Raw genomic sequence first — 115,343 nt, forward strand, 5'->3', positions numbered from 1 at the left:
AATTGGCTTGAACACCTATATTGTACCGCGTTAGGAGTCTTTTGGGTATAACCTTTGATGCACACCCGCATAGCGGGTGGTTTTTTGTTTCACACCTTCGGAGTGAAACGGACTAAAAGTCACATAACAAAAAAATGCACTCCAAAGGAGTGCATTACATCATTACTATTTTTAACTTATCTCGTCAAAGCTGAAAGCTGAATCTCTTACTTAACAACAATATTCACTAATTTATTAGGAACAGCAATCACTTTGATCACTTCTTTACCGGCGATCTCAGCTTGAACTTTGTCATTTGCTAGTGCTTCAGCTTCTAGTTGATCTTTCGGTAGGTCCTTAGCAACCATAAGTTTTGCTTTAACTTTACCTTTAATTTGGACGACAATTTCCACTTCGTTTTCAACCAGTTTGCTGTCATCCCAAACTGGCCATGCCACATGTGCTAGTGATTCTTCACTGCCTGTCACTTGAGACCAAAGTTCTTCACCCAAGTGAGGTGCGAATGGGGCAATTAATTGGATAAAGCCTTTGGCATAGTCGACAAATAGACTTTCCTCTTTATTGGCTGCATTAATGAAAATCATCAACTGAGCGATGGCTGTATTGAATTTCATGGATTCAATTTGTTCGGTAACAGCTTTAACTGTTTCGTGGTAAACCTTGTCCAAGGCTCCGCTATTCTCAGCCACCAAAGCCTTAGTCGTAATTAAACGGTAAACGCGGTCTAGGAACTTACGGCTACCTTCAAGACCTTCTTCAGACCAAGCGATTGAAGCATCCAATGGTCCCATGAACATTTCGTAAACACGAAGGGTATCAGCACCATACTGCTCAACAACATCATCAGGATTGACAACGTTTTTGAGGGATTTAGACATCTTAGCCGGAGCTTGTTCTAATTCTTCGCCAGTTTCCATATGGAAGAATGACCCGTCACGTTTTTCAACCTTATCGGTCGCCACAAGGGCACCACGGTGATCACGGTAACTAGTTCCCAAAATCATTCCTTGGTTAAAGAGTTTTTGGAATGGCTCTTTAGTTGGCACAACACCCAAATCATAGAGCACTTTATGCCAGAAACGAGCATAGAGCAAGTGAAGCACAGCATGTTCAGCACCACCCACGTAAATATCAACCGGCAACCATTGTTTCAACAATTCTGGATCTGCCAAAGCTTGGTCGTTTTTAGGGTCGATATAGCGTAAATAGTACCAGCTAGAACCAGCCCATTGTGGCATGGTATTGGTCTCGCGACGGCCTTTAACGCCGTCCTCGCGCGTCACTTCTAACCAATCAGTAAGATTAGCCAAAGGCGACTCACCAGTCCCTGAAGGTCGAATATCTTTAGTGACAGGAAGAATTAATGGTAGCTGATCTTCTGGTACAGCAGTTGAGGTCCCATCTTCCCAATGAATAATTGGAATTGGTTCACCCCAATAACGTTGACGTGAGAAGAGCCAGTCGCGGAGGCGGTAAGTGACTTTTTCATTACCCACTTGATTTTCTTCCAACCAAGCAACCATTTTGGCAATAGCTTCTTCCTTATTAAGTCCATTTAGGAAGTCAGAATTGATGTGCAAACCATCTTCAGTATAAGCTGCTTCTTGGACATTGCCGCCTTCTAAAACAGGAATGATATCTAGATTGAATTGCTTGGCAAATTCCCAGTCACGTTCATCATGGGCTGGTACAGCATGATGGCACCTGTACCATAGCTAGCAAGCACGTAGTCAGCAATCCAAATTGGCATTTCTTGTCCGTTGACAGGGTTAATGGCGTAACTACCAGTCCAAACACCTGTTTTTTCTTTAGCCAAATCAGTACGGGCTAAATCTGATTTCAGACTTGCTTGGCGTTTGTATTCTACCACGGCTTCAGCTTGCTCTTCTGTAGTGATGGCATCAACAAGCGCATGCTCTGGTGCAAGGACCGCATAAGTTGCTCCAAACAAGGTATCAGGACGAGTGGTAAAGACAGTGAAATTTTCCTCTGAATCTTTAACCGTAAATGTCACGTTAGCACCGACTGATTTGCCAATCCAGTTTCTTTGCATGTCCTTGATGGACTCAGGCCAATCCACTTCTTCAAGGTCTTCAAGAAGGCGTTCAGCATAGGCTGTGATTTTAAGCATCCATTGACGCATTGGTTTACGGACAACTGGATAGCCGCCACGTTCTGAAGTGCCATCAGGCAAGACTTCTTCATTGGCAATGGCTGTGCCAAGTTCTTCAACCCAGTTGACAGGAACTTCAGCTTCATAAGCCAAACCTTTTTCATAGAGTTTTGTGAAAATCCATTGTGTCCACTTGTAATAGTTTGGATCAGTCGTGTTCACCTCACGATCCCAGTCATAAGAAAAACCAAGTGCATTAATCTGACGCTTGAAGTTGGCAATGTTTTCGGCTGTAAATTCAGCTGGGTCATTACCAGTATCCATAGCATATTGTTCAGCTGGTAACCCAAAGGCATCCCAACCCATTGGATGAAGAACATTGTAGCCTTGAGAACGTTTGAAACGGCTCAAGATATCAGTTGCTGTATAGCCTTCTGGGTGACCAACGTGGAGACCAGCTCCTGAAGGATATGGAAACATATCTAAAGCATAAAATTTAGGTTTTGATGCGTCCATACCTGTTTTGAAAGTATGGTTTTTAGCCCAGTAGGCTTGCCATTTTGGCTCTATTTCTTTGTGATTATAAAAAGTCATATGGAATCTCCCATGTCAAAAAGTCTAGTTCTTTTTATTATAGCACGAATTAAGTGGTTAATAAATGGTCAATATGGCTATATCTGAGGTCTTTTGTAAAGAAAAAACGAGTCAATGACCCGTTTTCCTAAAATTAACCATCATTTCCCTTCAATGTCATCCTGACGAACGATTTGAATGTATTTATAGATGGAAACCTCTGACATGCGAAATGCCTCCGCTACCTTAGAAACGGCATCTTTCAAATCGAAGAAGCCTTTTTGATTGAGAAATTTCACAATGGCTAATTTTTCTGTTCTTGTTAAATTGTATTTGCGAAGAACTTTACCCTTGGCTTCTTTGGCAATTGTGGCTTCAATGAGATTTTCAGCCGTTGAATAGAAGTTTTCAGTGACCTCTTCTGTCATACTTACTGACTTCTCTTCTTTATTATCCATCAAGTCCTGCAGGCAGGATAGGCTTTCTTTGAATAAACTTTGCAACTGTTGCAACTTGCTCTTGTCCGCATTCATGCAAATCATCCCAACCAATTCGGCTTGCGCATTTTTGATAAAGAAACTAGAAGAATAGAGTTCCCGACCATTTATGGTTTTACTGCGATAATTGACAACATAGTCTTGCGTCAAATAGCGTTTGTCTTTTAAAACTTCAAAGACAAAATCGGTAGCAGGAGCACCAATTTCCCTGCCAGACAAATTATTCTTGATGTAAACCAAGGAATGATCAAAGCCTTGACTAAAGTCTTGCAAGACAATTTCTGTATCTTTACCTAGCATATCAGCTAAGAAATTAAGAATTGGAATATAATGTTTTACCATTGAATGCATAAGAACCTCCAATAATAGTTTTATCATATTCTAATCTAAATCTCAATTCTTTTTAGAATTACTGGCAAAGAAGTTCTTGAAGAGCTCTGGCATAAATAGCTGTCGTTTTGGCTAAATCCTCCAAATAGATATGTTCATCAGCTTGATGCATGCTATCTATGCGATGGGGAAAGAGGGCACCAAAACCTACTCCCTCAGGCATTAATCTTGCATAGGTGGCTCCACTGATAACCTGTTGGTAAGCCTCAAAACCCGTTTCCTCCTCATATATCTGCAAGAGTTTTTCAACCATGGGATGCTTGATATCCAGATAGTGGGGAGCATGCTTCTCTGTCAGTTCTACTTGGAGATTATGGATAGAAGCGTAACTTTCTAAGCTCTTCCTGATTCTTTCAATACGCGTCGTTTGCGGATAACGACAATCAATCAGGATATAGCCCCCATTTTCCCTAGCATAATGCAGATGCCAGGGTTAATACTAAGTTTTCCCATTAGCTGATCTTCAGAGTCGATACCTAAACGATCACCCTCAAAATCAAGATGCAGCTCTTGTCCTAGCAAGGTCAGAAAAGACTGTTCCGACGGACTAGCGAAAGGATAGTCCAATAGGAATTTAGCCAAATAGCTGGCCGCATTAATACCCTCTTGGACTTTTGAAGCATGAGCTGCTTTTCCTTGTAAATAAAGGGTAATGACATCCTCTTCAATCTCAATATCCCCCTTCAAACAGGGATTCTTGGCTAGAAAATAAGCAAAATCATCTTTTAAGTAATGCGCATGAGGACAGAAAATTCTTGCCTGAGCTTCTTGTGGAACCATGTTGACAACTAAACCGGCATCAAAGCTCAGCAACTGATAACTTGATTTTGACGTAATGTCAGCTCCCACAATAATCTTAATCTTGGCGTTCCCTTTTTCACCATTAACAATTGGAAAATAAGCATCCGGAACAATACCTTGCTTTGGTAAGGGAGAATGCTCTTGATAGTATTTCATACAGGTCCAATCCCGTTCTTCATCACTACCAACAATCATTTTGATTTTTTTCTGGTGGGAATAGCCCTGCTCCTTGAGCAGTTTCATAGCAAAAAGCATGGCCATCAAGGGACCCTTATCATCCAAGGCTCCGCGAGCAAAGAGTTTACCGTCTTCAATCAAGGGTTCAAAAGGAGGAGAATGCCAGCCCTGACCCGCTGGGACCACATCCACATGGGCCAGAATTCCAAATGCATCTTCTTCATCGCCCTCACCCCATGTTAAGACTGCTAGAAGATTGCCGACAAGTTCACAGTCAAAGCCATAGTCTCTGGCAATCTGACAAAAGGCTATAAGGGCTTCTTTAGCCCCCGGTCCCAGAGGACAGTCTTCAGTAGCCAAATTATCTTCTCTGACTGATGGAATCTGTAAGAGGGTAATCAAATCTCTTAGAAGTATGCTTTCTTCTTTTTCAATCAATTCTAGCCAATTTGGCTCTTTGTGCATTCTAACTCCTTTCCATCGTCTTCATCTGCTAAAGCTTGTTTTAAATCGACTATCAGATCTTCGCTATCCTCAATGCCGCAAGACAAGCGTAGCAAGGTGTCGCTAACTCCCTGCTCAGCTCTTTCCTCAGGAGTCAAACACGCATGAGACATGGTGGCAGGATGCGAAATAATGGACTCAACCCCTCCTAGACTGACCGCTAAAATGGGAATGGTCATTTTTTCAGTAAAGTTCTGAACAGCCTCTTTATCCTCCAGTTCAAAGGATAAAACTGCCCCACCATTTGTTGCTTGTTTTGCCTGAATCTGACAGGCCTCGGCATCTCCAATAGTTGGATAGTATAGTTTTTTAATCTTTGGATGCTTTGCTAGAAAGGCTGCGATGGCTTCCGCATTTTTAACCGCTTTGGCCATTCGAATCCCCATTGTTTTCATCCCTCGAAGAATCAACCAAGTATCTTGAATGCCTAAGACAGCACCAAAATTCTTTTGATAGAGTTGTAAACGCTCATAAATCTGATCATTATTGGTTGCTACCATGCCTGCGACAACATCACTATGACCATTCACAAACTTGGTCAGGCTCTCACAGACGATATCAACACCAAGAGCTAAAGGATTCTGATATAAAGCCGTCATATAGGTATTATCTGCTACTGTCAAAATGTTATCTTCTTTTGCCAAGATAACAAGTGCTTGGATGTCCGTCACTTTAAGGAGTGGATTTGATGGGGTTTCCAAATAAATCATTCTTGTCTTTGGACAAATGAGCGCCTTTACAGCTTCCAAATCCGTCATATCAACAAAAGAATAACGAATACCATAATGAGGCAATATCTCAGTCACAAATTGACAAGTCCCACCGTAAACTTCCTTAGGTAAAATCAAATGGTCACCTGCTTCTAAGAGCATAAGGACGGAAGATATAGCTGCCATCCCTGAAGAGAAAACCAAGGCGTGCTTACTCTTTTCTAGGGCAGCCATCCCTTCTTCCAAAGCATCTCTAGTTGGATTTGAAAAACGGCTGTATTGATAAGTCTGCTTTGGGCCATAGAGCTTCCGATTATGAAAGGTAGAGGTTTGATAGATGGGAATTGAAGCCACCCCCGTATGGGAATCTAGGACTGGATAATCATGTAGCAAAGCTGTATCAATCCCCATTTGCCACCTCCGCAATTACTTCGATTTCAACCAAAGCTCCCATAGGTAGCTCTTTTACAGCAAAAGCAGTTCTAGCAGGAAAAGATTCTTTAAAAAATCCTGAATAGACCTTATCAAAGGTCGGAAAATCCGAAATGGACTGTTAAAAAACAGTAACTTTAAGAATATCTTCCAGAGAGCTTCCATTATCTTCTAAAAGAGATTGAATGTTCTTCATAGACTGCTCTACTTGCCAAGCTATCGATTCTGGCTGATCGATTTGTCCAGCTAAGGGATTAATAGGTAATTGACCTGATGTCAAAATCAAGTTTCCAGATTGACTGGCAGGGGAATAAGCACCAACGGCTTTAGGAATGTGTTCACTTCTTAAACGTTTCATTTATTATCCTCTTTCTAGTCCTATTTTTTTAGTTTTATCTTGCTTTTATGCCAAATAAGCATGCCAATTGGCAAGATAACATAGCCGATAATCATGGCTGTGATGGCGAAGGTATTTGGTACCAGACTGCCATCTGGCCCTTGGACCGTGAATTGTTGCACCCAATTAAACTTATAGAGCAAGACCAGGGTAAAAAGCAGAGCCCCGATCGGAATCAGTAAATCTACCACTACATTCTTTGATACCCCTTTTAAGATTTCTCCCTTTTCTTTCCCAAAATAGAAAACAATAACCGCAAGTGGAACAATAATAAATTGGATGAAGCGGGAAATAGAGGAGAGAACGATGATACTTGTCATATTAAAGGCAAAAGCCATAGGGAGCAAAATGGCGATCCCAATGGTAACCATGAAGGCTGTGAGCGGGAAGCCCTTGTTGGTTCTTTTAGCAAAGATTTGGGGGATTTGTTTTTGAATAGCCATAGCTTCTAAGATACGTGGGGTATGGAAGGAAGCTGCGACATTAATACCAAACATGGAAATTAGGGCCCCTAGTATAATCAACATGCGGATGAAAGGATTGTCGAAAACATCGGCCAAGGCAACGACTTGAGTGGACTGAACGATTGCTTGAGGATTAACCATCATGCAATTCCGACAATGCCAATATAAATAACAGCAATGATGGCAATTGCTAAAGGAATGGCTCTAGGCAGGTTAACTTCAGGTTTCTCCATATCTTCAGAACCACTGGCTACACTTTCAAATCCTGTAAAGGCATAAAAAGGCAGCAATAATAGCCATAACCCAAGTCGATAAATCCATCTGCGAGCCAAGTGTTTGTCCACCAGCATCCTTTAGCTGACTGATGTTAGCAAAGTTATTGATGCCAAAGCCTAAAGTCAGGACTAGACCCACAGCAATAGTAATAACCAGTGCCCCTAGTTTACCAATTATCGATAAATTATTAATCCATTCAAAGAGCTTGGTTCCTGACAAATTGACCAACAAGAGCAAGGTCATCAAACAAATAAAACCAATGGTAATATTTCCGATATTGTTGCTGTCACACTTGATAATGGTTAGAACAGTCTTGACTACACCAGTCCCCATGACGCCCCAAGCGATACTAGCCGCAATATAACGGGTAATACCAACATAAAATCCTAAATCATCGCCAAAAGCTGCTTTGGTATAAGCATAGGCTGCACCGCCATTGGCAACATACTTAGCCGCAGCTGCAAAATCAATGGATTATTAGTCACCGGTAAAACTAAGGGAATTCCTCCATTTTTACTAATTGCAGACACGTAGTCTTCATTAACATACGAGCGATGATAACCAGGAAACATACCACCCTGATCCACAATAATGCTTGCAGAAATACCAATAATAGGAACTTTTTCTTTCGCCATATCCAACTACTTATAAATTATTATATTTTTATAAACATTTATAATTTCATTATACACATTTCTTTTTCTTTTTCAATCTTTTTATAATAAATTAGAAAAGTTGTTTAATTAAATTCAAATTTGTCGTTTTGAGAACAAAAAAACGAGCCTTAGACTCGTTTCTTATATCAAATTAGTTTTCTTTTTTCTTTTTAATAGAACCATAAGTCAGCATTGTTGAAGCGGCAACAATAGAAGCGGCGCTTGCAAGGAGAAGGTTATGCATGTCTTTTTCACCTGTTGAAGGTAAGATATGTCCTTTAACTGCTTTAGATGATGGCGCACTTGGCATACTTTGAGCACCTTTTGCCCCAAGTCCTTGTCCTTGACCTTTATGGTCTTCCTTAGCTTTATTTTCAGGAAGAGCTTGTTGGTCAGCTTCTTTTTGCTCAGGAAGTTCAGGTGTTTTAACATCCTTAACGTCTTCTTTAACTTTTCCTGCTTCTTCAGCCTTGCTTTCTTCTTCTGCCTTAGCCTTAGGCATCTTCGCTAAGATTTCATCGACCGTTTTTTCACTTTCGAGGTATTTGGCTAAATCTTTAGTTGCTTCTTTCTTAACGTTTTCTTTGAGGGACGGTAAGAGTTGACGCATTAACTCTTTAACACCTTCCACAGTTTTAGCCTTCTTAATGCGTTTCAAGTAGAATGAACTTGCACCATAGTTCTTCAAGCTTCTTCCGCTTCTTTTTGGGCATCTTCAAGTTCTTTAGCTTTATCATCTACTTCTTCCTTGGCTTGATCTGGTTCTAAATCAGCATCCTGCTCTTGACTAGCACTATTCTCAGGGTCCACTCCAGTAGCTGAATCAGTTTTTTCCTCACTAGCTTTCCCAGCCTCTGCATAGGGTACAAATTCCCAATTCCCAACAAGGTTGATGGCTTCGCCGTCTGCAGGTGCTTCAAACTCATCTCCAATATCACTTAGATCCAAGTTTTCATCTTTAGTAACTCGCATCCAACCTTTAAAATGCCACTCGCCAGCTAATGTCTTAATTGTAGTATCAATTTTTGGTAATTTGATTAGATCACCAGCTTGAGCATCAAAAGCTTTGGGAAGTGTGACTAAATGTCCCAAACTTTCTGGTAAATTGAAATCTTGTTGGTTAGCAAAAGTGTATGAGACATGAGATTTAACGCCCTTAACTTTTTCAAGCTTTCCAGCTTCTTCAAGTTTAGCTGCCTCTTTTGCTTTTACTTCTTCTTTTTCTTTTTTAGACAAAATTTGGGAAGTTTCTTTCTTATCCATTGAAGAACCATTTTCTAAAGAAGCTTTACTTACTATTTCGCTTTCTTTTCCAGAATTTGTTGCTCCTTGAGACTGTGCAGCACTTGTAACTTGTGATGCCGTATCATCTGCTGCGACGCTAGCACCTCCAATAATAAATGCAGCTGAGACGGATGCTAATCCACAAGCTGATTTACGGAGATAATATTTCATAAGTTTTTTGTCTTTCATTGCGACCTCTTTTTCTATAAAATTAGATTTTTCTAATCATAATCAATGATTATATTAATATTATTATAGAGTTAGTTTAAGATTAAGTCAAGATTAATTGCCGATATTTATATTTTAATTAGATTACAAAACGATATCAAAATTAAAACAAAAAAAAGCCTATTACCTCAAGGTAACAAGCTTTTTGGTTTTTAATCTTATATTAATTTTGAATTTCAGCAATTTGGTAAAGTTCAACTTCCGCAATGGTTTCTGAACCAAACATGTTCAACATTAATTTAACCTTGTTGTTTTCAATTTCCACAACACGGCCTTCTTGTCCCATAAAGGCACCATCAATAATTTGAACGACATCACCTTCTTTGATATTAGTATCAAAGACATCAATGGTTTGACCCATTGAAAGAAGGATTGCACGAATTTCTTCTTCAAGTAATGGGGTTGGTTTTGAACGGTTTCCGTGAGATCCAACGAAACCAGTTACGTTTGGCGTATTACGGACAACAAACCAGGCTTCATCAGTCATTACCATTTCCACTAGGACATAACCTGGGAAGCGATTTTCTTCAATCTCCTTTGTTTGACCGTTTTTCTCAACGTTTACGGTTTGGGTTGGGATTTCAACGCGTAAAATGTTATCTAACATATTGTATGTTTGAGCACGTTGCAAAAGATTTTCTTTGACTTTGTTTTCATAACCAGAATAGGTTTGAAGAACAAACCAACCTTTATCGAATGAATCTAACATATATTTTCCTTTCATCAGAAAAAAGCCTTAGGCGGCTTTTGGAATGATTTCGTTACTTTCATTATAGTCCAAGTCACCAGTCCTGTCAATGATTTGATTAGTTGACGCCAAAAGGCCGGAGTTTCTCCAGCCTTTCTTTTAATTATTGAAATAATTGATGATGTTTAAAACACCTTTTGATAATAATTGGTCAAAAATGAAAATGATGATAGTGAAAAATGCAGTGTATTCAAGTACTGCGATAAAATCTTTCCAACGTTGTTTTCGATTTGGCCAAGTTGTATCTTTTAGTAATCTAAAAATACCACTGATAAATCCCATCAGACTCTCCTAACGTGTTTCTTTGTGTAAAGTATATTTTTTACAATGCTTACAAAATTTATTAACTTCTAGTCGTGTCGGTTTAGGCGTGCTACTAACTCCAATAGAGTAGTTGCGGCTTCCACAATCGACACAGGCTAGGCTCGCTTTTTTCTGTGCCATATCGCCCTCCGTAGAGATATTCTAACACGAAATAGCTAAATGCGCAAGCTATTGAATATAGTCAACAATCCCATCCCATAGGCTTTTCGCCTTCTCTTTAAGGCCATAATTATTAACTGCATCAGAGATTGACTTGGAAGCTTCTTCTGCTGATTTCTTTAGCCCATCTATAATATCTTGTGAATTTTGAGCTACTTCCGAATTGCTTTCATTCACCCCGTAAACTGCAGAAATCCCATTAGCTGCATAGGCATTATCGACTTTAAATTGACTACCTTTTGTATAAGGAAGAATATAAGATGCTTGCGTACTGAAAATGGTTGACGCTGTCCCCGCACTTGAGCCATTCAAGTAATGATTTTCATCTGTTTTATTGAATCCAATCCATTGACTGATAACTACATCTGGTGTGTAGCCAATAACCCATTGGTCTCCAGATAAATCAGGGTTAAAATCTGTTTCGGTTGTGCCTGTCTTACCAGCTAAAGTATAACCGTAAACATTGGCGTTAACTGCCGAACCATTTGAAAAGGTCCCTAGCATCATACTAGTCATCTTATCAGCAACTGTCTGACTAATCACGCGCTTAGACTGATCAGAATGTACCTTAATGACTTTACCACTAGCTGATTCAATCTTGGTAATGAAATGAGCCGTATGCATAACACCTTTGTTAGCAAAAGCTGAATAGGCTTGGGCCATTTCCAAAGGATTAGTCGTAACGCTACCGCCAAGGGCGATTCCTAATTCTTTATTTGAGGAATCCATGTCTAAACCAAATTTGTTACCATAGGCCACAGCCTTGTCAATCCCCAATTCTTTTACGGTAGCAACCGCTGGAATGTTGTAGGAATTAGCTAGCGCCTGGTACATTGGCACATCCTCGGACTCATAATTACCATAGTTATGAGGTTTATAGCCACCAAAATCACGAATGGTATTTGGTAATTCTTTATTAATTGACCAGCCCGAAGCAACCGCTGGAGTATAAACAATCAAAGGCTTAATGGAGGAAGCAGGACTTCGCTTAGCTTGTGTCGCATAGTTGAAACTCCGGAACTCTTGCTTACCATCAGCATTAACCCGTCCAACCAAACCACGAACACCACCCGTCTTAGGATCCAAAGCGACACTGGCACCCTGAGCACTAGTCCCATCATAATCTGATACCGGGAAAAGACTAGCCGTGTTGAAAGTCGTCTGCATACCCGTTTGATAGTTTTGGTCTAATTCCGTATAAATTTTATAACCGTTATTAACCAAATCTTTTTCCGAAATACCATAAGTAGTAATGGCCTCGTCGATCACAGCATCAAAGTAAGAGGGATACTTGTAGTCATCTGATTTACCAACATAGGTGTCAGCAAGCCGATCCCCAATCCCAATGGCTTTTGCTTGGTCTGCTTCTTGCTGGGAAATTTTCCCCGCATCAACCATGGCATACAAGACTGTATTACGACGATCAGTGGCATTTTTAACTGAATAGATAGGGTTATAAATTTCTGGTCCTTTAAGCATACCTGCCAAAGTCGCCGCCTCACCAAGCGTTAAATTAGCTGCGCTTGTGCCAAAGTACTTCTGACTGGCGTCCTCGACGCCCCAAACCCCATTCCCAAAGTAAGAATTATTGAGGTACATAGCCAAAATTTCTTTTTTACTATATTTTTTGGTTAGCTCCAAAGCAAGGAAAAATTCACGCGCTTTCCGCTTGATAGTTTGATCTTGTGATAAATAAGCGTTTTTAGCTAACTGTTGGGTAATGGTCGATCCACCCCCAAAATGCCCAGCTGTAACAACAGCTAAAAGGAAGCGATTAAAGTTTATCCCTTTATTTTCATAAAAAGTTCTATCCTCTGTTGCAATAACAGCATTTTCTAAGTTATCTGAGATAGCATCCAGTTCAACATAAGTCCCCTTTTGTCCAGAAAGACTACCTGCATATTCAGCTTTATTATCATAAATGATAGTTGTCGCTTTTAAGGCATTCTGTAAATCGGAAACTTTAGCTGTTTTGGACAAATAGAAGAGGTAAGAACCTGTTAGTAAAACAAAAGTCCCAATAACAATTAAAAGAATCTTACCAATATGATAACGACGCCAAAAACGCCTAATAGGATGTTGCGGCGAAGGCAAAATAGCTTCCAATTTCCGCTTCCAATTAGGCCCTGGTTTACTCGTATCATCGACAGCACGACGGCGTTGATATGCTGAACTTTGGGCTTGCTCATAAGAGACTGATTCTTCCCCAACGCTAGTGTCGCCATTCGCTTCCTCTTGATACTTATTCATTTCTTTTTGTTTCTGTTTTTCCTCATACTTACCAGGGAAAAACTTCTTTTCAAGTAATTCTAAAAATGTCATAGAGATATTATACCACTATGAAATGGCAACTTCTAGTTTGAAGTGGTTTGGATAGGTTTCGAGTAAGCAATCCCGTCAACTTGAAAGAGTAATCCTTCTGGTCCCCCATCATGAGCAAATTCTGTCTGAATCGATTTTCGCGCTGGGTATTTGCCCTTGAAACGTTCCTTAATCACTTTCTCCATGACTGGAACATTCCAAACATCGCGGAAAAGACAATCCATCTTTACGACAGCTTCTAAGGTTAGGCCAACCAAACCTAAACGACGCTCCATTTCATCAAAGGCACCATTAATTTGTTCTTCTACTGGTTGACCAATATTACCTGTACAATAATTGAGAAAATAGAAATCCCCTGCTTCAACTAAACCGGTATGGGCACATTCCTCATTGACATCATAACGCCGAATACTTTTCATATTTTTTCCCTTTTTTCATAAAATTAATTTCACCATATTATATCAATTTCTAGGGGAATCGAATATTAAAAATAGTTTAAATGATAACTTTTATCTTAAAAAATGATTAACCCTGTAATAAAACCTTTAAAGGCGTAAAAGTGAGGAATCAAAATTGCCCTCAAAAATGATATAATATGTCTAAAGAAAATATCTATAGAAAGAATGGGTAAAGCAAATGAATCGATTCGATGCCTTTAAAGAAACATTGTCCTCTGAAAGTTTAAAAGCCATCTATGATGAAACAAAATTAGAAGTTGCTAACGAGGAGTTAGAAGGAACTGAGGCTTTCTCTGCAGCTCTTGCTACACAAATGGCTGTTAATCTACTAGAAAAATATCATGACTGGCTCAATGAAAATCCAAAATAATGCAAAAGGTAGTTTTACAGTCAGTTTTGAGAGTCCCTTTCCCCGAGTAACCGTCAAGGAACTCCTAGAAGAAAAACTCTTAATTCCACGTAAAATTAGGCATTTTCTGCGTACTAAGAAACATTTTCAGATTAATCATCAAGTAATTAACTGGCAGTGCTGGGTGGAAAAAGGCGATGACGTTACCTTAACATTTGATCAAGAAGATTACCCTAGCAAGACCATTCCGTTTGGCGATGCCCGATTGGTTGACTGCTTATACCAAGATGACCACTTAATTGTGGTCAATAAAGCTGAAGGTATGAAGACGCATGGCAACGAACCAAATGAATTAGCCTTGCTCAACCATGTTTCTGCCTATGTTGGTCAAACCTGCTATGTCATTCATCGTTTGGATATGGAGACAAGCGGAGCCATCATCTTTGCCAAGAATCCTTTTATTCTTCCCATTATGAATCGTCTCCTGGAAGACCGTGCGATTGGCAGGGACTACTGGGCTTTGGCTAATGGGACGATGACAAACAAGGACCAAGTCATAAACTTCCCTATTGGGCGCCACCGCCATGACCGAAGAAAACGCATCGTCGATTTTAAAAATGGACAAAGAGCAGTCACCCAGGTCAAAGTGCTTAAAACATTTGACAGCGGAGCTAGTTTGGTCAATTGTCGCCTCAAAACAGGACGAACCCATCAGATTCGTGTGCATTTAAGTCATCTAGGGCACCCAATAGTTGGCGACCCACTCTATAACCAAGCTAATAATAGAGGCCGTCTCATGCTTCATGCCCATCGGCTCTATTTCAGACACCCATTAACCTTAGAGGATATTAGTGTCAATGCAAAATCTGAATCATTTGAAAAAAGACTCCCTTAGGAGTCCTCTTTTTATTCTCTTTTTAATGTTAATCCTGGTAATGGTTTGCTGTAATCAAATTCCTGATCACTGCCTGTTTGCCAGATTATAGGCGTTATAGTATCCCCTTCGACCCGAACACCATAATCATATTTAATATTCATCCCACCGATGCCGCCACCAACAACCATAATTTCACCATTTCCAGAAGAGAAGCTTAGACGGTAGTCGCCTTCTGATTTTTCTTCAGACTTGCTGATTTTAGCAGTTGTGGTCTCATCTTTTTTCTTCGGATCCTTATAATCCTTTTTACGGGTTACAGTACCGTCTTCCCCAAATGTCAAAGTATAGGTGATGTCATCTTTAGTTCCTGTCCAAGTGCCAACTAATCCTTTAGGAAGTAGAGATGGCGCTTTTACTTCATTTTTCTCATTGACAACTGTTATATTCTTAACACCCGCCTCACTGACAATATACTTATCACCCGATTTCTTCAAGGTCATTTTACCATTAATATCTTGAGTAATATGACCAGAGGAGCCCTTAGCTGGATCTGTAGATTTGTCATAGCCGTAGTCATAAGTTGCCGAAAAATCGACCAAATAGGATTCTTTACCAACTTGGGTCACATTATTGAGGACAACATTTGGAATAGCAAAACTTGAGGCCTTTCGACTATCTGTTTCCAACTTGGCTTTAACACTTTCTTTCAAGCCTTTATAAAAAGCATTATTAGTCCCATTTTCAAAAACATCGTTCAAGCTAGCAGAATCCTGAAGATTACTTGTGTAAATCATTAACTGATCAAAAGCCGATAAGAGATACTGACCTGCTTTTTCAGCAGAAAGTAAATTATCCACATCTAGCTTCACTTCCGAACTATCTTTGATTTGGTCTAGAGGCATTTTTTTCGAAGAGACGTCACCATCTGGGAAGTTCTTTTTGACATAGGCTTGCGCTGCATGCGTTACTGGGTAGTCTTCAACCTTGTAAGTACCTTCTTTCAAGCTTCCAATCCGACTGTCGTCGAAATACAATTCACCATCTGTTAGATTACTTGAAACGGTAAAATTCATAAAGGTTACGGATAAATCGAGGACTTTATTTTTACCATCATAAGTCTTACTAATTTCAACATCTCTACCCTTGTATTTGCCATTGATGCTTGCTTTATAATCAGCAATTGGCAAGCGTTTCAATTCTGTTGAGAACTTATCCGAATTTGATCTTGTCACAAATTTTTGATTAAGGAGAATATCTTCATCAGGTAAATTGGTCTTAATAGTTAAAGACATGGGTTTCATGGCAATATGATAGTCCGGGAAAATACCAAAATGACGTCCTGTCGATACCAAATATTGGTCATCTGATTGATCTGCAGATTTAAGTGCTTCCTTGACTTCCTGTATTTGGGATTTTTCTAAACGCGAGAATTCAGCAAAGCTTGCCTCATCATTAGTTATGGTTTCTTTTGTGTCTGACCAAACCAAGTATTCTTTAATATTTTCAAACACTGGTCCTGAGTTTTGACTTCTAGCTTTAACATAGCGATCAATAACACTATTTTTAGAGTAATAAAAACCTCCTAAAGCTAGAATACTAATGATAAAGAGAGCAAAAATGGTTAGGGTTACTTTGACCCACCTTTTTTTGAAAAAGTTCTTCATAAACTTACCCTTTCTCTGTAACTTGTTCTTCATTATACCAAATTTCTATTTGTTTTACTTTTCCTAAGAGAAAAAAGAAGATGATTAAAGTTGCAAAATTCTTTAAAAATTTAGATAAATTACATTTTCACATTGCTTCAAAAAATGATTGAATTTCTCTTGCGTCTAGCATATAATAACTTTGGAAGCGCCTACATTTTATGGAGGTTAGTTATGAACAACAAGAAATTTACTCTAGCAACAGTGACTGTTATGACAGCATTGGCTTGCTACTCATCTGCGGAAGCATGTACAGGTTTTATCATTGGTAAAAACCTGACTACCGACGGATCGACTCTATTTGGTCGAACTGAAGACTTAGAACCAAACCACAATAAGACTTTCTTAGTTCGTCCTGCTAAAGACAACAAAGCTGGTGAAAAATGGAAAGATCAAGCGAATGGTTTTGAATACCCATTACCAAGTCACTCTTTCAAATACACTGCTGTTCCTGACGTAACACCTAAATATGGTGTTTACGATGAAGCTGGTATCAACGAACATGGGGTTTCCATGTCAGCAACTGTATCTGCTTCAGCCAATGATAAGATTTTAGAAAAAGACCCATATGTTGAAGATGGTCTTGCAGAATCTTCTATCACTTCAGTTGTTTTACCAAGTGTTAAAACTGCTAAAGAAGGTATTGAACTGATTGCTAAAATCGTCAAAGAAAAAGGCTCTGCGGAAGGAAATATCCTAACTCTTGCCGACAAAGATGGTATCTGGTACATGGAAATTCTGTCAGGGCACCAATATGTCGCTATTAAATTCCCAGACGATAAATTTGCTGTTTTCCCTAATACTTTCTACTTAGGGCATGTCAATTTCGACGATAAAGAAAACACCATCGCTTCTGACGGTGTCGAAAAATTAGCGAAAGATGCTGGCACATTTAAGGAAGTTGACGGTCAATTCCACATTGCTCAATCATACAATCCAAAAATGGCTGATGCCAACCGTTCACGCGTTTACTCTGGTATTAAATCTTTAGATCCTGATTCAAAAGTAACTTATAAAGACGACAACTACGAATTATTGCAAAGCACTGATAAAAAATTCTCATTAGAAGATGCTATCAAATTACAACGTAACCGTTTTGAAGGCTTAGAATTAAAACCTTTAGACCAAATGGAATTAGATGGTAAGGGTAAACCTAAATCAAAAGATGCTGTTAAAGGTTATGCTTATCCAATCTCTAATCCAAACGTTATGGAAGCACATGTCTTCCAATTAAAAGATGATATTCCTGCTGAAATGGGTGGCGGCGTCATGTGGTTATCTATTGGTAGCCCAAGAAATGCACCTTACTTACCATATTTAGGAAATATTAGCCAAACTTACAAAGCCTACCAAGAAGACAGCACTAAGTACAACAAAGATTCTTGGTACTGGACTGTTTCACACATCAACGATATGGTGGCAGCAAATCCTAAGAAATTTGGCACAAAAGTCATTGATGAAGTGAAAAGTCTTGAAAAAAATTGGATGACTGAACAAGAAACAACTAACAAAGAAGTTGCTGAGTTAGTGACAAGTGATCCAAAAGCCGCTCAAGAAAAAGCTGATAAAGCATCTATGGACAGAGCTGAAAAAACCTTCAAACGCTTAAAAGAAATTGAAGCTAAGTTGGAAAAACAAAGTCCAAAAAAAGATAAAAAAGCTAAAAATTAAGTCTAATCCATAAAATCGAAGGTTTAAGAAAAAATTTCTTAAGCCTTCTTTTTATAGAGCAAAAACGCTCCTGAATAAATCAGGAGTGTTTTACTAATTATTTTTCTTCTTTTTTCTTGAGTCCTAAACCTAAGCCAATGACTAAGGCACTTGACATCAGCGTTACAAGTAGATTTTGGTCATCCCCAGTTGTCGGAAGGCTTTCTTTTGGAGCTTGAACAGCTTCAACTTTCACACTTGTCTGAACTGGAGCTTTAACCGCTACAACTTTAACAGTTGGAGCCGGTTTACTTTCTACAGGTTTTGTTACTTCTGGTTCTGGAGTAACTACTAGGTCTTCTTTTGTTCCACGCGCAATCACCTGATCAACAGCAGCGATAACAATTGTTGGATCATTGTAAACAATAGTTTCAAAACGGCTATTAACACCATCTTCAATAAAGTTAAATGATTTAACTGTCGCCAAAGTCGTTCCGAGACTTCCAGCTACAATAACTTTTTCTTGCCCTTCAGCTAATGTTGGATCTTCAACATATTGTGTGTTATAGGCAAGTTCACCTGTCTTAGAAGCACCAACCTTATAACCTACAAGCATTGGACGGACGGTAGAAATTGTTGATTGACTTGTTGAGCTAGATAATGCACCTGTTACTGGATCAACAGTATAACTTGTAGTTGTTCTAACAATACCATCTTGACCAGCATCCAGTACTTTAACTTGCCAATCAGCTAGTGAGTTATCGGTAATTTCTTTATAAACAATAGTCTTAGCTTCAACAGAGTCACTAATATCACTTTGAGCACCTACTGCAATCACTTGATCCTGAGCAGCAAGTACAACTGGATCTGAGTAAACAATGTTTGCAAAATGACTATTAGCACCATCTTGGATAAAGTCAAAGGATTGTACAGAAATGGTTGATGTACCATTCTGACCTGGACTGGTTACCTGTTGTTGTCCTCTAGCTAAGTTAGTATCTGCAACATAACGAGTCTTATAAGCAATGTTAGTTACTTTATCTGAACCCATACGATATTGAACAACCATTGGAGTCATTGCAGTAACTACTGTTTCAGTAACTGAAGGCGTTACTTCCCCTGTCACTGGATTAACCGTATAGGTAGTCGTAGTTCTAGTCAAACCATCTTGACCTTGACTGACAACCTTAACTTCCCATTCAGATAGTGAATTATCTGTAACTTCTTGATAAACAACTGTCTTCGTTTGAGCTTGATCACTGACAACTGTTTGTGTTCCTTTAGCAATAACTTTATTGATAACTTGTGGATTTGTCACTTCATTATATTGAATATTTTCAAAACGACTGTTTGCGCCATCTTGAACAAAGTTATATGAAGCTACAGATTTCGTGACAAGACCATCTTGACCTTCTGTCACAACTTTTTCAGTGCCATATGGAATCGAATTATCTGCCACGTACTCAGTCGCAAAAGGCACTGTTGTTGTTTGTGTACTACCAACTTTATAGCGAACAATCATTGGACGCATTTCCGTTACTGTGGTCTCTACAACTGTCGGTGTTACAGCACCAGTTACAGGATCAACAGTAAATGTTGTAGTTGTACGGTTTAAACCATCTTGTCCAGCATCAGCAATCTCTACTTGCCAATCAGCTAATGAATTATCTCTAACTTCTTGATAAATAACTGTTTTAGCAACTTGCGTATCTTGAACTTGAGTACCAGCTCCAACAGCAATGACACAATCCTGAGCCGCAACGACAACTGGACTGCTATAAACAATGTTTGCAAAACGACTATTGGCACCATCTTGTACAAAATCGTAAGATTGAACTGTTACAGTTGATGTTCCATCTTGACCAGGTGTCACCACTACTTGGCTACCACTTGGTAAATTAGGATCAAGAACATAGCGTGTTTGATAAGCAACAGGTGTAACCTGTGCTGTTCCAGCTTGATATTGAACAATCATTGGACGCATTGCTGTTACAGTTGTCTCTGTCGTTGACGGTGTAATCACACCAGTTGTTGCATCTATGGTGTAAGTAGTCGTTGTTCTTACCAGACCATATTGTCCAGCATCAAGAACTTTGATTTGCCAATCGCCAAGAGAACCATCTTTAACTTCTTGGTAAATAATAGTCATCGCAACTTGCTTGTCAACAACAGTTGGTTGAATCCCCTTAGTAATGACTTGGTCTTGAGCAGGGCTAGAAGAAATAATGGTATCTGTTCCAACCAATTGATTATTGGCATCAAGGCATAAGTCGTGCGAACCGTTTGACTTCCTTCAACACCAGGTGTGACAACATTTGTTTGACCTGTTGGATCATAAGCCATATTAGTATCTCCAACATAAACTGTCTTATAAGCCGTTGTCGTTGTTGTTTCAGTAGGCATTGCGCCATAAATCACTTTACCATTAACAGGCGCTGTTGTTGTCGTTGTTGTTTGGTAGGCAACGACAGTTGCTGTTCTCGGGTATTCAAATAGTTTGTTATAAAGACTAGCAAAATAGTATTCCGCTGCAGCGAATGGGCTATATCCTGTACCGTTGCCTGGATCATAGGCATCTCCAGTATATGGGTTTGCAAGATAGGTCGCATAAGGAGTACCGAAGAGCTTATGCATCATGTATTCACTTAAACCTTCAGCAAAGGCTTCTTCACTGTTGTCACGGTAGTAAGACCAAACATCTGGGCGATCAAAATAAGTATGATAAACATCTAAGAACTCTGCTGTGTCAGAAAAAGCCATAACAGTATCTAAAGTATTATCAGTATTGCGATCACTTGTCTCAACATACAATCCACTCTTGAAATCAATGATGTGCGTCATTTCATGCAAGACAGTTGTGATTAAATCCGTGTTGCTTGCTTCATATTTTAAAGCAATGGATTGGTCTGCTGAGTTTGATAGTCCCAGCGTACCAGTACCCATTCCAGGAATTTCGCCGTCATAAATAACAAGACTGGCGATAATCCGTTGCACTTCAGATGGAAGGGCTTGTAAGCGAGCTTCAAAATCAGCTTTTTGGGTGTCAGACATAGTGGTATGACTGTAATCAATATCGATTTTAACACTATCACGATAAGAATTGTAACGGCGAGTTAAAGAATCAAATTGACGTGTCATCAAATCATAATCTGCTTGTTGTGCACTTGTCAAAGTACCCATTGCAACTAACTGATTATAGGCTAATTGGGCTCTTAAATAATCTGCTTTAATATCAGCATAAAAAGCATCATTGATAATATTGCTACTGTTATATCGTAAGAAGTCATCAGCTGAAGTGGCTAGATCTTCCGGAACCATCTCTATACCGTAGTCTTGGGCAGAGGTATTCCACAAATCTTCTTTACTTGCATCTAAAAGACGTGTATAAAAAGCATTATCATCTGATAGCCCTGTCACGGCCCTTAATTGAGCATTATTTGGATCCAACATCTCACTCGTAACCGGACGAATGACTTGTTGTTGAGTTGTAGTTCCGTCAGGATTAGTAACCGTAATATAATCATACATGTAGTTTTCTGCATATTGAGCGTACTCACGAACAGTCGATTCAGAGGTGTTGAAATCTGATGTTAATTTTGGCATTGGAACAAAGAGTTTATCAATGGCAATACGATCACTTGGTAATGCTTGAGTTGTATCAACATGATAAAAAGGAGTATCAATCCACTTGTAGCCCTCTGAATTAACAGCTGGACTTACAGGTGCTGTTGTTTCCGTTTGAATCTTATTTGTTGTTGTAGTTGTTGTTTTTCCATCAACGGCAGGAATAATTACATCCGTACCAACCGGCTTTGTCACATCGATGCTATATTCTGTCGTTGCAGGAATAACATTTGTAACAGTTGTTGTCGGTTTAGTACCAAGAACAATGACAGTTTCAGTTGGTTCAATCCGTTGAACAGTAATGACTGGATTACCGTTAGCATCCAATGTTCCTGTATTTGTGGTAATTAGTTTTCCATCAACACCTTGTGTTTGCACTTGACGGTAGCCGACTGCTTGAGTATCATCAGCAACATAACGGATTGGACTCTGAATAACTGTTTCGGTTACTGAAGGGGTTGTTGATACTGCTAAACTAACAGCCGGTGAAAGAGTACTTGAAGCGGTTGTTGTATCTACTGCAGTTGGAGCTGTCACAGCTGCTGCCTCTTTAACAACTTCGGTAACAGGTGCAGCTTCTGTCACAAGACTCGTATTTGTTGCTTGTGGAGTAACCGCACTTGTTTCTTCAGCGCTTGCTACTTGAGTTGTCAGCATCACCCCTAATAAGACACTACCAACTCCTAGTACCGTTTTACGGATACTAAAAATCTCTTTTTTGTTTGTAAACATTATTTCTCTTCTCTCCTTGTAGCCTAAAATCATATTTTCGACAATGTAACCAAATGTTAATCGTTCTTCAATCTGATTGTAGCATACTAAGCATGCTTTTACAAAAGCTTTTGATGAAATTTTTTAACAAATTAAAAAAGTGTAAATGAAAGCTATCAATTACACTTTTTTGCACTCATTTTTTGAAATTTTACATCATTCCGCCCATCATGCTAGGATCCATTCCACCTGGCATTGCTGGTGCTGCTGGTTCTGGCTTATTAGCTACTACGGCTTCTGTTGTTAAGATGAGACTTGCAACAGAGGCTGCGTTTTGAAGGGCAGAGCGAGTCACTTTAACAGGGTCAATAATACCTGTTTCAATCATATCTACCCACTCACCACTAGCGGCGTTGAAGCTGTTCCAACTGGACTATTTTTCAGCTTGTCAATAACGACTGAGCCTTCAAAACCTGCGTTGTAAGCAATTTGACGAACTGGTTCCTCAAGGGCCCGTAAGACAATGTTACGCCCTGTCGCTTCGTCGCCTGCCAATTCAAGTGCAGCTACTTTTTCAATAACCGTTACTAAGGCAGTACCACCACCTGTAACAATACCTTCTTCAACGGCTGCACGTGTTGCGTTGAGGGCATCCTCAATACGTAGTTTCATTTCTTTTAATTCTGTTTCTGTTGCGGCACCCACTTTGATGACTGCGACGCCACCAGCTAGTTTCGCTAAGCGTTCTTGTAATTTTTCACGGTCGAATTCTGACGTCGTTGTTTCTAACTGAGATTTGATCAATCCCACACGATTAGCAATGGCTTCAGCAGAGCCAGATCCCTCAACAATAACTGTTGAATCTTTGTCTACCGAAACTTTGGCTGCCTGTCCCAGCGCAGCAATTGTCGCATCCTTAAGCTCAAGGCCTAAGTCTTCAGTAATCACTGTTCCACCAGTAAGGACAGCAATATCTTCTAGCATTGCTTTACGGCGGTCGCCGAAACCTGGCGCTTTAACAGCCACGACATTGAAGGTTCCGCGGATTTTATTTAAAACAAGCGTTGGAAGGGCTTCGCCGTCAACATCATCTGCAATGATTAAAAGTGGGCGATTTGTTTTAAGAACTTCCTCTAATAATGGGAGAATCTCTTGGATATTAGAAACTTTTTTGTCAGTGATTAAGATAAATGGATTTTCTAAATCAGCAACCATTTTTTCATTATCAGTGACCATATATTGAGAAAGGTAACCACGATCAAATTGCATCCCTTCAACAACTTCTAGTTCTGTTTCCATTCCACGTGATTCTTCAATAGTAATAACACCATCATTACCAACACGTTCCATTGCCTCAGAGATATACTCCCCAACTTTTTCAGAACGAGAAGAAACGGCAGCTACTTGAGCAATAGCCTCTTTACCTGAAACAGGTTGGGCAATAGCTTTTAATTCTTCTACTGCTGCTGCAGTTGCTTTTTCAATCCCACGACGAATACCAATTGGATTTGCTCCGGCTGTTACATTTTTTAAGCCTTCACGAACAATAGCTTGAGTTAATACTGTAGCTGTCGTTGTTCCATCCCCAGCGATGTCATTAGTTTTTGAAGCAACTTCTGAAACCAATTTAGCGCCCATATTTTCGAAATGATCTTCTAATTCAATTTCTTTAGCGATTGTTACACCGTCATTGGTGATTAGTGGTGAACCAAAGGCTTTTTCGAGGACCACATTTCGGCCTTTAGGACCTAAGGTTACTTTAACTGTATCCGCTAACATATCAACTCCACGTACCATTGCTGCACGTGCATCTGCAGAAAATTTAATATCTTTTGCCATTTTATTACCTTCTTTCTTAATGCGTTTGTCCTATTCAGAAATTATTGCGATGATATCAGATTCACGGATGATAGACAGTCTATCATCAGCAAGTGTTACTTCTAAATCATGTCCACTTTCAACCAAAACTTCTTGTCCGACTTGAACAGACGGGGGAACAACTTCACCAGTTATGGTACGCATACCTGTCTCACTTACGGCAAGAACTTTCGCTTTGCGAGTTGACTCTTTTTGAGCACCCGCAAGAACAAAACCACCAACTGTTTGTTCTTTTTCTTCTTCAAATCTAACGACCACACGGTCACCTAATGGTTTTAACATCGTTATTTCCTCCTTTATATCATCATAATAGAATAATCAAGTTAATATTAGCACTCGTATATATAGAGTGCTAATTCCAGTTACTATTCTATCACTTGGTCAAAAATAGTCAAGAAAAAAATACCTTATTTTTCCAAAAAATAAGGTATCAATTTTTAGTTTATATCGAATTTTAATTTGCCCTGCGACAAACCTATTTTCAAGGTCTTACCAGACTCAAGTTGGCCAGAAAGTATCAATTCTGATAACTTGTCTTCAACCTCTGTCTGAATGGTTCTGCGTAATGGACGTGCTCCCATTTCCACATCATAACCCTTCTCTGAAAGATGCTTAAGAGCTGATGGTTGGAATTTGAGGGTGATACCTTTTTCCTGCAAGGTCGCAATTAATGGTTTTATCATAATCATAACCACTTGACGCATGTCATCTTGTGTCAGACTGTGGAAGACCACTTTTTCATCAATCCGGTTGATGAATTCGGGACGGTAAGCTTTTTTAAGCTCCTCTAAAATCCGTTTTTCCATCGCTCCATGGTCTTGATTGATATCACGCGCACCAAAACCAACGGTTTTGTCATCACGAAGGGCTGTTGCTCCCAAGTTACTTGTCATGATAATAATGGTGTTGGTGAAGTCAACCTTTCGACCACGAGAATCGGTTAACATGCCATCATCAAGAACTTGTAGCAAGACATTGAAGATATCCGGATGCGCTTTTTCAACCTCATCAAAGAGCAGGACTGAATAAGGTTTGTTCCGAACTTTTTCTGTCAGTTCGCCACCTTCATCATAACCGACATATCCTGGAGGGGCACCATTGAGACGACTTGCTGCGAATTTCTCCATATATTCGGACATGTCAAATCGGATTAGGGCAGATTCATCATCAAAAAGAACTTCTGCTAAGGCTTTAGCCAACTCCGTTTTACCGACCCCTGTTGGCCCTAAGAACATAAAGGAACCGATTGGTCTTTTACCTGTTCGAATGCCTGACTGATTGCGACGGATGGCACGAGAAATAGCTGAAACCGCCTCTTCTTGACCAATAACTCGCTTATGTAATTCTTTTTCTAATTTAAGGTACTTCTGACTATCAGCCTGACTGATTTTCTCTACTGGAATACCAGATAATTTACTCAAAGTTGCCATGATATCATCTTCAGTTACTGGCGTCGGATTTGGTTTGGCAGCTTGGGCTTTTTTAAGAAGCTGGCTTACCACTTTAAAATCACCATCTAAAATCGCCTGGTCAATTGGTGTTAAGAATGAAGGAGCTTCTTTTTTGACGAGCCCCTGAACAGTTGCACTGGCCTCATCTAATAAATCAATGGCAGAATCCGGTAAGTTCTTACTAGTTAGGTAACGATGAGCAACTTTAACAGCTGTCTGAACGGCCTGATCCGAAATACTAACATTATGATACGTCTCATAAGAAGACTTCAAGCCTAACAAAATCTGATAAGCATCTTCAAGATTTGGTTCTTCAATTAAGACCTTAGCAAATCGTCTGGATAAGGCTGCATCTTTTTCAATATGTTTTTGATATTCTTCTTGCGTTGTTGCCCCGACCATATGTAGAGTGCCTCGAGACAAGGCCGGCTTCAAAATATTCGCAGCATCTAAAGTACTGTCAATACCACTACCAGATCCCATGATGGTATGCAATTCATCCACGAAAAGAATAATATGACCATCAGCTTCAATATCATCAATAATTTGGTTCATCCGTTCTTCGAAATCACCACGAAAACGTGTCCCAGCTACGACACTCATCATGTCTAATTCAAGTACACGCATGTCTTGCAGTTCATAAGGGATTGACCCATTGACAATCCGTTGAGCTAAACCATAAGCTAAGGCTGTCTTACCTACCCCAGCATCACCAACTAGAACGGGATTATTCTTTGTTTTACGACTAAGGACCTGGATCATACGGGTAATTTCTTTTTCACGACCAATAACAGGCTCTAAAAGTCCCTGACTAGCCATTTGCGTCAAATCACGCGTGAAATCAGAGAGGTCTCCAGCTGTACTGCTTGGCTTCATCATTTCTGAGAAAGAACCTGCATTTTTGGCTTTCTTAGGTTTGCGTAACTCATAAATAGCCTTAATGGTTTCTTTACTATAAGCAGCTTGGCGCTCAATAGCTTTGCGCAAATCTGACAGTTTCAAATCGCCCTGTCCGTCATCACGCATTTTAAAGCCAGCCATCTCAAGCAAACGTGTCGCCATGATATCTGGATTTAACAAGATAGCAAAGAGCACATGTTCAGAACCAACTTCATCGGCTCCAGTAACCTGACGAATCGCGTTAGCAAATTGCAAAATCTGTGTTAAGGTTCTTGATTGGCCTTTAAAAGCTAATTCTTTAATCTCATCTTGTGGTGCTTTTCCCATGGCTAAAATAGCAGCGGCTTCATACTCTTCGACAGCTATCTTGCCATCAAATTCATTGAAAACAAGTCCCGCCAGTGAACTTTCAACCACTACCATTGCTAAAAGCAGGTGCCAAGTCTCTAAGAATTGACTATCAAACGGGCCGCCTGATATTGCGCCTGTTTGAAAATTTCCTGCATTTTGGGTGAATATTCAATCATTAATTGTTTCCCTTCCTGTCAATACGCTGTAATAAGCGATAAAGCATACGCGCACGAATCCTAGCTGCATCTGGTCCTAATACATCATCTGAGGCCGTGGCTAATATAAAATTACCTTCACGCTCCGTAATCAAGTGTTCATCAAACAAAAGCTGAATGGAGTCGGTAAAGACAATGTCACTAACCTCTTGACCGATATTGGCGGCTAGATTTCCTATTAAATGGTGTTTGTCAGAAAAATGGACTTTGGCAATCCGAATGTAGCCACCGCCACCACGTTTACTTTCTACTTCATAACCACGGCTTTCGGTAAAACGTGTTTTAATAACATAATTAATCTGACTAGGTACAACCTGGAAGGAGTCTGCTAAGAGAGAACGCTTAATTTCGGCAATCCCTGATTGAGCTAATAACTCTTTAATATATTCTTCAATGCTATCAGATGTGTTTTTACTCGGCATCAAGTCTCTCCTTCTTTTCATATGCAATATTTTGACTAAAACTGACTTTTATTATATCAAATTGCCGTAGCTAAAAGCAAATCTTTATCTTTATTTCTCATCGTCTCTTTAAGAACGCAAAAAAAAGACAGACCTATATCTGTCTTCTATTTATCTGTTTTCATTGCTGATTAAGATAATTTAGTGATATTCACTGCTTGAGGGCCACGTTGACCTTCTTCAACATCAAATTCCACTTTTTGTCCTTCATCTAAAGTTTTGAAACCATCAGATTGGATTGCTGAAAAATGTGCGAAGACATCTTGACCTTCTTCAGTTGAGATAAAACCGAAACCTTTTTCAGCGTTAAACCATTTAACTGTACCTTGTGCCATATACATCCACGTCCTTTCTAATAATGCTATTTGTAAAACTAGAGAGAAATGAAGATGTTGAAACACAATTATTTACTCATTAACTAATTTACATTTAAAGTCTATCAAAGCCCTATTTCATTGTCAAGGCAAAACATTAAAGCGCTTTAAAAAATTTAAAAAAAGATTAAATTGATCGCGCACTCTAAAATGTTTAACGCTTTTTCTTGAGTTAAAAAGTAAACTAGGTTAAAATGACATGAAGTAAGTCTATCCAGACCTTAAATTTAATAATATTTTCGAAAGGACATGAGATGTCTGTCAATTCAATTACCAGTCGTATCCAAGAAATGAAGGGGAAATACATCGAGGCACATGAAGACCAAACTTGCCAAGGCGATTTAACCTGTTCAAATCATAAAAAAGCCAAAAAAATTAAGAAGAAATTATTAGCTCTTGAAAAAGAACGTTGCCAATACATGTTGGAAAACAAGGACCTCTCTTCAATCAATCAAAAAATTGCTCAGTTAAAAGGAGCTTATACCATTGACGAAGGAGATAAGCCCCTAAAAGGAGAGCACTAGAATGCCTATTTCCTTACTCGTTTTCGCCTTCTTAATAGCCTTGATCCTGTCAAACGTTATCAATCGTATTTTCCCACAGATACCACTACCAGCAATTCAGCTAGTTTTGGGTCTTCTTTTTGGTGCCTTCTCTAAAGATAATGAAATTGTTATTAACCCAGAACTCTTCCTAGCCTTTGTCATTGCCCCCTTAAATTTCCGTGAAGGACAAGAGAGTGATGTCAAAAGCTTTTTTGCGTTTTAGAGCATTCATTCTTTATCTAATCTTACCAACAGTCCTCTTGACCACCTTATTTATGGGACTAGGTATCAATGAAATCCTACCAATCAAAATGCCCTTAGCTATTTGTTTTGCTATGGGAGCTGCCCTAGCACCAACTGATGCCGTTGCTTTTTTATCCTTAGCTAAACGATTCAAATTTCCAAATAGAATCAAAAACATCCTCACCTCAGAGGGACTCCTCAATGACGCTAGCGGTTTGGTCACCTTTCAATTTGCTTTGACCGCCATCATGACAGGAGCCTTCTCCCTAACTAGTGCTGGTCTACATTTGACCATTGCTATTTTTGGCGGAATAGCCGTAGGCTTGGTCTTTGCATTACTCAACCGCATCTTTTTATCCGTCCTAGAAAAATTCGACGCCGCAGATGTCACTGGAGCTTTGCTGTTAGAATTAACCCTGCCCATCGTATCCTATTTTGTAGCTAGCCTCTTGGACGTCTCAGCCATTATTGCCGTCGTTATAGCCGGCGTCATGCAGCTAATAGGTTAAAAAAAGTTACCCTATTTGATGCCCAAGTTGATCGCGTGACTTCAATTATCTGGGAAACCATTAATTTCATGCTCAATGGTTTTGTCTTTATCGTCTTCGGAATGGAAGCTGCTCATTTTACCGGCCCCGTCCTAACCAGTCCTGATTACAGTAACTTCTACTTGTTATTACTGGTAATCGCCTTAACAGCTCTGCTATTCTTCCTCCGCTTCGTCTTCATCAGTCTTTTTTACCTCTATCGTAGTATCCACAACAAAAGGTCTTTGAAAAAGTATTGGCGAGAAATTAACTTACTAACATTCTCAGGCGTAAAAGGAAGTGTTTCCATTGCAACGATACTCCTACTCCCTCGAGAAATGACACAAGACTACAGTCTCATTCTCTTTATAGTCGGTGCGGTCACTCTTTTAAGTTTCTTAACCGGCCTCATCATGTTACCGCGACTAGCACCTACGACAGATATCCCTAAAGACAACCTGACTAAAATTGCCATCCTAACAACTGTTATCCAAGAATTGGAAGAAGAAAGTCGTGATGAACAAAACAATAATCAGGCCGCTATCTATCATGTGGTTGACACCTATAATAAACGAATTGAAAGTCTGATTTTAGACCAAGAATCTAACGAAGTTATGGCTGATTTAGCGGAACTTCAATTAATGATCCTATCCATTGAAAGTAACGGTTTGGAATTTGCCTTTAAGAAAAAAGAAATTTCACTTTTAGAATATCGTATCTACCAAAGTTATATTAAATCCTTAGAACGCGATATCAACAGAAGTTTTGTTTCTAGCTTCACTTATGCCTTGATTATTCTGCTCCGAGTTTTACGAGGCCTCCTACATGAAATCAGCTCTTTCCGAGGTTTTCATTCCATTGTTGAACGCATTAAAAAACCCCGCATTCAGCTTAGCCCAAGTAACCGCGAACACCTAACAGACCTCTTTATGAACAATACGGAATTAATCCTGGAAGCCTTAGAAAACCTAGAGGGTTACTATAACTCATCCTTAGTTAACTTCTTACAAAGCCAAAGAATTCAGTATGTGGAACTGATTAATTCTGGACTCTTTGTCGAACGTGTCTTGATGCACTATCTACCAGATTCCAATGACTTACAACTAAAAGGCTATTATTTAGAAAGACGAACAATTCATGAATTTGAACAAATGGGCGACTTAAGTTCACGAGAAGCTCAAGTTTTACGTGACCAAGTCAATGAGTTAGAAAGTTTTTCCCTACGTGAAAGTTCACCAAACTTTGCCTACGATTTCATTAAATACCGCAGCCGCCAGAAGTGATCAAATGTCACTTCTTTTTTTGACGAAACAAAAGAGTTGCTATTTATTACTAACTAGTGATAAGCTAAAACTACTTAAACAAAACTACCAAAACCATTTCCCAATGGTAGTCTTTATTATTACGAAAAGAGGTCTCATTATGACAGCATCAACATTATTAGGAATCCATCACGTTACAGCAATGACCAACAGCGCCGAACGTAACTATCGTTTTTTCACTGAAGTACTAGGCATGCGTCTGGTAAAGAAAACAGTCAACCAAGATGACATCCACACATACCATACTTTTTTTGCCGATGATCAAGGTAATGCAGGCACCGACATGACCTTCTTTGACTTCCCTGATAACCCAAAAGGAATTCGAGGAACCAATGCCATCACACGGATTGGTTTTCGTGTCCCAAATGATGCAGCTCTAGATTATTATTTAGAACGCTTTGCCCAATATGGCGTCAAAAATGATGGTATTATCGATTTATTCGGCCACAAAGCTCTGCCATTTGAAGAAGAAGACGGACAACGCTACCAATTAGTCTCTGACCAACACAATCAAGGTGTGGAAGCCGGTATTCCATGGCAAAATGGACCAGTCCCAACAGACAAAGCTATTTATGGCTTGGGTCCAATTGAAATCACTGTCAGTTACTACGAGGATTTCAAAAATTACTTGATGCAAATTTATGACATGCGTGTCCTTGAAACAGGTGACAATTATAGCATTTTGGAGGTTGGTCAGGGGGGACATGGTGGCCAAGTTATCCTTCGCCAAGACACAGAAAGCCGACAAGCCATCCAAGGCTATGGCCAAGTTCATCATGTCTCCTTCCGTGTTAAAGACTCCATAGCCATCCAAGAATGGGCAGATAAATATGAAAGTCTCGGTATCCCAAGCTCTGGACTGGTTGACCGTTTCTATTTCCAAGCCCTCTACGCTCGCATTGGCCACATCCTCATTGAAATTTCAACCGATGGCCCTGGGTTTGCCACCGATGAACCCTATGAAACCCTAGGCGAATCCTTGTCACTACCGCCATTCTTGGAACCAAAACGCCACATGATCGAAAACATGGTCCGCCCCTTTGATACCAGTCGCCCACACTAAGGAGATATCATGAAAAAAATCAGCCGCATCCACACATTAGTGCCATGGTTGGCAATGCCCAAGAAAACCTGGAGTTTTACAGCCAAGTCCTCAATCTCCGACTGGTCAAACAAACCGTCAATTTCGATGACCCCAGTGGCTATCACCTCTATTTTGCCAGCCAAAACCTTTCCGATCCCAGTCTTATGACCTTTTTCCCTTTGGAAAATAGCCAAGCTGGAACAAAAGGCAGTGGTCAGGGAGGACGCATCCTCTTTCAAATCCCCAAAGCTTCCCTTGATTTTTGGAGTCAACGCTTAGAAAGCTTTGGTATTCCTTACCAAGAAAGAAGCCTCTTTGAAGCCAGTGCCCTCTTTTTTGAAGACCCCCACCAGTTAGAATTAGCCCTAGTTGAAGGGCCAGAGGAAGCAAGCACCCCAGAAATTACTGGATTTCATGGAACTTACTTGCTCTCAGCCGACTATCAGGCCAGTTACCAGTTCCTTATTAATGAATTTGGCCTGGTCCCTATAGCAGAAAACGATGACCTCTACTATCTTAAGACAAATCGTTTGGAGGAAGACCATATCTACCTACCTAAAGTAAATTGCGAAAGAGGACAAATGGGCATTGGGACTGTCCATCACATTGCTTGGGCTGTTGAAAATCTAGAAGTACTCAAACAAAACCGAGACTATCTTGCGGGCATCGGACAAAATGTTACTGTGATCCGCAATCGCAAATACTTCAAGTCTATTTATTTCCGTGAACCAGGCAAAGTTATCTTTGAATTAGCGACAGATGGCCCAGGTATAACCATTGATGAACCTTTTGACCAATTAGGGCAAAAACTACAATTACCTGATAAATTCGAAAATAGACGCCATCAGATTGAAACAAATCTAACCCCTTTAAGAATTCCAGAGAGGTAAACAATGATTTCATTTAATAGTAAGGACCTAAGTCCCAAAGAACAGTACAAACTGATGATTGGTAGTGTTATTCCCCGTCCCATTGCTTTTGTAACCACACAATTTGAAAATGGGCAAATCAATCTTGCTCCTTTCAGCTTTTATAATATTGTCTCCCACAAACCAGCTATCATCTCTATCAGCGTCCAAAGGCAAAATGGACAAATGAAAGATACCGCAAGTAACATTCTCAAGCAAAAAGAAGCCGTTATCCACAGTGTCACATCGACTAACCTGGAAGCTGTAAACCAGGCCGCCAAATCCTTGGGACGCGGTCAGAGTGAATTAGCTTTAACAGGGATGACCCTAGTGGATTCTAGCAGCATCAAAACGCCTGGGGTTTCGGAAGCACTAACCCGTTTTGAAGCAAAGCTCTACCAACATGTTCCAATCTTAGATGATCAAAATCAGATTATAGCTGATTTATTGCTTTTACAGATCGTCCATTTCCATATAGATGAAAAAGTCTACCAAGATGGTTATATCTCTGCTCAAGCATTGGAGCCCATTAGTCGTTTGGCAGGTAGTGACTACGCCAAAATTGGTGAAGTTTTCAGTTTAGAAAGGCCGCAATAAATGACAAAATGGTCCTATTACAAAGGTAAAGACAAGCAACCGTTATTGATTCTCCTCCATGGGACGGGCGGTGATGAGGAAAGTCTCTTACCATTAGTTCCCTATCTCAATCCTGATGCAAATATTTTGGCCCTTCGCGGAGAAGTTTCTGAAAATGGTGCCTTACGCTTTTTTAAACGACTTGCTGAAGGTCAGTTTGACCAAGCTGATTTAGACATGAGAGGGAAGCAATTAAGTAAGGAGCTGAGCCAATTCATGAAAGACCATGACTTCCCAGCAGAACAAGTTGTTTTGGTCGGTTTTTCAAATGGCTCTAACATGGCTATCAATCTCCTCTTACAAGACAAGAGTTCTTTTAAACAAGCCATCCTCTTTGCACCTATGTATCCTATTGATACTAGTAGCTTACAAGAAGAAAAAAGGGAAACGAAAGTCTTCATTTCCATGGGAGAAAAGGACCCTATCGTGCCGATTTCTCAAAGCCAAAAGGTCATTCAAGAATTTGAATCCCGAAAAGCTCAAGTCACTCCCTTCTGGGTGAGAAGCCATGAAGTTACCTTAAAGAGTTTACGAGCGGCACATGATTGGTTATTAAATATCGAAAAAAACTAGTTATTCAACTAGTTTTTCCGTTTTTCTGTCATTATTACACTATCTTGGAAAGTCGTTGATTAATAGCCTGACATAGTCTATTTCCATAAAATATTTGGCCAATTTTTGACCGATTTTCTATTATTTTTCTGGTAGCAAAAAAACAAGAAGCTTGGAAAATTAAGCTTCTTGTTTTTAGAAAATGAATGAATTGTAAATTTAAGGCGGTAGACGGATTTGAACCGACGATCAAGCTTTTGCAGAGCCGTGCCTTACCACTTGGCTATACCGCCACAACATTAAATATTTTACCCTAAATGTAAGTAAAGGTCAAGATAAAATTGCCTCCACACATTTTATTTTTTTAAAAAGTTTTTTAATCTTAACTAAATATTTCAAAATTTCTTAACTCAGTAAAACCCCACCCTTCAATATTTAGAACTATTCTAATTAAATACCTTTCCAAAATAAGGGGAATTTTCTGACAATTCAAGACAAATTAAGCCATTTTCTCTTAGACTTTTTATCAATCTTTTCCTATAATACAAGTATAAAATAGAAGGAGGACCTCTTATGTCTTTAGTCGGAAAAGAAATGGCTGAATTTTCAGCGGATGCTTATGTTAATGGTGAATTTATCAAGGTAACCCATGAGGACATCAAAGGTAAATGGGCTGTTTTCTGTTTTTATCCTGCAGATTTCTCATTTGTTTGTCCAACAGAATTAGGTGACTTACAAGAACAATATGAAACGTTGAAATCTCTAGGAGTTGAAGTTTATTCAGTGTCTACGGATACCCATTTTGTGCATAAAGCTTGGCATGATGACTCTGATGTTGTAGGTACTATCACTTATACTATGATTGGTGACCCTTCTCATACCATTTCACGCGCATTTGATGTTTTAGATGAAGAAAATGGATTAGCTCAACGCGGAACATTTATTATCGACCCAGATGGTATTATCCAAATGATGGAAATCAATGCTGACGGAATTGGTCGTGACGCCAGCACTTTAATTGATAAAATTCGTGCTGCTCAGTATGTTCGTCAACATCCAGGTGAAGTTTGTCCTGCTAAATGGAAAGAAGGCTCAGAAACCCTAACACCTAGTCTTGACCTTGTTGGAAAAATCTAAACATTTCTAAGCATTTTACCAAAGGAGGTAGGATATGGCACTAAGTTCAGATATCAAAACACAACTAAATCAATACTTGGCCTTATTAGAATCAGATATCCAATTGCAGGCTCATTTAGGTGAGGATGACAATTCTCAAAAAATGCGTGAATTCCTAGATGAAATTGCTGAGATGAGTGATCAGATTACAGTAACATCTTCTACTGCAGACCGAATTCCTAGCTTTACAATTGCAAAAAATGGTGAACAAGGACGCGTTAGCTTTGCAGGGATTCCCTTAGGGCATGAGTTCACTTCATTTATTTTAGCTCTTTTACAAGTTTCAGGTAGAGCCCCTAAAGTTGATCAGGATGTCATCAATCGTATTAAGGGCATTAATAAGGTAATGCATTTCGAGACCTTCGCTAGCTTGACATGCCATAATTGTCCTGATGTCGTACAAGCCTTCAATATCATGGCTGTCCTTAATCCAAATATCTCACATACCATGATTGAGGGAGGCATGTTCCAAGACGAAGTCAAAGAAAAGGGCATTATGTCAGTGCCAACCGTATACTTTGAAAACATCGTCTTTCATTCTGGCCGTGCAACCATCGAACAGCTTCTTGAAAAAGTTGCAGGACCTTTATCAGAGGAGGCCTTCTCTGATAAAGAAACCTATGATGTCCTGGTAGTTGGTGGTGGACCTGCAGGAAACAGCGCAGCCATTTACGCAGCACGTAAAGGCCTAAGAACTGGTCTTCTTGCTGAGACATTTGGTGGCCAAGTCATGGAAACTGTCGGTATCGAAAACATGATTGGTACTTTATATACTGAGGGTCCTCAATTAATGGCTCAAATCGAAGAACACACCAAGTCTTATAAAGTTGATATCATAAAATCTCAACTAGCCACTAAGATAGAGAAAAATGATGTCGTTGAAATTACCTTGGCAAATGGTGCTGTTCTCAAGGCAAAAACAGCCATTCTAGCATTAGGTGCTAAATGGCGTAATGTTAACGTTCCTGGCGAGGAGGAGCTACGTACTAAAGGTGTTACCAACTGTCCTCACTGTGATGGACCACTTTTTGAAGGAAAAGATGTAGCTGTTATTGGAGGCGGAAATTCTGGAATGGAGGCTGCCTTGGATCTTGCAGGACTATGTAAGCATGTAACTGTTCTGGAATTCTTACCAGAATTAAAAGCCGACCAGGTGCTTCAGGAGCGTGCAGCTAAAACCGATAATTTAAGTATTATCAAAAATGCAGCCACTAAGGAAATTATTGGTCAAGACCATGTCACAGGTATTAATTACACCGATCGCGATAGTGAAGAAGTTAAACACATTGATTTGGACGGTGTATTTGTTCAAATTGGACTTCTTCCTAATACAGCCTGGTTAAATGACAGTGGTATTGCCCTATCCGACCGAGGTGAAATCATCGTTGATAAACATGGTGCAACAAATATACCAGGTATTTTCGCGGCTGGTGACTGTACCGATTCTGCTTATAAACAAATTATTATCTCCATGGGTTCTGGCGCAACAGCCGCAATTGGCGCTTTTGACTATTTAATCCGACAATAAAAACGGCTAAATCAGTTCTTTACTTCATAGTAAGGACTGATTTTTTTGAGAATAACTGCGCCCTTGCAAAGTCAAAAAAACTTCGTCCATAGGTTCCCTTTTTCAGTCGATTTGCTTGAGAAAACAAGGAAATATCTGATAGAATTCACTTGCTTTTCTCAGTAAATTCTGTTAGAATTATCTTGTCGTCTGTCGACAAATACTCATCTCTGATCAATTGTGGTCTTGTTGCCTTCGGGTTGGACTGCAAGTCGACGTCTGAGAGAGGAAAAAAACATTATAAAGGAGAAACTACTCATGGCAGTAATTTCAATGAAACAACTTCTTGAGGCTGGTGTTCACTTTGGTCACCAAACTCGTCGCTGGAACCCTAAGATGGCTAAATACATCTTTACAGAACGTAACGGCATCCACGTTATCGACTTACAACAAACTGTTAAATTAGCTGATCAAGCTTACGAATTCGTTCGTGACGCTGCTGCTAACGACGCTGTTATCTTGTTCGTTGGTACTAAAAAACAAGCTGCTGAAGCAGTTGCTGACGAAGCAACTCGTGCAGGTCAATACTTTATCAACCACCGTTGGTTGGGTGGAACTCTTACAAACTGGGGAACAATCCAAAAACGTATCGCTCGTTTGAAAGAAATCAAACGTATGGAAGAAGAAGGAACTTTCGAAGTTCTTCCTAAAAAAGAAGTTGCACTTCTTAACAAACAACGCGCTCGTCTTGAAAAATTCCTAGGTGGTATCGAAGATATGCCTCGTATTCCTGACGTTATGTACGTTGTTGACCCACATAAAGAACAAATCGCAGTTAAAGAAGCTAAAAAACTTGGTATCCCAGTTGTAGCTATGGTTGATACAAACGCTGATCCAGATGATATCGATGTTATCATCCCAGCTAACGACGACGCTATCCGCGCTGTTAAATTAATCACTTCTAAATTAGCTGACGCTGTTATCGAAGGCCGTCAAGGTGAAGATGCAGAAGTTTCTTTCGAAGCTGAAGCTAAAGCAGATTCAATCGAAGAAATCGTTGAAGTTGTAGAAGGCGACAACAACTAAGTTTGACAAATTTACCCTTAAATCTCATTTAAGAGGACTTTGACATTCGCAATACCAAAACGGGGCAGAAAGCAAACCGCTCTGTCTCGTTTTTTTAAATTTTAATATCAAAAAATATTTGGAGGATTCTACTAATGGCAGAAATTACAGCTAAGCTTGTAAAAGAATTACGTGAAAAATCTGGTGCCGGCGTTATGGACGCTAAAAAAGCACTTGTTGAAACTGATGGTGATATGGATAAAGCCGTTGAACTTTTACGTGAAAAAGGTATGGCAAAAGCAGCTAAAAAAGCTGACCGTGTTGCTGCAGAAGGACTTACAGGCGTTTATGTAAGTGGTAATCATGCTGCTGTTGTTGAAGTTAACGCTGAAACTGACTTCGTAGCGAAAAATGCTCAATTCGTTGACTTGGTTAACGAAACTGCAAAAGTTATTGCTGAAGGTAAACCTGCAAACAACGAAGAAGCATTAGCATTAGTGATGCCTTCAGGTGAAACTCTTGCTTCAGCATACGTTAACGCAACTGCTACAATCGGTGAAAAAATTTCATTCCGTCGTTTTGCACTTCTTGAAAAAACAGATGCACAACATTTCGGAGCATACCAACATAACGGTGGACGTATCGGCGTTCTTTCAGTTATCGAAGGTGGCGACGAAGCACTTGCTAAACAAATTTCAATGCATATCGCAGCAATGAAACCAACTGTTCTTTCTCACACTGAACTTGACCCACAATTTGTTAAAGATGAACTTGCTAAACTTAACCATGACATCGAATTAGACAACGAATCTCGTGCAATGGTTGACAAAGCTCCACTTCCATTCTTACAATATGGTTCAAAAGCTCAATTGTCAGAAGATGTTATTGCTAAAGCTGAAGAAGACATCAAAGCTGAATTAGATGCTGAAGGCAAACCAGAAAAAATCTGGGACAAAATCATCCCAGGTAAAATGGACCGCTTCATGCTTGACAACACTAAAGTTGACCAAGCTTACACTCTTCTTGCTCAAGTTTACATCATGGACGACAGCAAAACAGTTGAAGCTTACCTTAACTCAGTTAACGCAAAAGCTATTGACTTTGCTCGTTTCGAAGTTGGTGAAGGTATTGAGAAAAAAGCTAACGATTTCGAATCAGAAGTTGCTGCAACTATGGCTGCTGCTCTTAATAACTAAGAATCACAAAAACCTTGAAGATTTTCAAGGTTTTTTCTTTATTCAAAAAGGTTGAGCTGATGCTCAACCTTTTTAATATTACCAAATAATAACCCGGTCTTCCGGACGACGCCACATAAAGTCACCTTCAGTAATCTCAAATTCTTGATGGAAATCATCAAAGTTGGTTAATGTAACATTTGTTCGCCACTCACCTGGAGCATGGACATCAACAGTTGCCATCATTTGCATAAATTCAGGACGGGCTTTCATTCGCCAAATACGAGCAAAGTTAATGAAGAATTCACGCACTGAAAAATCACTTTCTTTCTTAGCCGCTTCTAAAGCACAAGCAACACCACCTAAGTCAGCAACGTTTTCCGAAACAGTTAATTTACCATTAACCTTAGCGCCATATGAGTCTAAGCCGTCAAATTGCTCAACAACCTTATCAGTTCTCTCTTTAAAGGCACTATAGTCTGCCTCAGTCCACCAGTCTTTCAATGAGCCATGTTCGTCGAATGATGCACCATTGGTATCAAAAGCATGTGAAATCTCATGGGCAATAACCGCACCGATACCACCATAGTTGGCAGAAGAACTTTGTTCGAGTGAATAGAAAGGTGTTTGTAAAATAGCTGCTGGGAAAACAATTTGATTCTGTTGTGGATCATAGTAAGCATTGACCATGTGAGCTGGCATATGCCATTCTTTACGATCTACAGGTTTATTCCACTTACTCCAACTATGTGCAATTGAGATAGCTGCTAATTTTTGCGCATTTTCAACTAATGATAAGTTTTCATCAATAATCTTTTTAGCATAGGTTTCAGGCAATTGTTCTGGGTAACCAATATGTGGGGTAATCACGTTCAATTTCACGATGGCTTTCTCACGTGTTGATTCTGCCAGCCAGTCGGCCTTTTCCAAACGTGCTTTATAGACATCAATCATAGTTGCAACCTTAGCTTCCACATCAGCCTTGGCTTCTGCCGAAAAATGACCATCAGCATACCAAAGGCCTAAAGCCTGACTGTATGGGCCTTGAGCTAGATAATAAGCCGCTTTTTTCTTATTCATGGCTTGTGGTGTACCTGATAGCGCACGGCCATAAACACCTGATTCAACCCGAATAGCATCAGTTAGATAAGCATTATAAGCATTAGCGGCCCCAATAATCAAGTCTGCCTTCAACAAGTCCCAATTAGATTCTGAATAGTATTGAGACGCAAATTGGGTCCAAAAGCGTTCCTCAGGAACGATAACTTTATCTGGCACCTGACCCAAAATTTGAGTAAAGATGGCATCTAAAGGCAATTCTGGAGCTAATTTAGTGAAGTCTGCCCATTCATAAGGATGGTAAAGTTTAACATATTCAGACGATTCTTCTTGAGAAAGAACAAATTGAGCCAATTGCTTATCGAGTTCAAGTGTTTTATCAAGCAAGTCTGTGATTTCTTCTTCTGAAAAATGAAAATTCCGCAGAATTTTTTCTTGCGATTGACGCCAAACCTGACGCAATTCATCCGCCTTTTCGTGCCCTTCAACATAATAAGTTGTGTCTGGAAGTAAAATAGAAGGAGCTTCCGCCCAAAGAACATTGAGTTGGGCATTCATAAAGTCAGGAGCAACACCAAAGGGGAAGAGATTAGGTTTCCCTACCATCTCATAATCTGCAATCTTTGCCGCAAAATCAGCAAAGCTTTCTAAAGTTTGATATTCTTCAATCAAGGGTAAGACAGGAGCAACACCCACTTCTTCACGCTTATCGTAGTCAGAAGTCATCTTATGCCACTTAACGAAGTTAGCTAAAATATCGCCCTCAGGCAAGTTTTTACCCTCAAGCCATTGATCCGTTGTCTCAAGCATCAAGTTCTCAATCTCATCAGCCAAGTCAGAGAAGCCACCCGTTCTTGGTTTATCATCAGGAATGACAGCTGTCTCAGCCCATTCCCCATTAACAGCTTCATAAAAATTCTCTTTATAATCGACCATCATGTCTCCTTTTCTATTCTCCTAAAACATAGGAGTATCATCTCTCCCATTGTACCAAAAAAGCTTAGAGAATGCACAATCTCCAAGCTTTTTGAGAATTTTGGTAATACTTAATTATTTTTCGACACCAGCTCCTGATGTTGGATTATAAAGTCCTTCTTTTTCGCGTTTAGCACCAAATAAATCTTCAAGAGTGAATCGTACATATTTAACACAAAGTCTATTTTTATAAGCATAAACTAAATGTAACAAACCATCTTTGGTTTGATATAATGTTGGGTATTCATACTGTTTGTTATTTGTTTTATTTTCTGAGCCAATATATCCTTCAGCTTGTTCAAAAACACGGCCAATCGGCCAAGTTTTACCGAAATCTTCAGTGATTGAGACTGCCACTGGATTTCTTAGCCCAGGCCACGATACTTTCCCAAATTCAGGATTATCTACTGAGTTCACATTATAAGCAAGTGCAATCTCTCCTGTCTGTAATTTAATTGCGCTAATACTTGCATTATTGTTTGGCAGTACTGTTTTCTCAGGTACAGTCCAAGTATCTCCATAATCAAATGATTCACTAAGATAAACATTATCCGCAAAACGACTACGCATAAACGCTACTAAGTGGCCAGGTTCTACCTCGATTAAATTAGCGTGTACACGACCACTTGAATCAGGCATTCTTACAATTTTCCATGTTTTACCCTGATCATCCGATACTCTAAATTCTGTTGGGTCGTTAGTCAATCCTTCTGGTGAATCTTCACAAATCCAAGTTGCAAAAATCCATCTTCCATTACTCAAAACTTGTATAGCTTGTCGAGAAAAGGTACCTTCTTCTGGGAAAAGGACTTCAGGTTCACTCCATGACTCACCTTCATCAGAAGATTTTTGAACCATAATTACAGAGGTATACTGCATATTATCTTTACCTTCTTGACGACTTAACTGAGACGTATAAATTAACCAGATTAAACCATCTGGTGAGCGGAAGAATGCTGGATTTTGTTCACTTCTATCCTCACCTTTTGAAACTATTTCTGCCTCGGACCAGACTTGCGTTTCAGGATTTAATTTTGATAAAGCAATAGAAATATCTCCACTACCTTCAAAAGAACCTGCAAACCAAGCACAAAGCAATCCACCATCATTAGTCTCAATCAGAGCAGGAGCGTGTGCTGTCGCTTTACCACCTGTTGGAATAAGACTAAAATCAATTTCTAAAAACTCATCTCTATACACCTGACCATTTGGTTCAGATAAACGAATACTTGGAAGTTGTTTCATATTATACCTCTTTAAATTTCTAATTTTATTACCGCTTTAGTAAAACTTAATGATTCCTCTAAATGAAAAACTGCTTTATGGCCATCCCATGGAAAACAGACATATGCCATACCTTCAGTTATTTTTATAAAATGATTAGTGCCTCCATCATACTTTTCAACATCCTTTTCACTATTATAGGGAATAGAAGTCGTTAATTGTGATAAATCTTCTAAGGCAACATACTCAGCACCCTTTAATAGTAGCTGAACATCAATAAACTTTTTATGAGATTCAAATTGAGTATTTTGAAGTGGTTTTGTTTGACCAGTTTGAAAAAAAACAAATCCACCATCAAATGCATATCGCGTACCTTCTTGAAAATCATTCTGCCGATTTTTAACTTCAGAAAGCGCTTTATTAATTTTCCCAAGAATCGCTTGGTATTTCCCCAAGCACTCAATTCTATCAATTATCATAAGACCTCTTTATTTTTAGAATTTTCAGCTAATCGAATAGCATAATCTATCGCATTTTCCAGACTTACTTCACTAGCAGTCCATTTTCCAGCCTGATCGAATGCTGTGCCATGATCGACAGATGTTCTTATTATTGGTAATCCTAAAGTGATATTTACACCTTGTACTGCTTTCCATGAAGAAGTTTCTTGGTCGTATACAAATCCAAGAAGTTTTAACGGGATATGTCCTTGGTCATGATACATTGCGACTACAATATCATACATTCCACCATTTGCTTTTGAAAAAAGAGTATCCGCAGGTAATGTTCCAAATGCATTGATTCCTTCTTCTCTAGCTGCTTCTACGGCTGGATTAATTTCTTCAATTTCTTCTCGTCCAAATAATCCATTCTCACCACAATGAGGGTTTAACCCTGCAACTGCAATTCTTGGACTTTCAATACCTAGATTTTTACACGCTTTATCAGCAATTCGTATAACGTCAAGTACTCGTTCTTTGGTTGCGCGATCACAAGCTTCTCGTAAAGAGACATGCGTAGAAACATGGACTACTCGTAAATTACCATCTGCTAACATCATGGTATATTTTTCAGTGCCTGTTAATTCCCCATAAATTTCTGTATGTCCTGCATAATGGTGCCCGGCTGCATTCATTGCCTCTTTATTTAATGGGTTAGTAACAGTTGCATCAATTTCTTTTGCCATAGCAAGCTCAATAACTTTTTTTACATATTGAAAAGCTGCATCTCCACCAATTTTTGATATTTGCCCAATTTGAAATTCATTCATATCAACTAATTTCAAGTCAATTAAATCAATTTTGCCAAACTGATATAACCCTTCATTGGCATGATTAACAATATTAATATCTAATCCTAATTCAGGGTGTTTCGCTAGATAATAATGGACAATTGAATAATCTCCAACCAATAGTGGTTTACAGCGGTCATATAAATCTTTCTTGGCAAAAGCTTTAATTGCAATCTCCGGACCAATTCCTGCAGGATCACCAAGTGTAATACCAACAATCTTTGTCATAAGTCGCTCCTATTTCATTCCTTTTTCTTTATTAGCTTCAAGAACTCGGCGTAAAGAATTGACGCCTTCTTGTGATAAACCATTAAACGGTGCTCTACAATGACCAACCTCATAATCTAATTCTAGTACAGCTCGCTTAACAATAGTATTTGGATTTCCATATTTGAAACAATCTCTAAAACTTCTTATTGAATCTTGATATTCTCTAGCCTCAGCTACTTTTCCTTCTAAGAAAAGGTTATAAATTTGAGCCATCGTATATGGATAAACATTAGAACATCCAGCAACACCGCCTGTTCCCCCAGCAAGTAAGGTCCATAAAATGAGTGAATCATTTCCAGATAATACTGAAAATCCTTCAACATCACGCGTTTGCTCAATATATTGAAGAATTGTATCAAAATTTCCACTAGAATCCTTAACCCCAATAATATTAGAAATTTTACTTAAACGTCCAACTGTTGAAGGGGCAATAGCATTATTTGTGCGTGCAGGAATATTATAAAGGACAATTGGCATATCAACTGCTTCAGCAACAGTCTTAAAATGCATGTATAATTCTTCCTGTGAGGCTGCCGCAAATGATGGAGTAATAATTGACAGTACATCCACACCAATTTCTTTAGCTTTTTTAGATAATCTAATCGTGTCACTAGTACCGATTAAGCCTGTAGATGCATAAACAGGGACTCTACCAGCTGTTTGCTTTACTGTTGTCTTCATGATTTCAATTTTTTCTTCTTCTGAAAGTATATAACCTTCACCATTTGTACCAAAAACAAATAATCCATGAACACCATTTTCAATAAGTCGATCGATTTGTACTCGTAATTCGTCATGATTAACCGATTCATCTTCGTTCATCGGTGTAATGATTGGGGATATAATTCCTTTAATTTCTACCATTTTTTCTCCTTTTATAAAACTTTTTTGTAAATATCACGAGCATCATCAGCTGTGATTTCACGCATATTATTAACGAGTAAACGTGTTACTTGCATTCCAGCTTCTACTAGTCCTTCTAAATCACTTTCTGGAACATCAAATTCTTTTAAACTTGTTGGAATTTCTAGCGTTTTAACGATATGACCCATTTGTTCTAAAATATACTTTGATTTTTCCTCAACACTTAGTGCTTTGTCCCCATCTCGAACAACTCTATCATATGCTTGTGCAAAGTATTCTTTGATAACCGGTTCATTAAACGTCATCACTGGCATCAATAAAATAGCATTTGAAACTCCATGAGCGATATGATACTTACCTCCTAGAGGATATGATAGTGCATGTATTCCAGTAGTTCCAGATGCTGTAATTGCTACTCCAGCATAAAATGAACCTAATAACATTTTATTTTTTGCTTCAATTGCATCTTTATTTGTGCAAGCTTCAATAATGTTATTAAAGATTAAATCAAACGCTTCGAGTGCAAAAGTATTTGATAATGGATTTCTTTTATTCGAGGTATAGCACTCTATCGCGTGACACATTGCATCTACACCAGTTGCTGCTGCAATCTTTACGGGTAAATTTTTGATTAAACGTCCATCTAAAATGACGTAATCTGCAATCATTTCAGGATTTACAATTCCAATTTTCAGGTCTTTTTCGGGTACACCTACAATACTATTTGGCGTTGCTTCTGATCCTGTTCCAGCAGTCGTAGGTATCATTAATGATGGAACTTGTTTAGTTGCCAAGAGGGGATTTTCTAATAAGTCTTTAACACTATAACTGTCTGTCGCCAAAATTGAAGCTAATTTTGCAACATCCATTACTGATCCGCCACCAATTGCTATTATAAAGTCTGCATTTTCTTTTTTAAATTCATCTACAATTTCTTGAGCTTGTTGATAACTAGGCTCGGCTGGAATTTCAGAAATGATTCGATATGAAACTCCCTTTTCTTTCAAGATCGATTCGGGAATTTCAGTAAGTCCAGCTCCTAGAATTCCTTTATCAGTAAAAACAATAACTGTTTTAATACTATCAGATAAAATTCCGTCCAATTGTTCCAGTGCATGTTCTCCAGCAAAAATATTTTTCGGCATTTTTAAACTATAATCATTTAACATATTAATTCCTCCTGCTTTTCAGCCATATTATTAATTTCTTCAAAGAGACCTTTGTCACCAAAGCCACCTGATTTTGTCATCACTTGATACTCTTTCCCATGCCATGTCATTGACGATAGGACAACACCTGGGGCAATCTCACTTATTGGAGTAATAGCATTGATTCCCAAGACAGACATTGATTGGAACAAAGTATCCCCACCAGTAAATAAAATCGTTCGTTTTATGTTACTTTCCAAAAGGACTTTGGTTAATAATCCTATTGATTGTCCGATTTTAAATCGAATTTCTTCTTGATTAATTCCTTTCTCACTAGCGAAGGACAATAAACTAGATGTTGTCTCATCACTGAAGGTATCAAAAATTACTATCTTGTTAACAGATACATTATTAAGAAAGTTGCTAATGTTTTTATGACCATTTTCACTTTCCCAATAATTCCTTTCCAAAAGTTGTTGTCCATTTAACTGAAAACGAACATGACCTTGTTTAGTTGCATATATCACTTGTTTTTTTGTAATTGGATTTATTGAACCGCACATGACGGCCAATGGATAGCTAATAGTCACTTTTGCATTGTTTTCTTGTTTAAATAATTCTTTTGCTAAAAATTTTGCAAATCCTGCACATCCTGCTGTTAAATGTAGTCTATTTGAAACACTTAAACGATTAATTATTTTTTCCAAATCACTATCAGTTTTACTATCAAATACTAAGATAGAAGAATCATAATTTTCATAATTATTTATAGTGACAGACTTTGAGTCTATATCATTATTTTTTAATAGTTGAATAATATTACTCTCAAGGACGGGTTCATACGGGTCATTAGCAAAAACACTTTCAGAGACAAGATCCTCTCCAATATAGAGGTTTCCATCAACAACAGTTCTATTTATTTCCGGAAACGCTGGTATGAAATTAAGTGTTTTATTTTCATAGACTTCAATAAGTGCTTGTAATTCACTTGAAACATTCCCTCTTAGTGCCGAGTCTACTTTTTTATAAATATAAGGAACAGCGAAGGATTTTGCTCGAGTTAGAATTGCATGAATTAATCTATTAGCATCTTCTCCATTTAAATATCGACTTTCTGTATCAATGACTACAACATCATACATTTCACAAACCTGTTCAAAATCAATATTAATATCTGTCGTTACTTGTGTTTTAGCACCTTGCTTAGAAAATTGAACGCCTGTATCTAAAGCACCAGTAAAATCATCAGCAAGTACTAATAATTTCAACATTTTTACCTCCTTACTCTTAATAACCTAATTGTAGCTAATTATCTAACAAATTCGAAGTCATAGAAAAAAAATAGAGTTAAAATTTGAAACAATATATCTAACTATAGATATATTCCTTGCTATATTGTATAATTGTTTATTATTGAAACGTATAGAAGGTGGAAGATATGAAGTTAATTAAAATTTTAGGAATTGCACCCTATGAAGAGCTTAAATTATCTATGGCTAGTGTCGCTAGAGAAATTGAAAACGTGGAATTAGATCTATACACAGCTGATTTAGAAGAGGGTCAAAAGCTTGCTAAAGAATTATCAACCAATGGTTATGATGCCATTATTTCAAGAGGAGGAACTGCTAATTTAATTGAACAAGTTGTCTCAATCCCTGTTATCGATGTCTCTATTTCAATCTATGATATCTTAAGCGCCATTAAGTTAGCGCATAATTATACTGACAATATTGCAATTGTTGGTTTTACAAGTATCACAAAAAATGCTCATTTAATTTGTGATATTTTACAGTACAATATAAAAATTATCACTTTAAACAGCCCACATGAAGCTGATCAAGTTCTTGATCTATTAAAGAAAGATAACTATCAGCTTGTTTTATGTGATGCTATAACCAATCAAAAAGCGTTACAAAAATCAATCAATACAATATTAATTACCTCCGGAAATGAGAGTATTTCAGTTGCGTTTAATCACGCATTTGCTTATATCAAACATATACAAGCCCACAAAGAAAAATCTCAACTACTCCAGACAATAATCCAAAATCAAAATCAATTGACTTTAGTATTATCCAGTCAATATCAAGTTATCTCATCGAACTTAGCAGAGGATCTAAAAGAGTCTCTAATTAAATATTTAAAAAAGAGGTCAAATAAGAATTTTGGTTCACAATTTTATCACACTCATAATTCTCGAGTTTACCAAGTTAAGTTGAAAGTTGTTGATCATCTAAATAATAATTATGTCCACTGTCAGATAAAAGAATCCACCCCTCCCACAATACATAACAAATTTGGCCTCACTTTTCATAGTAAAAATGAAATTAAAAATTTAGTATCAAAAAAACTTTTATTAACAACTTTTATAGATGAAAAGAACGAAAGACAAATTGAAAAATTAGTGCAGTACTATCACTCTATGATGATTTTTGGTGAAACAGGTACCAATAAAACAATACTTGCATATAAAGCTTATCTAGCATTTGAAAAGAACACCGAAAACCTTATTGAAATTGACTCTCAACACCTCAATGACAGACTTTGGAAGTACCTTATAAATACAACGAATGGTCCCTTTTTAGAAAGCGGAAACACCTTTTTAATAAAAAATGTTGAGAAACTTAAAACTAAAGATATTGATCAAATAATAACATTGATTAAAGATATTAAATTGTTACAACGGAATAATATTATTTTTACTTATAATAGTCAAAACCTGTCAAATAATGAAGATAATTTTAATTATATGATTCGAGAGCTCGATAGTAGCAGTATATACGCAGAATCATTGCTGGAACGAAAAAATGAGTTGACTAGTATCATTACTTTATTAATTAACAAAATCAATATTGAATGTAATACTGAAGTTATTGGATTTGAGCCGGAAGCTCTACAGTCACTTATATCTTTTAGATGGTTCGGAAATTTTTCACAGCTTAAATCAGTAATTACAAAATTAGTATTATCTACTAATTCACTATATATTACAGATTATCTAGTTCAAGATATTTTGAAAGAGGAAAGGAAGCACCAAAATTTTCTACTATCTCATTCTGAGAACGAATCAAATTTACCACAAATTTTTAGCGAGAAAACTTTATTTGATTATAACCAAGATATTGTTAACGCCGTATTGGATCAAAATGATGGAAATCAAACCAAAACAGCTAAACAACTCGGCATCAGCCGTACCACTCTCTGGAGATATTTGAAAGCAAACTAAAAAGGTTGGTCTAAAGACCAACCTTTTTACATTGGAAAAACGAGAATCGCCCCAATAGTTAGGAAAACAATACGAATTAAATACATCGGTACTGAATATATCCAGAATTGTGGTAACTTGTATTTACCCATACCAAGTATCATTGCTGGCATCCCATCTACTGGCATGTAACCACCATTCCAACCTGAAATTACTACAGCGGTTGCTGCTGCAATTGGATTTAAATTCAAACTCATACATGTTGCAATAGCAATCGGTGCAAAAATAAATACCGATCCCATATTTGAACCTGTAAAAGTGGCACTTGTACTTGTTAATAATGCGAAGAGCAATACCATTAAGAATGGATTAATATTATCTCCCAAAGCACCTGCGACAACATCACCGATCATTTTTGTAAATCCAGAATTTCCCAAAGCATCTGCTACTCCAATAACGCCGGCCATCATTAATATTACAGGTGCTCCCATATTATCACGAACTGAACGAAAATCTAAGACATTTGTAAACAACAATACAGCAGCAGCTAATCCTGGAATTACAAAAGCAGCATTTCCTAATTGATTCATCATCATCATACCGATTACACTGATTACAAACATAGCTACTGTAATTTTTTCTTTAGTCGGTGTCATCATTGAGATAGCTGTTTCTTGATTAGCCATTGATTCTTCAAGCTCATCATCAATAATTTGATGGTCTGGAAGTAATTTATATGCAACTAAACTCCAGATTAAAAAGCCTAAAGATAAAATGACATTAACAATTGAGAATTTTGCCATTGAAAGATTGCCGGTAAAACCAGCTGATTCAAGTACACTCACAGTTACACCATATGTTAACGCAACATTAATCGGAAGCAACGGATGATTGGTTGCAAATCCTAAAGGCATCATAAGTTTTGATGTCGGCAGCTTTTTGTTATAAGGAATAGTAGATACTAAGGAAAGAATCAGAACATAGTATCCAGTAGCTCCAGTCCCAGCTAAACTTGCACCTAACATAACAACGAGTAATAAAAGAACATAACTTTTGTATCCTCCTTTGTTAACAAGATTTATCATAGATGTCTGTACTTTTGCAATAAAACTTGTTTTCATCAAACCAGCCATTACAACCATAAATCCAGCTACCATAATAACACTAGGATTAATAAATCCTGCAAAAGCTTCTTGTGGTGTTGATAAACCAGTTACTACTAATAATAAACAAGCAAATAGCGGCGGTGCTCCAAAAGCAAATTTATCTGACATAATCATCACGATCATTAGGACCAAAATACCAAGAGCTAAAAACATTGAAGTTGTCATTGTATTCTCCTCTTTCAAAAAAGTATAATTAAAAATTTTATAAATATTGAAAACGTTTACTCTGTTATCATATCAGGATGACTTTTAATTGATAAGAAAATGTTTCTGTAGTTTTGTCTCTTTTTGAAACATTTTGATTATTATTATACCTTAAATCCGATAAATAAATATATTGTTTCAATATTGAACCGAAATTAAAGGTCTCAGTTTTGACTGAAACCTTTATTAATATTTTAACTTAAAAATTTTTAGAGAATGCACAATCTCCAAGCTTTTTGAGAATTTTGGTAATACTTAATTATTTACCTTGAATGGCAATGGTTTGATATGCTTTAAGGGTAATACTTTGACCCACAGTTGCTTCACCAGCATAGTTACTAATCAATACTTGCCCATTTTGATAAGCTTCTTCTAAATCTAAAGTCACTTCATCAGCATAGAAGTTGTTTAGAACCAAGAGTTTTTGGTCATCTAAGTGACGCTCAAAGGCATAGACACTTGTGCTGTCCTTGTATGCACCTTATAATCACCTTCAGCAATTAATGGCATTTCCTTACGAAGTTTAATCAGTTGCTGATAGAATGGGAAAATCCTTCCATTTTTCTCTGTTTCAACATTGATTTCTTGATATGATTTACCGGCTTTCAACCAAGGTGTACCGGTGGTGAAACCAGCATTTTCGCTAGCATCCCACTGCATTGGTGTCCGTGAATTATCGCGGGACTTGGCTTGGATGATAGCAAAAGCTTGCTCGGGCGTTTTACCCTCATCCAACATGATTTGGTAGGCATTTAAACTTTCAATATCGACATAATCTGCCATGGAACTATAATCCGGATCAATCATCCCAATCTCTTCTCCCATGTAGATGTAAGGTGTCCCACGCGACAAGTGAATCGATGCCGCCAACATGGTTGCTCCTTCATTGCGGAAGTTTTTCACGTCAACAAAACGGTTTAGCGCTCTTGGTTGGTCATGGTTATTGTAGAACAAGGCATTCCATCCGTCTCCCTTGCTCATTCCCTCACCCCATGAATGGAAGAGATCGCGTAACGCGACAAAATCAAAGTCCATGATGGTCCACTTTTGGCCATCCAAATAATCCACTTTCAAATGGTGGAAGTTAAAGGCCATTGAAAGCTCCTCGCGTTCTGGAGCAGTATAAAGAATACAATTTTCAATAGTTGTCGCTGACATTTCACCAACTGTCATGAAGGAATCATCTTGACCAAAGCTGGCATTATTCATCATTTTAAGGTAGTCATGCGTGATAGGACGGTCAGTATATGCAGGTTTACCATCATTGACCGGGCAATCAACCAACTCTTCGTCTTTACCAATTAAATTAATCACATCAAAACGGAAGCCTTTAACACCCTTATCACGCCAGAAATTAACCACTTTAAAGAGTTCTTCACGGACATTTGGATTACGCCAATCTAAATCAGCCTGTGTGACATCAAATAAATGGAGATAGTATTTACCTGTATCACCAAAAGGAGCCCAAGCATTGCCGCCAAATTTGGAAACCCAATCCGTTGGTTGGTCACGAAGAATAAAGAAGTCTTGGTAGTACTTATCCCCTGCCAAAGCTTTTTGGAACCACTCATTTTCTGTCGAACAATGGTTTAGTACCATATCCAGCATGAAATCAATGCCAAGATCTTGCCCAACAGCAATCAATTCTTCAAAATCAGCCATTGTACCAAAATCAGGATTGACAGCAGTATAATCTGCAACATCATATCCGTTATCCCTTTGAGGACTTGGATAAAATGGATTTAACCAAATCATGTCAATACCCAGTTCTTTCAAGTAAGGCATTTTTTCAATAATCCCTTTTAAATCACCGATACCATTACCACTAGTATCCTTATAAGATTTAGGGTAAATTTGATAGACAACTTTACGTTTATCGATAGTCATAGTTTTCCTTTCCCTTAAATGACATCAGGAACTGTTACCAGTTCCTGATTTTCGTTTTTCAAACTTATTTTTTGACTGCTTTCATCATAGCTTCATTACGAACGATTTGACGAGGTAGGTCACCTTCAACGTCAACAGTATATGCATCTTGGTTAGTTACAATAACCGGAGTTTCAGTTGGATAACCTGCTTCTTTAATAGCATCCATATCAAAGGAGATTAATTTGTCACCCGCTTTAACATAGTCACCTTGGCTAACATGAGCAGTAAAGCCTTTTCCTTCAAGATTTACTGTATCCATACCAATATGCATTAAGAGTTCAGCACCATCAGTAGAGACTAAACCAACCGCATGTTTTGTAGGGAATAAAACAGATACTTGAGCATCAACTGGAGAAACTAATTCACCTTCAGTTGGTTGAATCAGAACACCTTGTCCCATAACACCTTGGGCAAAGACTGGGTCAACAGCTTCACTTAAAGGTTTAACCTCACCAGTAAGTGGGCTAACTAAGGCAACAGATGAACCTGCTTCAGCAAGTGCTGAACCAGCAGCTGCTGTAGTTGCTGCTTCAGCGACTGGAGCTTCAACTGCTTCGTCAGCTAAACGAGCAGCAATAGCTTCATCTTCAGCTTTAGTCATGATATTTGATTTACGGAAGAAGAATGTTAGAGCAATCGGTACAGCAATAGCTACTGCCATACAGATGAAGAATGGTACCATGTATTTAACATTGATGGCCATGAAACCTGGAAGTCCACCAACACCAATTGAGTTAGCTTGGACGTTCATTGTTGTACATAATAAACCAGCAACACTTGAACCAATCATACCGGCAACAAATGGTAGATGTATTTAACATTAACCCCGAATAAGGCAGGCTCAGTAACACCAAGGTAAGCTGAGATTGCTGCTGGAAGCGAAATTTCTGCTTCTTTATCATTATGACGGTTCATGAGGTAATAACCAAACACGGCAGAACCTTGAGCAATATTTGAAAGGGCAATCATTGGCCACAAACCAGTGGTATGAGTTGCAGTATCGGCAATCAACTGAGTATCGATGGCATTTGACATGTGATGCAAACCAGTGATAACAAGTGGCGCATATAAAGCACCGAAGATAGCACCAAACAACCATTTAACAGGTCCAGTTAAACCAGCAAGAACGACAAATGAGATTCCTTTACCAATTGTCCAACCTAGAGGGCCTAAAACAGTATGTGCTAAGATAATAGCAGGGACTAATGATAAGAATGGTACAAAGATCATTGAAACAACTTCAGGAATACGTTTACGCCAGAAGATTTCCAAATAAGCAAGAGATAAACCAGCTAGTAAAGCAGGGATAACTTGTGCTTGATAACCGATTTTGTTAACAGTGAAGAAACCAAAATCCCAAACCCAGTTTTTAGCAATTTCAGATGCTGGTGTACTTGCTACTGCATAGGCATTAAGTAACTGTGGAGATACCAAACAGATACCAAGAACGATACCGAGGATCTGAGTTGTACCCATTTTGCGTGTTACTGACCAAGTAATACCAACTGGAAGGAAGTGGAAGATCGCTTCACCTGGTAACCATAGGAAGGCATCAACACCAGCCCAGAATTTAGAAACTTCTACGACAGTTTTTCCATCAAGGAAACTCCAAGGAACACTGTCAATTAAGTTACGGAAACCTAAAATAAGACCCCCAACGATGATTGCTGGAATGATTGGCGTGAAGATTTCAGCAACATTGTCATCACACGTTGGAAAACATTTTGATTACTTTTAGCTGCTGATTTAGCCGCTTCTTTTGAAACGCCCTCAATGCCAGACACTGCTGTAAAGTCATTATAAAAAATTGGGACATCATTACCAATAATAACTTGGAATTGTCCAGCATTAGTAAATGTTCCTTTAACAGCTGAAATCTTTTCGATTTCTTTAACATTGGCTTTACTGTTATCGTTTAAAACAAAACGCATACGAGTCGCACAGTGAGTAACAGCCTTGATGTTTTCCTTACCACCAATGGCAGTTAGGAGCGTCTTAGCTTCGTTTTCAAATTTTCCCATTTGATTTCCCCTAGGTCCTTTTCCCATGCTTGCTTTTTCTAAAACAAGCAAAAATTAATTTTTATAAATTCTTTTTGAGAATTTAATCTACCCTTCAATTGTAATCGATTCCAAATTTGTATGCAAGTTGTTTGCTCAATAAATTGACTTTTTTTACCTAAATATGTTATCTTGTATGTTGAAAATTAGACAAGTTAGAAAGAGATTCCATATATAATGAAAAAATATGAACGTATTTTTAAAGATTTAGAAGAAAAAATATCTAAAGAAATTTATGCCATTGATGACTTCTTACCAACAGAAATCGAGTTAAGTCAGGAATATGATGCTAGCCGCGATACCATTCGCAAGGCCCTCAATCTTCTGGCAAAAGCAGGTCTCGTTAAAAAGCAACAAGGTAGAGGAACTCAAGTCATTAAACATCACCAAATTCTATTTCCAATCTCAGAATTGACCAGCTATCAAGAATTGGTTTCCTACTTTAACATGAATTCCAAAACCAATGTTATTGCTATCGATAAACTGATTGTTGATGAAAAAACGGCTAAATTAACAGGATTTCCAGTTAATTCACTGGTATGGCGAATCACCCGTCAAAGGGTTGTTGACGGCGTAGCTTCAGTCCTTGACATAGACTATTTGAGTAAAACAATTGTTCCTAAAATAAGCCGAGAAATTGCCGAAAAATCCCTCTATGAATACTTAGAAAAAGAGCTAAAGTTAGCCATTGATTTTGCTTTAAAAGAGGTTACCATTGACCAAGTGAATGATAAGGATAAAATCTTATTAGACCTAGGGTCCGATCGACATGTGGTCTCCGTTAAATCAAAAGTTTACTTATCATCAAATGAACAGTTCCAATTTACAGAAAGCCGGCATAAATTAGAAAAATTCAAGTTTGTCGACTTTGCAAGACGCAAACCAAAATAAAAAATCTTTAGCTACAAATCCTTGCTTAGCTAAAAAAAAATAAGAAAAACCTTTATGAGACAGATCACTTGCTCTAAACAATTGATCCTCATAAAGGTTTTTTTATGATAAAAACTTATCTTGATAATCTTGACCCCAGTCAAGCATGGCATTAATCACTGGTTCCAGACTTAAACCAGTCTCAGTCAAAGAGTACTCTACCCGAGGTGGTACTTCCGCATAGACTTTCCGATCGACCAAGCCATGAGCTTCCATATCACGCAACTGACTGGTCAAAACTTTTTGACTGACTTTGCCAATGGAATTCTTCAATTGACCGAAACGCATGGTACCTTTCAATAAGTCTCTTAAAATCAAAATTTTCCACTTATCGCCAATTAAAGCCAAAGTTGTTTCAACAGGACATTGGGCATTTTCTTCAGGCATGTCATCACTTCTTTCTTAATAGTTTCTTTTAGTAACTTAGATACTATTATATCCTAAATAAAAATTAAAGCAAGTTACCATTCAAAACGCTGAAAACTCACAATTGTTACTTATAAGTAACTAAAGCACAATAAAGTGCCTACTTTTCAAAAAGAAACTTAGGGTATATCATATACTTAAGAACAAAAAAGAATGAGGACCCACTATGACTTATCCATATCAATCACAAATTACCTTAGGCACTGTTTCCCTTTATGTTAATAACCTAGAAAACATGACCCGTTTCTACACTGAAATGATTGGTTTTACTATTCTTAGCCAAGATGAAAACAAAACACATCTGACTATTGACGGCCAAACTGTTTTTCTTGAACTTCTAAAATCACCGTCACCACGTCAATTAACTTATGGATTATACCATACAGCCATCCTAGTTCCTGACCGTCAGTCACTTGGGCAGGCGCTTCATCACTTAGCAACTAGCCATGCACCACTTGAAGGCGCTGCAGATCACGGTTATAGCGAAGCGATTTACCTCAGCGACCCAGAAGGAAACGGAATTGAAATTTACCGCGATAAAGACATGAGTCAATGGGATATTCGTGAAGACGGACATATCATTGGTGTTACTGACCCAATGGACGCCCAAGGAATGCTTGATGAATTGACTGAAATTCCAGCAACCTTCACATTGCCTCAAGGAACTATCTTAGGACATGTGCATTTAAGCGTTAAAGATGCCTTAGCTTCTTCACAACTTTACCAAAAAGTATTTGGGATGGCAGACAAAATGACTATTCCTACAGCATCATGGATTGCATCTGGTGGCTACCACCATCACTTAGCCTTTAACCATTGGGCTGGACCAAATCTTGCCGCTAAAAAAGCTGGCATTCCCGGTTTAAACTTCCTTACTATTACATTTGCCGATGCACTTGCTTTTGAAGCTACATATAAAAAAGCTCAACTTCACGGCATGACCGTTACTGAAAAAACTAAAAAGAGCTTCTTAACAACTGATACTGATGGCATCACAAGCAAAGTAACATTAGAAGCTTAACACATTAGCCCTTTCTTGACAGAAGGGCTTTTACTTTACTACAATAAAGACATGTTAACCTATCTCATACCAAGTGCCAAAGAAATGGTCATCCCAAATCAGGAGTTCCCTCCTTCCCTTCCGGAGAATAGCCGAGCAATCATCGATCAACTTGCCTCTTTAACAGTTGAGGAACTGGCTGTTGCTTATAAAATAAGTCCCCAAGCAGCTTCAAAAGAGTCTGATAGAATCCATGCTATCCACAGGGATCAAGCACCAACCTATCCAGCTTATCGCCTCTTCAATGGTCTCATGTACCGTCATATTGAACGTGATAACCTAACTAAGAAAGAAGAAAAGTATTTAATCAACAATACCTTTATCACCTCTTCCCTTTATGGCATCATTCCCTTTGATTACCCAATCGCTGAACATCGACTAGATTTTCAAACCAAAGTCAAAGTCAAGCAAGAATCTTTAAAAAGCTATTGGCGCCCAGCTTATGACCAATTTCTAGAGCGAAAAGGACCTTTTATCTCCCTTTTATCCAGTGAATTCGAGGATGTCTTCAGTCCTGAAAAAAGACAACTGTGGATAAGTGTCACATTTTTAGAGAAAAAAAATGGCCTTTTAAAAAGTCATTCAACAATCTCTAAAAAAGGACGAGGAGACTTCTTAACAGCAGCCTGCAAGGCTAACTGTAAGACCCTAAAAGACCTGAAAAAGCTTGAATTCAGTGATTTTCGCTTTGATGACCTAGAATCTGATACCAAACATTTTGTCTATATCAAAAAAGAGGCCTAGGCCTCTTTTTTTGCTTTCATCCACAACTTCATGACTTATACACAGCTTGTGGATAAGTTTGAGGATAAGATGATAAAGTCCTTTATTTCCATACTATCCATGAGCAGAAAAGTAGTCCTTAGTTTATAGTAAATGATCCCGACTAACTTGTTCAAAAGACTGGTCACCATCATTTAATTTTGACCAGATAACTACTTGACCAGACTTTAAGGACTCTTGAACATCAATAATCCGTTGATTTGAGGAACCTCTAAACTGGAGCATCAAGTTCTTCTTAGTAATATCAAAACGTCCATCTACTAAGATATCAATCAAAGATAACATCTCTAGCTTATCTTCTGATTCTTCCATCATTTCTTCCCAAGTGTAGCCAGTCCATGACCAAATGTCTTTTTCCGGTAATTCTTTTCGAATACGTTTAATCAATGGTATCAAAAAGTTTGTATTCAAGAAAGGTTCACCACCTAAAAGGGTTAACCCTTGGACATAGGGTTGCGCCAAATCAGTCATGATTTGTTCTTCAAGTTCTTCAGTATAAGGCATTCCAGCATTAAAAGACCAGGTAGCCGCATTGTAGCAGCCTTTACAGTGAAACATACATCCTGAAACATATAATGAATTTCTTACCCCTTCACCGTCAACAAAATTAAAAGCTTTATAGTCAATGACACGACCTTTACTAAGGTCTTTAGCCTGCCATTCTTTTGGTTTAGGATTATTCCAACATTTTTCTGACATGAAACCTACCTTTTATTTAATCCAATAACGCTCCGTATCATTCTGAATATCTTCCAAATGACCACCATTTGCAAGGATGACTGATCGACTTGCTGGATTGTTAGTCTTACAGGTCACTAAAATTTCCCGAATATTCTTGTCACGAGCAATCGTTATAGCTTTACTTAACATTTCTTTAGCGTAGCCATTTCGTCTTTGACTTGGCCGGACGGAATAACCTATGTGACCCCCTTCTTTGAGGAGAGCATCATTCAAGCGAAGACGTAAACTTAAAAAACCAAGTGTCTTTTGAGTTTTTTCATCAAAAGCGACAAATTGAATCGATGGAACGAAATGATTAGGAACACCAATCCCAGCCTCAAAATCCTTGTTCCTATCGAGCCACTCTTCATAATCAAAATTTTCCCAATCCCAGAAGCCACCATCATGGGCTGACTTTTCAATTTCAAATTCTTGCATCATCTCAAGAATTGCCAATTTATCTGACAATCTAGGTCTTCTTAATTCCATCATAAACTCCTATTTAGGTAAATGTATATCTAAGTTTCCGGAACAATCCTGTGAAGTAACAATTTGATGGCAAATCCAATGACTTAAAAGACTTGTTTCTGGATTGACAGGGTTGACACCTGTTGTAATTGCTTCAATAAAGGCATCAATAATGGTCTCAAAACCTCTCTTGTAAAGGGTTGTATCCCAAGAACTAAAGCCTTTTCTTTCTTGATCAGTAGCTGTAAAAATCGTTAATTCATCAAGATTTTCCAGGTGCATGGTCATTTCCGGACCTTGAACTTCCATAACTTCGCGACGACTTCCAGACTGTAAATTCATGGCTGCTGTAATCCTAGAAGATTTCGTTTTTAAGTTGACAGAAACTTGACAAAGCAAACCATCTTCTAATTGATAATCAAAGCTCCCTGATTCAAGTGGTTGATCTATTAAAAATAGCGCTGTATCAAGGGGATGAATAAAGAAGTCAAAAACTTTAAAGACAAAATCTCCCGGTCTATTACTATCGTTTTTTTCAACATGAACTTTACACTTATTTGACAAAGTTGACAGTTCTTTTACGCGTGGGGCAAAACGTCTATTAAAGCCAGCCATTAAAAAGGTATTATGTTTTTCAGCTAATTGATAGAGCTCTAGACTTTCTTGAAAGGACTCTGTTAATGGTTTATCCATATAGACAGGAATACCACGCTCAAGAAAGAGTTTAGCCATCTGATAGTGGACTTTTGTAACCACATGAATAAAGACCCCATCCAAATCACTAGCAGCAAGTTCTTCAACCTTAGCATAAGTTTTTGACTGTCCAAAAAGCTGATCAACCTTAACTAAGGTTTCTTGATTACGTGTAAATAAATGCCATTCAATACCACTAAGCTGGCGCATATAAGGTAAATAGGCTTTTTGCGAAATACCACCTAATCCAACAATACCAAGTTTTAACATCATGAATGCCTCTTTCTTTGGTCTTACTTATCTTTTTTAGCTTGTTTCTTTAGTTTTTCCAAGAATTGTGCTTTTAAGTCTTTTGATTTGTCTTTTTTCGTAGCAGACTTTTGTGATTGTTTCTCATGGAAACGCTCCACTTGCTGCATGCCTTTATAATCTAATTGATATTTTCCCATTTTTCTTCCTCTTTTCTGACATCTGATATAAATAAAAGATTGCTTTTGGTAAGCAACCTTTTAAGCATAACATCATTTTTGAAAAATTGCTATTGAGACTAATCTTACAAGCCTGGGTATTTTATGGTTGATCCATTCATATGTTTAACACGTGACGTGATTTCTTTATGACGACCATTAACCATTGGACGTGCCTGTGGGTTCCCAAGATAGCCACATGTTCGTTTAACCACATCAACTGTTTTCGGGTCATTATTGCCACAGTTTGGACATGTAAAGCCTCTTTCAGTAGGTTTGAAATCACCTTCAAATTGACACTGGTAACACTTATCAATTGGCGTGTTTGTTCCTAGGTAGCCAACTCGGTCATATGCATAATCCCAAACAGCTTCCAAAGCCTTAGGATTCTGTTGCAATACCGGGTACTCACAATAGTGAATGAAGCCACCAGACGTACCCACTTCAGGATAAATCTTTTCAAAGTCCAATTTTTCAAATGGAGTTGGATTTTTCCGGACATCATAGTGGAACGAGTTTGTATAGTACTCTTTATCTGTGATGTTCTCAAGAACACCAAACTTTTCAGTATCTAAACGACAGAAGCGATCTGTAAGACTTTCCGACGGTGTTGAATAAACTGAGAAATGGTAGCCATAAGTGTTAGACCAATCTTCACAAGCCTCTTTCATGGCTTTTATAATGGATACTGTAAATTCTTTTGCTTCATCATTTGTTTCCCACTCTCCACCATAGAAAACAGAAGCCACTTCATAAAGGCCAATATAGCCTAAAGAAACGGTAGCTCGACGATTTTTGAATAGTTCGTCAACAGAATCTGTCTTGTTCAGACGTTTGCCGAAGGCACCATATTGGTAAAGAATTGGAGCATTGGCTGGACTAGCTTCCTTAACGCGTTCAACACGATAAACAAGTGCGTCTTTACCAATTCCAAGGCGCTCATTAAAAAGCTCCCAGAATTTATCCATGTCACCATTAGATTCCAAAGCAATACGTGGAAGATTCAAAGTGACGACCCCTAAGTTCATCCGACCAGAAGTCACATCTTGACCATTTTCATCTTTCCATCCTTGTAAGAATGAACGACATCCCATTGGTGCCTTGAAAGAGCCCGTTAAATCGATAATTTTGTCATAGGAAAGCATATCCGGATACATGCGTTTTGTAGCACATTCCAAGGCTAACTGTTTAATATCGTAGTTAGGTGTATCTTCCTCTAAGTTTAAACCTCGTTTTACAGTAAAAATTAATTTGGGGAAAATAGCAGTTCGATGTTCACTACCAAGCCCTTTAATCCGAATCTCAAGTATAGCCTTCTGAATTTCACGCTCAAACCAAGATGTCCCTAAGCCAAATCCAAGAGATGTAAATGGTGTTTGCCCATTAGAAGTGAAAAGAGTATTAATCTCATATTCCAATGATTGCATGGCATCATAGATGTCTTTTTGTGTTTTCTCATAGGCATAAGCTTCACGTTTCTCTTCAATAACCCATTTTTCAGCGTCAGCCATGTGTTTCTTGTAATTGAGCTCGGCGTATGGGGCTAAGAATTCGTCAATACGATCAGCAGTACAGCCACCGTACTGACTTGAAGCAACGTTGGCAATGATTTGTGAGATTTGTGCAGTCGCTGTTTGAATTGATTTTGGACTTTCAACTTCGGCATTACCAATTTTGAATCCATTGGCTAACATCCCTTTAAAGTCAATTAAACAACAGTTAGTCATTGGCGTATAGGGACTATAATCCAAATCATGATAATGAATATCACCCTTTTGATGGGCATTGGCGACATGAGGAGGTAACATTTTTAAGCCAATTGACTTTCCGACAATACCAGCCGTTAAATCACGTTGCGTGTTAAAGACATCACTGTCCTTATTAGCATTCTCGTTTACGACTGTTTGATCTTTATTAAGCAGTTTATCAATGGTAAAGTTAATATCAGTTGCTTGAGAGCGCGCAAAATCACGTTGAGTTCGATAATTAATATAAGCCTTGGCAATGGCATACTCATTAGCTGATAATAATTCGTGCTCTACGATATTTTGAATTTCGTAAATTTTAATATTGTTTGGAAAACGATCTTGAATTTCCGCAATGACACGATCAGAAATAGCCTCTAGTTTAGCTTCAACCAAGGGTGACATCTTAGTAACTTCAAGACTCGCTTTCAATAAAGCACTATAGATTTTCGTCGTGTCAAAAGACACTAAACGACCGTCACGTTTAATTACTTTTATATCAGGTTGAGCAAATATAGTTTCTTTTTCTTCTGTCATCATTTTCATTTCTCCTTACTTGGACTATTATATCACGACAAGAAAAAAAATCAATATCTTGTGTCAAGAAATTTGCTCAAACACAACATATTGATTTTCAACTTATTTTTGTTGATAGATATGAAAGCTTGTCGTATCAGCTCTATCTATCATTCGATAGTCACTTTTTAAATGTTTTTTTAGATTTTTTGGTAAAGTCATCTTATCATTGACAATAATATAGCTAGCATTATTCTGTAAAAGCTCATCAACTAAAATGCGTTTGTTCTCAGCTTTTTTCACATTAACAGACGGAGAAGCAAATTGGGAGGCTGTTTTTCGCTGACCCTCTAAATAAATTTGTGAGGTCTGATCCCAAACATATATTTTTTCAGATTTTGCTACCTTTTTCTTCACAAAAGTAATAACAGACTCTCTATCCCTTACTAGAAGATTAAGCTCATGATAAGAATACATCGATAGCCCTAGTGACAAAATAATGACAACTAAAGGTAAATAATAATTCTTTTTAAAATAAAGGCTGATTAAAGTTAGAATGCCATATTTGCGTCTTCTTCCACGTCGATGACTATTTAATTTTAAAGCATCAGCGTAATAATTAGCAAATGGAAATACTGTCAATAACAAAGCAAAAGGGAGTAAACCTAGTAAATGATAAGGGTAAAAGTCACCACTGAATGCAGCAAAAACAAAATAAGTGATTGTGACTGAAACTAATAACCACTTGATATAGTAGTCATTGTCTTGATATTTTGTTTTAAAGAAATAATAATAACCGTTGAGGAAACCGAGACCAAATAGAAAGGCGAATTGAATGACTAGTGAAAGTAAAACTGGCAAATCTCCTACCCTAAAATAGGTGAATTGATAGGCAACGGCCTGAGAAATATAGGGACCTAAAATCTGTAAATCAAGAATGAAATAACCAGCAGTGTAAAATACTAATGATAAACCCCAGATAATGGCTAATAATTGGTAAAAGCCACGAGCCAAGTGTTTTTGTTTTCGATTATAGATAATAATAGCAATGGCAACAAAGAGCCAAAAAACCAGCGTTTTAGGTTCTAAGAGCATTGACATACCACCGGCCAAACCAAATAGAATAAAGGACTCATCCTTGGTTAATTCAGCAAAATATTTGGTTAAGAACCAAAGTGCCATTAAAAGGAAAGGCATGGCAAATTGGACTGGGTACATCCCACCAAATCCAAGCGTAGCCATAAACATAAATAATAATAAGGTAAAACTCAGTGATACCTTTCGATTGCCAACTATAAAATGAACCAATTTATAGAAGTAAATACCTGACATATAAAATGCGATACCTTCAAAAATCAGTAACCAGAAGCTAGAACCCCAGAAATAACTTAAGGCAATCAAAACAAAATAGAGCATTCCCCCACTAGTGAAGACTTCACTATAAGGAATTTGTCCTTTTGCCAACATCATCCCGATATAAAGGTTTTGCGATTGCAAAGGATTTGCAAAGTGTAGAAAAAAAGGATTAGCGACACTGAAAAAAGCTAGAAAAATACTAAAGCATAAAATATAGCCTTTATGTAAACTTGGTACTTTAGTTTCGTATTTTGTAGTATGAATTGTTGGGCCGTCATCCATTGGAATATCTGCTAAATCCGGCATATAATCATCAGTCATTTGACTCACTTATCTTCTCCTTGAAATGTCATACAACAAGTATATCAGATTAATGGCCATAGTCAATTTCAGATCCCAAATTGTAAAAATTCTAGCCCAAATTGTAAAAATTCTAGCCCAAAATGATAAAAAGGAAAACAAAAAAAGACCCCTCAGGGCCTTCTATTATTCTTCGTCTAAAAAGCTATTGAAAACTTCTTCAATCATATCCCATTCAGCATCTGAATCTTCAGGAATTGGTTGTAAATCGCCTTCAGTACCATCTTCATTTTCAGTAAATGAGTAAGCCTGAATTTCAATTTCACCAGATTCATCTTCTTCAGAACCAGCTGGTACTAAAAGAACATAGTTTTTACCAAATTCTTCTTTACCATCAATAGTTAATAGGATTTCAAATAATGATTCATTACCTTGTTCATCAACAAGCGTAATAACTTCATGTTCGTGATCATGATCGTGGTCGTGATTATGTGCCATTTTTTTCTCCTTAGTAGGTTCTATCTAAATAATTTTGTAAAATAAGCTGTGCAGCTAGTTTATCAATAACTTTTTTGCGTTTCCCGCGACTAACATCCGCTTGTTCAATCAACATTCTTTCTGCTTGAACAGTAGTTAGACGTTCATCCTGATATTCCACAGGAATCTTAAAAAGTTCTTCTATTTTTTGGCCATAAGCCTGACTAGCTTCTACTCGGGGACCACTTGTATTATTCATATTTTTAGGTAAGCCAACAACAAATCGATCTACCTTATACTGTTCTACAAGTTCTCCCAAGCGATCGAATCCGAAAATTTCTTTCTCTTCGTCAATCTTAATAATTTCAAGTCCTTGAGCAGTAAAACCTAGGGGGTCACTAATAGCAACTCCTACTGTTTTTGAACCTACGTCCAATCCCATTACTCTCATTTAACGTCGATACCATTTCCTTGTAGATAATAACGAACGAGTTCTTCTACAATTTCATCACGTTCATATTTGCGAATTTGGTTTCGGGCATCATTATATCTTGGAACGTAAGCAGGGTCTCCACTTAATACATAACCAACGATTTGATTGATTGGATTGTAACCTTTTTCCTCTAATGAATGGTAGACAGCAGTTAAAGTTTCACTAATCTCTTTCTTATCTCCATCATCTAATTTAAAGCGGACTGTTTCGTCTGTAAATCCCATACTGACACCTTCTTTCTAAACTAAGTGCTATGATTTATTATAGCTTATTTTTAGAAATTTAACAAGAAATCTAGTTATGAGACAAGAAAAAAAGCTCTAAGAAGAGCTTTTTTTACAAGGCTGCACGCAAGCGTGCCTCCGTATTTTCGATGTTACGTATAGAGCGAGGTAAGAAAGCTCTAATGTCATCTTCCTTATAACCAACTTGTAATCGTTTATCATCAATTAAAATAGGACTTTTAAGAATACGAGGATTGTCCTGGATTAAGTCGATGACTTCACTCACACTCAATTCTTCAATATTGCAATTTAATGCCTTAGCATAACGGTTTTTAGAAGAGACAATGCTCTCTACACCATTTTCTGTTTTTGATAGAATTGCTAAAATTTCTTCTTTTGTTAAAGGTTCTTTTCCTAAGTTCTGTTCTTTATATGGGAGCTTGTGGCCATTTAACCATGTTTTCGCCTTTTTGCAGCTCGTACAACTTGAAATCGTATAAATTTTAATCATGTTGTTGTTCTCACTTTCTATTTCGTGATATGATAATTGTAACATAGTTAGAAATCATGAACATAGGTCTTTGGACCTATTTTTTTGCTCTTTTTTAGTTAATTTACCCAATTTTTTGTGATTTTTCTCCCATTGTAACAGGCTTGTAATCGCTTTTACACAATTTTTAAACTTCTCCGATCGAAGACCCCCAAACTCCAATACCGACTATAAATCACATGTCTTTATGGTCATCTCCTCCAATTATTTCTCCGTCAATTAGTAGCAATCTGAGAAAGTAAACTTAGATACTTGGACATAGAACACAAAAAAAGACCCTTAGGTCTTTTTTATTAATCTTCAATTTCGATGGCATCATCTAAATCTAGAACAAGCTCATCTGCTTCTACCTCAGCAGGTGAATCTAATACTTCCTCTGTCTCATCTTCCAACAAGCCTACTTTGACACGGACTTTATGGTCGATTTCTTCAAAGATTTCAGGATTATCTGCTAAGAATTTTTTAGCATTTTCAGAACCTTGACCGATTTTCTCACCATTGTATGAGAACCAAGCTCCTGCCTTTTGAATCACATCTAAATCAGATGCAATTTTAATAAGTTCACCTGTACGTGAAATTCCTTCACCATACATGATTTCAACTTCTGCAACTTTGAATGGAGGAGCAACTTTGTTTTTAACAACTTTGATTTTTGTTTCCTTACCAATATTGCTATCTTTTTGATCGCCAGTACCTTTAATTTGTGTATTTCCACGAACATCTAAACGGACTGAAGCGTAGAATTTCAAAGCACGACCACCAGGTGTTGTTTCAGGATTACCAAACATAACCCCAACTTTTTCACGCAATTGGTTAATGAAAATAGCAATTGTTTTTGTTTTATTGATTGAAGCCGATAGTTTACGCATGGCTTGACTCATCATACGTGCTTGCAAACCAACGTGACTATCACCGATATCCCCATCAATTTCAGCACGAGGTACTAAGGCTGCAACAGAGTCCACAACAACTAGGTCAACGGCACCTGAATCAATCAATTTACCAGCAATCTCAAGACCTTGTTCACCTGAATCTGGTTGAGAAAGAAGTAATTCATCAATATTAACGCCAAGTGAAGCTGCATAAGCAGGATCTAAAGCATGCTCAGCATCGATAAAGGCAGCAATGCCTCCTTCTTTTTGTGCTTGAGCAACAGCATGTAGTGCAACGGTTGTTTTACCAGAAGATTCTGGTCCGTAGATTTCGATAATGCGTCCTTTCGGATAACCTCCAGCACCTAAAGCAATATCTAGAGCAAGGCTTCCTGAACTCATAACTTGTACTTTCTGCTCAGCTCTTTCACCAAGACGCATAACAGCACCTTTACCAAAATCTTTTTCAATATTCTTTAAGGCATCGTCTAAAGCTTTGCGACGATCATCGCCAAACTTTTTAGTGATTTCTTCTGTTTTTTTAACTTTTTTTGCCAATTCTTTCTCCTCTTTCATTGGAAGTTAAATCATAATGATTTTTATGATAAAAAGCTCCCAGACTTATGTTATTATATCAAATTACAACTTTATAATAAAGTTTTTCGGACCAAATTGAATGCATGCATCATTGCGATATAACGAATGTCTGACCGACTTCTTCCACCAATTGATACTTGTATGGATTCTGTTTTTTCGGTAGTTGAAATACCAATATAAACCGTTCCAGCTGGATGTCCTTCTAATTCACCTGGACCCGCAACTCCTGTTAAGCCAACACCAATATCAGATTGCGTTAACTGACGTGATTTCAGAGCCATTTGCTGAGCGGTAAAGTGACTGACAACGCCATGCTCTTGTAAATCGGCAAGAGGTATTCCTAACATTCTTGTTTTTTCTTCTATGCTATAGGTAACATAACCACCCTTAAATAGTTGAGATGAACCTGAAAAATCAGCAAGCTTCGCTTGAAACATACCAGCCGTTAAACTTTCAGCCGCACTTATTGTCAATTTTCTATTAAGGATGTTTTCGAAGACAACTTTTGCAAGGCTATTGTCTTCACCATATCCATACATGTACTCTGATAAAGGCGTCTTATCTAAACTCCTTACAGAGAGTAATTCTTTTTCAAGAGAATCTAATTTTTCATTAGCCTCTTGCTCACTATTGGATTTAGTGGATAGGCGTAAAGTAACTTCTCCAGTTTTTGCATAAGGAGCAATCGTCGGGTCAGTTTGATCCTTGATATATTCCGATAGAACTGTTACTAACTGACTCTCACCGATACCAAAAAATCTTAAGACTTTAGAATAAAGGATTTCATTTCCTTTACTTAGCAAAGGAACTAAATGCTTAGTTACCATGGGTTTTAATTCACTAGGTGGCCCTGGCAAGACAACATAAGTCTTTTCCCCATCTACTAATAATCCCCCAACAGCAAGACCTGTAATATTTTGAATAGGAATTGAACCTTCGATTATCTGCGCTTGTCTTTCATTGTTGGGTGTTCTCGAAGTCTTAGACCGCGAAGCAAAAAATTGATCCAGTTTATCCTTTGCTTGCTGATCAAAGACGAGTGATTTTCCTAAAAATTTAGCTAAGGTTTGTTTGGTCAAGTCATCTTCTGTAGGTCCAAGACCACCCGTCAGAATAATTAATTCACTCCTTTTACTAGCAGTATCAATAACTTCTAGTAATCTCTTTTCATTATCACCTACTGCTGTTTGATAATAAACATCAACTCCAATCTCAGCCATCTTTTCTGAAATAAACTGTGCATTTGTATTGACAATTTGTCCGGTTAGAATTTCCGTTCCAACAGCAATTATTTCAGCATTCATTTAACCACCTACTTAATCATTCGTAATTTTATTTCATTTTATCATAAAAAATCTAAAACCATTTATTAATTATAGCCGAAAACAAGAAAATAGTAAAGTTATAACTTTACTATTTTGTCATTTATTTAAAACTACATGTACTTTCATGATCATTTACCATTCCTGAGGCTTGCATAAAGGAGTAAATAGTAGTTGGTCCTAAGAATTTAAAGCCTCGTTTTTTCAAGTCTTTAGCTAAGGCTACTGATAGATCGGTTTGGGCAGGAACTGGATGCTGCAGGTCGACCAGGTTGTTGATGGACTCACCACCAACAAAGCCCCAGAGATAGTCTGAGAAAGATAGACCTGCTTCCTGCATTTTTAGCAGGGCTTGTGCGTTGTTGACGGTTGCTGCCAACTTCAATCGATGGCGGATTATGCTTGATTCTGTAAGGCGTCAGCCATTTCGTCTTCGGTGAACTGAGCCACTTTAGCAATCTCATAGTTGTGGAAAACCTGATTGAAAGCAGGGCGTTTTCGCAAAACAGTCAGCCATGAAAGGCCTGACTGATAGGATTCTAAGCAGAGAAGTTCGAAGAGCTTTTGATCATCATATATGGGCTTGCCCCATTCCTTGTCGTGATAGTCGCAATAGAGTTGGTTATCCACAGGTACCCATGCACAGCGTTTTGTCATATGTTACCCCTTCATCAACATTTTAAGGGCTGACTTGATGTACTGCTCAGCCGTTTCGTCGGTACCTTCAAAGAATGCTCGAATTTTCTTAAGCTCTGTTGCTTTATAGCCGAGCGCCAATAGTGCCTCAATGGCTTCATCAAGTTGCTGATTTGCAGATGATTGGCTTTGGCTCTGCTTCTGAGCATTTGCGGGTGCTTCCACAAACTTGCCGGCTAAGTCAAGAATCATTTGCTGTGCCGTCTTCTTACCAATTTTAGGGAACTTCATCAAGTACTTAATGTCACTATTATCAATGGCAGTAACAAGCCTTGGTTATCATCAACTGCAACAATCGCTAAGGCTGTCATTGGGCCAATTCCTGAAACCGAAATCAGTTTTAAAAAGACATCCTTTTCATCTTCGGTATGGAAACCAAATAATAGGTGGGCATCCTCCCGGATAACTTGATGCAGATAAATGGTCACATTTTGGTTGACACTTTCTGTAAAACTATAGGGATTGGCAACATAGATAATATATCCTAAGCCACTTGTCTCAACGACAATATATTTGGCAGTAATTTTTGTTAACTGGCCTTTTATGTAATCAAACATGTTATACCTTTGCTTTCTGTTTTGCTGCTAAAATGATTAGATTCATTCCCATAATAGCAATAATTAAGAAGACGATTTGAACGCCTAGTAATCCTGTAAAATGACTCAAAGAAACGATTAAGCCCGCTAAGATTGCTCCCAAAGGCTGGGCCATTGAAATAAATCCGGTATAAGAACCAATTTTAGATTGATCCATCATATCTGCTCGCAAGACCTGGCTTGTTGGAACATTAATCATTTCACCAATCGTAAATAGAACAACTGCTATCACAATCCCCCAAAAATGACTTAGTGAAAAGGCTAAAAACATTCCTAAGGTAAAGAGGGTCGTTCCGATCACGAACTGCCTCATAAGGGGCCATTTTTCTGTTAATTTGTTGGTTAGGGACATTAAAGTGACTATCAATACAGTATTGATAAATACCATGATTGACAACATTTTTGCACTGGTTATGGTATACCCCAAAAGTTCTATTTGCTCAAATGCCAGCTTTAGATGGACGGGAACATAATTATCCATTTGTAGCCAAATACTTGAAGAAAGGATAGAACCTAAGGTAAAGAGGAGAAAAGCCCTATCTACGAGAACTTCTTTATAGTTGCCAAAAGTTCCTTTTAGCCCCAAGCTATGGCTAAAGTTGTCATCGTCAGGTCTCGTTTCATCAAAATAGCGATAGGCGATATAAAAACAAATAATATTGGCAATTAAAAGGGATATCAATAATTCTAAAAAGTAATGGTCATAGAAAAGACCTGAAATTCCTGCACCAAACATGACAGCAATATTGATAAACCAATAATTAATGGTATAAACGAATTTACGATTGCTCAAATCCGTTAGATCAATCAACATGGCTTCGTAAGCTGGGGCGTAAAAGCTAGAAGCTAATTCTACTAGCAATATGCCAAGAAACATGACTGTTGGCAAGACGTGGCCGGGAAGATTGGCAATAATGGTTAGGAGCCAACCTAAGGTTGAGCCAATTGAACCGTAGATGACCACCTTTTTCCGGCCAATGGCGTCGGATAAATGACCGCCATAAAGCTTCCAAAGAAGCCGGCTAAACTGGTCACCATCATCAAAATCCCTGTCCAAAAGGTCCCAAAATAACTGGTGTAGTACATGGCCATGAAAGGGAAAATGCTTGAACCCAAGGTAATGGTCACAAAACGGACCAGTTGCCTGATTTGTATTTGCTTAGATAAGTTAAAAAACTCTTTCATGACTTCCTTTCTAATACTTGCCTAAATCCCTCAAGCTGGTATGATTTTCTTGAATCCGTCGGAACATTTTTTCCATATCTGCTTTACTAAAATGAATCAATACTGGTCTACCATGAGGACAATTATAAGGATTTTTGCATTGAGCTAGTTGTAGAAGCAATTGTCGCGCTGAATAATCATCTAGTGTATGGTTTGCCTTGATAGATTTTTTACAACTCATCATAATGGCCAACTCAGCACGGTAGGTTTTAATCGAAACTTCTTGGGTCAAGAGCAGCATATCGCACATCTCATAAACCCCTGATTCAATCTCACTTTCCTTCATCCAAATGGGATGTTCCCTCAAGATAAAGGTGTTGTTACCATAAGGTTCCAGATAAATGCCAACTTCATTCAGTAAAGGCATTTTTTCTTGCAGATTTAGGAAATCAGCCCCTGAAAACTCAAATAAATAAGGTACTAAAAGTTGCTGTAAACTACTGTCAACTTCCCCAATTTTTTCCCGATAATATTCATACTTGACACGTTCTTGCGCCGCATGTTGGTCAATAATAAAGAGGCCCTGATTGCCTTGAGCAAACAGATAAGTCCCGTGCATTTGACCAAAATAATCGAGTTCAGGGAAGGTTGACGCCTCTTCATTTTCTAGCTTATCAACCAGCTGTTCCAATTTCTTTTTATTTTTTAGAATTTGGTCGGAATGGTCTCCATCTTCCAATTCTAAATTGGGGCGACTAGCATGCTTAACAGAAGACTGCATGTTTACAGCTGGGCCTTCTTCAACAGAGTTGACAGCCTTGTAAACATCTACCCTGTCATCATTAATGACCGGTCTATCCTCGCTAACTTCATTTTTTTCCACAAAAAAGTCATTGCGTTGAGGGTCATAATAAAGTTTACTAGACTGTAAAGGCAAACGTGTTTGTTCCACTTTAACTTTTGTTCTAGTAGATGATTTAGCCAAATTTTCTAAAGCATCTGGAATCAAATCTTGGACTTTAAGAGCATCCGCAATAGCTGCAGAAATCAGTGCCATCAATTCTTTTTCTTTAGAAATACGCACTTCTTGTTTGGTAGGATGAACATTGACATCAGCTAAATAGGGATCAATTTGAATATCAATAACCACAATTGGAAAACGACCGACCATCAACTTAGATCCATAACCATCAAGAATAGCCCGATTCAAGAGAAAGTTTTTGATGTAGCGACCATTAATTAATAGGGTGATATAGTTACGATTAGCTCTGGTTAATTCTGGCAAGCTAACGTAACCAGACACTTCAAAGTCCAAATCAGCATTGGAAATTTCCACCATCTTTTTAGCCGTTTGCAAGCCATAAATGCCAGCAATTGCCTGTTTTAATTGCCCAGATCCAGATGTATTGGTCATTTCCCGACCATCACTAATTAAACGGAAAGCAATCTCAGGATGCCCTAGACTCAAACGATTAACCACATCGACAATATGAGCCAACTCCGACTGCATACTCTTCATGTACTTGAGACGAGCAGGGGTATTGTAAAAAAGGTTTTCAACTGTGATTTTAGTTCCGACAGGCGTTGAAAAATCCTCTGTTTTTTCAATTTTCCCGCCACGCACAAAAATCCGCGAACCAGATTGGGCACTTTCAGTTGCCGTTTCAATGGTTAATTCACTAATGGAAGCAATAGATGGAAGAGCTTCACCGCGGAAGCCTAGCGTTCTAATCCGGAAAAGATCACTTTGATTTTTAATTTTACTGGTGGCATGTCTCAAGATACTTTTTGGTAAATCTTGAGCTGACATGCCTTCCCCGTTATCCGTGATTTTGATTGATTTTAAGCCAGACTCTTCTATTTCAATAGTAATTTGACTACTAGCCGCATCAATTGCATTTTCGACCAATTCTTTAACGACACTAGCGGGGCGTTCAATAACTTCGCCCGCCGCAATTTGATTGGCCAATATTTCTGGTAGCTCGACTATTTTATTCATTGACTTGACCTCACATTCTTAAGGAATATTATAACATAAAAGGGAAAGAGACTTTGGCCTTTTTCTAATTCCCGAAAATGGAGGCACTTCACTTCTTTTTTATTTTGTACAAATCAGATCAAACTTGTTACTTATGTATACTAATTTCACTTTAGTCACACTTGTTATTTCAAAAGCGTATTTACAGACTTTTGTTGTCAAGCTGACTTGCAAAACCCTTTATATTAAAGCATCTGTCCTGTCAATTGACAGTTCTGTAAAGTTATTAAAAACTACAAAAAAACAATCCATAGGATTGTTTTTAAAGGTCTTTTTTCAAGTCATAAAGGATGGTCATAGCTTCCATAGGCGTCAAATTCATGACATCAATTTCCTTTAGTTTTTCAATGATATGCTCGTGATTATCATTTGCGAATAAATCTAACTGTTGGTTACTTTCAGTAGTATCTACTTTTGCTTTCTCAGTCAAAGGTGTAGCCACTGATTTGGATTGGCTTTCTAACTCCCTTAATATCTTATCAGCTCTTTGTAAAAGATTTTGTGGTAAGCCAGCAATTTTGGCGACATGGATACCATAGGATTTATCGGCTGGCCCTTCAGAAATCTTATGCAAGAAAGTCACCTCTCCTGCTTTTTCCAAAGTTGCAACGTGAACATTATGCAGACCCGATAATTCTTGAGACAAGGCTGTCAATTCATGATAATGGGTAGCAAATAGAGTTTTGGCACCTACATTATCGTGGATATATTCAATGATTGACTGGGCAAGTGCCATACCATCGTAGGTTGCTGTTCCCCTACCAAGTTCATCAAAAAGAATCAAAGAATTTTGGCTAGCTCGCTTGATAGCTTGATTAGCTTCCATCATCTCAACCATGAAAGTTGATTGTCCAGAAATCAAGTCGTCAGCAGCACCAATTCGGGTGAATATGGCATCAAATAGTGGTAAGTTGGCTTGATCAGCCGATACATAAGAACCCATTTGGGCCATAATGACCGTCAAAGCCAGTTGACGCATGTAAGTCGACTTACCACTCATATTTGGTCCAGTAATCAATTGAATGGTTACTTGATCACCTAAATCAATACTATTTGGGATGTACTCTCTAACACCCATGACTTTTTCAACAACAGCATGACGACCATTAATAATGGAAACCTCTTTACTATGGTTAAACTGTGGTCGTACATAATGGTTGTTTTCAGCCACCTGAGCTAAACTTTGTAAGACATCGACTGTGGCAATGGCTTTGGCTAAGAGTTGCAAACGTGAAATGTAGGATTCTACCTGAGCTCGCACCCTCATGAAGATATCGTATTCTAATTGAGCTGATTCTTCACGCGCCTCCAGCATCTCCCCTTCAATCTTAGCTAACTCGGCCGTGCCATATCGCTCCGAATTTTTCAGCGTTGCTTTTCTAAAGAAATGGTCAGGAACCATGGAAAGATTAGAGTTGGTTACGTGGAAATAATAACCATCTTTTTTATTGTAATCAATCTTGAGGTTATTGATGCCACTAGCCGCACGCTCCTTAGTCTCAATTTCGGCAATCCAACCGGTCCCTTCCTTCATGACCTTACGATAATGGTCCAAACGCTCATCAAAGCCGGTCCGAATAATGTTTCCTTCACTGATGGTTGTTTGGGCATTTGGGTCAATAGCTGAGCGGATCAGACTTTCGAGTTCTGGGATTTCGTCGATTTGCTCGATTAAATCAGCCAATTCCGCATGGCCAATGGCAACTAAAACAGCCTTGATGTAGGGCACCTGCGCTAAGGTCTGTCCTAATTGAAGAAGATCTTTAGGATTAACCTTACCAAATGAAACGCGACTTGACAGTCTTTCAATGTCATAGACACCTTTCAGACTGTCACTCAAATCAGCTCTTTCGATAAAGTTTTCTAAGAGTATTTGAATGATATTTTGGCGCTGAGTAATAGCTTCTTCACTAATTAAGGGACGGTCAATCCAGGTTCTCAAAAGACGCATTCCCATTGCCGTCTTGGTTTCATCCAATAGCCAGTAGAGAGAGCCATGTTTCTTACCCGTTCTAGCATTCTCAATGAGGTCTAAGCTTGCTTTGGTACTAAAGGACATTTGCAAGTAGTCCTTGATTTCATAATGAACAAGCTTTTGCAAATGGGATAATTCTCGCATTTGCGTCTCTTGAATATAGGCTAACAATTTAGCAGCAACTGTCTTTTCAAGCTCTGATATATCAGCATCTAAAAGTGTCGTCTCGTCACTTACCTCTTGACTAAATGTCAGCAACAAGTTATGGTCTTGTCTCAATAGTTTTTCTTGACTGTCACTTAAGTCAAAGCCTACAAGGACTTCTTTGGCTTTAAGATTGAGAATCTCACTACTAAGGCTGGTGAAATCTGACAAGGTCGTCACATAAAATTCACCTGTCGCCAAGTCCATGTATGAGAGTCCAAATTGATTGCCATTGCTATCGATGGCTACTAAAAAGTTATTGGCTGAGTTGGGTTTAGCAGAGTCGACAACTGTTCCCGGAGTAATGACCTGAACAACTTCACGCTTGACCACTCCAACAGCTTTTTTAGGGTCTTCCATCTGTTCTGCAATGGCCACTTTATAACCCAATTCAATTAAAACATCAATATATTGTTGAACGGAATGATGAGGTACTCCCGCCATTGGAATTGGATTTTCAGCATTTTTATTACGACTGGTTAATCCTATTTCTAAAATTTGCGCTGCTTTAACCGCATCCTCATAAAATAATTCGTAAAAATCTCCCATTCTAAAAAGCAAAAAAGCATCTGGATAATCTGCTTTTATGTCCAGATACTGTTGCATTCCAGGAGAAATCTTAGGATTGGACATCCCCAACCTCCTTATTAACTTTTTCTTCTATCGTCTTTGTAATATATTGTATCAAATCACTGGCATCTTGCATCTTTTCACGATAATCTTCGACTAACGGGTGGTTTTCGAGTTCTTCTTCAATCGTTTCCGCAAGTTTACCGGACTGATTTGCTGCTCTCTCTTTTTCAATCTGCTTAAAAAGAACTGCATCTTGTTGATTTTTTTTCATTTCAAAAGCTAATGCTTGCAATTCAGGATGCTCTTGCATTTGTTTTTCAATGCTTTTGAAGGATTGGATACTGGGATGATTAGCAATAGCAGTTAAGAGTTGAGTGAGTGAGTCATCATAAAGTGTCATATGCTTAAGACCAAATCTTTTTCAAAACGCTCTGCAATTTCTTCGTTGCGACAAATAACCAATAAAGTATCAGCTCCTGCAACAGTACCAATGATTTCGTCGATATCGTCATTATCAATTAAATTAGCTAAAACATCTGCTTCACCTAAATTTGTATGGAGGACAAGCATAAAGCCAGCACGGTCCACTTTTAAAACATAATAACGAACATCTGGGCTAAATGGAGAAGCCATTGGTTCTGATAAACTGTAATAGAGTTTTCCTTCTTCATTACGAAGTTTTAATAAACCAATTTCACGCAAATCACGAGATAGGGTTGCTTGTGTTACCCTAATGCCTTCTTTACTGAGAAAATTTTTGATTTCCTCTTGCGTTCCAATATGTTCCGATTGGATGATGCGCTTGATTTGATTTTGTCGCTCAATTTTATTCATCTGTTCCCACCCTCTTGTATAATTATCCTTTTAAATTATATCAAAAAATACATAATTTTTCATTAACTTATCATTTGTTTTAGATTTCCCTAGCTTTTAGCTAGCCTGAAAACCCTTTAAAATTAAACTTAACCATTCTATTTTAAACTTTCGACCAAAAAGAAAGTGTAAGATTTATCACATTTTTCGATAAAAAGTGATTTTAGTATAATTTCCCAAATCATTTCTTCTTTATTTTGAGAAAATGTGATAGAATGGAGTGACAAACTATTTTAGGAGAAACAAGATGGATACTAAATCATTAATTGCGAGCGAAATTGCAAAAGTGGTTCCTGAGTTGGACCAAGAAACAATCTATAACTTGCTTGAAACACCAAAAAATTCTGACATGGGAGATATTGCTTTCCCTGCTTTTAGCCTTGCTAAAGTGCTCCGCAAAGCTCCACAAATGATTGCTGCTGAGCTATCTGAAAAAATCGACCAAAGCCAATTCGAAAAGATTATGGCAGTAGGGCCTTACATCAACTTCTTCTTAGATAAAGCAGCCATCTCTAAAGATGTTCTCCATGCCGTTATCTCAGAAAAAGCTGACTATGGTCAACAACATATTGGTGACGGCCAAAATATTACACTTGATATGTCAAGTCCTAACATTGCGAAACCTTTCTCAGTTGGTCACTTGCGTTCAACTGTTATTGCCGATTCAATTGGTCATATCTACTCTAAACTTGGCTATAACTCAATCCGTATCAATCACCTTGGGGACTGGGGTAAACAGTTCGGTATGTTGATCGTTGCTTACAAACTTTGGGGTAACCGTGAAGCAGTTGAAGCAAATCCAATTGATGAATTGCTTAAGCTTTATGTTCGTATCAATGCTGAAGCTGAGGAAAATCCAGAATTAGATGAACAAGCTCGTCAATGGTTCAAGAAATTGGAAGATGGCGACAAAGAAGCTTGGGATTTATGGCAATGGTTCCGTGATGAAAGTCTTGTTGAATTCAACCGTATCTACGATAAATTAGATGTTTCATTTGACCACTTCCACGGTGAAGCTTTCTACAATGATAAAATGGATGAAGGTATTAAGATTCTAGAAGATAAAAACCTTCTTAAAGAATCTAAAGGTGCTCAAATTGTTGACCTTGAAAAATACAACCTTCCACCAGCATTAATTAAAAAATCAGATGGTGCAACACTTTATATCACTCGTGATATGGCGACTGCAATGTACCGTCAACGTACTTTTAACTTTGTTAAAAACATTTATGTTGTTGGACAAGAACAATCTCATCACTTCAAACAATTAAAAGCTGTTCTGAAAGAAATGGGATTTGATTGGTCTGATGATATGATCCACGTTTCATTTGGTCTTGTAACTAAAAACAAGAAAAAATTATCAACACGTAAAGGGAATATCATCCGTCTTGAGCCAACTCTTGACGAAGCTGTTGCTCGTGCCTTAACACAAATTGAATCTAAAAACCCAGACTTAGAAAACAAAGAAGCTGTTGCTCATGCTGTTGGGGTTGGGGCTGTTAAGTTCTACGATTTGAAAACCGACCGTGACAATGGTTATGACTTCGATTTAGAAGCTATGGTCTCCTTTGAAGGAGAAACTGGTCCTTACGTTCAATACACATATGCACGTATCCAATCAATCCTTCGTAAAGCTGATTTCACACCAGATGCTAACAAAGATTATTCTTTAAACGACATTGAATCTTGGGAAATCGTTAAATTACTTCAAAGCTTTGCTGCTAACGTTGAACGTGCTGCAGATAAATATGACCCATCTATCATTGCTAAATTTGCTATCCAATTGGCACAAGCATTCAATAAATATTATGCCCATACTCGCATCCTTGACGAATCTAATGAACGCGAAAGCCGTTTGGCGCTCTGTTATTCTACAGCAATCGTCCTCAAAGAAGCTCTTCGCCTCTTAGGTGTTCAAGCTCCAGAAAAAATGTAATCCATCTTAATACAAAAAAGTTCTACTCTTTTAAGAATAGAACTTTTTTTCTTATACTGGTTTATCATAATTTTTACGGCGAATTTTGAAATCAGAGCTAACAACTTCATCCACATCAACGATGGAGATAAAGGCATCTGGATCTAAGTCTGCTAAAATTCGTTTCACTTCTCTGACTTCATTTGGGCTCAGAGTGACATACATGACATTATACTCATTTCCTGAATAAGCACCTTCTCCTTTTAAGTAAGTCACACCACGGTTAATCTCTGTTTGAATTGCCTGTGCGGCAGCTTTGGAGTGTTTAGTAATAATAATCATCCCACGGATGGTATAACCACCGTTTTGAACAACAGTTAGGACTTGGCTAAAAACAAAGCTAGCAACTAGTGTATAAAGCATGTGTTTCAAGTCAATATAGGTTAATGAGGCAGTTAAAATGACAGCATCAATGGCAAGTAAGGTTTGCCCAAGTTTGATTCCCATTTTTTCTTCTGCAATACGACCAATAATATCAGTACCACCAGTTGTCGCCCCGTATCGGAAAACAAGGCCACAACCAACACCTGCAAAAAGACCTGCTACTACAGAGACCAACATCATATCATGCTCAAGGCCCAGCTCAATTGGAATTTTTTGCCAAATCCAAATAAAGATAGACATTGTCACTGTGCCATAAATGGTTAAGGCTAGTGAACGGCGACCAAAAATCATAGCTCCAATGATAAATAATGGAATATTCAGAATTAATGAAGAATAAGCAGGGTTGATACCTATAAGTGCGTGTAACATCAAGGTTAAGCCCGATACACCGCCTTCGGCTAATTTATTAGCCATATTGAAGTTTACAAAGCCAAACGAGTAGATGGCAACCCCAATAGTAATAATTACTAGAGCGCGTATCCGAGATAACCAAAGATTAAATTTTGTCATTTCAACTCCTTATTTTTACAAAAAACTAGTTGCTTCAAAAAGAAGCAAACTAGCTATATCTTTTTCTTACGTTTTTTCTTCTTGGGAATGAAGAAATCTGGACTATTAATTTCATCCATATCGAAGATGGAAACAAAAGCCCTGGGATCAATCTCGTTAATAACCTCTTTAACTTCCCTGACTTCTGTACGACTGAGGGCAGTATAGATAACTTTTTTCTCTCTTGCAGAGTAGGCACCTTCACCATTGAGATAGGTTACTCCTCGCCCTAACTCTTCCATGATGAATTTAGCTATCTCGAGAGCATTTTCTGAGACAATAATAGTACCTCTAACAGAGTAACCGCCATTTTGCACCAGATGAACTATGCGACCATACATAAAGCTGGCAATTAAAGCATACATCATATCTGGAATGGAGATATAGGTTAAAGATAGTATCATCACAAAAATATCGATGGCAAGTAGTGCCTGATTAAGTTGTAATCCTAATTTAGTCTCCATCAGCTTCCCAATAATATCGGCACCACCAATGGTCCCACCACTACGGAAAACCAGTCCGCCACCAAGACCTCCGATAATCCCTGCCATTAAGGATATGACTAGTTTATCGTGATCTAAATCGATAACTAGTGGCAACCTTTGAAAGAGCCAAATAAAGAAATAGAGAGAAACAACACCAAATACTGTATAAATGGTTGACCTTCTCCCGAAATACTTGGCACCAATAAAAACTAAGGGTAGGTTAATGGCATAACCCGAAATGATTGGATCAATATTTAAAACAGCTTTTCCGACCAGAGTTAAACCAGCCATGCCGTTTGCGGCAATACGATTTGCCATGTAAAAATAAACAAAGGCAAAGGCGTAGACCGCTGAACCAGCTAATATATAAGCAAATTTTTTGATTTCTACTTTACTATCAAATGGCATCCCAACCTCCAGTTTTTCTAAATGCTAATCATCCTCTACAAAGCGCCCGATAATGCGGACATTTTCAGCAACGGAGATAAAGGCCGTTGGATCGGTTCTTAACATTAAAAATTTAAAATCATTATATTCTTCTTGCGTCAAAATGGTAATTAAGACTGCCTTATGAACATGTTTATAGGTTCCTTCAGCGTCATTGATACAGGTCACCCCACGATGCAGCTTGTGGTGAATTGTTTTGATGACTTTTTCAGGATATTCGGTCACAATCATGGCTTGCATTTTCTTTTGCTTGGTGTAAATAGCGTCAGTAATCCTGGAGCAAACAAAGATTGCCACCATTGAATAAAGAGCATATTGCCAACCAAATAAGATTCCTGCAAAAATCATGATGATAGCATTAACTGCTAAGGCAATCTTGCCTACATCACTACCTGTCTTCTTGCGAATGGCTAAGCTGACAATATCTGTACCACCACTAGAAATCCGAGATTTCAAACCTAGTCCAATCCCTAAGCCCATTAATAAACCACCAAAAATAGCATTAATGAGAGGGTCTTCCGTCAGAGTCACTTGTGGCATAATCTGAATGAAGAAAGAAGACATGGAAACCGTAATGAAGGTAAAGATAGTAAATTTATGGCCTATTTGGTACCAAGATAAAAGTAACAAGGGTACATTAATGGCATAAAAAGCTACCGAAATAGGTATCGTAAAGCCAATAAAACGACCTGAGATTGCCGAAATAACTTGGGCCAAACCTGTCGCTCCACTGGAATAAACATGACCGGGTTGAAAGAAGAAATTAACAGCGACACTGGATAGTATCCCATACAAGATCGAGGCTGAAATTTTTTCAGCATATTTCTCTTTAGAGATACTGCGTAAGGCCTTTAATAAACCTACCTTTTTAGCACCCCGGCTAATAACGTATTTAACTCTTTTCTTGTAAGTTGTTTTTCTAATCATGACTTTCTACTTGAAGACTTAATTCCTCTAATTGTTTGTCAGATACCAAGCTTGGTGCTTGGGTCATTGGATCACTTGCTTTATTATTTTTAGGGAAAGCAATGACTTCGCGAATATTATCTTTTCCAGCTAATAACATGACAAAACGGTCGAGACCAATTGCCAAACCACCGTGTGGTGGGAACCCATAATCCATAGCTTCTAATAAGAAACCAAATTGGTCAGCTGCCGATTCCGCTGTAAAGCCTAGGGCTTTGAACATGCGTTCCTGCATTTCTTTCTGGTTAATCCGCAGACTACCACCGCCCAATTCATAACCATTGAGTACAATGTCATAGGCAATGGCACGAACTTTAGCCAAATCACCTTCTAGTTCATGGACTGATTCTTCAGTTGGTAATGTGAATGGGTGGTGTGCCGACATGTAACGGCCTTCTTCTTCTGACCACTCAAACATTGGCCAATCAACAACCCATAGGAAGTTGAACTTGCTGTTATCGATTAAGTCAAGTTCTTTGGCAAGGCGGCTGCGGAGGGCACCTAGTGTGTTATTAGCAACCTCTAATGCATCAGCGACAAATAGGACTAAATCATTTTCAGCTAGTTGTAAAGCGTCTGTCAAATCTTGGTCAATTTCCGTTAGGAATTTGGCTACTGGTCCTGATAGGGAGCCATCGACTTTTTTAACCCAGGCTAAGCCTTTTGCACCAAACTGCTTAGCGAATTCAGTCAATTTATCAATATCTTTACGAGAGAATTGGTCTGCTTTGCCTTTGACAACGATAGCTTTGACCGCCTCAGCTTCTGAAAAGACTTTAAAGTCTACACCTTTAACGACAGCAGTAACATCTTGTAGAAGCATCTCAAATCGGGTATCAGGTTTATCAGATCCGTAAAGATTCATGGCGTCATTGTATGCCATGCGTGGGAATGGTAGGGTAACATCCATTCCTTTTGTATCTTTCATGACTTTAGCAATCATGCCTTCAACGATATCTTGGATTTCTTGTTCTGATAGGAAGGATGTTTCTAAATCGACCTGAGTAAATTCAGGCTGACGGTCTCCACGCAAGTCTTCATCGCGGAAACATTTTACTATTTGATAATAACGGTCAAAACCGGCATTCATCAACAATTGTTTAGTTATCTGTGGACTTTGTGGCAAAGCGTAGAAATGACCTTGGCTAACCCGACTAGGAACCAAATAATCACGCGCACCTTCCGGAGTTGATTTAGTCAACATTGGTGTTTCCACATCAATAAAGTCTAAGCCATCAAGGTAATTGCGGATAGAATGGGTTACTTTTGCACGCAACTTGAAGTTTTCTAACATTTGCGGACGACGTAAGTCCAAGTAACGGTAGCGTAAACGCGTCTCATCACTCACTTCAGCATCATCTTTAATTTCAAAAGGTGTTGTTTTAGAAGCGTTCAAAATTGTCAAAGCAGTTACTTTTAGTTCAACCGCACCAGTAGCCAATTGGTCATTAGCCTGTTGACGGGCCTGAACCAAACCAGTCACTTCAATGACGTACTCACTACGAATACTCTCAGCAAGAGCAACCACCTCAGCACTTGTATCTTCAGGATTAATAACAAGTTGCATGATGCCCTCACGGTCGCGTAAATCGATAAAAATAAGGCCGCCCAAGTCTCTACGACGTCCAACCCAACCTTTTAAAGTAAGTTCTTGTCCAATGTGCTCTGATCGCACTTGACCAGCATACATGCTACGTTTCATCTGTGTATATCTCCAATACATTTTTTAGTCTTTACTATTATAACAAAAAGCACACAAAAACCCCACCCATTTGGGATGAGATTCTTGATTCTATTGGACATTTTTATTATGTGGAAAGAGCCAAAGACTCACTTTATACTAATTGACTTAACAAGCCAGCAAAATCTTGGCTAATTTGCTCAAATGTCGCTTCAATTTCTTGACGACTTTGGTTATTTTTAAGGCTAACTTTTCCAGCTTCAACTTCGCTTTCCCCTAAAGTCATGATGACTTTCGCTTTAAAGCTATCTGCTGATTTAAATTGGGCCTTAATTTTACGGCCTAGATAATCCCGTTCCGCTTTAAAGCCTTGTTTACGAAGAGCTTGCACTAATGCTAAAGCTTTGCTGTTGGCAGTATCTCCCAATACAGCGATATAAACATCCATCTCAGATGCAACTGGCAATGTGATGCCCTGCTTTTCTAAAATAAGCAAAAGACGCTCAAGACCAAGACCGAAACCAAAACCTGGCGTTTCCGGCCCGTCAAAGTAGCTCACCAAACCATCATAACGACCACCGGCACAAATGGTCAACTCTGATTTATCAACAGTCGCCATAAATTCGAAAATAGTGTGGTTATAGTAATCCAAGCCACGGACCATGTTGGTATCAATCACATAATCAATACCAAGATCAGTCAACATGGCCTTTACAGCCTCAAAGTGAGCCTGACTTTCTTCATCCAGGAAATCCAAGATCGATGGCGCATTTTCAACAGCCACCTTATCTTCTTTTTCCTTAGAATCCAGAACACGCAAAGGATTTTCATCCAAACGGCGTTGGCTATCCTTTGACAGTTGCTCACGCATAGGCGTCAAATAATCAATCAAAGCTTGACGGTAGGCCGCCCGACTAGAAGGATTTCCCAAACTATTGATGTGTAGCGTAATATCTTTAATCCTAAGCGTTTCAAAAAGGTCTTTAGCCATGGCAATGGTCTCCACATCAGTGGCAGGTTGGCAGAACCAAAACACTCCACACCAATTTGGTGGAACTCGCGCAAACGACCCGCTTGAGGGCGCTCGTAACGGAACATAGAGCCGATATAATACATTTTGACAGGCTTTTGAACCTCTGGTGCAAAAAGTTTATTCTCAACAAAAGAACGAACAACAGGGGCAGTCCCTTCCGGACGAAGAGTAATATGACGATCACCCTTATCGTGGAAATCATACATTTCCTTAGTCACAATATCCGTAGTATCCCCAACCGAACGACTAATAACCTCATAGTGCTCAAACATCGGCGTGCGAATCTCGCCATAATTATATTTTTTAAAAGTTTCACGCGCAAGATTTTCCACATATTGCCATTTAGCAGCCTCTTGAGGCAGAATATCCTGAGTTCCCTTAGGTTTTTGTAATTTCATAATGATGATATAGGGCCGCAAATACTCCGACCCATCCTTTCTTTTGACAGTAATCTATACTATTTTAGCATTTTTCTAGGCTTTTTGGGAATAGCTGCGCTTTTAAAAAACTTTTTTTGTCAAGTAACTTTACTTTACAAAAAAGTTGTGTTACTATATTAAAGTTGGCGAAAGCCATAGACACAAACATTAGACTGAGCCAAAGGCTTTAAAGCTTACTAAAAAGGCTCAAACATTTTAATCGGAGGATAGAAAAAATGGCAGTTCCTGCACGTCACACGTCAAAAGCTAAAAAGAACAAACGTCGTACACATTATAAATTAACAGCACCGTCTGTACAATTCGACGAAACTACTGGAGATTTCTCACGTTCTCACCGCGTATCACTTAAAGGATACTACAAAGGACGTAAAATCGCTAAAGCTAACGAAGCTAAATAATAGAAGGGAGATACCATGCGCGTAAATATTACACTTGAACACAAAGAATCTGGTGAACGCTTGTACCTTACTTCAAAAAACAAACGTAACACTCCAGACCGTCTTCAATTGAAAAAATACTCACCAAAATTACGTAAACACGTAACTTTTACTGAGATCAAATAATTGAAACAGCTAAAGTCCTTGAAAGCCCTCTTTCAAGGGCTTTTTTCTATCTCTTATGCTACAATTAAAGCAATAAAATCAAGGAGGACTGGCCTATGTTTCAATTACAATCACATCAATCGGACTCAGGAATTAGTAGCATTATTAAGAAAGAGGTTTATTTTTGGAAAAATTCACAATTGAAACAGAGCGTTTAGTTATTCGACCACTTTCCGAAGGAGATTATCAGGCCTGGTTTCAGGGTTTTGATAACCGCCACGAATAGCAACATGCTTTTGATGACGGCCGTCTGGACATGACCGTCTGTGACCTCAAGTGGTTTCAGAACTTAGTGGCACGGCATCGGGAGCTTTGGGATAAGGATGACACTTATATTTTTGCTGTTTTTGATAAGACTGGCCAGCACCTTGGCATGCTCAATATCGCCACCTTAGCCCGCACCAACATGCAGTGGGGCGAACTGGGCTATTTCATTCATAACCAGCACTGGCGTAAAGGCTTTGCCTACGAGGCTATATCAGCTTTAGTAGAGGCCAGCTGGAAGGAGCTGGGCTTTCATCACTTAGAAGCTCAAATTTCCCCGGAGAATAGAGCGTCACAGCAATTGGCTGAGAAATTAGGTTTTGTCTATGAATGTCGCCGTCCCAAGTTTGCCTTTGAAGCAGGTCAGTGGGTTGACAAGGATATTTACAGTAAGAATTTACATGACCAGCCCTTAAATTAATTACTTAAGAAGTCTATTGGGCTTCTTTTTTTACAGTCATGCTATAATAGTCAGAGATATTAATAATATAAAAGGAAGCTACCCATGCAAAAACACTGTCAAGAATGCGGCACAAAACTCATTGCCAAAGAATTGGAAAACGAAGGTCAAATTCCTTTTTGTGAGACCTGTGACCAATTTCGTTTTCCAAGTTTCAATACTGCCGTTAGTTTAATCGTTGTTAACCAAAGCAACAATAAGATTCTGCTCATCCAACAATATGGTCGTCCTCGTAAAATTTTAGTGGCCGGTTATGTCGGTAAAGGCGAAAATCTTGAAGAGACGGCCTTACGTGAATTAAAGGAAGAAACTGGCTTGACAGGCTTGTCAATTTCCTTTAACAAAAGCCAGTTCTTTGAGCCATCCAACACGCTTATGTGTAACTTTACAGTATTCGTTAAAGATGATAGCAACTTTAAAGCCAACCATGAGATTGATGCCTACGACTGGTACAGCCCTGAAGAAGCCCGTCAAAACATATTCCCAAATAGTTTAGCAGAAAAGTTTCTGACCGACTATCTTGATCAAAAATAGTAAAAGAGACCAGAACTGGTCTCTTTTTGACAGTAAACTTTAGTTGACTCTATTCATCTTTACTTTCTTTTTCTAGGCTTAATTGGTAGAGACGGTAGCTGAAGTAGCTGAGAAATAGTGCTGCGCATGCTATATAGAAGACAGAATCCTTAAGGGACTTAAGGTATAAACCCAAAAGTAATATCAGAATACACTTTATCAATAATGCTAATCGTTTATCTTTTACCTGGTTAAGTTTGAATAAGCAGTAGCGGACTAGAAGAACTGCTGGTGACAAGAGTAAAATCAAGCCAATCATGATAACTTGTTTCTTGCCATATAGACTTTGGGTCATCGACTTTTGTGCTGTCGCTTCTATCTGAAGTTCCTTGTATAGCAGATTCAAAGAAACCTGATCAGGGATACTTTTCCCCAATTCCCATTTAGAAATGGTTTGTCTGGTGACATAAATCTTATCTGCTAGGTCTTGTTGGGTTAGCCCTTGTTTTTTTCGACTTTCTTTGATGACTTGTGAAATATTCATAATTTCCTCGATACTTTATTTTTTTACTGTTGCTAAATCATATGTGATAGATACAAGGAGTAGAAGATTAATCATAATGTGCTGTGGGCTGTAAATCATGACAACTAAGATAAGACCAATAACGATAAGACGGCTTAATCTTGGATATGCATTCATAAATTTAACTAAATAATGAAAAATTGGAGGAATGACCACTCCAGCAAGCCCAAATAAGAAAAGCCATATAAGATATTTTTTGTTTGTTTTTATAAATTGTAACATAATGTAGAACCCCTTTCCTATTTCTAAAGTAAGTATAGTCCAGAAAAATCAAAAAATCACGCAACGCAAGAGTAAATAGCGCAACGTAAATAAACTTTACTATCTGAACTATCTATCTTTTTATGATACAATTAATGTATTATTTTTTGGAGGATTGTATGGGTTCATTTATAGGAAGAGTAACCAAAGGTATGATTATTGCCTTAGGTTTTATATTACCCGGTGTTTCTGGTGGTGTTCTGGCAGCTGTTTTAGGCATTTATGAACGCTTAATTCGCTTTATTGCCCATATCCGTGATAATTTTTGGGAGAATCTTATCTTCTTTTTCCCCGTTGGTATCGGCGGTATCTTGGGAATTGCCCTCTTTTCATTTCCAGTAGAGTACTTGCTTAGCCATTACCAAGTTCCCGTCCTATGGGGCTTTGCGGGGGCTATTATTGGAACCCTGCCAAGTTTATTTGAAGAATCTACACAAAAATCAAAGAGAGACAGCATTGATATCGTCTATTTAGTGGCAACTTTTGTCATTTCTGGACTATTTCTTTATTTCCTCAACGATTTAACTGGAACTATTCCAGCCAACTTTATAACCTTTATCTTAGCAGGAGCTTTGATTGCACTTGGTGTTCTTGTTCCTGGTTTAAGCCCTTCTAATCTTTTATTGATTATGGGGCTCTACACTCCCATGCTCAAAGGCTTTAAAGGGCTTGATTTAACTGGAACCTTCTTACCTATCGCCATTGGTGGCTATTAGCTATGGCTGCCTTTTCAAAAGTCATGGATTACGCCCTTGACCACTACCACTCCCGGGTTTATCACGTGATTATCGGGATTATCTTATCCAGTACCTTGTTGATTCTGATTCCCGTTCCTAATAGTCCTGAGGCTATTGACTATAGCGGAGCAGGATTACTGACCTGGGGATTAGCTTTGCTTCTATTTGGCCTAGGCATCTGGCTGGGACTTTGGATGAGTAAATTAGAGAGTAAGTACAAATAAAAAGTTGGAATAGTTTCCAACTTTTTTTCTTTAGTCGAAGATGCTTGGGCCATACAAGTCGAACAAATGATAGGCCAGTAAGAGATTAAAATGTGAGTGATCCTCATTGATATCAAAACCAAGGATATCTTTAATCTTGTCCAAGCGGTATAGCAAGGTTGATCGATGAATATATAGCTGATCTGAACTAGCTTTAATCTGACATTGATTCTCCAAATAGACACGTAGGGTCTGGAATAAATCTAAGGATTGTTCTTTTGAAAATAACCAGATGCCACCCAATTGCGCTTTAACAAAGAGTTTGGAGTCATCACTATGAGTTAAGGTATTAAGTAGTGAATAAGAACCCAGCTCACTAAAGGATGCCACCTGTTTGCCATAAGCAGTATTCTGTATAACATTTAAAACATGTTGAGCTTTCTTATAGCTGTCTCGATAATCCACAATTTGTTTAACACTGCTACCAACGGCCAACCATAGGTTAACTTGCTCAGATTGATGAGCTTGCAGATAATCATAAAGCTTTTCCCAGTATCCATTATCTGATAAGCTTTCTTGAGATTTGAAGAGCAATAGTTTCCCTTTAAAAATAGCTGTGATCAAATGCTTATCGTAATTATTCAGATGGTAAACCATTTCATTAAAGAGTTTATTACGTTGTATCCGTTGATTAATGAGATCTTGGTGATCAACTTCTTGACTGTGAACATCAACGATAGCAACAGTATGGTATTGATTAATATCAAAATTGAAGTAAGAAGCATAATCAATAATTTGGTCCATTTCATCACGCGCTTTACTTGATAAGAGAGCGCCGACAAATGAGTTTTTCAATTGGTTGAGGGCATCGCGTTCAATCTTATACTTCATAAAGAAAGTAGCGTAGATACTAATAGCCATGGAAATAGCTAGGCTGAAGTTTTCTTGGTTGCTTGGTCGGTTCTTTTGGCTATAAACCAAATAACCTAGGGCTTCTCTATCCCCTTCAATTTTATTAAAGACTAGCTCTTCTTCAGCCACCTGTAAGGTAAATCTCGAAGGCTTATTCTGATAGGAACTTTTTTCCTTTTGAATTTCTGCCACCACTAAATCTAATGGCAATTGGCTATCTTTGAGCTGATTATAAGCTGTCAGATTAAAAAATGGGTCAAAAACCAGTACATCATTCATAATAAATTCTGACAGTACCTGGTTCATTTCATCGATATCAACTTGGTCTATCGATTTTTTGATTAAATTGGTTTGTAGCGCTAGCAATTCTTCCAAGGCCTGACGACGTTCGTACTCACTCCGACGTAAAGACAAGTTCTCGTACATGGCGCTAAAATAATTGGTATAGGTCTGTAGGAGCTCAAAATCTTTGGCTGAAAAGATGTTGTCCCCTGATTTTTGGCAGAAAAGGGCTCCTACTAATTGACCATTTAAGCTAATAGGCATTGTGATTTGTTGGAAACCAATCTGTTCAACGTGAGGGAAGTAATCACGAAGGGCATTGCCACGACTGAGTCGGATATAATGGTCTTTTGGAACGTAGCCAAAAGTTGGTTTTTGTAAGAGCATGGCTTCCCGACTTTCATCTAGTAAATAGATGCCAGTATAGTGGGTTTTGGCTTCCCGACCGGACAAGTTAACAATCTGAGCTAAGAGGTCTTCAATGGAGTCTTGCATCATCAACTGGTGGGCTGAATGGGTAATCAGACGTAAATTCTTCTGGCTATTTTCATTCTTTTGAATCATATCCATAGCAATGGCTACATACTCGCCCAATTCCTTGAAAACCGTCCGCATTTCATCAATGAAAGGTCTTTCATCATAATAACCGACGATGATTAAACCTTGATTAGATTGATTTTCAGTAATTGGAATGGTAAACCATGAATCAACCTGATGATTTATGAAATACTGTGTTAGGATGGAATCTTCTCTTAGGAGATTATCATCTGACTTAATACTTTGCTGATAAAGAATTGGATCTACTTGATCAGTAGGATAAGGGAATAATTCCCGAATAGACTCCACCCCGCTTAGGTAATGAAGTCGCAAATAATCTTTGACATTAATGCCAATGCAAACAAAATCAGCTGAGAGAAGCTCCCTAAAACTTTGGCCAACTATTGTTAAAATTTCATCCCGAGAATTCCGATTTAATAATTGACGTGAAGTCATTTTCAAGTGAGTTTCAATGTTCTCAATAAATTTTTCACGGCTTTTACTATTTATTACTTTTGTCATTTATAAAGCCATCCTTTTTCATCATTCTCTTCTATTGTAAACAATGAAAGCCGTTTCAACAACTATTTAGCATGGAAAAAACAGCTTCCCTTTTGATGAAAGGATGCTGTTTTTCACTATTTCATTTAAGCTTCTTTAGAATCAATAATGTTAGCTAGTTTACCCCAGTTTTCACTGAAAATACCAGAATCCATTACTTTTAAGTCTTCAGAAATTGCAGGCTCGAATTCCATTTGATCCAAAATGTCTTTTTGTAAATCAACTCCCGGAGCAATCTCAATCAAGCGAACTTGACCATTATGTAAATCAAAGACACCACGTTCAGTAACATAAAGAACTTCTTGACCAGATTCAGTTGCGTATTCACCAGAGAAACTTACTTGCTCAACATTTTTGATGAATTTAGGACCACGACCCTGATCATCAATAACCAATTTTCCATCTTCACAGTGGACTTTACCACCTACAGTAAAGGTTCCGATAAAAACAATCCGTTTGGTATTTTGAGAAATATTAATGAAACCACCTGGTCCAGGAACTTTAGGACCAAATTTAGTAACGTTGTTATTACCATATTGGTCAATTTCTCCAATACCAAGAACAGTTAGATCTAGTCCATTACCATCATAGAAGTCAAATTGGTTAGTCATTGGGATAGATGCTTCATGGTTCAAAGCCGAACCGAAATCTAAACCAACCGCAGGGATACCTCCCCAAAGACCCATTTCCAACGTTGCATTATAACGGTCACTAACACCTTCCTCGGCTGCTACTTGGGCAACCATATCTGGTGAACCAAAACCTAAGTTGATAGTATCACCAGGGCGTAATTCCATCGCTGCACGACGAGCTGTAATCTTACGCGTTGTTAATGGTGCGGGTACGACTTTGTCATGGTTAACTGGTACTTTAACATCCCCACATAATACTGGATCATAGATAGTACCCATTGTTTGTTTATGGTATTCATCTTCACCAATACACACATAATCAACTAAACCGAATGGAATTTGAACATCTTTCGGATGGATTTGTCCATTTTGAACAACTTTTTTAACTTGGCAGACAACAATACCACCAGAATTTTTAGTAGCCATTGCTAGTTCTAATTGTTCTAGTTTACATGTTTCATCTTTTAATGAGATATTACCATTTTCATCAGAATAAGTTCCACGGATAAAGGCAACATCAATTTTTAGGTTAGGGTAATGTAACCATTCTTCACCATTAAATTCAACGAGTTTAATCAATTCTTCTTTAGTGATAGAGGTTGATTTTGAACCTTCTAAACGTGGGTCCACAAATGTTTTGAGACCTACTTTTGAAAGATATGGTTTACGTCCAGCAATTGAACGATAAAGTTGAGTGATAACACCTTGTGGCCACAAATAAACCTCATACTCGTTGTTAACAATTTTCTCAACCATACCTGGTGATGAACCAACGTGTCCAGCGATAATGCGTTTAACCATACCTGGTGCAGTCATATGATCGGCACCACGTCCATATTGGTTATTCCCAATACCACATGACCACATAAAAGTAATATCTTTTGGATGTTGTTCTTCTGCATAACGTTCTTCAACACCAATAAGTAATTGCTCAGGCAAACCACCTAGACCAAAGGTCAAGGTTGCAAGTAAATCACCGTCTTTAATGAGATTGGCTGCTTCTCTGTAGCTAATCAATTTTTCCATAGTTATCCCTCTTCAGATCTTTTCTTTTACATAATAATTTGTTGTACTTTTTCACGACTTGCATGTCTTTCCTCTTCTTCTTTAGCCATTGCAAGTAAAGCTTTTTTATCTATTTTTCCAACTGGTGATTTTGGAAACTCTGCTAAGATATAATAGCGTTTTGGTGTTTTGTAGCCAGCTAAGTGTTCTCTAGCAAATTCTTTTAATTCTTCAAGAATATCACCGCTATCTTCTTTTAGAATAATAGCTGCTACAACACTCTCTCCCCATTGTTCCGCTGGAATCCCAAAGACCGTGGAATCCATGACTTGAGGGAATTTGTTCAAAACTGTTTCTACTTCACTTGGATATACATTTTCACCACCCGTAATAATCATATCTTTACTGCGGCCAACGATAAAATAATCCCCATCAGCATCTATTCTTGCTAGATCTCCTGTATAAACATAACCCTCTTTAAGCGTTTTAGCAGTTTCTTCAGGTTTATTCCAATAACCTGAGAAACGCGCCTCGTTACTAATAATGAGTTCTCCAATTTCCCCATCAGCCACATCTTGACCATTCTCATCTACTAAACGAACTGTGTTGAAAAGAATTGGTTTACCAACTGAAGTTGGTTTACTTTTTTGTAAAGCTGGGTGAATTGAGAAATTATTTGGACCAATTTCTGTCAATCCATAGGAATTAACCAGTGGTAAATCAAGGTCTGCAAATAAGCGATAAACTTTTTCCGAAAGCGGAGCTCCACCCGATATAACCATTTCTAAAGAATCGAAATTTTCTTTAACAAATAAATCTGAGTCAGCTAACATGTAACACATAGTCGGAACAAAGAAAGCTTTTGTCGGCTTAAAATCTCTAATAATCTCTATGGTTTCATCGGTGTAGAAAAAGCGCTGTATAACAATTTGACCACCTGCTACCAGGATAGGTATCGTGAAGCAAAACAAACCTGCTGTATGGAACATTGGTGTTGTTGTCATACCACGATCTTTAGCAGATAAATGCCAGCTTGGAATACTGGTCAAAGCATTAGTAATGATTGCCTTATGGCTAATCATAGCACCTTTGGGTTGACCAGTTGTTCCACTGGTGTAAATGAGTACGGCAATGTCTTCCTGAGGAAATGCTTTTTGCTCTATCTCATGTTTGATATCAGGATTGACAACATCATTGTATTCTTCGGAATCAATATCAAGGTCAAGTAACTGTTCATTAACTAAAGACAATCTTGTTTTATGAATGCGCGAATAAAGAATGATTTTTGGAGCTGAATCTTCAACGATATGTTCGACTTCAGTATCTCTTAAGCGCCAATTCAGTGGAATGAAGATGGCACCAATTTTAGTACAAGCAAAGAGTAAATCAAAATGGGCAATGTCGTTTGATGAAAAAAGAGCAACGCGATCACCAGGTTCAATACCTTGCGATTGTAAATAGTATGCTAGATTAATAGCACGCTGATTCATTTGCTGGAAAGTCCAACGATGGCCTTTTTCAGCTTCTATTATTGCGATTCTAGAGCCGCTTAAGCGAGCTCTTTCAGCTAACCAATCATTTTTCACTATTGGCTCCTTTATCTCTATAAGGGTTTAACCCTTTTTCCTATTTTAATCCACTGTAGTCTGGACGTTTACCAGCTAATGAAGCTTCTAAACCAATTAATGCTTCTTCTTTAGCAAATGTTTCATTTAAAAGTGAAAGTTCGTAGGCAATGCCTTCATCCAAAGTTAATTCAGCCTGTTGATCAATCATTTCTGGGATTAATTTAACAATGCCAGGACCTTTGTATGAAATTATTTTCGCCATTTTAGCTGCAAATTCAGGACTAACTCCCTCAGAAGCTTGGCCATTCACCGTATTAGCAAAGTTTGCATCTGAGAAGGCAGCTTTAATTTCAGCATATTTTTCTGGTAATGGACGGTCACGGTATTTATCAGGACGTCCCGCAGTTACCACTTCTTCAATCGCTTCGTTAAGATTTCCTGCTTCAGCAAGTTTTGTAACAATCCCTAAATCTGCTGCATCTTTAGCTGTGATTCCACGGCCAGTAAGCACATAGTATTTAGTCAATTCTTTACCAATTTGATGGTTGGTACGGAGCATTCCACCTAATCCTGGGTAAATACCAAGTCCACTTTCTGGGAATCCCATAGAGCCTTTTTCAGTTGCGATGATTGCTTGACAAGCAAGTGCTAATTCAGAGCCACCGCCTAATGATAAGCCATCAAGTAATGCAATCGTATATTTCTTACTTAATTCAATGCGACGTAGTAATTTATGTCCACCTGAAGTGAAAGCATAGTTTTTATCAAGTGAATTTGTCTTAATAGCATCAACGAAGAATTTCAAATCTGCTCCAGCAACAAAGGCTTTACCAGCTCCTGAGAAGACAATTGCACGAACAGCATCATCTGCTTCAGCTTTATTAAAGGCTTCTTCAATTTGACCAACGACAGTTGGGTTAAGAGCGTTCATTGCTTCTGGACGGTTGATGCGAATGCGAGCAATACCATTAACGACTGAATAGTCAACAAAGCTAAAGTCAAAGTCTTCATCAAGTTCTGCTTGTTTCTTCAATAGACTGCTTACTTCAAAACCTGGACGTTTTTTAGCAAGTTTTTCAACCATTTCATAAGCTTTTTTAACACCAATTTGGTTAGCTAATTGGAAAGGTCCAACTTTCCAACGAAGACCAACAACGGCACCACGGTTAACATCTTCGATTGATGCGACACCTTCGTCAACTAATTTACCAGAAACGCTGATAACAGTTGCAAGTAAATGATCTTGAACAGCTTGGAATTTACTTTCGTCAATCGGACCATCTTCTAAATCCCAAAGTTGACGAGATTCTGTTTGTTCCTTCAAAAGTTGTGATGGGTAATATGAATCACTAACTTCACGACCAAGGGTATTTGCTGAGTGGTAAGCTACTGGGATACCTGTAGCATTCATCAAGGCAAATGGACCCATACCAATTTTGAAGGCTGCACGCGCCGCTGCATCGATTGTTGCTTTATTAGCAACTCCCTCTTCAAAAAGTTTAACAGCTTCAGTTAACCAAGGAACGAAGAAACGGTTTACCGCAAAACCAGGAGCATCTTTAACCGTAATAGCTGTTTTACCATGCATATCAGAGAATTTATTAGCAATTGCGACAGTTTCTGGACTTGTTCCTTCATGCGAAATGATTTCTAATAAACGGTTTTTTGCTGGGTGGAAGAAATAGTGCATTCCGATAAAACGGTCTGGACGGTTAGTGGCTTTAGCCAAGTTTTTAATATAGAAACTTGATGTGTTTGAACTTAAAATAGTTTTTTCATCACAAATTTGATCAAGTTTACTTAAAACATCAGCTTTAACTTTTTCATCTTCAAAAACAGCTTCAATAACAAAATCAACTGATTTCACATCTTCATAGTTTGTTGTTGGAATAAGGTTTCCTAAAGTTGCTTCAACAAAAGCGTCTGTGAAAACTTTACGTTCTTTTCCTTGATCCAACATTGTCTTGATGATGTCCATCCCGCGGTCAACAGCCTCTTGCGAAACGTCAACTAAGTAACATTTAATACCTTCTTGGGCGATTTTTTGGGCGATTCCTGAGCCCATAGTTCCTGCGCCAATTACGGCAACTGTAAATTCTTGTGTCATAAAACCTCTCCCTTGTCTAAATCTTATTTACCAGTGTAGTAGCCATTTTCTAGAAGTAAAGCAATACCTTGTCCACCACCGATACATGCTGAAGCAATGGCATAGCGTTTATCTGGGTTATTCTTGAACTCATATAAGAGTGATGTAATAATCCGTGCACCTGACATACCAAGTGGGTGTCCCAGAGCAACTGCTCCACCATGTGGATTGAATTTATTTTTATAGAAGTCAGTATCCATATCAATACCAAGCTCGATTAAACATCCAATTGTTTGACCAGCAAAGGCTTCATTAATTTCAAGAACATCGATATCCTTAACAAGGTCAAGTCCTTGACGTTCTAACAAGTCATTGATTGCATAAACAGGTCCTAAGCCCATTGTTTCAGGAGCACAACCAGAAATTTGATAGTCAACAACCTTAGCCATAACTTCTAAGCCTTTTTCTTTAGCTAATGATTCAGTTGTAAAGATTTCAAAGGCAGCTCCATCATTTAAACCAGAAGCATTACCAGCAGTTACGCTACCATCTTTTTCAAAAGCTGGACGTAATTTAGCAAGACTTTCCAAGCTTGTATCAGGACGTGGATGACCATCTTTTTCAACAACTGTTACTTGACCTTTACGTCCAGGAACTTCAACTGGAACGATCTCTTGAGCAAAGCGTCCACTTTCGATAGCTTTAGCTGCTTTTTGTTGTGAATCATATGCAAATTGATCTTGTTTTTCACGTGAAATATTGTATTTGCGAACAACGTTTTCAGCTGTATTACCCATATGTGCAATACCAGAATTACGACCTGATGCTGACCGGTGACCTTCTAAGTTAGCATCGATCATTTGGACATCGCCCATACGAAAGGCTTGGTAACGAGCACTATCAGGTAATTGATATGGTGCGCGTGATAGTGATTCCGCACCACCAGCAGCAATGATTTTATTATTTGAATGTAAGAGTTCAAGTGATGCAGATATAGCTGATTGGATACCTGAACCACAAATACGGTTAACAGTCATACCAGTTGAAGTATCTGGAAGACCGCTATTGATACCAATAATATTTCCAAGGTTGTTAGTTGTTTGTGAGCCTGTAACATGACCAACAATAACCTCATCAATGTCAGAAACAGTTAATTTAGCACGGTCAACAGCTTCTTTCAAAGCCACTTCACCAAGGACTTCAACAGGAACTGTTTTTAAATCACCAAGGTAAGCTCCAACAGGAGTTCTTGCCGCACCAACGATTACGATTTCTTCTTGTTTAGTAGTTAACATTTTTATCCTCTTCTCTTATTTTATCTAATGACAAGATTGGTCGAGCTTTTTAGACCCGACACAATCTCACTTTTTCTTTAAGTTTTAAATAAAGGCAGAAAGTCCAGTATAGTGACGACCAATGATTAATGAATTCACTTCATGAGTTCCTTCATAAGTGTACATACCTTCGATATCGGCAAAGAATCTTGGAATATCGTATTTTAGTAAGATTCCGTTACCACCACCAACTTCACGCGCTAAAGCTGCAGTTTCACGAGCACGGAAACCATTATGAAGCTTAGCCATTGATGAAGCTTCTTCACGGTAGATTCCTTGTTCTTGTTGCTCAGCTAAACGAACGGCAATTGCTAAAGTAGCTTGAGCATTCATAGCCATACGAGCTAATTTCTCTTGAATCAATTGGAAACCAGCAACTGGTTTACCAAATTGCATCCGTTCACGAGTGTAAGTCAAAGCAGCTTCAAATGCACCAGCAGTCGCTCCAGCTAACAACCAAGCCACATCAGAGCGAGTGTTGCGAAGAATGTTAGCACAGTCTTTCCAAGAATTCACGTTTTGAGCACGTTGAGATTCGTGAACACGAACATCTTTATAAATGATTTCAGCATTTGGCATTGAACGGAAGAAAGCTTTTTCAGGAGTAACAAAGGTTTCAACTCCTTCAGATTCACGTTCAACATAGAATAATTTCACTTGGTTATCATCAACGTCACGTGCAAAGAATGCATGGTATTTAGCTAAAGTGCCAGCACCGATCCATTTTTTGTGGCCGTTTAAAATCCAGTAATCACCATCGCGTTTAGCAGTTGCTGCCATACCACCAGCAATGTCAGAACCATGATCAGGCTCAGTCATGGCAAGAACTCCTAAACCATCCCATGAGTAAACACCAGGCATCATTTTTTCAACTTGCTCTGGACTTCCGCCAAGACGAACACATTCATGGAATAAACCACCATTTGCTGTATAGAAAGTTCCTAAAACGGGATCTGTTTTTGCAAGGGTATAAGCACGAAATCCTCTAAACAATTCAGAAATACGACCATTCTCACGACCTTCTAATAAACGAGGATCATCCATAAGATGTAGGTCAATAACTTTTTTAAATTGTTCTAATGGGAAAGTAGCATTATGCCAGTTCTCAGCCAAAAGAGGTTTTAAATCATTTTTTAAAACGTCTTCAAGTTCTTTAAGAACTTCTTTTTCACCCGCTGTCAAACCATCAGCATAATTGTATAAATCTGAGTAAAACATTTCACCACTTGCAAACAACTTATCTGCTCTAGATTCTTTAACCATTTATAAGGCCTCCGTTATAATATTTTTGTATTTTTTTTATTTGTTATCGTAGTCGTAGAAACCTTTACCAGATTTCTTACCATTGCGTCCTGCGCGAATCATGTTTTTCAAAAGTGTTGGTGGAGTCCAACGGTTATCGCCAAATTCTTTAGCGAAGTAATTCATAACATGGTAACCAATATCAACACCAGCGTAGTCTTGTAACTCAAACGCTCCCATTGGGTGGTTTAATCCATAACGCATTGCTTTATCAATATCTTCTTTAGAAGCAATTCCTTCTTCTAAAACTTTAATCGCTTCAATAAATTGAGGAATCATAATGCGGTTAACGATAAATCCAGGAACATCTTTCTTAACGATAACCACTTCTTTTCGAATGCTTTCAGCTAATTCTTTAACAATTGCAATTGTTTCATCTGAAGTTTCAAAACCATAAATGATTTCACACAATTTCATAACTTGTGCTGGATTGAAGAAGTGCATACCTGCAAAACGAGCTGGGTTTTCTAAAATATTGGCAATTTCAGTAATTGATAATGAAGAAGTATTAGTTGAAAGGATAACATCCTCACGAACGATACCTTCAAGCTCTTTGAAAACAGCTTGTTTGATTTCCATTTTTTCAATAACAGCTTCAACAACGAAGTCAACATCTTTAAAATCTTTAAGATCAGTTGTTGTTGTAATACGTGCTAATGTTTCGTCCATTTGTTCTTGGCTTAATTTGCCACGTTTAACACTGCCTTCCATGAATTTAGTGATACGAGCCATACCTGCATCGATAAAACGTTGTTCAACATCTCTTAAAACAACTTGATAACCATTTTGAGCGAAAAGGTTAGCAATACCGCCACCCATAGCTCCTGCACCAACAACTCCGATTGTCTTAATGTTTGTCATTTTAAATCTCCTTTTTTGACTTTGTTTAATTGATAGTTTCATTATACAAACTAGTTGATTTAAATTCATCGACAAAAATGAGTAAAGAAAATATCTTTTTCCTACAAAATGAACTACTGGCTTTTCTATTTTTCACTAACAGAGCAAAATAAAAACGAGTCATTTACTTTGACTCATTTTTTTCTCTTAAAATCCGACTAAAACAATCTGTAAATTGAGCCGTCAAACCCCAAATCGTTTCATCAAATCCCTCATAAAATGGGATTTTTGATGATTGATGATTAAAGGCATATTTTTCACCATTACGGATTCTTTCAAATGGAAAGTTAGAGCCTTCTTTAATCCGATGGGGCAAGTCATAAAAGACAGGTTCCTTATTTAAAATGTCATTTAGAGGAACGGTGAAGAGATGATCAACTTCTTCATTATATTTCAAGTCTCGCCAATTATCGCAATGAAGTTGACCAACAAAACAATGAATAGTGCGCTTAGCTTGAACAATATAGTCAATTTCTCCCCAAATCTCAACTTGGCCAGGATTTACATTTAATTCTTCTGTGCATTCCCGCAAAGCCGCCTCTGCAAAAGTCTCTCCTGGCTCTAAACGTCCACCCGGAAAAGAGACCTCTCCTGGTTGTGAAATATCTTGCCCTCTGACTTCATATAATACCTGCCAAGCCCCTTCATCCCAAACCAATGGTAAAAAGACAGCATATTCTTTCTGTTGTCCCAAAGGCTTTGGATGATAATTAGCCAATACTTCTTTGATTCTTTCTTCCATCTTAAATCCTCGCACAATACTCTTTTCCCAAGATTACAAAAAAATACGTCTTAGGTCAAGAAATTGCATATTTTAAAGTCCATTTTTAAATATATAAAATTTTTACACATAATCTCTTGACTTATTCTTTTCTCTGTCATATACTTAATGTGTAAAATATTTATATATAAAAATTATACACATTAAGGAGGTATCGATATGTATTTTCCCGTATCAGCTACCTTGATTGAATTCTTAATTATGTCTATCGTCAAAGACCAAGATTCCTACGGCTATGATATTAGTCAAACCATTAAACTCGTAGCCAATATTAAGGAGTCAACCCTTTACCCAATCCTAAAAAAATTGGAGAAGGCTGGTTATCTCAAGACCTATAGTCAAGAACATCAAGGACGCCAACGTAAGTATTATCAATTAACATCAGACGGACACACACAACTTGCTTTTCTCGAAGGGGAATGGCAAAGCTACAAAGCAAATTTAGATGCAATAATCGAAGGGAGTCTCCGACATGACAAGAACTGAGTATCTAGCAGAGCTACAAAATCAGCTTCGAAAATTACCACAAGATGATTTTCAAGAAGCAATGGACTACTTTACCGAATACTTCGATGAAGCAGGTCCCGAAAATGAAACACAAGTCATCGCCGATCTTGGTAGTCCAAAAGAAGCAGCTAGTGAAATTTTAGGTCGACTACTTGAAGATAAAATTGAGATTGAAGATAAAAAACCAAAACACTATGCCAAAATCATCTGGTTGACAATCCTGTCAATTCTGGCAGCTCCAGCCGCCTTACCAATCCTATTTGCCATTATCACACTTGTTCTTGCTCTCCTATTTGCCATTGGAGCAATCATTTTTTCACTAATCCTCTTAGGAGTTTCATTCTTCGCCAATGGTTGCTATGTTCTCATCGATAGTTTTTCTTACCTAGCAACCTCAATAAATTCAACCATCCTTAGCTTTGGCATGGGTCTCATCATGATTGGTGGTTCACTCTTATCAATCTTTCTTGGTGTTGAAGCCTGTGCAGCCCTTATCCGTGGTGGAGCGGTCCTCATTCAAAAATTATTAAAGAGAGGTCAAACAGCATGAAAACTTGGAAAAAAACACTTTTACTGACATCACTTTGCTTACTACTTTCAGGTGCTGCCTTGGCAGGTTTGGGCTTTGTCAGGGGTGGATGGTCAGCCTTATCAACTTCAAAAGAAGAACCAAAGCATCATACCTATAAAACTAAAGAATTGACTAGCTTTGATCAGATTTCACTAAATTGTAATGTCTCAGATATCACCATAAAAACAGGTAATCAAGACAAGGCTACCATTACCTATTTTGACGACAAGAACTACCCCTCAAAATTGACCAGACAGGTAAAAAACTATCAATAACAGAAAAAGCCAAACTCCTCCAAAGTAAAACGACTGTAAGGTTTCTGACTTTACGCAATCTCATAGATATCGATAAAGTTGGACACTTTGGTGTGGATTCAGGCTACTCTATTCAAATAACCCTTCCAAAAGGAAGTAAACTTCAAAGTCTCAAAGGTAGTCTAAAAGTCGGTGAATTACAGATAGAAGATAGTCAAATTCGAAACATGGATTTTGAATTATCAGCTGGCAATCTAGAAATCAATTCTTCTCAAATTGGAGAAGCTCAACTCACACTTCAGGCTGGCGATATGACCTTTATTGACAGTAACGTTAGCGATAGTCAACTAAAAGTTAATGCTGGGAATATGGACTTTAGCGCATCAAGTCTTACCGATTCTCAATTAATCCTAAGTGCTGGTGATTTCACTGCTTCTGAACTTACCTTCCTTAATCAAAACCAATTAACCTTAAACATGGGCGATGCTGATATCCATCTAAAAGAACATGACTTAGCTGTGAAAACCAATAAAGCATTAGGTGATTCCGATATTACCTCTAATCTAAAATCAGATTCTAAAAACAAATTAGAACTAAACAGTAAACTCGGTGACATAACTATAGAATAAAAGAATAACCCTAGGATAAATATCCCAGGGTTATTTTTGTAAGTCTTAGAAAAGCATACTTATCAATGCTAAAATAGCTAAGCCACCCTGCTTCAAAAGGATTTTCTTATCAACAGTCATGGCCCCATAAATTGCTGCCACTATAACATTAATTAAAAACAAAGCTACAATCTCACTGTTATGAGACAAGTAAATACCATATAAAAGTAAAAAGGCAATCAAACCATTATAAATCCCTTGATTCTTAAAGAGACTGGCAATCGTTTTATCTTCTAATTCACTTTGACTTAATTGAAAGACTTTCTGGGTAGCAGCTGAAGCTGTCGCAAAAGTTTCTAAGTACATAATATAAATTTGTTCTAAAGCTGTTAGTGTTGCCAGAACGATGGTAATAATAGACATATGATTTCCTTACTGATTAGTTTTTGGTCGGTAAATGAGTAAAGCAAGTCCCATAAAGCCTACTAAAAATCCTAACAGAATCTTGACTTCAAGTCCAATATTTCCACTTAAAGAAATGGTTTCCCGTAATCCTGAAACCACATAGGACATTGGTAAGAAAGGATGCATGGTTTGGAAGAATTTACCAGACAATTCAATTGGATAAGACCCCCAGATGATCCGACTTGAACCAGCAACATAATCAGGGAAGCAAAGGAGCCATAACGATCATCCCAACCAACTAAGGCCGTCACAAGGGCCATTAAAGTCCACCCACTCAGAATAATAAAGCCTAGCGTCTTCATCTCAAAATTAGCCTCAAATCCCAAAAATTGGATGGCAACATATAAAATTAACGAACCTAAAGTAGAAATAAAACCATTAATAACAAACTTTTGTTTAGCCCAATCCCATCGCCTCTTAACTGGCTTACCTGACAATGAGTTGGCGAATATAACATTGGTTGACAGCGCCACTACCATTAAAGAAACAGCAATCATATAAGGAGCCATACCAATCCCATTGGTTTTAACATTGTCTTTGTCTTTTTCGGATAATGCCAAAGGTGACACCAAAGCCTTAGCGTTACTTTCTTTGACACTCACCAAATCAAGTTTGTTTGAAGCTTGCACTAACGAAGTTTGTAAGCTTGTCAATCCCGTTGACAAGTCCGTCAATCCACTTGTCAAGTGCTCACTTCCGTCAGAAAGTTTGCCAGCTCCAGTTGACAATTGACCTGTCTTTTCAGATAAGGTTTGACTCCCTTCAATTAGTGAAGCCGACTTGGAATTCAGTGTTGAAGATCCATTTGATATTTTAGTCAACCCATCCGTGATCGTCTGATTATTGCCAGAAAGTGTTGTTAATCCCTCACTGATTTGACTACTGCCGGGCAAGAGTTGATTATTGACAGCAGAGTTAACACTTGACATGCCAGTCGACAATTTTGTCAATGCAGCACTTGCTCCCGGTAAAGCCTGATTAGACTTAGATGCAATTTGACTAATACTTGTTTGTAATTGAGCAAGTTGTCCACTGCTTGATTGTGTTGACAAGCTTGACAAGGTTATTTGTAATGAAGAAACATTGGCTAATATTGCCTGAGCACTACTACTTGCTGATGAGGAGGTTCCAGAAACTGCACTAGAAAGCTCTGCTTGTTGTTCCGGAGTCAAGCTATTGTATGTTGCAGTAGCTTGAAGTGCTGCCAATTGGCTATTTGAAGCTGTTGCTTCATTATTAATGATGGTTTGAGCAGAGGTCGCAATAGATTGTAAATAGGTTTGTATTTTTTCTAAATCAGAACTTGTTGAGGAAGACGACCCTAATTGACTAACCCTTGTATTTAAAGATTGAATGTAGGTATTTAATTCTGGCAAACCTGTTTCTAAGGCCTGAATATTTTGACTGTCAACCGGACTGACACTTGTTTTTGTTGACAACTGGTTTAAACCTGCTGTTAATTGACTTGCTCCAGCAGATAAGCGCGAAACAGCATCTAAATAAGTTGGTAGTTGGGTAGAGAAATTTGTAATCCCACTATTTAGTTGACTGACACCTCCTGTATAGGTTAGCAAACCAGAATTGAGTTGTCCTACCCCTTGATTAAGCAATTGACTGCCCTTACTAAGCGTGCTTAAATTTGACGACATTTCTTGACTTCCGCTTTCAGCACTCTTAGCACCCTGAGCTAATTGACGACTTCCATTAGAAGCCTTTCCTAGACCATCCTGCAAATGACGCATACTAGAGAAAACCGATTTGGTATAAGTTTGACTAATATTTTTTGAAACTGAGCTCTTTAATTTGGTCATTGCTGCTTCACTCATCTTAGAAGCAACCATCCCATGACCTTTACTAGTTTGGTAATGGATCACCATTTTTTCAGGCTTCTTTTCTAAAATAGTAGTTGCTTTCTGAGATAGATCTTCTGGTAGGGTCACAACCATATAATAGTCGCCATTCTTAAGCCCTTTATCAGCCTTCTTTTCAGAGACAAAGTGATAGTCCAAGTCTTTATTTTTAGACATATTGTCTACCATATCTTGGCCAATACGTAGTTGACCGTTATTTAACTTTGCACTTTTATCCTGATTAACAACTGCAATTGGTAAGTCTTCAACCTGACCATAAGGATCCCACATAGAACCTAAGAAAGACAAGTTATATAAGGCTGGAACTAGTGCCACTCCTATCATTGTGATGATTAATTTTGGATTTTTTAAAAGTGCTTTTAACTCTTCTAACATTTTCCCTCCCGAACGATTGTACTTTAGTCATTTTGTGATAAAATATATTATACATTGAAGTCATGAAAACTCAAGAATTAATCACTAGTTTTTAGACACATTGTCCAAATTGTTCAAATAAAGGAGACCAAATGTCTATCAATCGAAAAGAAAATACCAAAAAGGCTCTCTTAGAAGCAATGGTTAAACTCCTTAGCAAGGAAAGTTTTGATGACATCTCAACGACTGAATTAGCAGAAACAGCTGGAATCAGTCGGTCAAGTTTCTATACACACTATCGTGATAAATATGAAATGATTGATTCTTATCAGCAAATGCTTTTCCATCAATTAGAATATATCTTTGACAAAGACTATGATGATAATGAAGCAACCTTTTTAGAAGTCTTTTCCTTCTTATCAAGGGAAAAATTACTATCAGCCCTCTTATCTTCTAACGGAACTAAAGAATTGCAAAATTTTATCATCAATAAGGTCCGCATTTTGATTACTTCTGAACTCCATGAGCGTGTCGCTAAGGAAGGCATGTCCAAAATTGAACTAGACTATCAAAGTGTCTATTTAGCCTATGCTTTCTTTGGTACCTGCCAAACCTGGATTGCAAGAGGCAAAAAAGAAAGCCCCCAACAAATGACCGACTTCGTCTTAAAAATGATTGATCAATCTAATAAGTAAACAAATAAAACTGCAAAGCCTAGCTCTGCAGTTTTTGATTTAATGAAAACATACTTTAATCAAACTGAGTTTTCCAATTTGAATCTCGATGAGCCGCGAAACACATGCTAATTTGCTCTGCCGTATTTTTTGCGGTGGCTAAGCCAGGGAGTTGATTCTCGCTGAAGTATGCTGATTCACTGGTTTCCGAATTGCTTTCAAAGTGGCCACTCAAGTAGGTACAAGCTACAAATACCTTACAAACCCCATAGGGATAAATAGGCTGATTGTGCTTGGCTCTATCCTGAATAGCAATAATAAAATCAGCCTTCACATCAATACCGGCTTCTTCCTTGACTTCTTTAATGGTATTCTCTTCAATGGAAAGATTAGAGTCCACCCAGCCACCTGGCAAGGACCAGGTCCCATTCCTTTCCTTGACCAAAAGAATCTTGTCATCTTTGAAAATGGCTGCCCTGGTATCTAATTTAGGCGTTTGATAACCTACTTCATGGCAGAAAAGCTCTTTCATCTTAGGAAGGGGAATTTCCGTCTGCTCGGACATCATCTCAGCAGCAATATCCCTAATCTCCTGATAACGTTCCTGATCAAAGACATCCTTACTATAGAATAGTCCCGCCTGAGCCAAACTTTGTAACCTCGTGGCCCAATCCAACCACTTAGGATTTTCTTGCATAGCACACCTCCAAATCATTCATACTTTAAGTCTAACAAAATAAGTGGGAAAAGAGAATTACAAATTGATATATCAAAAAAAGCCTATTAAATAGGCTTTTAAAGTGTTTAATGTAAGAATTAAAGCATTTTGTTGTAGAATTTTAACGGTTTACAAATAGTGTAAATTTACAGCATCTAAGCATTGATAATACTGCTTTTTTATGTTTACAGTATAAAAATAAATATACTTAATTTTAACCCCAAACTTCACTAAAAACGGAACTAAAAATGACGAGTTCAGCAGGCAAGAAAAAGGCACCTATAAGGGTGTCTTTTTATATCACTTTGAAAGTTTTTCTTGAACTTGAATCCTAGCTTTCTCTAAATACTCTTTATTTTTACCAGTATCGATATGTTTCACTCGAGTTCTAATTAACATCATAGGATCTACACTATAACCAGTGAAATCTTTCTTTAATGAAGTTACTAATTTTGCAACGAAATAAAATCCTATTGCAGATTCTAAATCAAATTCTTCACTTTTACTGTTTTTAGAATTATTTGAACCTTGAGCCTCGTTACCCATATTAGATTCATAAATAAACTTCATCATTTCTGATAATATTTTTACGGTTTCTTCAGAGCCATACATCATTGTTTTCGATTGCATTTCGATAATAGTCGCTGGTTTTAGTTTTTTATTAAAGTTTTCTACATCAGCAAGCATACTCATCCAATCATTAAAAAGTTTATGGATTCCTACACCACTAATCTCCCTAAAATAAGCCTCTCTTTGAAGGTTAGATTGATTGTTGTTTCTTTTTTCCTCCAACTTCAGCTCTCTAGTTAGAGTTGGTAAGTCTTTTATATAGTAGATTATACCAATACCAACCAAAGATAGTATATATAATCCGATTGTTTTTATTTGCTCCATGTCTCCTCCAAATAACTTATTAACCTATTATCCCATACAACTGCTTAATTTACTATTCAAATTACAAATAAAAAAAAGCCCGTGAACTCTCTCTCTGATAGCATGGGCTCGTCTTTATTTAGATAAGTATATTATAATCTAAATATTTAAAAAATTCAATATATTCTAGGATTTTTGTTAATTAATTTTTATAAAACAATATTGCATATTTATTACAAGTCAAATGTATAGGGAGAAGCTCATTTATTTGGCTAATGGTAGATACAATATTAGAGACAGAGTATATTTTAGTATCAGTTGCAGTATTGCAAAAAGAAATATCTATGCTATAATTATTCAAAACGGGAAAATTATATATTCTCTCTCTCCATAAAAATAAATATATAATTATCCCAATTCTCCCGTTTTGCGCTCTTTATTTAGAAGAGTGCTTTTTTTATATTATAAAAGACATCTCTATTTAAGAAATGCCTTTCTGATTTCTATTGGTTTGAGTAGCTTTCGTTAACTATGTATATTTCACTATACCCTTTTATAGAACTTTTGTAACTTTTAGCTTCTTCTTCGGTAGTAAATTTTTTGATTATTTTATTAGATTGCCAACGACTACATTTTTTCTGTTCTCAATACTTCCCAATGCATTTTTTCTACTCCTATTAAGAAATAATAGACAGACTATAGCATAGCAAGTTTTAAACTTCAAATTTTTATATGAAAATAAATTAAAATGTTCGGAAAAAATATGTAACAAAGAACTTAGTCACTTACTGGTACGAAGATGGTCTATCCGTAATTTCTTCAATTTAATATTTTTATGAACGACACGATTGTGCAACAATTAAAAATTTTAAAAGTTAATATTGACTATTTATTTTTTAATATATAATAATTTCAGACAGATTAAAAACTTTCCATTAGTTCTGTTAGTTTTTTGAACCTCTTTTGCAAACAGGAAGAGTGAAAAAAACGGTAAAACTTCGGGTTTATACCCACTTTTCGATTGCGTGATTTAATTATCACGCTTTTTTCTTCATAAAAAAACCACTTAAAATCAAGTGGTTCATATATTATCTATCTGCAAGTAAATCGCGAATTTGGACAAGAAGTTCTTCTTGTGTATATTCAGCAATACCTTCTTCCTCTTCTTGTTTTCTGTAAGACATCGCTTTATTAGCAGCCTTAACAACGAAGAATAAAGTTGTACCAACAATTAGGAAATTGATAACAGCAGCAATAAAGCTACCGTATTTAACACCGTTCCAAGCTAATTCAGCGATGTTTGAAACACCTGCAGCTTTGAGAACTGGATTTAAGATAAGTGGTGTTACCACGTCAGCAACTAATGAATCGATGATAGCTTTAAATGCAGCACCAATAACGACGGCAACAGCTAAATCTAAGACATTGCCTTTAAACAAAAATTCTTTTAATTCTTTAATCATAAGAACACCTTTTCCTTTTTTGCTTTTCTCTAGTAAGCTCTAGCACAACCAAAATATAAGTCGTATTGTTATGGCTATTATAAACAATTTTTAACAATAAAGAAAGAAGTTTTTAAAAAAACATAGTATTCGCTTAGGAGAAACACTTTTTTCTAACAAAGTTAACCACTGTTAATTAGTGGTTGTTTTTATTCTTTATGCTATACTGAACGAGTAGAGGCAATTTCCTCATTAATTAGCTTAGTGAAAATGAACTTTCCGTATAAATGTTGCCTCTGCATTTCAGCTATTCATTTAGCTGATTTTTTTATGCTCTAAAACAGGTATGTTTTTCACTCATATTTTTTAAAGAAAGTTGTTGAAACAATGATTATAGAGACCAAGCCCCATTGTAAAATCTGGGAAAATTGCGCAGTGTAAGAAGACACTTCATATTGGCTCTCTTAAGGCTCATACGTGGGGCGGGGTGTTATTTTAAATAGCACGTTCGATATATTAATCATAAAATGCTAAACGCTCGTAGAAACGCTCCTATGGACGATTGGAGGCTATTTACAAATAGGTAGTCAAATTGTACAATAATAAAAAAACAGAATTGTGAACTCTCTCTCTCTCCTAAAGATTTTGAAACATGTTCACTTTTTTACTCCATACTAGTTTTTTTCCGTGCCCCTAGCGCGGTTTTTTAGTTACCCTTTGGGGTAGTATAACGGGTAAAAAATGCCAACAAACGCCTAAAGTATAGACTTTTAATTTTGTCAAAAGTTTTAAAAAAAGGGAAATATTGCACAGAATTGACCGCGTTCTTTTGTTTAAACTTAATCATAGCCCCGATAAAAAGAAGTGGGGTACTCTGGTACTATACTATGAAATTCTATGAAATAAAGTTAAGTATCTATACCAAAATAATAGCATAATAATACTATTGTATGATTTAGATAATACAAAAATAGTTCCGGTTGTTTCCGATAACTAACCAATGAAACAGAATTGATTTTATTATACTGTGAGAGGCTCTAGCTTTCGTTCTAAGTCGCTTGAATAGTTATCTGATATGGATTAATAAATATGCCTCATATCGCTTTATATGGATGATAAAAGGAAGCAACTGAAGTTACTTCCTGTCTTAACCTATATTATTTAACCTCTCACAAATGCTCTTAATCGCTCGTCTTTTTTTATTAAATATTTTTGACTGACTAATTTCAAATTGGTCAGAAATCTCTCCCCATGATTTACCGAGTACATACCAACTATGAAGAATTAATCTTTCTTCGGGGTCATCAACCATTGAAATATATTCAACTATCTTATTTCTTTCAGTAATCAAGTCTTGTATCTGGTCAAGGATATTATCTTTCATGCCAAGCGTATCTACTACTTTGTTTTCAGTTCTATTTGATAGGCTAGTCTTAACTTTTGAGTTTGTCAATACTGATTTGGAAAAGATTCCATCTTCAATATATTGCAATTCAAGATTTAGGTTTTTAATCATTTTATCGTACCCAGATATCTTTTTGAGTTCTTTCTTTAATTCATCCTCTGTCAAATGGACTAACACTCCCTTTCCAAAATCAACTGCAAGCGTTCAATAGCTTGCTTTTTTAGTTTAAAGAATTTGTTCCTGTGTCTGATATCTAACTTATCCATTGCCTCATCATTAGTTAAGTCATTGCAGTACAAAGTGAACAATATCATATATTCTAAATGATCTAACTTATTTAAGATTTGCAGAATCTCTCCTTTTCGGTCTAAAAGCTCACTTATCAATTGTTTATTGTAATCAGTTGTATCAATAATACTGACAAGCTTATCTTCCTGACTGTATGGAGTACCACCTTTGACCTTGGTATCTGAATAAGTTGGACTTTTAATCAAGCTCTTTCTGGTCGCCTCGATATCTTCTTTTAGTAACTGAATCTTTTTGGGAATGTATTTCAATTCGTTCAATAATTCTTTTGCATCGTCATCCAATAATTAGACCTCCTGATTATTATTTTTAGTAAAATTTGTTAGAACATGTTAGTATTTAAATACTACATATCAATAAACAAAAAGCCTTATAAACCGCTATTTTACTAGAGTTTTAGGCAATTTGGTTCAATAAAAATTTCAATTGCTAGGTTTCTAAATCCTAACGTGTGAAAAAATGTACAGTACAGCGGGAAGCTCGGAAACCGAACGGGGTGGGGTAGGTATGCCCCCTTTGTCGTCAATCTTCGAACTTCCATAAACATTTAAAATATTTTTTTTATTTTTTTTTAAAATAAATGTATCGTACTTGTATTGTCAGCTATCAGATTCTTCCCTTGAACTCTAGCCAGTCTTCCCAGAAAACAAGGTATCTACTTTCAAAGGTTCCCGTTGTTCCATCTTCAAACTCTACCATCCATCTTAAGAATGGTGCATATTGTATCTGTGCTGGTTTGATTACAGTTCCTTTTAAGCCACGTTTATTTCCAAACATTATCGTAGTGACCTCATCGCCCTTGCGGATGCTATTGAAGTAATCAGTTGAAAATTTTTGCATGTCACTCACCCCATCGGCTATTGATGCCCGTTAGCATGGACTTGATACCAGATTCAACCTTTAATGTCTCCTCTGTCTTATAGTCTCCCCCTTTTTCCCATTGCTTTTCAAGTTCCTTGATGTGTTCCTCTTGCTTTGATTGTGCCAACTTTTCTTTTTCATCAAGCTCTTTCTGCATGGTCTTTGCTAACAACCCTTGTAATTTATCGTTTTTAGCATCACGTTTGGCACGCTCACGTTCTGCTCTCTCGTTAACTAGACGGACACGCTCTGCCTCTTTCTCTGCAATATTATGTTCAGCTTTCTCGGAAAGCTCTGCATACCAGCTATTTAAATCTTTAGTTTCGTTTTCCATTGCTTAGTCCTCTTTCTCTGGATTCATATAAGTATTTTTAACGTATTGATCATAGTAAGAATAAACAAAGTGCTTATTCGTTCTTGTATAGATTGGCCAATCAAACCAGCGCATAGCTCCGCTTTTATCATGCTTATAAGATTCATCTTCTTTGACAATATCATGACTCAATACCTTATATAGTCCATCTGTTTTGATACCGAGCTCAATTGACTTATCAGCAAGTTTCTTAAGCTCTAACAACAGTTCCTTAGCTTTATCCATTAGCTTATCTTGTTCAGCATCAGCAACAGCTTCAAGTTGGTCAAGAGTAGGGAAGAAGTCGTCTTTCTCAATTAATGGTTTATTGATAACTTTATCCAGTTTGCTGTAGTTCATTTCATTAGATAAGTTCAGGACTTCAATTTCTTTTTTGATATCAATATAATCTTGTGCATTACCTTTATCCTCTGCCACTTGTAGACGATGGTTAGCGTCATCAAGTTTTGCATTTGTTTCTTCAATCTGTTTTTCAACTTCAGATTTTACCTTTGCATCTTTAGCAATTAGTTCTTTAAAATGTTTGTCAAATTCGTTTAGTGTTTTCATGTTTATAATTTTCCTTTTTCTTTTATAATATTTTAGTTAGTTTAAGTGGTATAATCATCTCGAAAGGAGGTGATTAGATGGCAGGCAATCAGCATGTTGTTCCAAATCCAAACGGTGGATGGAGCGTTAAAGGCGAAGGTAATAAGCGAGCTACAAAAGTCACAGATACCCAAGCTGATGCAATTAAAGTTGCTACTGATATCGCAAAGAATAACAGTAGTGAAGTATTAATTCATGGTAAAAATGGTCGTATTAGAGAGCGTAATACTTTCGGTAACGATCCTTTTCCACCTAAAGGTTAATTGTTAGCTGGAATTAGTTTAACAATATATCCATTAGCAGTTATCACATTATCGGTCGTGATTTCTGCTATTTTTTTACCTTTTTTGTTTTCTACAATTAACTGTATATAATTATTACTATTTAGAATTTTATTGTCATTCATTATTTTTTCTCCCTTTAAATGCAACCCTACCAGTTGGCTCACGTTTTACCTCGTGATAGGGTTACTAGTTTCCCACTGTACTTGATTATTAGATCAATGGCATCACTCCTTTCAATAATGGAGTGTTACTTAGATTCCTGATAGGTAATAAATGCAGTTGTTCTTAGGCATTCGTGTTTCCCTATCCACGTTTCAATGTAGTTAACTGATACAAAGTCCTTATCTGCTATGAAGTCATTGACCAGCTTGTCTAGTGTAGTTTTGTTTGTGTACCATTAGTGCGTTTGAGTGATTATCTTAGTTTTTAGTTGCATTGGATACCTCAACGTTTTCTAGGATAACCTGCTCATATCCAGTAGCAAGAACTTTCATTGCAGTTTCGTTGGTGAACTCGTGTTTACTCCATTTAACTAACACATGTTGCACTCCGCTAAAGAAGTTAAGAATTGCATTAAGCTTAATAGTCTTATTCTCGTCCAATTCCAAACTGGCGTTCTCAATTTGTTCTTTTGTTAATATATCTTTCATGTTTTCTCCTTGTTTGTAGGAAAAATCCTACAATATAATTTTATTCCTACATCGAAATCAATTGATACATAAGGGATAAGGAGCAACTTGTAGGAAAATAGGAAAAATTTTGCTCAAACTTTTTATATACACATAATGTTTTTTTTGTATCTTTCTATAAATGTTTTTTAAAAAATCATTATTTTTCCTACAAATGTTCTGCAAAGTCAGTAGTGTCAATGCTTTTGAACATAGGAAATAATTCCTACATGTCCTACAATTTTTCCTAAAACTCATCTATATCAATCGTTTAGAAAGTAGGAAAAATTTCGTGAAATTCCTACTCCATTTCCCAACCACTAGTAACTTTGCTCCCAAAATTTATACTTTTCTTGTATTCCCAACCATCTAAATTATCAAGAAACAGTTTTGCTTTGGTCTTGATTTTCTTTTGGTCATAGTCGGTTGAGAACACCTCCGAAACCATATCTCTGATATTAACCCTGTCTCTTGGAGTATCGCCAACCCATTCTATTTGATCGTTTGCATCTCGGTATGCAGTACCTTTTTCTTCAAGGTCGTAATAGTAATTTCTTCGATTTATTGCAGTTACAGACTTACTGTAAAAATCAGATGGAATATAAGTTTCAAGATACCAGTTAATGCGCTCGGTAATATCATCAACATATTTGTACTTCTCACGCTCGATGGCAATGAGTTTACCTTCTTTTTCGTATTCATCATAATAGAGTTTGTCATTTTTATAATAAGCTCTATAATAATTTCCCCAAATTGCAGTTAAATCATCTTCTGTAATTTTTTTTAGTTGCTCTTCATCTGCATAGTGAACTTTAACTGGTAGAAATCTACGGTCTCCAGTTGCATCTCCCAAATGCTGGGTATGATTAGTGGTTCTTGTGTAGACAAAATCAACATGTACTCGCTTTGTCGCACGTCCGTATGGTGGTCGATATGAAAGTTTAGTTCTTGTGATAGCACGCTTCACTTCTTCGAATGTACTTTTTTTAGTAGCGACTAATTCATCGTCATTTACTACCCAAGCGCCAACCATTTTTAGTAGGTCGTCTTTTCCACTAAAAGTTTCAATTTCTTCATAGTAACCCAAGAAAATTTGTCTCAAAAAATTTGTTTTGCCTGCTCCCTGTTTCCCAACCAAGTCTAGGCAATAATCAAAGCGTATAGATGGCTCTAATATCCTTGCGATTGCTCCTCGAAAGAACAAATCAAACACAATACGATTGTATTCTGTATCGTCAACATTGAGGTATTTTTGAATAATTGGAAAAGGATCAGTATCAGGTGCATTAATTCTGGCTTGAGTTAGAAAAGCCTTTATTGGGTTGGTTGGATGCTGTAATGCAATAACTTCTACCTCATCTGCCACTTCATTGGATTTATAGTCAACATAATAAGTATTACTGATATAACCTGCAATCTGATTGCTTACAGTATCATCAAAATAGCCTTTTTCTATCTTTATATTTTCCATCAAGTTTCTATCATCTCTGATTTCAATTTCATGGGTATTTTGATTGAAACAGAATAAATAACTGAAGTTATCATCGTAACTAGTTAAAATTCTGGTGAGATTTGCTCTGCACTTTAAAACTTTATCTTTATCTGTTACTATCAGGCCTGGCCATTTTGAAATTTCAGTTACTTTTGATTTTTTCTTCTTTTTGCTTTCTATCACATCTGGTGTAATTAATTCAAGTTTTTCTATAATATCCGTCATTCTACCCCCTTATACATCTGATTCATCCTCTCTAAAAATAATGACAATAGTTCTTTGTTTGGTATCGTTAAATTAGTGAATAATTGGACAACTTCCTCATAAGAGTACCCACAAATGAAGAACATCTTCACAAAATTAATAACATCGCTTGGTTCTTTGATACCGTAAGCTATCCAATTATAAACTTGACCATTTATGACAACTCCAGCACCAACTCTTGACTTAGTTAATACTTGAGTTTCAATCTGATTCAATGCCTGCACAAGCTCTCTCTTAGCTATGCTAACTTTAAATGGTCTAACAAGTTCCCAACCGTCTGCTAGCAGTTGATTAAGTTGGTCGTGCTCTGAAATCTCAACCTTAACCCCTTTGTAAGTGTGATTGACTAATTCAACATTAGGCGGTTTCCAATAGGTCAACATGAGATGCTTACCTTTTTGTAACAATCGTGTCGGATTGTCTTTCAAGAATGAGAACGCAGGCAATACTTCAGCATTTATTTGTAAGTTAATCATCTGCATAAGTTAGCCCTCAACACCAAGAAAAGCCAAGATGTCAGACACTTTATAGAATTTTGTTCTTGTCTCTTCCAAAGGTGGCACGAATGATTTTAAGCCATACAATTCCCATTTTTCGATGGTGGGAGTTGAAATCCCTAATTCTTCTTTGAGTTGCTTTCTAGTTATCAAACCCAATAATTTAGGTTCAGGCTTTTGTAAATTATCGACTGCATCATTTACGATAGATGCAATTTGAATCTTCAAGTCTTGCTCTGTTTCATTGCTAAATAAGTTCATATATTGCACCTCCTAATGATGTTCAATCTGAAGAAATGCACCTTGACGGCTAGCAATTATAGTTTGTCTCAATTCTTCATTAGCTTTGATTAAGTCAGTGCATGCTTTCTCGTTGTCGTCACACGCTTTATTGAAGTCCTGTACGAAGTCTAGGGTTTGTTTGGATAATATCATTACTAATAAGATAACTGCGCTTATAATGAAGAATATGACG

At 37.7% G+C, this 115,343-nt stretch carries 98 protein-coding genes, 1 tRNA gene and 15 pseudogenes; 29 read left to right on the top strand and 85 right to left on the bottom strand.

Annotated elements, in window-relative coordinates:
• Positions 1 to 206: 206 nt before the first annotated feature.
• The 16 genes and pseudogenes from leuS to AT575_RS09385 form a co-directional block, all read right to left on the bottom strand.
• Positions 207 to 2,707 (bottom strand): annotated as a pseudogene (leuS, locus tag AT575_RS09320) (leucine--tRNA ligase).
• Between the two features lie 140 nt (positions 2,708 to 2,847).
• The gene (locus AT575_RS09325) at positions 2,848 to 3,534 is read right to left on the bottom strand and encodes a helix-turn-helix transcriptional regulator (protein ID WP_102778096.1); all 687 of its coding nucleotides are present in this window, start codon (positions 3,532 to 3,534) and stop codon (positions 2,848 to 2,850) included.
• 58 nt (positions 3,535 to 3,592) lie between these two features.
• Positions 3,593 to 3,997 (bottom strand): M20/M25/M40 family metallo-hydrolase, encoded by a 405-nt coding sequence (locus AT575_RS11110; protein ID WP_425444832.1) that lies wholly within the window; start codon positions 3,995 to 3,997, stop codon positions 3,593 to 3,595.
• Positions 3,961 to 5,016: a Sapep family Mn(2+)-dependent dipeptidase gene (locus tag AT575_RS09330; protein ID WP_245871539.1), complete on the bottom strand. Its 1,056-nt coding sequence runs from the start codon at positions 5,014 to 5,016 to the stop codon at positions 3,961 to 3,963. The genes AT575_RS11110 and AT575_RS09330 overlap by 37 nt, the downstream gene beginning before the upstream one ends.
• On the bottom strand, positions 4,992 to 6,176 hold the full coding sequence (locus tag AT575_RS09335) for a trans-sulfuration enzyme family protein (RefSeq protein ID WP_102778097.1): 1,185 nt from the start codon (positions 6,174 to 6,176) through the stop codon (positions 4,992 to 4,994). Before AT575_RS09335 ends, AT575_RS09330 begins: the two co-directional genes overlap by 25 nt.
• Positions 6,166 to 6,555 (bottom strand): annotated as a pseudogene (locus AT575_RS09340) (RidA family protein). The gene AT575_RS09335 and the pseudogene AT575_RS09340 overlap by 11 nt, the downstream one beginning before the upstream one ends.
• A gap of 20 nt (positions 6,556 to 6,575) precedes the next feature.
• Positions 6,576 to 7,202 carry an amino acid permease gene (locus AT575_RS11025; RefSeq protein WP_281254371.1) on the bottom strand — a complete coding sequence of 209 codons (627 nt, stop codon included), beginning with the start codon at positions 7,200 to 7,202 and terminating at the stop codon, positions 6,576 to 6,578.
• Positions 7,199 to 7,805 (bottom strand): annotated as a pseudogene (locus AT575_RS11030) (amino acid permease). Before AT575_RS11030 ends, AT575_RS11025 begins: the two are co-directional and overlap by 4 nt.
• Positions 7,721 to 7,969 (bottom strand): gamma-glutamyl-gamma-aminobutyrate hydrolase family protein, encoded by a 249-nt coding sequence (locus AT575_RS09350; protein WP_245871540.1) that lies wholly within the window; start codon positions 7,967 to 7,969, stop codon positions 7,721 to 7,723. Before AT575_RS09350 ends, AT575_RS11030 begins: the two are co-directional and overlap by 85 nt.
• A 172-nt stretch (positions 7,970 to 8,141) precedes the next feature.
• Positions 8,142 to 8,678, bottom strand: coding sequence for an albumin-binding GA domain-containing protein (locus AT575_RS09355; protein ID WP_102778098.1), 537 nt, complete (start codon positions 8,676 to 8,678; stop codon positions 8,142 to 8,144).
• Positions 8,675 to 9,463, bottom strand: coding sequence for a YSIRK-type signal peptide-containing protein (locus AT575_RS10920; RefSeq protein WP_102778099.1), 789 nt, complete (start codon positions 9,461 to 9,463; stop codon positions 8,675 to 8,677). Before AT575_RS10920 ends, AT575_RS09355 begins: the two co-directional genes overlap by 4 nt.
• A 202-nt stretch (positions 9,464 to 9,665) precedes the next feature.
• Entirely contained in the window at positions 9,666 to 10,211 is a 546-nt protein-coding gene (gene nusG, locus AT575_RS09365) for a transcription termination/antitermination protein NusG (protein WP_102778100.1), read from the bottom strand.
• 138 nt (positions 10,212 to 10,349) lie between these two features.
• Positions 10,350 to 10,532: a preprotein translocase subunit SecE gene (gene secE / locus AT575_RS09370; RefSeq protein ID WP_071794111.1), complete on the bottom strand. Its 183-nt coding sequence runs from the start codon at positions 10,530 to 10,532 to the stop codon at positions 10,350 to 10,352.
• A gap of 9 nt (positions 10,533 to 10,541) precedes the next feature.
• The gene (gene rpmG / locus AT575_RS09375; RefSeq protein WP_071794113.1) at positions 10,542 to 10,694 is read right to left on the bottom strand and encodes a 50S ribosomal protein L33; all 153 of its coding nucleotides are present in this window, start codon (positions 10,692 to 10,694) and stop codon (positions 10,542 to 10,544) included.
• A 48-nt stretch (positions 10,695 to 10,742) separates the two neighbouring features.
• Positions 10,743 to 13,055 carry a penicillin-binding protein PBP2A gene (gene pbp2a, locus AT575_RS09380; protein ID WP_102778101.1) on the bottom strand — a complete coding sequence of 771 codons (2,313 nt, stop codon included), beginning with the start codon at positions 13,053 to 13,055 and terminating at the stop codon, positions 10,743 to 10,745.
• A gap of 32 nt (positions 13,056 to 13,087) precedes the next feature.
• Positions 13,088 to 13,474 (bottom strand): RidA family protein, encoded by a 387-nt coding sequence (locus tag AT575_RS09385; protein WP_102778102.1) that lies wholly within the window; start codon positions 13,472 to 13,474, stop codon positions 13,088 to 13,090.
• Positions 13,475 to 13,691: 217 nt separating this feature from the next.
• Here AT575_RS09385 and AT575_RS09390 point away from each other — a divergent pair, with 217 nt between their 5' ends.
• Both AT575_RS09390 and AT575_RS09395 read left to right on the top strand, forming a co-directional pair.
• Positions 13,692 to 13,883, top strand: coding sequence for a hypothetical protein (locus AT575_RS09390; RefSeq protein WP_071794119.1), 192 nt, complete (start codon positions 13,692 to 13,694; stop codon positions 13,881 to 13,883).
• On the top strand, positions 13,867 to 14,757 hold the full coding sequence (locus AT575_RS09395) for an RluA family pseudouridine synthase (protein WP_102778178.1): 891 nt from the start codon (positions 13,867 to 13,869) through the stop codon (positions 14,755 to 14,757). The genes AT575_RS09390 and AT575_RS09395 overlap by 17 nt, the downstream gene beginning before the upstream one ends.
• A gap of 11 nt (positions 14,758 to 14,768) precedes the next feature.
• Here the strand turns inward: AT575_RS09395 and AT575_RS09400 are convergent, their stop codons facing one another.
• On the bottom strand, positions 14,769 to 16,403 hold the full coding sequence (locus AT575_RS09400; RefSeq protein WP_102778103.1) for a zinc ribbon domain-containing protein: 1,635 nt from the start codon (positions 16,401 to 16,403) through the stop codon (positions 14,769 to 14,771).
• A gap of 213 nt (positions 16,404 to 16,616) precedes the next feature.
• On the opposite strand from AT575_RS09400, the gene AT575_RS09405 reads away from it, so the two are divergent.
• Positions 16,617 to 18,113: a C69 family dipeptidase gene (locus AT575_RS09405; protein WP_102778104.1), complete on the top strand. Its 1,497-nt coding sequence runs from the start codon at positions 16,617 to 16,619 to the stop codon at positions 18,111 to 18,113.
• Positions 18,114 to 18,210: 97 nt separating this feature from the next.
• On the opposite strand, the gene AT575_RS10925 is transcribed toward AT575_RS09405, so the two are convergent.
• From AT575_RS10925 to AT575_RS09450, 7 genes and pseudogenes are all read right to left on the bottom strand, one after another.
• Complete coding sequence (locus AT575_RS10925; protein ID WP_245871541.1) at positions 18,211 to 20,337, bottom strand: G5 domain-containing protein; 2,127 nt, start codon at positions 20,335 to 20,337, stop codon at positions 18,211 to 18,213.
• The gene (locus AT575_RS09425; protein WP_245871542.1) at positions 20,238 to 22,448 is read right to left on the bottom strand and encodes a YSIRK-type signal peptide-containing protein; all 2,211 of its coding nucleotides are present in this window, start codon (positions 22,446 to 22,448) and stop codon (positions 20,238 to 20,240) included. Before AT575_RS09425 ends, AT575_RS10925 begins: the two co-directional genes overlap by 100 nt.
• A gap of 190 nt (positions 22,449 to 22,638) precedes the next feature.
• A pseudogene (gene groL, locus AT575_RS09430) lies at positions 22,639 to 24,266 on the bottom strand (chaperonin GroEL).
• 30 nt (positions 24,267 to 24,296) lie between these two features.
• Positions 24,297 to 24,587, bottom strand: coding sequence for a co-chaperone GroES (gene groES, locus AT575_RS09435; RefSeq protein WP_102778105.1), 291 nt, complete (start codon positions 24,585 to 24,587; stop codon positions 24,297 to 24,299).
• Positions 24,588 to 24,742: 155 nt separating this feature from the next.
• Positions 24,743 to 27,183, bottom strand: a pseudogene (locus AT575_RS09440) (ATP-dependent Clp protease ATP-binding subunit).
• On the bottom strand, positions 27,183 to 27,644 hold the full coding sequence (locus AT575_RS09445) for a CtsR family transcriptional regulator (RefSeq protein ID WP_102778106.1): 462 nt from the start codon (positions 27,642 to 27,644) through the stop codon (positions 27,183 to 27,185). Before AT575_RS09445 ends, AT575_RS09440 begins: the two are co-directional and overlap by 1 nt.
• A gap of 170 nt (positions 27,645 to 27,814) precedes the next feature.
• On the bottom strand, positions 27,815 to 28,018 hold the full coding sequence (locus tag AT575_RS09450) for a cold-shock protein (protein WP_003085753.1): 204 nt from the start codon (positions 28,016 to 28,018) through the stop codon (positions 27,815 to 27,817).
• 293 nt (positions 28,019 to 28,311) lie between these two features.
• Between AT575_RS09450 and AT575_RS09455 the strand changes: the two genes are divergently transcribed.
• The 6 genes and pseudogenes from AT575_RS09455 (at position 28,312) to AT575_RS09480 (ending at position 33,895) form a co-directional block, all read left to right on the top strand.
• A complete protein-coding gene (locus AT575_RS09455) occupies positions 28,312 to 28,581 on the top strand; it encodes a hypothetical protein (protein ID WP_102778107.1) in 270 nt (89 codons plus the stop codon).
• 1 nt (position 28,582) lies between these two features.
• A pseudogene (locus AT575_RS09460) lies at positions 28,583 to 30,655 on the top strand (cation:proton antiporter).
• 139 nt (positions 30,656 to 30,794) lie between these two features.
• Entirely contained in the window at positions 30,795 to 31,757 is a 963-nt protein-coding gene (locus AT575_RS09465; protein WP_102778108.1) for a VOC family protein, read from the top strand.
• A 44-nt stretch (positions 31,758 to 31,801) separates the two neighbouring features.
• Positions 31,802 to 32,668: a VOC family protein gene (locus tag AT575_RS09470; protein WP_102778109.1), complete on the top strand. Its 867-nt coding sequence runs from the start codon at positions 31,802 to 31,804 to the stop codon at positions 32,666 to 32,668.
• A gap of 3 nt (positions 32,669 to 32,671) precedes the next feature.
• Complete coding sequence (locus AT575_RS09475; protein WP_102778110.1) at positions 32,672 to 33,283, top strand: flavin reductase family protein; 612 nt, start codon at positions 32,672 to 32,674, stop codon at positions 33,281 to 33,283.
• Positions 33,284 to 33,895, top strand: coding sequence for an alpha/beta hydrolase (locus AT575_RS09480; RefSeq protein WP_102778111.1), 612 nt, complete (start codon positions 33,284 to 33,286; stop codon positions 33,893 to 33,895). It abuts the gene before it with no gap.
• A gap of 201 nt (positions 33,896 to 34,096) precedes the next feature.
• On the opposite strand, the gene AT575_RS09485 is transcribed toward AT575_RS09480, so the two are convergent.
• Positions 34,097 to 34,167 (bottom strand) — tRNA-Cys (locus AT575_RS09485).
• Positions 34,168 to 34,447: 280 nt separating this feature from the next.
• Between AT575_RS09485 and ahpC the strand changes: the two genes are divergently transcribed.
• From ahpC to tsf, 4 genes are all read left to right on the top strand, one after another.
• A complete protein-coding gene (gene ahpC, locus AT575_RS09490; RefSeq protein ID WP_102778112.1) occupies positions 34,448 to 35,011 on the top strand; it encodes an alkyl hydroperoxide reductase subunit C in 564 nt (187 codons plus the stop codon).
• 34 nt (positions 35,012 to 35,045) lie between these two features.
• A complete protein-coding gene (gene ahpF, locus AT575_RS09495; protein WP_102778113.1) occupies positions 35,046 to 36,578 on the top strand; it encodes an alkyl hydroperoxide reductase subunit F in 1,533 nt (510 codons plus the stop codon).
• A 297-nt stretch (positions 36,579 to 36,875) separates the two neighbouring features.
• Positions 36,876 to 37,643, top strand: a complete 768-nt coding sequence (gene rpsB, locus AT575_RS09500; protein WP_071794140.1) for a 30S ribosomal protein S2 — start codon at positions 36,876 to 36,878, stop codon at positions 37,641 to 37,643.
• Positions 37,644 to 37,777: 134 nt separating this feature from the next.
• Positions 37,778 to 38,818 carry a translation elongation factor Ts gene (gene tsf / locus AT575_RS09505; RefSeq protein WP_102778114.1) on the top strand — a complete coding sequence of 347 codons (1,041 nt, stop codon included), beginning with the start codon at positions 37,778 to 37,780 and terminating at the stop codon, positions 38,816 to 38,818.
• Between the two features lie 78 nt (positions 38,819 to 38,896).
• On the opposite strand, the gene AT575_RS09510 is transcribed toward tsf, so the two are convergent.
• From AT575_RS09510 to AT575_RS09540, 7 genes are all read right to left on the bottom strand, one after another.
• Entirely contained in the window at positions 38,897 to 40,792 is a 1,896-nt protein-coding gene (locus tag AT575_RS09510; protein ID WP_102778115.1) for a M13 family metallopeptidase, read from the bottom strand.
• Positions 40,793 to 40,906: 114 nt separating this feature from the next.
• Positions 40,907 to 42,076, bottom strand: a complete 1,170-nt coding sequence (locus AT575_RS09515; protein WP_102778116.1) for a sialidase family protein — start codon at positions 42,074 to 42,076, stop codon at positions 40,907 to 40,909.
• Positions 42,077 to 42,087: 11 nt separating this feature from the next.
• Complete coding sequence (locus AT575_RS09520; RefSeq protein WP_102778117.1) at positions 42,088 to 42,534, bottom strand: NanQ anomerase/TabA/YiaL family protein; 447 nt, start codon at positions 42,532 to 42,534, stop codon at positions 42,088 to 42,090.
• A complete protein-coding gene (gene pdxA / locus AT575_RS09525) occupies positions 42,531 to 43,574 on the bottom strand; it encodes a 4-hydroxythreonine-4-phosphate dehydrogenase PdxA (RefSeq protein ID WP_102778118.1) in 1,044 nt (347 codons plus the stop codon). The genes AT575_RS09520 and pdxA overlap by 4 nt, the downstream gene beginning before the upstream one ends.
• A gap of 9 nt (positions 43,575 to 43,583) precedes the next feature.
• Entirely contained in the window at positions 43,584 to 44,480 is an 897-nt protein-coding gene (dapA, locus tag AT575_RS09530) for a 4-hydroxy-tetrahydrodipicolinate synthase (RefSeq protein WP_102778119.1), read from the bottom strand.
• Between the two features lie 11 nt (positions 44,481 to 44,491).
• Positions 44,492 to 45,649, bottom strand: a complete 1,158-nt coding sequence (locus AT575_RS09535) for an iron-containing alcohol dehydrogenase (protein ID WP_102778120.1) — start codon at positions 45,647 to 45,649, stop codon at positions 44,492 to 44,494.
• The gene (locus AT575_RS09540) at positions 45,643 to 46,899 is read right to left on the bottom strand and encodes a four-carbon acid sugar kinase family protein (protein ID WP_102778121.1); all 1,257 of its coding nucleotides are present in this window, start codon (positions 46,897 to 46,899) and stop codon (positions 45,643 to 45,645) included. Before AT575_RS09540 ends, AT575_RS09535 begins: the two co-directional genes overlap by 7 nt.
• Positions 46,900 to 47,066: 167 nt before the next feature.
• On the opposite strand from AT575_RS09540, the gene AT575_RS09545 reads away from it, so the two are divergent.
• On the top strand, positions 47,067 to 48,854 hold the full coding sequence (locus AT575_RS09545; RefSeq protein ID WP_102778122.1) for a sigma-54-dependent Fis family transcriptional regulator: 1,788 nt from the start codon (positions 47,067 to 47,069) through the stop codon (positions 48,852 to 48,854).
• 26 nt (positions 48,855 to 48,880) lie between these two features.
• Here AT575_RS09545 and AT575_RS09550 read toward each other — a convergent pair whose 3' ends face one another.
• The 3 genes and pseudogenes from AT575_RS09550 to treP form a co-directional block, all read right to left on the bottom strand.
• A complete protein-coding gene (locus tag AT575_RS09550; protein WP_102778123.1) occupies positions 48,881 to 50,164 on the bottom strand; it encodes an SLC13 family permease in 1,284 nt (427 codons plus the stop codon).
• Positions 50,165 to 50,462: 298 nt separating this feature from the next.
• Positions 50,463 to 52,090, bottom strand: a pseudogene (treC, locus tag AT575_RS09555) (alpha,alpha-phosphotrehalase).
• A gap of 64 nt (positions 52,091 to 52,154) precedes the next feature.
• Positions 52,155 to 54,153 (bottom strand): annotated as a pseudogene (gene treP, locus AT575_RS09560) (PTS system trehalose-specific EIIBC component).
• 216 nt (positions 54,154 to 54,369) lie between these two features.
• On the opposite strand from treP, the gene treR reads away from it, so the two are divergent.
• The gene (gene treR, locus AT575_RS09565; RefSeq protein WP_102778124.1) at positions 54,370 to 55,083 is read left to right on the top strand and encodes a trehalose operon repressor; all 714 of its coding nucleotides are present in this window, start codon (positions 54,370 to 54,372) and stop codon (positions 55,081 to 55,083) included.
• A 102-nt stretch (positions 55,084 to 55,185) separates the two neighbouring features.
• Here treR and AT575_RS09570 read toward each other — a convergent pair whose 3' ends face one another.
• A complete protein-coding gene (locus tag AT575_RS09570; RefSeq protein ID WP_102778125.1) occupies positions 55,186 to 55,509 on the bottom strand; it encodes a winged helix-turn-helix transcriptional regulator in 324 nt (107 codons plus the stop codon).
• A 205-nt stretch (positions 55,510 to 55,714) separates the two neighbouring features.
• Here AT575_RS09570 and AT575_RS09575 point away from each other — a divergent pair, with 205 nt between their 5' ends.
• Both AT575_RS09575 and yaaA read left to right on the top strand, forming a co-directional pair.
• Positions 55,715 to 56,569: a VOC family protein gene (locus AT575_RS09575; RefSeq protein WP_102778126.1), complete on the top strand. Its 855-nt coding sequence runs from the start codon at positions 55,715 to 55,717 to the stop codon at positions 56,567 to 56,569.
• A 51-nt stretch (positions 56,570 to 56,620) separates the two neighbouring features.
• A complete protein-coding gene (yaaA, locus tag AT575_RS09580) occupies positions 56,621 to 57,352 on the top strand; it encodes a peroxide stress protein YaaA (protein WP_102778180.1) in 732 nt (243 codons plus the stop codon).
• A gap of 123 nt (positions 57,353 to 57,475) precedes the next feature.
• Here yaaA and nrdG read toward each other — a convergent pair whose 3' ends face one another.
• From nrdG to argR, 19 genes and pseudogenes are all read right to left on the bottom strand, one after another.
• Positions 57,476 to 58,090, bottom strand: coding sequence for an anaerobic ribonucleoside-triphosphate reductase activating protein (gene nrdG, locus AT575_RS09585; RefSeq protein ID WP_102778127.1), 615 nt, complete (start codon positions 58,088 to 58,090; stop codon positions 57,476 to 57,478).
• Between the two features lie 12 nt (positions 58,091 to 58,102).
• The gene (locus AT575_RS09590; protein ID WP_102778128.1) at positions 58,103 to 58,600 is read right to left on the bottom strand and encodes a GNAT family N-acetyltransferase; all 498 of its coding nucleotides are present in this window, start codon (positions 58,598 to 58,600) and stop codon (positions 58,103 to 58,105) included.
• 9 nt (positions 58,601 to 58,609) lie between these two features.
• Positions 58,610 to 59,542 (bottom strand): Gfo/Idh/MocA family protein, encoded by a 933-nt coding sequence (locus AT575_RS09595; protein WP_102778181.1) that lies wholly within the window; start codon positions 59,540 to 59,542, stop codon positions 58,610 to 58,612.
• Positions 59,543 to 59,565: 23 nt separating this feature from the next.
• Positions 59,566 to 59,721, bottom strand: a complete 156-nt coding sequence (locus AT575_RS10645) for a hypothetical protein (protein WP_165778667.1) — start codon at positions 59,719 to 59,721, stop codon at positions 59,566 to 59,568.
• Between the two features lie 104 nt (positions 59,722 to 59,825).
• Positions 59,826 to 62,021: an anaerobic ribonucleoside-triphosphate reductase gene (gene nrdD, locus AT575_RS09600; protein WP_415746830.1), complete on the bottom strand. Its 2,196-nt coding sequence runs from the start codon at positions 62,019 to 62,021 to the stop codon at positions 59,826 to 59,828.
• 102 nt (positions 62,022 to 62,123) lie between these two features.
• The gene (locus tag AT575_RS09605; RefSeq protein ID WP_415746821.1) at positions 62,124 to 63,686 is read right to left on the bottom strand and encodes a glycosyltransferase family protein; all 1,563 of its coding nucleotides are present in this window, start codon (positions 63,684 to 63,686) and stop codon (positions 62,124 to 62,126) included.
• Positions 63,687 to 63,842: 156 nt separating this feature from the next.
• Positions 63,843 to 64,154, bottom strand: a complete 312-nt coding sequence (locus AT575_RS09610) for a DUF1292 domain-containing protein (RefSeq protein WP_071794157.1) — start codon at positions 64,152 to 64,154, stop codon at positions 63,843 to 63,845.
• Positions 64,155 to 64,164: 10 nt separating this feature from the next.
• Positions 64,165 to 64,584, bottom strand: coding sequence for a Holliday junction resolvase RuvX (ruvX, locus tag AT575_RS09615; protein ID WP_071794158.1), 420 nt, complete (start codon positions 64,582 to 64,584; stop codon positions 64,165 to 64,167).
• Positions 64,581 to 64,850 (bottom strand): IreB family regulatory phosphoprotein, encoded by a 270-nt coding sequence (locus AT575_RS09620; protein ID WP_003083367.1) that lies wholly within the window; start codon positions 64,848 to 64,850, stop codon positions 64,581 to 64,583. Before AT575_RS09620 ends, ruvX begins: the two co-directional genes overlap by 4 nt.
• Before the next feature lie 112 nt (positions 64,851 to 64,962).
• Positions 64,963 to 65,361, bottom strand: coding sequence for a transcriptional regulator Spx (gene spx, locus AT575_RS09625; protein ID WP_071794160.1), 399 nt, complete (start codon positions 65,359 to 65,361; stop codon positions 64,963 to 64,965).
• A gap of 332 nt (positions 65,362 to 65,693) precedes the next feature.
• Positions 65,694 to 66,830: a recombinase RecA gene (recA, locus tag AT575_RS09630; protein ID WP_102778130.1), complete on the bottom strand. Its 1,137-nt coding sequence runs from the start codon at positions 66,828 to 66,830 to the stop codon at positions 65,694 to 65,696.
• A gap of 89 nt (positions 66,831 to 66,919) precedes the next feature.
• Positions 66,920 to 68,173 (bottom strand): competence/damage-inducible protein A, encoded by a 1,254-nt coding sequence (locus AT575_RS09635; protein WP_102778131.1) that lies wholly within the window; start codon positions 68,171 to 68,173, stop codon positions 66,920 to 66,922.
• A gap of 121 nt (positions 68,174 to 68,294) precedes the next feature.
• Positions 68,295 to 68,848 (bottom strand): annotated as a pseudogene (locus tag AT575_RS09640) (DNA-3-methyladenine glycosylase I).
• 3 nt (positions 68,849 to 68,851) lie between these two features.
• Positions 68,852 to 69,444: pseudogene (ruvA, locus tag AT575_RS09645) on the bottom strand (Holliday junction branch migration protein RuvA).
• A gap of 1 nt (position 69,445) precedes the next feature.
• Positions 69,446 to 70,668, bottom strand: a pseudogene (locus AT575_RS09650) (MDR family MFS transporter).
• A gap of 10 nt (positions 70,669 to 70,678) precedes the next feature.
• Positions 70,679 to 72,646: a DNA mismatch repair endonuclease MutL gene (gene mutL, locus AT575_RS09655; RefSeq protein ID WP_102778132.1), complete on the bottom strand. Its 1,968-nt coding sequence runs from the start codon at positions 72,644 to 72,646 to the stop codon at positions 70,679 to 70,681.
• A gap of 301 nt (positions 72,647 to 72,947) precedes the next feature.
• The gene (gene mutS, locus AT575_RS09660; protein ID WP_102778133.1) at positions 72,948 to 75,497 is read right to left on the bottom strand and encodes a DNA mismatch repair protein MutS; all 2,550 of its coding nucleotides are present in this window, start codon (positions 75,495 to 75,497) and stop codon (positions 72,948 to 72,950) included.
• The gene (locus AT575_RS09665; protein WP_102778134.1) at positions 75,484 to 75,837 is read right to left on the bottom strand and encodes a YlbF/YmcA family competence regulator; all 354 of its coding nucleotides are present in this window, start codon (positions 75,835 to 75,837) and stop codon (positions 75,484 to 75,486) included. Before AT575_RS09665 ends, mutS begins: the two co-directional genes overlap by 14 nt.
• On the bottom strand, positions 75,834 to 76,271 hold the full coding sequence (argR, locus tag AT575_RS09670) for an arginine repressor (RefSeq protein WP_071794168.1): 438 nt from the start codon (positions 76,269 to 76,271) through the stop codon (positions 75,834 to 75,836). Before argR ends, AT575_RS09665 begins: the two co-directional genes overlap by 4 nt.
• 286 nt (positions 76,272 to 76,557) lie before the next feature.
• On the opposite strand from argR, the gene argS reads away from it, so the two are divergent.
• A complete protein-coding gene (gene argS / locus AT575_RS09675) occupies positions 76,558 to 78,246 on the top strand; it encodes an arginine--tRNA ligase (RefSeq protein WP_102778135.1) in 1,689 nt (562 codons plus the stop codon).
• Positions 78,247 to 78,297: 51 nt separating this feature from the next.
• Here argS and AT575_RS09680 read toward each other — a convergent pair whose 3' ends face one another.
• From AT575_RS09680 to hisS, 5 genes and pseudogenes are all read right to left on the bottom strand, one after another.
• The gene (locus tag AT575_RS09680) at positions 78,298 to 79,179 is read right to left on the bottom strand and encodes a YitT family protein (protein WP_102778136.1); all 882 of its coding nucleotides are present in this window, start codon (positions 79,177 to 79,179) and stop codon (positions 78,298 to 78,300) included.
• Between the two features lie 53 nt (positions 79,180 to 79,232).
• Entirely contained in the window at positions 79,233 to 80,111 is an 879-nt protein-coding gene (locus AT575_RS09685) for a YitT family protein (RefSeq protein ID WP_102778137.1), read from the bottom strand.
• 24 nt (positions 80,112 to 80,135) lie between these two features.
• Positions 80,136 to 81,077, bottom strand: a complete 942-nt coding sequence (locus AT575_RS09690) for a YitT family protein (RefSeq protein ID WP_102778138.1) — start codon at positions 81,075 to 81,077, stop codon at positions 80,136 to 80,138.
• Positions 81,070 to 82,818 (bottom strand): aspartate--tRNA ligase, encoded by a 1,749-nt coding sequence (gene aspS / locus AT575_RS09695; protein ID WP_102778139.1) that lies wholly within the window; start codon positions 82,816 to 82,818, stop codon positions 81,070 to 81,072. The genes AT575_RS09690 and aspS overlap by 8 nt, the downstream gene beginning before the upstream one ends.
• Before the next feature lie 133 nt (positions 82,819 to 82,951).
• A pseudogene (hisS, locus tag AT575_RS09700) lies at positions 82,952 to 84,228 on the bottom strand (histidine--tRNA ligase).
• A 257-nt stretch (positions 84,229 to 84,485) separates the two neighbouring features.
• Between hisS and rpmF the strand changes: the two are divergent.
• From rpmF to AT575_RS09720, 4 genes and pseudogenes are all read left to right on the top strand, one after another.
• Positions 84,486 to 84,668, top strand: coding sequence for a 50S ribosomal protein L32 (gene rpmF / locus AT575_RS09705; protein ID WP_003085054.1), 183 nt, complete (start codon positions 84,486 to 84,488; stop codon positions 84,666 to 84,668).
• A 15-nt stretch (positions 84,669 to 84,683) separates the two neighbouring features.
• Positions 84,684 to 84,833, top strand: coding sequence for a 50S ribosomal protein L33 (gene rpmG, locus AT575_RS09710; protein WP_071794175.1), 150 nt, complete (start codon positions 84,684 to 84,686; stop codon positions 84,831 to 84,833).
• A gap of 163 nt (positions 84,834 to 84,996) precedes the next feature.
• Positions 84,997 to 85,557: pseudogene (locus tag AT575_RS09715) on the top strand (GNAT family N-acetyltransferase).
• 84 nt (positions 85,558 to 85,641) lie between these two features.
• Positions 85,642 to 86,130, top strand: coding sequence for an NAD(+) diphosphatase (locus tag AT575_RS09720; RefSeq protein WP_102778140.1), 489 nt, complete (start codon positions 85,642 to 85,644; stop codon positions 86,128 to 86,130).
• A gap of 49 nt (positions 86,131 to 86,179) precedes the next feature.
• On the opposite strand, the gene AT575_RS09725 is transcribed toward AT575_RS09720, so the two are convergent.
• Both AT575_RS09725 and AT575_RS09730 read right to left on the bottom strand, forming a co-directional pair.
• Positions 86,180 to 86,653, bottom strand: coding sequence for a helix-turn-helix transcriptional regulator (locus AT575_RS09725; RefSeq protein WP_102778141.1), 474 nt, complete (start codon positions 86,651 to 86,653; stop codon positions 86,180 to 86,182).
• 15 nt (positions 86,654 to 86,668) lie between these two features.
• Complete coding sequence (locus tag AT575_RS09730; RefSeq protein WP_102778142.1) at positions 86,669 to 86,914, bottom strand: hypothetical protein; 246 nt, start codon at positions 86,912 to 86,914, stop codon at positions 86,669 to 86,671.
• Between the two features lie 158 nt (positions 86,915 to 87,072).
• Between AT575_RS09730 and AT575_RS09735 the strand changes: the two are divergent.
• A pseudogene (locus AT575_RS09735) lies at positions 87,073 to 87,914 on the top strand (DUF368 domain-containing protein).
• A gap of 30 nt (positions 87,915 to 87,944) precedes the next feature.
• Here the strand turns inward: AT575_RS09735 and AT575_RS09740 are convergent.
• The 8 genes from AT575_RS09740 to AT575_RS09775 all read right to left on the bottom strand — a co-directional run bounded on the left by AT575_RS09740 (position 87,945) and on the right by AT575_RS09775 (position 99,754).
• Positions 87,945 to 90,146: a helix-turn-helix domain-containing protein gene (locus AT575_RS09740; RefSeq protein ID WP_102778143.1), complete on the bottom strand. Its 2,202-nt coding sequence runs from the start codon at positions 90,144 to 90,146 to the stop codon at positions 87,945 to 87,947.
• A gap of 125 nt (positions 90,147 to 90,271) precedes the next feature.
• The gene (locus tag AT575_RS09745) at positions 90,272 to 91,843 is read right to left on the bottom strand and encodes an acyl CoA:acetate/3-ketoacid CoA transferase (protein WP_102778144.1); all 1,572 of its coding nucleotides are present in this window, start codon (positions 91,841 to 91,843) and stop codon (positions 90,272 to 90,274) included.
• A 26-nt stretch (positions 91,844 to 91,869) separates the two neighbouring features.
• The gene (fadD, locus tag AT575_RS09750; RefSeq protein WP_102778145.1) at positions 91,870 to 93,408 is read right to left on the bottom strand and encodes a long-chain-fatty-acid--CoA ligase FadD; all 1,539 of its coding nucleotides are present in this window, start codon (positions 93,406 to 93,408) and stop codon (positions 91,870 to 91,872) included.
• Positions 93,409 to 93,448: 40 nt separating this feature from the next.
• Entirely contained in the window at positions 93,449 to 95,497 is a 2,049-nt protein-coding gene (locus AT575_RS09755) for a 3-hydroxyacyl-CoA dehydrogenase/enoyl-CoA hydratase family protein (protein ID WP_102778146.1), read from the bottom strand.
• A gap of 23 nt (positions 95,498 to 95,520) precedes the next feature.
• Positions 95,521 to 96,771, bottom strand: coding sequence for a thiolase family protein (locus AT575_RS09760; RefSeq protein WP_102778147.1), 1,251 nt, complete (start codon positions 96,769 to 96,771; stop codon positions 95,521 to 95,523).
• A gap of 84 nt (positions 96,772 to 96,855) precedes the next feature.
• Positions 96,856 to 98,073, bottom strand: coding sequence for an acyl-CoA dehydrogenase family protein (locus AT575_RS09765; RefSeq protein ID WP_071794183.1), 1,218 nt, complete (start codon positions 98,071 to 98,073; stop codon positions 96,856 to 96,858).
• A 36-nt stretch (positions 98,074 to 98,109) separates the two neighbouring features.
• Positions 98,110 to 98,973: a 3-hydroxyacyl-CoA dehydrogenase family protein gene (locus AT575_RS09770; RefSeq protein WP_071794184.1), complete on the bottom strand. Its 864-nt coding sequence runs from the start codon at positions 98,971 to 98,973 to the stop codon at positions 98,110 to 98,112.
• A 163-nt stretch (positions 98,974 to 99,136) separates the two neighbouring features.
• Entirely contained in the window at positions 99,137 to 99,754 is a 618-nt protein-coding gene (locus AT575_RS09775) for an NUDIX hydrolase (RefSeq protein WP_102778148.1), read from the bottom strand.
• Positions 99,755 to 99,952: 198 nt separating this feature from the next.
• Here AT575_RS09775 and AT575_RS09780 point away from each other — a divergent pair, with 198 nt between their 5' ends.
• From AT575_RS09780 to AT575_RS09790, 4 genes are read left to right on the top strand one after another with little or no spacing between them, the layout of a single operon-like run.
• A complete protein-coding gene (locus AT575_RS09780; protein ID WP_102778149.1) occupies positions 99,953 to 100,279 on the top strand; it encodes a PadR family transcriptional regulator in 327 nt (108 codons plus the stop codon).
• Positions 100,266 to 100,850 carry a DUF1700 domain-containing protein gene (locus AT575_RS09785; protein ID WP_102778150.1) on the top strand — a complete coding sequence of 195 codons (585 nt, stop codon included), beginning with the start codon at positions 100,266 to 100,268 and terminating at the stop codon, positions 100,848 to 100,850. The genes AT575_RS09780 and AT575_RS09785 overlap by 14 nt, the downstream gene beginning before the upstream one ends.
• Positions 100,847 to 101,146: a hypothetical protein gene (locus AT575_RS10930; RefSeq protein ID WP_245871543.1), complete on the top strand. Its 300-nt coding sequence runs from the start codon at positions 100,847 to 100,849 to the stop codon at positions 101,144 to 101,146. The genes AT575_RS09785 and AT575_RS10930 overlap by 4 nt, the downstream gene beginning before the upstream one ends.
• The gene (locus AT575_RS09790; protein WP_245871544.1) at positions 101,143 to 101,754 is read left to right on the top strand and encodes a DUF4097 family beta strand repeat-containing protein; all 612 of its coding nucleotides are present in this window, start codon (positions 101,143 to 101,145) and stop codon (positions 101,752 to 101,754) included. Before AT575_RS10930 ends, AT575_RS09790 begins: the two co-directional genes overlap by 4 nt.
• Before the next feature lie 45 nt (positions 101,755 to 101,799).
• On the opposite strand, the gene AT575_RS09795 is transcribed toward AT575_RS09790, so the two are convergent.
• Positions 101,800 to 102,156, bottom strand: a complete 357-nt coding sequence (locus AT575_RS09795; protein ID WP_102778151.1) for a DUF1304 domain-containing protein — start codon at positions 102,154 to 102,156, stop codon at positions 101,800 to 101,802.
• A 9-nt stretch (positions 102,157 to 102,165) separates the two neighbouring features.
• Positions 102,166 to 104,444 (bottom strand): annotated as a pseudogene (locus AT575_RS09800) (YhgE/Pip family protein).
• A 131-nt stretch (positions 104,445 to 104,575) separates the two neighbouring features.
• Here AT575_RS09800 and AT575_RS09805 point away from each other — a divergent pair.
• Positions 104,576 to 105,118, top strand: a complete 543-nt coding sequence (locus AT575_RS09805) for a TetR/AcrR family transcriptional regulator (protein ID WP_102778152.1) — start codon at positions 104,576 to 104,578, stop codon at positions 105,116 to 105,118.
• A gap of 55 nt (positions 105,119 to 105,173) precedes the next feature.
• Here AT575_RS09805 and AT575_RS09810 read toward each other — a convergent pair whose 3' ends face one another.
• The 8 genes from AT575_RS09810 to AT575_RS09845 form a co-directional block, all read right to left on the bottom strand.
• Entirely contained in the window at positions 105,174 to 105,794 is a 621-nt protein-coding gene (locus tag AT575_RS09810; protein ID WP_102778153.1) for an NUDIX hydrolase N-terminal domain-containing protein, read from the bottom strand.
• A gap of 321 nt (positions 105,795 to 106,115) precedes the next feature.
• Positions 106,116 to 106,709: a hypothetical protein gene (locus AT575_RS09815; protein ID WP_102778154.1), complete on the bottom strand. Its 594-nt coding sequence runs from the start codon at positions 106,707 to 106,709 to the stop codon at positions 106,116 to 106,118.
• A 1,067-nt stretch (positions 106,710 to 107,776) separates the two neighbouring features.
• Positions 107,777 to 108,151: a large conductance mechanosensitive channel protein MscL gene (mscL, locus tag AT575_RS09820; RefSeq protein ID WP_102778155.1), complete on the bottom strand. Its 375-nt coding sequence runs from the start codon at positions 108,149 to 108,151 to the stop codon at positions 107,777 to 107,779.
• 1,126 nt (positions 108,152 to 109,277) lie between these two features.
• Positions 109,278 to 109,700, bottom strand: a complete 423-nt coding sequence (locus tag AT575_RS09825; protein WP_102778183.1) for a DUF1492 domain-containing protein — start codon at positions 109,698 to 109,700, stop codon at positions 109,278 to 109,280.
• Between the two features lie 5 nt (positions 109,701 to 109,705).
• Positions 109,706 to 110,125 (bottom strand): DUF1492 domain-containing protein, encoded by a 420-nt coding sequence (locus AT575_RS09830; RefSeq protein WP_102778156.1) that lies wholly within the window; start codon positions 110,123 to 110,125, stop codon positions 109,706 to 109,708.
• 322 nt (positions 110,126 to 110,447) lie between these two features.
• Complete coding sequence (locus tag AT575_RS09835; RefSeq protein WP_102778157.1) at positions 110,448 to 110,681, bottom strand: hypothetical protein; 234 nt, start codon at positions 110,679 to 110,681, stop codon at positions 110,448 to 110,450.
• Position 110,682: 1 nt separating this feature from the next.
• Positions 110,683 to 111,036, bottom strand: coding sequence for a stress response protein Nst1 (locus AT575_RS09840; protein ID WP_102778158.1), 354 nt, complete (start codon positions 111,034 to 111,036; stop codon positions 110,683 to 110,685).
• A 3-nt stretch (positions 111,037 to 111,039) separates the two neighbouring features.
• Complete coding sequence (locus tag AT575_RS09845) at positions 111,040 to 111,624, bottom strand: hypothetical protein (protein ID WP_102778159.1); 585 nt, start codon at positions 111,622 to 111,624, stop codon at positions 111,040 to 111,042.
• Between the two features lie 77 nt (positions 111,625 to 111,701).
• Here AT575_RS09845 and AT575_RS09850 point away from each other — a divergent pair, with 77 nt between their 5' ends.
• The gene (locus tag AT575_RS09850; RefSeq protein ID WP_102778160.1) at positions 111,702 to 111,926 is read left to right on the top strand and encodes a DUF2188 domain-containing protein; all 225 of its coding nucleotides are present in this window, start codon (positions 111,702 to 111,704) and stop codon (positions 111,924 to 111,926) included.
• Here the strand turns inward: AT575_RS09850 and AT575_RS10570 are convergent.
• From AT575_RS10570 to AT575_RS09870, 5 genes are all read right to left on the bottom strand, one after another.
• Complete coding sequence (locus AT575_RS10570) at positions 111,923 to 112,111, bottom strand: hypothetical protein (RefSeq protein WP_129587076.1); 189 nt, start codon at positions 112,109 to 112,111, stop codon at positions 111,923 to 111,925. The two genes, AT575_RS09850 and AT575_RS10570, sit on opposite strands and share 4 nt — an antisense overlap.
• A 255-nt stretch (positions 112,112 to 112,366) precedes the next feature.
• Positions 112,367 to 112,597 carry a hypothetical protein gene (locus AT575_RS09855; protein WP_102778161.1) on the bottom strand — a complete coding sequence of 77 codons (231 nt, stop codon included), beginning with the start codon at positions 112,595 to 112,597 and terminating at the stop codon, positions 112,367 to 112,369.
• A 319-nt stretch (positions 112,598 to 112,916) separates the two neighbouring features.
• A complete protein-coding gene (locus tag AT575_RS09860) occupies positions 112,917 to 114,332 on the bottom strand; it encodes a VapE domain-containing protein (protein ID WP_102778162.1) in 1,416 nt (471 codons plus the stop codon).
• Complete coding sequence (locus AT575_RS09865; protein ID WP_102778163.1) at positions 114,329 to 114,853, bottom strand: hypothetical protein; 525 nt, start codon at positions 114,851 to 114,853, stop codon at positions 114,329 to 114,331. The genes AT575_RS09860 and AT575_RS09865 overlap by 4 nt, the downstream gene beginning before the upstream one ends.
• Before the next feature lie 3 nt (positions 114,854 to 114,856).
• Positions 114,857 to 115,129 (bottom strand): helix-turn-helix transcriptional regulator, encoded by a 273-nt coding sequence (locus AT575_RS09870; protein WP_102778164.1) that lies wholly within the window; start codon positions 115,127 to 115,129, stop codon positions 114,857 to 114,859.
• Positions 115,130 to 115,343: the final 214 nt, after the last annotated feature.

The sequence above is a fragment of the Streptococcus penaeicida genome, from assembly GCF_002887775.1.
Lineage (GTDB): Bacteria > Bacillota > Bacilli > Lactobacillales > Streptococcaceae > Streptococcus > Streptococcus penaeicida.

Coding starts and splice junctions, on each gene's coding strand:
- AT575_RS09325 (WP_102778096.1), bottom strand. CDS start 3,534: ATGCATTCAATGGTAAAACATTATATTCCAATTCTTAATTTCTTAGCT.
- AT575_RS09330 (WP_245871539.1), bottom strand. CDS start 5,016: ATGCACAAAGAGCCAAATTGGCTAGAATTGATTGAAAAAGAAGAAAGC.
- AT575_RS09335 (WP_102778097.1), bottom strand. CDS start 6,176: ATGGGGATTGATACAGCTTTGCTACATGATTATCCAGTCCTAGATTCC.
- AT575_RS11025 (WP_281254371.1), bottom strand. CDS start 7,202: ATGATGGTTAATCCTCAAGCAATCGTTCAGTCCACTCAAGTCGTTGCC.
- AT575_RS09350 (WP_245871540.1), bottom strand. CDS start 7,969: ATGGCGAAAGAAAAAGTTCCTATTATTGGTATTTCTGCAAGCATTATT.
- AT575_RS10920 (WP_102778099.1), bottom strand. CDS start 9,463: ATGAAAGACAAAAAACTTATGAAATATTATCTCCGTAAATCAGCTTGT.
- nusG (WP_102778100.1), bottom strand. CDS start 10,211: ATGTTAGATTCATTCGATAAAGGTTGGTTTGTTCTTCAAACCTATTCT.
- secE (WP_071794111.1), bottom strand. CDS start 10,532: ATGGGATTTATCAGTGGTATTTTTAGATTACTAAAAGATACAACTTGG.
- rpmG (WP_071794113.1), bottom strand. CDS start 10,694: ATGGCACAGAAAAAAGCGAGCCTAGCCTGTGTCGATTGTGGAAGCCGC.
- pbp2a (WP_102778101.1), bottom strand. CDS start 13,055: ATGACATTTTTAGAATTACTTGAAAAGAAGTTTTTCCCTGGTAAGTAT.
- AT575_RS09385 (WP_102778102.1), bottom strand. CDS start 13,474: ATGAAAAGTATTCGGCGTTATGATGTCAATGAGGAATGTGCCCATACC.
- AT575_RS09390 (WP_071794119.1), top strand. CDS start 13,692: ATGAATCGATTCGATGCCTTTAAAGAAACATTGTCCTCTGAAAGTTTA.
- AT575_RS09395 (WP_102778178.1), top strand. CDS start 13,867: ATGAAAATCCAAAATAATGCAAAAGGTAGTTTTACAGTCAGTTTTGAG.
- AT575_RS09400 (WP_102778103.1), bottom strand. CDS start 16,403: ATGAAGAACTTTTTCAAAAAAAGGTGGGTCAAAGTAACCCTAACCATT.
- AT575_RS09405 (WP_102778104.1), top strand. CDS start 16,617: ATGAACAACAAGAAATTTACTCTAGCAACAGTGACTGTTATGACAGCA.
- AT575_RS09425 (WP_245871542.1), bottom strand. CDS start 22,448: ATGTTTACAAACAAAAAAGAGATTTTTAGTATCCGTAAAACGGTACTA.
- groES (WP_102778105.1), bottom strand. CDS start 24,587: ATGTTAAAACCATTAGGTGACCGTGTGGTCGTTAGATTTGAAGAAGAA.
- AT575_RS09445 (WP_102778106.1), bottom strand. CDS start 27,644: ATGCCGAGTAAAAACACATCTGATAGCATTGAAGAATATATTAAAGAG.
- AT575_RS09450 (WP_003085753.1), bottom strand. CDS start 28,018: ATGGCACAAGGTACAGTTAAATGGTTTAACGCTGAAAAAGGTTTCGGT.
- AT575_RS09455 (WP_102778107.1), top strand. CDS start 28,312: ATGTCTGTCAATTCAATTACCAGTCGTATCCAAGAAATGAAGGGGAAA.
- AT575_RS09465 (WP_102778108.1), top strand. CDS start 30,795: ATGACAGCATCAACATTATTAGGAATCCATCACGTTACAGCAATGACC.
- AT575_RS09470 (WP_102778109.1), top strand. CDS start 31,802: ATGGTTGGCAATGCCCAAGAAAACCTGGAGTTTTACAGCCAAGTCCTC.
- AT575_RS09475 (WP_102778110.1), top strand. CDS start 32,672: ATGATTTCATTTAATAGTAAGGACCTAAGTCCCAAAGAACAGTACAAA.
- AT575_RS09480 (WP_102778111.1), top strand. CDS start 33,284: ATGACAAAATGGTCCTATTACAAAGGTAAAGACAAGCAACCGTTATTG.
- ahpC (WP_102778112.1), top strand. CDS start 34,448: ATGTCTTTAGTCGGAAAAGAAATGGCTGAATTTTCAGCGGATGCTTAT.
- ahpF (WP_102778113.1), top strand. CDS start 35,046: ATGGCACTAAGTTCAGATATCAAAACACAACTAAATCAATACTTGGCC.
- rpsB (WP_071794140.1), top strand. CDS start 36,876: ATGGCAGTAATTTCAATGAAACAACTTCTTGAGGCTGGTGTTCACTTT.
- tsf (WP_102778114.1), top strand. CDS start 37,778: ATGGCAGAAATTACAGCTAAGCTTGTAAAAGAATTACGTGAAAAATCT.
- AT575_RS09510 (WP_102778115.1), bottom strand. CDS start 40,792: ATGGTCGATTATAAAGAGAATTTTTATGAAGCTGTTAATGGGGAATGG.
- AT575_RS09515 (WP_102778116.1), bottom strand. CDS start 42,076: ATGAAACAACTTCCAAGTATTCGTTTATCTGAACCAAATGGTCAGGTG.
- AT575_RS09520 (WP_102778117.1), bottom strand. CDS start 42,534: ATGATAATTGATAGAATTGAGTGCTTGGGGAAATACCAAGCGATTCTT.
- pdxA (WP_102778118.1), bottom strand. CDS start 43,574: ATGACAAAGATTGTTGGTATTACACTTGGTGATCCTGCAGGAATTGGT.
- dapA (WP_102778119.1), bottom strand. CDS start 44,480: ATGGTAGAAATTAAAGGAATTATATCCCCAATCATTACACCGATGAAC.
- AT575_RS09535 (WP_102778120.1), bottom strand. CDS start 45,649: ATGTTAAATGATTATAGTTTAAAAATGCCGAAAAATATTTTTGCTGGA.
- AT575_RS09540 (WP_102778121.1), bottom strand. CDS start 46,899: ATGTTGAAATTATTAGTACTTGCTGATGATTTTACTGGTGCTTTAGAT.
- AT575_RS09545 (WP_102778122.1), top strand. CDS start 47,067: ATGAAGTTAATTAAAATTTTAGGAATTGCACCCTATGAAGAGCTTAAA.
- AT575_RS09550 (WP_102778123.1), bottom strand. CDS start 50,164: ATGACAACTTCAATGTTTTTAGCTCTTGGTATTTTGGTCCTAATGATC.
- treR (WP_102778124.1), top strand. CDS start 54,370: ATGAAAAAATATGAACGTATTTTTAAAGATTTAGAAGAAAAAATATCT.
- AT575_RS09570 (WP_102778125.1), bottom strand. CDS start 55,509: ATGCCTGAAGAAAATGCCCAATGTCCTGTTGAAACAACTTTGGCTTTA.
- AT575_RS09575 (WP_102778126.1), top strand. CDS start 55,715: ATGACTTATCCATATCAATCACAAATTACCTTAGGCACTGTTTCCCTT.
- yaaA (WP_102778180.1), top strand. CDS start 56,621: ATGTTAACCTATCTCATACCAAGTGCCAAAGAAATGGTCATCCCAAAT.
- nrdG (WP_102778127.1), bottom strand. CDS start 58,090: ATGTCAGAAAAATGTTGGAATAATCCTAAACCAAAAGAATGGCAGGCT.
- AT575_RS09590 (WP_102778128.1), bottom strand. CDS start 58,600: ATGGAATTAAGAAGACCTAGATTGTCAGATAAATTGGCAATTCTTGAG.
- AT575_RS09595 (WP_102778181.1), bottom strand. CDS start 59,542: ATGTTAAAACTTGGTATTGTTGGATTAGGTGGTATTTCGCAAAAAGCC.
- AT575_RS10645 (WP_165778667.1), bottom strand. CDS start 59,721: ATGGGAAAATATCAATTAGATTATAAAGGCATGCAGCAAGTGGAGCGT.
- nrdD (WP_415746830.1), bottom strand. CDS start 62,021: ATGACAGAAGAAAAAGAAACTATATTTGCTCAACCTGATATAAAAGTA.
- AT575_RS09610 (WP_071794157.1), bottom strand. CDS start 64,154: ATGGCACATAATCACGACCACGATCATGATCACGAACATGAAGTTATT.
- ruvX (WP_071794158.1), bottom strand. CDS start 64,584: ATGAGAGTAATGGGATTGGACGTAGGTTCAAAAACAGTAGGAGTTGCT.
- AT575_RS09620 (WP_003083367.1), bottom strand. CDS start 64,850: ATGGGATTTACAGACGAAACAGTCCGCTTTAAATTAGATGATGGAGAT.
- spx (WP_071794160.1), bottom strand. CDS start 65,361: ATGATTAAAATTTATACGATTTCAAGTTGTACGAGCTGCAAAAAGGCG.
- AT575_RS09635 (WP_102778131.1), bottom strand. CDS start 68,173: ATGAATGCTGAAATAATTGCTGTTGGAACGGAAATTCTAACCGGACAA.
- mutL (WP_102778132.1), bottom strand. CDS start 72,646: ATGAATAAAATAGTCGAGCTACCAGAAATATTGGCCAATCAAATTGCG.
- mutS (WP_102778133.1), bottom strand. CDS start 75,497: ATGTCCAATCCTAAGATTTCTCCTGGAATGCAACAGTATCTGGACATA.
- AT575_RS09665 (WP_102778134.1), bottom strand. CDS start 75,837: ATGACACTTTATGATGACTCACTCACTCAACTCTTAACTGCTATTGCT.
- argR (WP_071794168.1), bottom strand. CDS start 76,271: ATGAATAAAATTGAGCGACAAAATCAAATCAAGCGCATCATCCAATCG.
- argS (WP_102778135.1), top strand. CDS start 76,558: ATGGATACTAAATCATTAATTGCGAGCGAAATTGCAAAAGTGGTTCCT.
- AT575_RS09680 (WP_102778136.1), bottom strand. CDS start 79,179: ATGACAAAATTTAATCTTTGGTTATCTCGGATACGCGCTCTAGTAATT.
- AT575_RS09685 (WP_102778137.1), bottom strand. CDS start 80,111: ATGCCATTTGATAGTAAAGTAGAAATCAAAAAATTTGCTTATATATTA.
- AT575_RS09690 (WP_102778138.1), bottom strand. CDS start 81,077: ATGATTAGAAAAACAACTTACAAGAAAAGAGTTAAATACGTTATTAGC.
- aspS (WP_102778139.1), bottom strand. CDS start 82,818: ATGAAACGTAGCATGTATGCTGGTCAAGTGCGATCAGAGCACATTGGA.
- rpmF (WP_003085054.1), top strand. CDS start 84,486: ATGGCAGTTCCTGCACGTCACACGTCAAAAGCTAAAAAGAACAAACGT.
- rpmG (WP_071794175.1), top strand. CDS start 84,684: ATGCGCGTAAATATTACACTTGAACACAAAGAATCTGGTGAACGCTTG.
- AT575_RS09720 (WP_102778140.1), top strand. CDS start 85,642: ATGCAAAAACACTGTCAAGAATGCGGCACAAAACTCATTGCCAAAGAA.
- AT575_RS09725 (WP_102778141.1), bottom strand. CDS start 86,653: ATGAATATTTCACAAGTCATCAAAGAAAGTCGAAAAAAACAAGGGCTA.
- AT575_RS09730 (WP_102778142.1), bottom strand. CDS start 86,914: ATGTTACAATTTATAAAAACAAACAAAAAATATCTTATATGGCTTTTC.
- AT575_RS09740 (WP_102778143.1), bottom strand. CDS start 90,146: ATGACAAAAGTAATAAATAGTAAAAGCCGTGAAAAATTTATTGAGAAC.
- AT575_RS09745 (WP_102778144.1), bottom strand. CDS start 91,843: ATGGAAAAATTGATTAGCTACAGAGAAGCAGCCAATCTCATTAAAGAC.
- AT575_RS09755 (WP_102778146.1), bottom strand. CDS start 95,497: ATGACACAAGAATTTACAGTTGCCGTAATTGGCGCAGGAACTATGGGC.
- AT575_RS09760 (WP_102778147.1), bottom strand. CDS start 96,771: ATGTTAACTACTAAACAAGAAGAAATCGTAATCGTTGGTGCGGCAAGA.
- AT575_RS09765 (WP_071794183.1), bottom strand. CDS start 98,073: ATGGTTAAAGAATCTAGAGCAGATAAGTTGTTTGCAAGTGGTGAAATG.
- AT575_RS09770 (WP_071794184.1), bottom strand. CDS start 98,973: ATGACAAACATTAAGACAATCGGAGTTGTTGGTGCAGGAGCTATGGGT.
- AT575_RS09775 (WP_102778148.1), bottom strand. CDS start 99,754: ATGGAAGAAAGAATCAAAGAAGTATTGGCTAATTATCATCCAAAGCCT.
- AT575_RS09780 (WP_102778149.1), top strand. CDS start 99,953: ATGTATTTTCCCGTATCAGCTACCTTGATTGAATTCTTAATTATGTCT.
- AT575_RS09785 (WP_102778150.1), top strand. CDS start 100,266: ATGACAAGAACTGAGTATCTAGCAGAGCTACAAAATCAGCTTCGAAAA.
- AT575_RS10930 (WP_245871543.1), top strand. CDS start 100,847: ATGAAAACTTGGAAAAAAACACTTTTACTGACATCACTTTGCTTACTA.
- AT575_RS09795 (WP_102778151.1), bottom strand. CDS start 102,156: ATGTCTATTATTACCATCGTTCTGGCAACACTAACAGCTTTAGAACAA.
- AT575_RS09805 (WP_102778152.1), top strand. CDS start 104,576: ATGTCTATCAATCGAAAAGAAAATACCAAAAAGGCTCTCTTAGAAGCA.
- AT575_RS09810 (WP_102778153.1), bottom strand. CDS start 105,794: ATGCAAGAAAATCCTAAGTGGTTGGATTGGGCCACGAGGTTACAAAGT.
- AT575_RS09815 (WP_102778154.1), bottom strand. CDS start 106,709: ATGGAGCAAATAAAAACAATCGGATTATATATACTATCTTTGGTTGGT.
- mscL (WP_102778155.1), bottom strand. CDS start 108,151: ATGATTAAAGAATTAAAAGAATTTTTGTTTAAAGGCAATGTCTTAGAT.
- AT575_RS09835 (WP_102778157.1), bottom strand. CDS start 110,681: ATGCAAAAATTTTCAACTGATTACTTCAATAGCATCCGCAAGGGCGAT.
- AT575_RS09840 (WP_102778158.1), bottom strand. CDS start 111,036: ATGGAAAACGAAACTAAAGATTTAAATAGCTGGTATGCAGAGCTTTCC.
- AT575_RS09845 (WP_102778159.1), bottom strand. CDS start 111,624: ATGAAAACACTAAACGAATTTGACAAACATTTTAAAGAACTAATTGCT.
- AT575_RS09850 (WP_102778160.1), top strand. CDS start 111,702: ATGGCAGGCAATCAGCATGTTGTTCCAAATCCAAACGGTGGATGGAGC.
- AT575_RS09855 (WP_102778161.1), bottom strand. CDS start 112,597: ATGAAAGATATATTAACAAAAGAACAAATTGAGAACGCCAGTTTGGAA.
- AT575_RS09860 (WP_102778162.1), bottom strand. CDS start 114,332: ATGACGGATATTATAGAAAAACTTGAATTAATTACACCAGATGTGATA.
- AT575_RS09865 (WP_102778163.1), bottom strand. CDS start 114,853: ATGCAGATGATTAACTTACAAATAAATGCTGAAGTATTGCCTGCGTTC.
- AT575_RS09870 (WP_102778164.1), bottom strand. CDS start 115,129: ATGAACTTATTTAGCAATGAAACAGAGCAAGACTTGAAGATTCAAATT.